The 115,343-nt window shown below is 72.3% G+C and carries 91 protein-coding genes, 1 tRNA gene and 1 pseudogene (2 of these 93 running past the window's edge); 46 read left to right on the top strand and 47 right to left on the bottom strand.

From position 1 onward, the window contains the following. Positions 1-740 carry the 3' portion of an FHA domain-containing protein gene (locus tag ACF1G2_RS07095; protein ID WP_391797287.1) on the top strand. The gene continues 460 nt to the left of window position 1, outside the view, so only the last 740 of its 1,200 coding nucleotides appear in the window; the start codon falls outside the window, past its left edge; the stop codon is at positions 738-740. Here the strand turns inward: ACF1G2_RS07095 and ACF1G2_RS07090 are convergent. After that, a complete protein-coding gene (locus tag ACF1G2_RS07090; RefSeq protein ID WP_391797286.1) occupies positions 737-1,708 on the bottom strand; it encodes a methyltransferase domain-containing protein in 972 nt (323 codons plus the stop codon). The two genes, ACF1G2_RS07095 and ACF1G2_RS07090, sit on opposite strands and share 4 nt — an antisense overlap. A gap of 97 nt (positions 1,709-1,805) precedes the next feature. On the opposite strand from ACF1G2_RS07090, the gene ACF1G2_RS07085 reads away from it, so the two are divergent. The 5 genes from ACF1G2_RS07085 to ACF1G2_RS07065 all read left to right on the top strand — a co-directional run bounded on the left by ACF1G2_RS07085 (position 1,806) and on the right by ACF1G2_RS07065 (position 10,117). Next, on the top strand, positions 1,806-2,210 hold the full coding sequence (locus ACF1G2_RS07085; protein ID WP_391797285.1) for a globin: 405 nt from the start codon (positions 1,806-1,808) through the stop codon (positions 2,208-2,210). A gap of 138 nt (positions 2,211-2,348) precedes the next feature. Continuing rightward, entirely contained in the window at positions 2,349-5,693 is a 3,345-nt protein-coding gene (locus tag ACF1G2_RS07080; protein ID WP_391797284.1) for an FtsX-like permease family protein, read from the top strand. 89 nt (positions 5,694-5,782) lie between these two features. After that, positions 5,783-8,560, top strand: a complete 2,778-nt coding sequence (locus ACF1G2_RS07075; RefSeq protein ID WP_391797283.1) for an FtsX-like permease family protein — start codon at positions 5,783-5,785, stop codon at positions 8,558-8,560. Next, the gene (locus ACF1G2_RS07070; protein WP_391797282.1) at positions 8,557-9,507 is read left to right on the top strand and encodes an ABC transporter ATP-binding protein; all 951 of its coding nucleotides are present in this window, start codon (positions 8,557-8,559) and stop codon (positions 9,505-9,507) included. Before ACF1G2_RS07075 ends, ACF1G2_RS07070 begins: the two co-directional genes overlap by 4 nt. A gap of 52 nt (positions 9,508-9,559) precedes the next feature. Beyond that, a complete protein-coding gene (locus ACF1G2_RS07065; RefSeq protein ID WP_391797281.1) occupies positions 9,560-10,117 on the top strand; it encodes a hypothetical protein in 558 nt (185 codons plus the stop codon). Here the strand turns inward: ACF1G2_RS07065 and ACF1G2_RS07060 are convergent. The 3 genes from ACF1G2_RS07060 to ettA are packed head-to-tail and all read right to left on the bottom strand — an operon-like array spanning position 10,114 to position 12,853. Then, positions 10,114-10,767 carry a hypothetical protein gene (locus ACF1G2_RS07060; RefSeq protein ID WP_391797280.1) on the bottom strand — a complete coding sequence of 218 codons (654 nt, stop codon included), beginning with the start codon at positions 10,765-10,767 and terminating at the stop codon, positions 10,114-10,116. The two genes, ACF1G2_RS07065 and ACF1G2_RS07060, sit on opposite strands and share 4 nt — an antisense overlap. Then, positions 10,764-11,186, bottom strand: a complete 423-nt coding sequence (locus ACF1G2_RS07055; RefSeq protein WP_391797279.1) for an acyl-CoA thioesterase — start codon at positions 11,184-11,186, stop codon at positions 10,764-10,766. The genes ACF1G2_RS07060 and ACF1G2_RS07055 overlap by 4 nt, the downstream gene beginning before the upstream one ends. Positions 11,187-11,188: 2 nt before the next feature. Next, entirely contained in the window at positions 11,189-12,853 is a 1,665-nt protein-coding gene (gene ettA / locus ACF1G2_RS07050) for an energy-dependent translational throttle protein EttA (RefSeq protein WP_391797278.1), read from the bottom strand. Between the two features lie 268 nt (positions 12,854-13,121). Here ettA and ACF1G2_RS07045 point away from each other — a divergent pair, with 268 nt between their 5' ends. After that, positions 13,122-13,655: a hypothetical protein gene (locus ACF1G2_RS07045; RefSeq protein WP_391797277.1), complete on the top strand. Its 534-nt coding sequence runs from the start codon at positions 13,122-13,124 to the stop codon at positions 13,653-13,655. 90 nt (positions 13,656-13,745) lie between these two features. Here ACF1G2_RS07045 and ACF1G2_RS07040 read toward each other — a convergent pair whose 3' ends face one another. From ACF1G2_RS07040 to ACF1G2_RS07025, 4 genes are all read right to left on the bottom strand, one after another. After that, on the bottom strand, positions 13,746-15,152 hold the full coding sequence (locus ACF1G2_RS07040) for a Cys-Gln thioester bond-forming surface protein (protein WP_391797276.1): 1,407 nt from the start codon (positions 15,150-15,152) through the stop codon (positions 13,746-13,748). Positions 15,153-15,428: 276 nt separating this feature from the next. Continuing rightward, the gene (locus tag ACF1G2_RS07035) at positions 15,429-15,905 is read right to left on the bottom strand and encodes a single-stranded DNA-binding protein (protein ID WP_391797275.1); all 477 of its coding nucleotides are present in this window, start codon (positions 15,903-15,905) and stop codon (positions 15,429-15,431) included. Between the two features lie 176 nt (positions 15,906-16,081). Then, on the bottom strand, positions 16,082-17,917 hold the full coding sequence (locus tag ACF1G2_RS07030; protein ID WP_391797274.1) for a GTPase: 1,836 nt from the start codon (positions 17,915-17,917) through the stop codon (positions 16,082-16,084). Positions 17,918-17,923: 6 nt separating this feature from the next. Further along, positions 17,924-19,531: a dynamin family protein gene (locus ACF1G2_RS07025; protein WP_391797273.1), complete on the bottom strand. Its 1,608-nt coding sequence runs from the start codon at positions 19,529-19,531 to the stop codon at positions 17,924-17,926. 302 nt (positions 19,532-19,833) lie between these two features. Here ACF1G2_RS07025 and ACF1G2_RS07020 point away from each other — a divergent pair. Further along, positions 19,834-19,906: transfer RNA gene (locus ACF1G2_RS07020), tRNA-Arg, on the top strand. An 82-nt stretch (positions 19,907-19,988) separates the two neighbouring features. On the opposite strand, the gene ACF1G2_RS07015 is transcribed toward ACF1G2_RS07020, so the two are convergent. The 4 genes from ACF1G2_RS07015 to ACF1G2_RS07000 all read right to left on the bottom strand — a co-directional run bounded on the left by ACF1G2_RS07015 (position 19,989) and on the right by ACF1G2_RS07000 (position 23,271). Then, the gene (locus ACF1G2_RS07015; protein ID WP_391797272.1) at positions 19,989-20,546 is read right to left on the bottom strand and encodes a hypothetical protein; all 558 of its coding nucleotides are present in this window, start codon (positions 20,544-20,546) and stop codon (positions 19,989-19,991) included. 391 nt (positions 20,547-20,937) lie between these two features. Beyond that, a complete protein-coding gene (locus ACF1G2_RS07010; RefSeq protein WP_391797271.1) occupies positions 20,938-21,612 on the bottom strand; it encodes a 2-phosphosulfolactate phosphatase in 675 nt (224 codons plus the stop codon). A gap of 52 nt (positions 21,613-21,664) precedes the next feature. Continuing rightward, positions 21,665-22,648, bottom strand: coding sequence for an NAD-dependent epimerase/dehydratase family protein (locus tag ACF1G2_RS07005; protein ID WP_391797270.1), 984 nt, complete (start codon positions 22,646-22,648; stop codon positions 21,665-21,667). Continuing rightward, positions 22,645-23,271 (bottom strand): ScbR family autoregulator-binding transcription factor, encoded by a 627-nt coding sequence (locus ACF1G2_RS07000; RefSeq protein ID WP_391797269.1) that lies wholly within the window; start codon positions 23,269-23,271, stop codon positions 22,645-22,647. Before ACF1G2_RS07000 ends, ACF1G2_RS07005 begins: the two co-directional genes overlap by 4 nt. Positions 23,272-23,452: 181 nt before the next feature. Here ACF1G2_RS07000 and ACF1G2_RS06995 point away from each other — a divergent pair, with 181 nt between their 5' ends. Further along, positions 23,453-24,340 (top strand): ScbA/BarX family gamma-butyrolactone biosynthesis protein, encoded by an 888-nt coding sequence (locus ACF1G2_RS06995; RefSeq protein ID WP_391797268.1) that lies wholly within the window; start codon positions 23,453-23,455, stop codon positions 24,338-24,340. A gap of 138 nt (positions 24,341-24,478) precedes the next feature. On the opposite strand, the gene ACF1G2_RS06990 is transcribed toward ACF1G2_RS06995, so the two are convergent. Further along, positions 24,479-24,919, bottom strand: coding sequence for a MarR family winged helix-turn-helix transcriptional regulator (locus tag ACF1G2_RS06990; protein ID WP_391797267.1), 441 nt, complete (start codon positions 24,917-24,919; stop codon positions 24,479-24,481). Positions 24,920-25,063: 144 nt separating this feature from the next. Here ACF1G2_RS06990 and ACF1G2_RS06985 point away from each other — a divergent pair, with 144 nt between their 5' ends. Both ACF1G2_RS06985 and ACF1G2_RS06980 read left to right on the top strand, forming a co-directional pair. Continuing rightward, entirely contained in the window at positions 25,064-25,489 is a 426-nt protein-coding gene (locus ACF1G2_RS06985; RefSeq protein ID WP_391797266.1) for a DMT family transporter, read from the top strand. Between the two features lie 94 nt (positions 25,490-25,583). Beyond that, positions 25,584-25,901: a DMT family transporter gene (locus tag ACF1G2_RS06980; protein WP_391797265.1), complete on the top strand. Its 318-nt coding sequence runs from the start codon at positions 25,584-25,586 to the stop codon at positions 25,899-25,901. Positions 25,902-26,114: 213 nt separating this feature from the next. Here ACF1G2_RS06980 and ACF1G2_RS06975 read toward each other — a convergent pair whose 3' ends face one another. Continuing rightward, a complete protein-coding gene (locus tag ACF1G2_RS06975) occupies positions 26,115-27,647 on the bottom strand; it encodes an MFS transporter (protein ID WP_391797264.1) in 1,533 nt (510 codons plus the stop codon). A 103-nt stretch (positions 27,648-27,750) separates the two neighbouring features. Between ACF1G2_RS06975 and ACF1G2_RS06970 the strand changes: the two genes are divergently transcribed. The 9 genes and pseudogenes from ACF1G2_RS06970 (at position 27,751) to ACF1G2_RS06930 (ending at position 41,355) form a co-directional block, all read left to right on the top strand. Then, entirely contained in the window at positions 27,751-28,611 is an 861-nt protein-coding gene (locus ACF1G2_RS06970; protein ID WP_391797263.1) for a helix-turn-helix transcriptional regulator, read from the top strand. A gap of 223 nt (positions 28,612-28,834) precedes the next feature. Beyond that, positions 28,835-32,242: pseudogene (car, locus tag ACF1G2_RS06965) on the top strand (carboxylic acid reductase); the annotation flags it as partial. Between the two features lie 208 nt (positions 32,243-32,450). Further along, positions 32,451-33,029, top strand: coding sequence for a 4'-phosphopantetheinyl transferase (locus tag ACF1G2_RS06960; RefSeq protein ID WP_391797262.1), 579 nt, complete (start codon positions 32,451-32,453; stop codon positions 33,027-33,029). A gap of 262 nt (positions 33,030-33,291) precedes the next feature. Continuing rightward, on the top strand, positions 33,292-34,464 hold the full coding sequence (locus ACF1G2_RS06955) for a 3-deoxy-7-phosphoheptulonate synthase (protein WP_391797261.1): 1,173 nt from the start codon (positions 33,292-33,294) through the stop codon (positions 34,462-34,464). An 89-nt stretch (positions 34,465-34,553) separates the two neighbouring features. Continuing rightward, positions 34,554-35,210 (top strand): isochorismatase family protein, encoded by a 657-nt coding sequence (locus ACF1G2_RS06950; RefSeq protein ID WP_391797580.1) that lies wholly within the window; start codon positions 34,554-34,556, stop codon positions 35,208-35,210. A gap of 27 nt (positions 35,211-35,237) precedes the next feature. Then, positions 35,238-37,127, top strand: coding sequence for an anthranilate synthase family protein (locus tag ACF1G2_RS06945; RefSeq protein WP_391797260.1), 1,890 nt, complete (start codon positions 35,238-35,240; stop codon positions 37,125-37,127). A gap of 121 nt (positions 37,128-37,248) precedes the next feature. Then, on the top strand, positions 37,249-38,592 hold the full coding sequence (gene aroA, locus ACF1G2_RS06940; protein WP_391797259.1) for a 3-phosphoshikimate 1-carboxyvinyltransferase: 1,344 nt from the start codon (positions 37,249-37,251) through the stop codon (positions 38,590-38,592). Next, complete coding sequence (gene aroC / locus ACF1G2_RS06935; protein ID WP_391797258.1) at positions 38,589-39,773, top strand: chorismate synthase; 1,185 nt, start codon at positions 38,589-38,591, stop codon at positions 39,771-39,773. Before aroA ends, aroC begins: the two co-directional genes overlap by 4 nt. 292 nt (positions 39,774-40,065) lie before the next feature. Continuing rightward, a complete protein-coding gene (locus ACF1G2_RS06930; RefSeq protein ID WP_391797257.1) occupies positions 40,066-41,355 on the top strand; it encodes an IS701 family transposase in 1,290 nt (429 codons plus the stop codon). Here the strand turns inward: ACF1G2_RS06930 and ACF1G2_RS06925 are convergent. The 7 genes from ACF1G2_RS06925 to ACF1G2_RS06895 form a co-directional block, all read right to left on the bottom strand. Beyond that, the gene (locus ACF1G2_RS06925; protein ID WP_391797256.1) at positions 41,304-43,355 is read right to left on the bottom strand and encodes a helix-turn-helix domain-containing protein; all 2,052 of its coding nucleotides are present in this window, start codon (positions 43,353-43,355) and stop codon (positions 41,304-41,306) included. The two genes, ACF1G2_RS06930 and ACF1G2_RS06925, sit on opposite strands and share 52 nt — an antisense overlap. A gap of 76 nt (positions 43,356-43,431) precedes the next feature. After that, positions 43,432-44,196: a BTAD domain-containing putative transcriptional regulator gene (locus ACF1G2_RS06920; RefSeq protein WP_391797255.1), complete on the bottom strand. Its 765-nt coding sequence runs from the start codon at positions 44,194-44,196 to the stop codon at positions 43,432-43,434. A gap of 159 nt (positions 44,197-44,355) precedes the next feature. Next, positions 44,356-45,528, bottom strand: coding sequence for a lactate 2-monooxygenase (locus ACF1G2_RS06915; RefSeq protein WP_391797254.1), 1,173 nt, complete (start codon positions 45,526-45,528; stop codon positions 44,356-44,358). 60 nt (positions 45,529-45,588) lie between these two features. Further along, positions 45,589-45,942 carry a fluoride efflux transporter CrcB gene (gene crcB / locus ACF1G2_RS06910; RefSeq protein ID WP_391797253.1) on the bottom strand — a complete coding sequence of 118 codons (354 nt, stop codon included), beginning with the start codon at positions 45,940-45,942 and terminating at the stop codon, positions 45,589-45,591. After that, a complete protein-coding gene (locus tag ACF1G2_RS06905) occupies positions 45,939-46,349 on the bottom strand; it encodes a CrcB family protein (RefSeq protein ID WP_391797252.1) in 411 nt (136 codons plus the stop codon). Before ACF1G2_RS06905 ends, crcB begins: the two co-directional genes overlap by 4 nt. Before the next feature lie 67 nt (positions 46,350-46,416). After that, positions 46,417-46,884, bottom strand: coding sequence for a DUF1772 domain-containing protein (locus tag ACF1G2_RS06900; RefSeq protein ID WP_391797251.1), 468 nt, complete (start codon positions 46,882-46,884; stop codon positions 46,417-46,419). 45 nt (positions 46,885-46,929) lie between these two features. Then, on the bottom strand, positions 46,930-48,489 hold the full coding sequence (locus tag ACF1G2_RS06895; protein WP_391797250.1) for a von Willebrand factor type A domain-containing protein: 1,560 nt from the start codon (positions 48,487-48,489) through the stop codon (positions 46,930-46,932). A 216-nt stretch (positions 48,490-48,705) separates the two neighbouring features. Between ACF1G2_RS06895 and ACF1G2_RS06890 the strand changes: the two genes are divergently transcribed. Then, complete coding sequence (locus ACF1G2_RS06890) at positions 48,706-49,419, top strand: DNA-binding response regulator (protein WP_391797249.1); 714 nt, start codon at positions 48,706-48,708, stop codon at positions 49,417-49,419. A gap of 84 nt (positions 49,420-49,503) precedes the next feature. Here the strand turns inward: ACF1G2_RS06890 and ACF1G2_RS06885 are convergent, their stop codons facing one another. Together ACF1G2_RS06885 and ACF1G2_RS06880 are read right to left on the bottom strand one after the other, a co-directional pair. Next, entirely contained in the window at positions 49,504-50,415 is a 912-nt protein-coding gene (locus tag ACF1G2_RS06885) for an ABC transporter permease (RefSeq protein ID WP_391797248.1), read from the bottom strand. Then, the gene (locus ACF1G2_RS06880) at positions 50,412-53,132 is read right to left on the bottom strand and encodes an alpha/beta fold hydrolase (protein WP_391797247.1); all 2,721 of its coding nucleotides are present in this window, start codon (positions 53,130-53,132) and stop codon (positions 50,412-50,414) included. The genes ACF1G2_RS06885 and ACF1G2_RS06880 overlap by 4 nt, the downstream gene beginning before the upstream one ends. Before the next feature lie 133 nt (positions 53,133-53,265). Between ACF1G2_RS06880 and ACF1G2_RS06875 the strand changes: the two genes are divergently transcribed. The 3 genes from ACF1G2_RS06875 to ACF1G2_RS06865 all read left to right on the top strand — a co-directional run bounded on the left by ACF1G2_RS06875 (position 53,266) and on the right by ACF1G2_RS06865 (position 57,826). Continuing rightward, entirely contained in the window at positions 53,266-53,691 is a 426-nt protein-coding gene (locus ACF1G2_RS06875; RefSeq protein WP_391797246.1) for a GNAT family N-acetyltransferase, read from the top strand. Positions 53,692-53,804: 113 nt separating this feature from the next. After that, positions 53,805-54,983 carry a S8 family peptidase gene (locus ACF1G2_RS06870; protein ID WP_391797245.1) on the top strand — a complete coding sequence of 393 codons (1,179 nt, stop codon included), beginning with the start codon at positions 53,805-53,807 and terminating at the stop codon, positions 54,981-54,983. A gap of 500 nt (positions 54,984-55,483) precedes the next feature. Continuing rightward, positions 55,484-57,826, top strand: coding sequence for a hypothetical protein (locus ACF1G2_RS06865; RefSeq protein WP_391797244.1), 2,343 nt, complete (start codon positions 55,484-55,486; stop codon positions 57,824-57,826). Between the two features lie 61 nt (positions 57,827-57,887). On the opposite strand, the gene mmsA is transcribed toward ACF1G2_RS06865, so the two are convergent. The 5 genes from mmsA to iolC form a co-directional block, all read right to left on the bottom strand. Continuing rightward, complete coding sequence (mmsA, locus tag ACF1G2_RS06860) at positions 57,888-59,399, bottom strand: CoA-acylating methylmalonate-semialdehyde dehydrogenase (RefSeq protein ID WP_391797243.1); 1,512 nt, start codon at positions 59,397-59,399, stop codon at positions 57,888-57,890. Positions 59,400-59,413: 14 nt separating this feature from the next. Next, a complete protein-coding gene (gene iolD / locus ACF1G2_RS06855; RefSeq protein ID WP_391797242.1) occupies positions 59,414-61,282 on the bottom strand; it encodes a 3D-(3,5/4)-trihydroxycyclohexane-1,2-dione acylhydrolase (decyclizing) in 1,869 nt (622 codons plus the stop codon). Next, positions 61,279-62,085: a 5-deoxy-glucuronate isomerase gene (gene iolB, locus ACF1G2_RS06850; protein WP_391797241.1), complete on the bottom strand. Its 807-nt coding sequence runs from the start codon at positions 62,083-62,085 to the stop codon at positions 61,279-61,281. Before iolB ends, iolD begins: the two co-directional genes overlap by 4 nt. Further along, on the bottom strand, positions 62,082-63,155 hold the full coding sequence (locus ACF1G2_RS06845; RefSeq protein WP_391797240.1) for a deoxyribose-phosphate aldolase: 1,074 nt from the start codon (positions 63,153-63,155) through the stop codon (positions 62,082-62,084). Before ACF1G2_RS06845 ends, iolB begins: the two co-directional genes overlap by 4 nt. Positions 63,156-63,250: 95 nt before the next feature. Then, positions 63,251-64,198: a 5-dehydro-2-deoxygluconokinase gene (gene iolC / locus ACF1G2_RS06840; protein WP_391797579.1), complete on the bottom strand. Its 948-nt coding sequence runs from the start codon at positions 64,196-64,198 to the stop codon at positions 63,251-63,253. A gap of 158 nt (positions 64,199-64,356) precedes the next feature. Between iolC and ACF1G2_RS06835 the strand changes: the two genes are divergently transcribed. Both ACF1G2_RS06835 and ACF1G2_RS06830 read left to right on the top strand, forming a co-directional pair. Next, the gene (locus tag ACF1G2_RS06835) at positions 64,357-65,265 is read left to right on the top strand and encodes a sugar phosphate isomerase/epimerase family protein (RefSeq protein ID WP_391797239.1); all 909 of its coding nucleotides are present in this window, start codon (positions 64,357-64,359) and stop codon (positions 65,263-65,265) included. A gap of 246 nt (positions 65,266-65,511) precedes the next feature. Further along, the gene (locus ACF1G2_RS06830; RefSeq protein ID WP_352191890.1) at positions 65,512-65,709 is read left to right on the top strand and encodes a MarR family transcriptional regulator; all 198 of its coding nucleotides are present in this window, start codon (positions 65,512-65,514) and stop codon (positions 65,707-65,709) included. Positions 65,710-65,790: 81 nt separating this feature from the next. Here the strand turns inward: ACF1G2_RS06830 and ACF1G2_RS06825 are convergent, their stop codons facing one another. Beyond that, complete coding sequence (locus ACF1G2_RS06825; RefSeq protein ID WP_391797238.1) at positions 65,791-68,151, bottom strand: MMPL family transporter; 2,361 nt, start codon at positions 68,149-68,151, stop codon at positions 65,791-65,793. 163 nt (positions 68,152-68,314) lie between these two features. Between ACF1G2_RS06825 and ACF1G2_RS06820 the strand changes: the two genes are divergently transcribed. The 3 genes from ACF1G2_RS06820 (at position 68,315) to ACF1G2_RS06810 (ending at position 72,059) form a co-directional block, all read left to right on the top strand. Then, positions 68,315-69,022, top strand: coding sequence for a TetR/AcrR family transcriptional regulator (locus tag ACF1G2_RS06820; protein ID WP_391797237.1), 708 nt, complete (start codon positions 68,315-68,317; stop codon positions 69,020-69,022). A gap of 463 nt (positions 69,023-69,485) precedes the next feature. Then, positions 69,486-69,719: a cation transporter gene (locus ACF1G2_RS06815; RefSeq protein WP_361766807.1), complete on the top strand. Its 234-nt coding sequence runs from the start codon at positions 69,486-69,488 to the stop codon at positions 69,717-69,719. Between the two features lie 114 nt (positions 69,720-69,833). After that, positions 69,834-72,059, top strand: a complete 2,226-nt coding sequence (locus ACF1G2_RS06810; RefSeq protein ID WP_391797236.1) for a heavy metal translocating P-type ATPase — start codon at positions 69,834-69,836, stop codon at positions 72,057-72,059. Between the two features lie 431 nt (positions 72,060-72,490). On the opposite strand, the gene ACF1G2_RS06805 is transcribed toward ACF1G2_RS06810, so the two are convergent. From ACF1G2_RS06805 to ACF1G2_RS06795, 3 genes are all read right to left on the bottom strand, one after another. Beyond that, on the bottom strand, positions 72,491-73,780 hold the full coding sequence (locus ACF1G2_RS06805) for a citrate synthase (protein ID WP_352190558.1): 1,290 nt from the start codon (positions 73,778-73,780) through the stop codon (positions 72,491-72,493). A gap of 179 nt (positions 73,781-73,959) precedes the next feature. Next, the gene (locus ACF1G2_RS06800) at positions 73,960-76,179 is read right to left on the bottom strand and encodes an ATP-dependent RecD-like DNA helicase (protein WP_391797235.1); all 2,220 of its coding nucleotides are present in this window, start codon (positions 76,177-76,179) and stop codon (positions 73,960-73,962) included. A gap of 62 nt (positions 76,180-76,241) precedes the next feature. Continuing rightward, positions 76,242-76,538, bottom strand: a complete 297-nt coding sequence (locus ACF1G2_RS06795) for a hypothetical protein (protein ID WP_391797234.1) — start codon at positions 76,536-76,538, stop codon at positions 76,242-76,244. Positions 76,539-76,653: 115 nt separating this feature from the next. Between ACF1G2_RS06795 and ACF1G2_RS06790 the strand changes: the two genes are divergently transcribed. From ACF1G2_RS06790 to ACF1G2_RS06780, 3 genes are all read left to right on the top strand, one after another. Continuing rightward, positions 76,654-77,478: a Scr1 family TA system antitoxin-like transcriptional regulator gene (locus tag ACF1G2_RS06790; protein ID WP_391797233.1), complete on the top strand. Its 825-nt coding sequence runs from the start codon at positions 76,654-76,656 to the stop codon at positions 77,476-77,478. Then, a complete protein-coding gene (locus ACF1G2_RS06785) occupies positions 77,465-77,698 on the top strand; it encodes a DUF397 domain-containing protein (RefSeq protein ID WP_391797232.1) in 234 nt (77 codons plus the stop codon). The genes ACF1G2_RS06790 and ACF1G2_RS06785 overlap by 14 nt, the downstream gene beginning before the upstream one ends. 94 nt (positions 77,699-77,792) lie before the next feature. Continuing rightward, positions 77,793-79,259, top strand: a complete 1,467-nt coding sequence (locus tag ACF1G2_RS06780; protein WP_391797231.1) for a membrane-associated oxidoreductase — start codon at positions 77,793-77,795, stop codon at positions 79,257-79,259. A 223-nt stretch (positions 79,260-79,482) separates the two neighbouring features. Here ACF1G2_RS06780 and ACF1G2_RS06775 read toward each other — a convergent pair whose 3' ends face one another. The 3 genes from ACF1G2_RS06775 to ACF1G2_RS06765 are packed head-to-tail and all read right to left on the bottom strand — an operon-like array spanning position 79,483 to position 82,585. After that, positions 79,483-80,256 (bottom strand): sugar phosphate isomerase/epimerase family protein, encoded by a 774-nt coding sequence (locus ACF1G2_RS06775; protein ID WP_391797578.1) that lies wholly within the window; start codon positions 80,254-80,256, stop codon positions 79,483-79,485. A 29-nt stretch (positions 80,257-80,285) separates the two neighbouring features. Continuing rightward, positions 80,286-81,437, bottom strand: a complete 1,152-nt coding sequence (locus ACF1G2_RS06770) for a dihydrodipicolinate synthase family protein (protein ID WP_391797230.1) — start codon at positions 81,435-81,437, stop codon at positions 80,286-80,288. Then, positions 81,434-82,585: a Gfo/Idh/MocA family protein gene (locus tag ACF1G2_RS06765; protein ID WP_391797229.1), complete on the bottom strand. Its 1,152-nt coding sequence runs from the start codon at positions 82,583-82,585 to the stop codon at positions 81,434-81,436. Before ACF1G2_RS06765 ends, ACF1G2_RS06770 begins: the two co-directional genes overlap by 4 nt. A 151-nt stretch (positions 82,586-82,736) precedes the next feature. Between ACF1G2_RS06765 and ACF1G2_RS06760 the strand changes: the two genes are divergently transcribed. Then, positions 82,737-83,783 (top strand): LacI family DNA-binding transcriptional regulator, encoded by a 1,047-nt coding sequence (locus tag ACF1G2_RS06760; RefSeq protein WP_391797228.1) that lies wholly within the window; start codon positions 82,737-82,739, stop codon positions 83,781-83,783. 231 nt (positions 83,784-84,014) lie between these two features. Here ACF1G2_RS06760 and ACF1G2_RS06755 read toward each other — a convergent pair whose 3' ends face one another. Continuing rightward, a complete protein-coding gene (locus ACF1G2_RS06755) occupies positions 84,015-84,581 on the bottom strand; it encodes an AAA family ATPase (protein ID WP_391797227.1) in 567 nt (188 codons plus the stop codon). 67 nt (positions 84,582-84,648) lie between these two features. Continuing rightward, entirely contained in the window at positions 84,649-85,554 is a 906-nt protein-coding gene (locus ACF1G2_RS06750) for an EamA family transporter (RefSeq protein ID WP_391797577.1), read from the bottom strand. Between the two features lie 100 nt (positions 85,555-85,654). Between ACF1G2_RS06750 and ACF1G2_RS06745 the strand changes: the two genes are divergently transcribed. The 3 genes from ACF1G2_RS06745 (at position 85,655) to ACF1G2_RS06735 (ending at position 89,371) form a co-directional block, all read left to right on the top strand. Continuing rightward, positions 85,655-86,566: a LysR family transcriptional regulator gene (locus ACF1G2_RS06745; RefSeq protein WP_391797226.1), complete on the top strand. Its 912-nt coding sequence runs from the start codon at positions 85,655-85,657 to the stop codon at positions 86,564-86,566. A 239-nt stretch (positions 86,567-86,805) separates the two neighbouring features. Then, positions 86,806-88,668, top strand: a complete 1,863-nt coding sequence (locus ACF1G2_RS06740) for a glycoside hydrolase family 3 protein (protein ID WP_391797225.1) — start codon at positions 86,806-86,808, stop codon at positions 88,666-88,668. 88 nt (positions 88,669-88,756) lie between these two features. Further along, positions 88,757-89,371, top strand: coding sequence for a hypothetical protein (locus ACF1G2_RS06735; RefSeq protein WP_391797224.1), 615 nt, complete (start codon positions 88,757-88,759; stop codon positions 89,369-89,371). A 24-nt stretch (positions 89,372-89,395) separates the two neighbouring features. Here the strand turns inward: ACF1G2_RS06735 and ACF1G2_RS06730 are convergent, their stop codons facing one another. The 7 genes from ACF1G2_RS06730 to ACF1G2_RS06700 form a co-directional block, all read right to left on the bottom strand. Next, complete coding sequence (locus ACF1G2_RS06730; protein ID WP_391797223.1) at positions 89,396-90,850, bottom strand: aminopeptidase; 1,455 nt, start codon at positions 90,848-90,850, stop codon at positions 89,396-89,398. A gap of 126 nt (positions 90,851-90,976) precedes the next feature. Continuing rightward, positions 90,977-91,372 carry a hypothetical protein gene (locus ACF1G2_RS06725; RefSeq protein ID WP_391797222.1) on the bottom strand — a complete coding sequence of 132 codons (396 nt, stop codon included), beginning with the start codon at positions 91,370-91,372 and terminating at the stop codon, positions 90,977-90,979. Positions 91,373-91,455: 83 nt separating this feature from the next. Beyond that, a complete protein-coding gene (locus tag ACF1G2_RS06720; RefSeq protein WP_391797221.1) occupies positions 91,456-91,824 on the bottom strand; it encodes a hypothetical protein in 369 nt (122 codons plus the stop codon). Positions 91,825-91,913: 89 nt separating this feature from the next. Then, positions 91,914-95,630: an ABC transporter ATP-binding protein gene (locus ACF1G2_RS06715; protein ID WP_391797220.1), complete on the bottom strand. Its 3,717-nt coding sequence runs from the start codon at positions 95,628-95,630 to the stop codon at positions 91,914-91,916. Positions 95,631-95,834: 204 nt separating this feature from the next. Then, entirely contained in the window at positions 95,835-97,517 is a 1,683-nt protein-coding gene (locus ACF1G2_RS06710; RefSeq protein WP_391797219.1) for a thiamine pyrophosphate-binding protein, read from the bottom strand. Positions 97,518-97,688: 171 nt separating this feature from the next. Further along, positions 97,689-98,669 (bottom strand): agmatinase, encoded by a 981-nt coding sequence (gene speB / locus ACF1G2_RS06705; protein ID WP_391797218.1) that lies wholly within the window; start codon positions 98,667-98,669, stop codon positions 97,689-97,691. A gap of 79 nt (positions 98,670-98,748) precedes the next feature. Then, positions 98,749-100,221, bottom strand: coding sequence for a sodium:solute symporter (locus ACF1G2_RS06700; RefSeq protein ID WP_391797217.1), 1,473 nt, complete (start codon positions 100,219-100,221; stop codon positions 98,749-98,751). 186 nt (positions 100,222-100,407) lie between these two features. On the opposite strand from ACF1G2_RS06700, the gene ACF1G2_RS06695 reads away from it, so the two are divergent. Beyond that, positions 100,408-101,892 carry a PucR family transcriptional regulator gene (locus ACF1G2_RS06695; protein WP_391797216.1) on the top strand — a complete coding sequence of 495 codons (1,485 nt, stop codon included), beginning with the start codon at positions 100,408-100,410 and terminating at the stop codon, positions 101,890-101,892. 21 nt (positions 101,893-101,913) lie between these two features. On the opposite strand, the gene ACF1G2_RS06690 is transcribed toward ACF1G2_RS06695, so the two are convergent. Next, complete coding sequence (locus ACF1G2_RS06690) at positions 101,914-102,600, bottom strand: hypothetical protein (RefSeq protein ID WP_391797215.1); 687 nt, start codon at positions 102,598-102,600, stop codon at positions 101,914-101,916. Positions 102,601-102,751: 151 nt separating this feature from the next. Here ACF1G2_RS06690 and ACF1G2_RS06685 point away from each other — a divergent pair, with 151 nt between their 5' ends. The 4 genes from ACF1G2_RS06685 (at position 102,752) to ACF1G2_RS06670 (ending at position 107,596) form a co-directional block, all read left to right on the top strand. Next, on the top strand, positions 102,752-104,200 hold the full coding sequence (locus tag ACF1G2_RS06685) for a helix-turn-helix domain-containing protein (RefSeq protein WP_391797214.1): 1,449 nt from the start codon (positions 102,752-102,754) through the stop codon (positions 104,198-104,200). 138 nt (positions 104,201-104,338) lie between these two features. Next, positions 104,339-105,496, top strand: a complete 1,158-nt coding sequence (locus ACF1G2_RS06680) for an acyl-CoA dehydrogenase family protein (RefSeq protein ID WP_361851611.1) — start codon at positions 104,339-104,341, stop codon at positions 105,494-105,496. Then, positions 105,497-106,357, top strand: a complete 861-nt coding sequence (tesB, locus tag ACF1G2_RS06675; RefSeq protein WP_391797213.1) for an acyl-CoA thioesterase II — start codon at positions 105,497-105,499, stop codon at positions 106,355-106,357. It abuts the gene before it with no gap. A 261-nt stretch (positions 106,358-106,618) separates the two neighbouring features. Continuing rightward, complete coding sequence (locus tag ACF1G2_RS06670; RefSeq protein WP_391797212.1) at positions 106,619-107,596, top strand: cation diffusion facilitator family transporter; 978 nt, start codon at positions 106,619-106,621, stop codon at positions 107,594-107,596. 241 nt (positions 107,597-107,837) lie between these two features. Here ACF1G2_RS06670 and ACF1G2_RS06665 read toward each other — a convergent pair whose 3' ends face one another. Beyond that, positions 107,838-108,623 carry a phosphatase gene (locus tag ACF1G2_RS06665; RefSeq protein WP_391797211.1) on the bottom strand — a complete coding sequence of 262 codons (786 nt, stop codon included), beginning with the start codon at positions 108,621-108,623 and terminating at the stop codon, positions 107,838-107,840. A 62-nt stretch (positions 108,624-108,685) separates the two neighbouring features. Beyond that, a complete protein-coding gene (locus ACF1G2_RS06660; protein WP_391797210.1) occupies positions 108,686-109,273 on the bottom strand; it encodes a TetR/AcrR family transcriptional regulator in 588 nt (195 codons plus the stop codon). An 87-nt stretch (positions 109,274-109,360) separates the two neighbouring features. Here ACF1G2_RS06660 and ACF1G2_RS06655 point away from each other — a divergent pair, with 87 nt between their 5' ends. The 5 genes from ACF1G2_RS06655 to ACF1G2_RS06635 form a co-directional block, all read left to right on the top strand. Beyond that, positions 109,361-110,968: a carboxyl transferase domain-containing protein gene (locus tag ACF1G2_RS06655; RefSeq protein WP_391797209.1), complete on the top strand. Its 1,608-nt coding sequence runs from the start codon at positions 109,361-109,363 to the stop codon at positions 110,966-110,968. 8 nt (positions 110,969-110,976) lie between these two features. Then, a complete protein-coding gene (locus tag ACF1G2_RS06650; protein WP_391797208.1) occupies positions 110,977-112,974 on the top strand; it encodes an acetyl/propionyl/methylcrotonyl-CoA carboxylase subunit alpha in 1,998 nt (665 codons plus the stop codon). Next, positions 112,971-113,906: a hydroxymethylglutaryl-CoA lyase gene (locus ACF1G2_RS06645; protein ID WP_391797207.1), complete on the top strand. Its 936-nt coding sequence runs from the start codon at positions 112,971-112,973 to the stop codon at positions 113,904-113,906. The genes ACF1G2_RS06650 and ACF1G2_RS06645 overlap by 4 nt, the downstream gene beginning before the upstream one ends. A gap of 7 nt (positions 113,907-113,913) precedes the next feature. Beyond that, positions 113,914-115,074 carry an acyl-CoA dehydrogenase family protein gene (locus ACF1G2_RS06640; protein WP_384514845.1) on the top strand — a complete coding sequence of 387 codons (1,161 nt, stop codon included), beginning with the start codon at positions 113,914-113,916 and terminating at the stop codon, positions 115,072-115,074. Positions 115,075-115,158: 84 nt separating this feature from the next. Further along, positions 115,159-115,343, top strand: the start of a protein-coding gene (locus tag ACF1G2_RS06635) for a GNAT family N-acetyltransferase (RefSeq protein WP_391797206.1). It continues 319 nt past the right edge of the window; 185 of the gene's 504 nt are visible here — the first part of the coding sequence; its start codon is at positions 115,159-115,161; its stop codon lies off the right edge, out of view.

Raw genomic sequence — 115,343 nt, 5'->3', positions numbered from 1 at the left:
GGCCGGCCGAGCCGCTCGCCGCCGACCCCACGCACCACCAGGCGCCGCCGCAGCGCCCGCAGGCCCCGCAGCCGCCGCAGCAGCCGCAGCAGCACCAGCCGCCGCAGGGGTACCAGCAGGGTCCGCCGGCTCCGCCTGCCTTCTTCCAGGCACCGCCGCCGGGCGCACCGCCCGTGCAGCAGGGTCCGGCCGCGCCGCAGCGGCAGGCGCCGCCCGGTGGGGGCGGTGACGACTGGCTGCTGCCGCCGCCGTCGCAGCCGCAGGGCCCCCCGCCGCAGCACCAGCAGCACCAGCAGCAGGCGCCCCAGCAGCAGTTCCCGCCGCCTCGGCCGGCCGCGGGCTGGTCGGCGTACATCGGGCCGGATCGCGAGTACTTCCTGGCGATGATGCAGCGCAGCGGACCGGAGGCCACGGGTCTGAACCTGCCCGCGTACTCCCCCGAGAAGCACCTGCCGCTCCAGGGCAACCAGGTCAGCATCGGCCGCCGCCGGCACTCCACCGGCGAATCCCCGGACATCGACCTGTCGGTGCCGCCCGAGGACCCGGGCGTCTCGCACCAGCACGCCGTGCTGGTGCAGCAGCCGGACGGCTCGTGGGCGGTGGTGGACCAGAACTCCACGAACGGCACCACGGTCAACGGGGCGGAGGAACCGATTCAGCCCTACGTGCCGGTTCAGCTCCAGGACGGCGACCGGGTGCACGTCGGCGCCTGGACGACGATCACGATCAGACGCGGCTAGGGCGGCAGTGGCCAGGCGTAGGGCCCCTCGGGGGTGTCCAGCCAGGCCCACTGCCGGCCCCCGCTCACCGTCACCCCGAAGCGCTCCCGCTCCGGCTGCCTCTCGCGCTGCCAGAGCGCGAGCGCTTCGCGCGCGTCGAGGGTCGCCTCCACCAGCGTGCGCAGGAACTGGAAGCGGTCGTCGTCGAACACGTGCCGGGGCAGCCCCATCGGCCGCCCGCGCGGGAAGCGGGCGTTGCCGCCGCGCAGGGCGACGAAGTACGCGGACGTGGCCAGGAATCGCCCCTCGGCGTGCGCCGCGTCGTGGACCCGGAGCCGGAGCAGCCCCGTGGAGAGCGGTGCGACGACGACGGCGTCGGGGCGGCACTGGGCGAGCCAGGTGTACGGGATCGACGGCAGCGTGCAGGTCGCGATGATGCGGTCGAAAGGAGCGCGCCCGCCGCAGCCGCGGGCGCCGTCGCCGGTGATCACCGCGGGCCGGTGCCCGGCAGCGGCGAGATGGGCCCGGGCGGACTCGGTGATCTCCTCGTCGATGTCGACGGTGGTGACGTGTTCCGCGCCGAGGCGGTGGCTGAGCAGGGCGGCGTTGTACCCGGTGCCGGCGCCGATCTCCAGGACGTCGTGACCGTCCCGTACGTCCAGCGCCTCCAGCATCTCGGCCATCAGGGAGGGCTGGCTGGAGGACGTGACCAGTTCCCCGTCCCGTACCCGGGTGGCCAGCGGTGCGTCCCGGTAGGCCCCGCGCAGCCAGCGGACCCGCCGTGCCGGGTCGGGGTCGCCGGACCAGAGCCGTTCGTAGCCGCCGAGCCCCGAGACGTAGTAGTAGGGGACGAACAGATGCCGCGGCACCTCCGAGAACGCCGCACGCCAGGCGGGGTCGGCCAGCGCGCCGTACGCATCGATCTCCCGCACCAGCGCCCGTCGCGCCCGCGCGCCCTCCTCGGCGAACCCGTCCCGCTGAGCGCCCATGCCTCCACTGTCCTGCGCGGGCGGTGGGGAGGCGAGCGGTCCTGGGAGAGGTCCTAGACCTCCGGTCCTCGGTCGGGGCATCTGAGACGATGGAACCGTGATGGAGATTCCGCGCGGCACACTTCAGGAGCAGACCTTCTACGAGCAGGTGGGTGGCGAGGAGACCTTCCGGCGTCTCGTCCGCCGCTTCTACCAGGGAGTCGCGGAGGACCCGCTGCTGCGGCCCATGTACCCGGAGGAGGACCTCGGCCCGGCCGAGGAGCGCCTCGTGCTCTTCCTGATCCAGTACTGGGGCGGCCCCCGCACGTACAGCGACAACCGCGGGCATCCGCGGCTGCGGATGCGGCACGCCCCGTTCACGGTCGACCAGGCGGCGCACGACGCCTGGCTGAGGCACATGCGCGAGGCCGTGGACGAACTCGGCCTGGCGCCGGAGCACGAGAGCCAGCTGTGGAAGTACCTGACGTACGCGGCGGCCTCGATGGTGAACACCGCGGAATGACGCCTTCCGGAGCGCATTCCGGAACGTGACCCCCGGATAACGGTCACAATCCAGTCAAGGTCCTCGCGCAAGCGGTTTCCACCGGCACGTGCCCTCTGAAAGCATCGGAGGAACGTTTCGGCGGGGTTCGGGGGATGCGTGACCGGGTTCGTACTGCTGCGTGTGCGGGCGCACCGGTTGCTGCTCGCCGCGGCACTCCTCGCCGTGCTGCTCACCACGTCCGTGCTCGCGACCCTCGCCGCGTTCTCGGGCTCCGTCGGCGACGCCGCCCTCCAGGGCACGCTGCGGGGCCGGGCCGCGCCGTCCGCCGCGCTGGTGGTGACCGGGCAGGTCCCGCCGGCCAGGCGGGAGAGCGCCGACACCGCCACGCACGAGGCGGCGGCCCGGACCTTCGACGGTCTGCCGGTGACCGTACGGAAGCTGGAACGCTCCGGTCCGTACGCGCTGCCCCGCACCCTGCAGAGCACCGCCGCGCGCCTGGGCCAGCCCGACCTCACCCACTTCGCGGTCCTCGACCGTTCGCGGCTCGCGCTCGTCAGCGGCGGGTGGCCGGGCGACACCCGCGGCGCCGCGGTCGACGTGGCGGTGCCCGAGGAGGCCGCCAGACGGCTGCGGATCGGAGCGGGAACCGTGCTCGACCTCGCCGACCGGTTCGGCGGGAAGCCGGTGCGGGCCCGGGTCACCGGGTTGTACCGGCCCGCCGACGCCACCGACCTGTACTGGCAGCTGGACCCCGCGGGCGGGCGCGGTGTGAAGACCGTCGACTTCACGACGTACGGTCCCCTGCTCGTCGACCCCGCCGTGCTCCGTGCCGGGCGGGTCACCTCCGGTGAGACGGCCTGGCTGGCCGCCGCCGACTTCACCGGTGTCACCACCGCCCGCATGGACGCGCTGCGCATCTCCGCGACGGCCGGGCCGCAGGCCCTGATCGCCGACACGGCCCCCTTCGGCGGCGCCGTCAGCGCGCACACCGCGCTGCCGACCGTCCTGGAGCAGACCGAGCGGGCCCTGCTGGTCTCCCGGTCCACGCTCATGATCGTCGCCGTACAGCTGGTGCTGCTCGCCTCGTACGCCCTCCTGCTCGTCGCCCGGCTGCTCAGCTCCGAGCGGTCCGTCGAGACCGCGGTGCTGCGGGCCCGTGGTGGTTCACGTCGCCGGATCGCGGCGCTCGCCGCCGCGGAGGCCCTGCTGCTCGCCCTGCCGGCGGCCGTGATCGCCCCGCTGCTCGCCGGTCCGCTGACCCGGCTGCTCGCGGGCCGGGCCTCGCTCGACGCGCTCGGCGTGCGGCTCGACGACGTCCCGCTCGGCCAGGTCTGGCTGGTCGCGGCGCTCGTCGCCGTGTGCTGCGCCGCCGCCGTCGTGGCCCCCGCGCTGGGAGCCGGGGACGACGGGACCGTCACCCTGCGCAAGGGGCGTGCGGCGGCGCTGCCCGCGCCCGTGCGGGCCGGGGCGGACATCGGCCTGCTCGCGGTCGCCGCCGTGGCCTACTGGCAGCTCGACCGGCAGACCGGCGGCTCCGGCGGTGGCACGGGCAGCGGTGCGCTCAGTGGCGACCGCGGGGGTTCCCTCGGCGTCGATCCGCTGCTCGTCGCCGCGCCCGCGCTCGCGCTGCTCGCCGGCACGGTCCTGACCCTGCGGCTTCTGCCGCCCGCCGCCCGGCTCGCCGAGCGGCGGGCGGCGAGCGGGCGCGGGCTCCCGGTCGCGCTCGCGGGCTGGCAGTTCAGCCGTCGCCCGCTGCGCGGCGCGGGTCCTGTGCTGCTGCTCGTCCTCGCCGTCGCGATGGGCATGCTCGCCGTCGGACAGAGCGCCTCCTGGGACCGCTCGCAGCAGGACCGGGCCGACTTCCGTACCGGAACGGAGCTGCGGGTCCTGAGCGCCGGCGGCGCAGAACCGTCCCGGGCCGGGCAGTTCGCGGCCCTGCCGGGGGTCCGCTCGGTCGCCCCCGCCCACCGGGCCACGACGAGCTTCGCGGGCAACCGCACCGCGACCGTCCTCGCCCTGGACACCCGGCACGCGGCCGACGGCTTCCTGCTCCGCGAGGACCTCGCGGCCTCCCCGGCCCGGGAGCTGCTCGCCTCCCTCACCCCGGAGGCGGGTCCGCGCCCGGGGATCGTGCTGCCGGCCGACAGCACGGGCCTGGCGTTCGACCTGCGGCGCACGGCGCCGCGCGGCGCGGCCCCGGCGCAGGTGACGGTGGTCGTGGAGGACCCGTACGGCGTTCCGTACCGGCGCGTCCTCGGGCCGCTGCCCGCCGACGGCCGTCCGCACCGGCTCACCCTCGACCTGGGCGCCCCGGGCGAGGCCCGGAGCACGCCCGTCGGCCCACTGACGCTGACGGGCGTGGAGCTGGACGGGACGGTCACGGACGGGCGGGACGGGAAGCAGTCCTTCGCCGTCGAGCGGCTCCTCTCCCGCCACGGGGACGGCGCGGAGCGTCCGGTCGACGCCGTCCGTTCCCTCGCCTCCTGGCATGCCGGCTACCAGGAGAGCGGCGGTGGCGAGACCCGCGGCCCGGTCGCGACGGCCGGACGGTCCGCCGGTACGACGCCGTACGAGGTCGGCTTCACGACCGGACTGGCGGAGCCGCTGGTTCCGTCCGCGCAGAAGGACTTCGGGCTGCGGATCAGCGCGCCGCGCACCACGCCGCCCGCGACGCTGAGCGGCGTGGCGACGGACGCGTTCCTTGCGGCCTCGGGGGCGAAGCGGGGCGACCGGGTCGACGTGGCCCTCGGCAGCGTGCACCTGCGCGTGACGATCGTCGGGACCGTACGGGAGCTGCCGACCACCGGCGCCGGGTCCGGGGCCGTGTCCGCCCCGTCCGCCCCGTCCGCCACGCCCGACGACGGGGGCGCGCTCCTGGTCGACCTGCAGGCGGCGAACCGGTTCCTCACCGCCGACCCCACCGCCGCCCTCCAGCCCACCGAGTGGTGGCTGGCGACCGCGCCCGGCCGCGCCGACGACGTGGCGCGGGCCGTGCGAGCCCGGCCCGACACCGACCCGACGCAGGTGCTCGTCCGGGACGAGGCGGCGGCCGAGCTGCTCGGCGATCCGCTCGGCGCGGGCCCGAACGCGGCGCTGATGGCGGTCGCGGTGGCCGCGGCGGCGCTCGCGGCGGTCGGCTTCGCGGTGAGCGCGGCCGGCTCGACGCGTGAACGGTCCGCGGAGTTCGGGGTGTTGCGGGCGCTGGGCGCCCCGCGCCGCCGGCTGGCCCGGCTGATCGCCGCCGAGCAGGGCCTGCTGGTCGGGATCGGTCTGCTGGCGGGAGCGGCGCTCGGCACCGTGCTGACCCGGGCCGTCGTCCCCCTGATCGTGCTGACCGGCCAGGCGACGCAGCCCGTCCCGCGGGTCCTCGTCCAACTGCCTCCCGGGCACGTGGCCCTGCTGCTCGCCGGGGTCGCCGCGCTGCCGCTTGTGATCGTCGCCGCGATCGCGCTGCGCCGCACCGACCCGGCCGTGACCCTGCGGCACCAGGGGGAGCGGTGACGCGCGGCGCGGACGGCCCGCCCCCCGCCGACGGCGCGGCGCCGACCCCGCCGGTCTCCTCTCCCCCACCCGCCAGAAAGGCAGCCGTCATGCCCCGCACGCCCGCCCGCGCCGTGGCGCCCTGGGTGCGGACCCGGCTGCGGGTCGCTCCGGGAACGGCATGGGCCTTCGCGTTCCTCGTCCTGGTCACCGCGTTCCTCGCCGCCGCGCTCCCCCGGTCCGTCGACACGTACGAGTCCGAGGGCCTGCGGCACGACCTCGCCGGGGCGGCCCCGCGCAACACGGTGCTGGAGTTCACGGCACCGATGCTCCGGCCCGACGATCCGTCGGGCGGGCAGGCGGCCGACCCGGGCCCCGACGGCCAGGCACGGCAACGGGCCCGGCTGGAGCGGCTGCTCCCCGATCCGCTGCGCGTCGACCCGGCGGAGTCGGTGCACGGCGTGCGCACCACCAAGTGGGTCGCCGGTATCGACCGGTGGCTCCCGCAGCCGTACGGGCTGCCCCCGGAGTTCATCCTCGCCACCCCCTCGGCGCTGGCCGAGCACACGAAGGTACGCGAGGGCCGGCTGCCGGCGAAGGCGGATACGGCCGCGTTGACCAGCGAGGCGGCCGTCACCGCCGAGACGGCGAAGTCCCTTCGTCTGAAAGTCGGTTCGGTGATCCATGTGCCGAACCGGTACGGATCGGTCCCCCTGGCCGTGACCGTCACGGGCATCGTGGAGCCGGTGCGCCCGCAGGGCGCCTACTGGTCGGTCGAGACCCTCCTGCGGACCCCCGCGTACGCGATGAAGCTCGGCGGCATCGAGACGAAGTACTTCTGGCAGGCCGCGCTGCTGCTGCCCCCGGAGGGTGGGCCCCTGCTCCAGGAGAGCCTGGGCGAGCCCGAACTGTACTGGCGGCTCGCGCCCGTGGGCGGCCATCTCACCGCGCAGGACGAGCCGCGTCTGAGCCGGGCGGTGGCCTCGCTCACGGGCGGCCCCGATCTGACGGAGGCCCGGGAGGTGATCGGCCCGTTCGGCACGGTCACCACCGGTCTCGACGACGTCGTCACGGCATACGGTGGCATGCGGTCGGCGATCGCGCCGGTCGTCGCCGTCGCCGCCTTCGGCATCGGCGCGGTCGCGGCTGTCGTGCTCGCCATGACGGGCGGGCTGTCCGCCGCCCGGCGCACCGCCGAGCTGGCACTGCTGCGCTCACGCGGCGGCTCGCTCGCCGGGATCGGCGTCCGGCTGCTCGGCGAGACGGCGGTCCTGGCCCTGCCGGCCGCCGGTCTCGGTCTGCTGCTCGCGACCCTCGCCCTCCCCGAGGGCCGCTGGGGCCCCGCGCTGACCGCGGCCGGCGCCGTCGCGCTGCTCGCCACCCTCGCGCTGCCGCTGCGCGCGCTGGTCCTGCACCGCAGGCCGCTCGCCCACGGCGGGCGCGAGGATCTGATCGCCGCCCGCCCCTCCCGGGGCCGTACGGTCGCCGAACTCACCCTCCTCGCGCTGGCCGTCGGCGCGGTGGTGGCGCTGCGCCGACGCGGTACGGAGGATTCCGGCGACCATCTGGTCAGTTCGGCGCCGGTACTCGTCGCGCTGATCGCCGCCCTCGTCCTCGTACGGCTGTATCCGCTGCCGCTGCGGTGGGCGGCGCGTCCGGCGCGCAGGCTGCGCGGGGTGGTCGGCCATCTCTCGCTCGCCCGCGCCGGGCGCTCCTCGGCGACGGGTGCGCTGCCGCTGCTCGCGCTCCTGGTGGCGCTGACGACGGCCGCGTTCGGCGGCTCGGTGCTCGCGGGGGTGGCCGACGCGCGGGACCGGGCGGCGCTCCTGGAGACGGGCGCTGACGCCCGGGTGACGGGGGACGCCGACGCGGTGCCGCTGCCGGACGGGCTCGCGGAGGCGGTGCGCGGGACGGCGGGGGTGAAGGACGTGGCCACGGTGCAGGTCGAGTACGGCGTGACGCTGCCGACCACCGGGACGGGCCCGGCGACCGAGCTGCGGTCCGCACCGCTGGTGGGGGTGGAGCCGGAGTCGTACACCCGGCTCGCCGCGCGGACCGGCTTCGGACCGTTCCCCGCCGAGCTGCTGAAGTCCACCGGAACGGGCGGGGAGGACGACCCGGAGCGGGTGCTTCCGGCGATCGCCTCGCCCGCGGTCGCCGAGCGGCTGGGCCCGGAACCGCAGGGCATCACGGCGGCGGCCGGTTCGTTCAAGGTACGGATCGTGGGCGTACGGACCGCCACGCCGGCCCTGCCCGAGCAGGACTTCCTGCTGGTGAACGCGGCCGACCTGACCAACCGGGCCGACACCGTGCTGCTGGCCTCCGGTCCGTCGGTGTCGGGGGACGCGCTGCGGGACGTGGTCACGGCGGCGTCCCGTGACTTCTCCGTGGTGCTGCGGACCGAGCAGCGGGCCGCGTACGTGGACTCGCCGATGCAGGCGGGCGCAGAACGGATCTATCTGGCGGCGATCGGGGCGGGCGCGGGCTACGCCGTTCTCGCCGTCCTGCTGTCGCTGCTGCAGGCGGCCCCGGAACGGGCCGTGCTCCTCGCCCGGTTGCGGACGATGGGCCTGACCCGGCGGCAGGGCCGGCGGCTCCTCGGTCTCGAAGCGCTGCCGCAGGCGCTGCTCGCATCGGCCGGCGGCGTGCTCGTGGGCTGGGCGACGATCCTGCTGCTCGCCCCGGGGGTGGACCTCGTCCGGCTCGCGCTCGCGGCGGCGCCCGGGCTCGCATCGCTCGACAGCGCCCCGCTGCGGGTGGACGGCTGGTCGCTGGCGCTCCCGGCGGTGGGCGTGGTGGTGCTCACGGGCCTGGCGGCGGTCCTTCAGGCGTGGTGGTCGGCGCGCGGCGAACCGATCAGGGAACTCAGGGCAGGAGACGCACGATGACGACGACCGACACCACTCTGGCGGAGCTGGAGCAGCGGGCGACGGCGCACCGCCACCGGCCCTCGTTCGGGCACGACGCCCTCATCGCCTGCGACCGGCTCGTCCGGATCTTCACGGCGGACGGGGTGGAGGTGCAGGCCCTCCAGGGCCTCGATCTCCTGGTGCGGGAGGGCGAGCTGATGGCCCTGGTGGGGGCCTCGGGCAGCGGCAAGTCGACGCTCATGAACATCCTGGCGGGCCTGGACGTGCCGACGGCGGGGGCGGCCAAGGTCGCGGGGCGCGATCTGCTCGCCATGGACGCGAAGGCACGGCTCGGGTACCGGCGGGACGTGGTGGGGTTCGTGTGGCAGCAGACCTCCCGCAACCTGCTGTCATATCTGACGGCGGCTCAGAACGTGTCGCTGCCGATGCAGTTGCGGGGGCGGTCCAGCCGGGCGAGGAAGGCGGAGCGGGCGGAGGAGCTGCTCGCGATGCTGGAGGTCGCGGACTGCCGGGACCGGCGCCCGCACCAGATGTCCGGCGGTCAGCAGCAGCGGGTCGCCATCGCGGTCGCGCTGGCGAACAACCCCTCGGTGCTCCTCGCCGACGAGCCGACCGGCGAGCTGGACTCGGCGACGGGCGAGCAGGTCTTCGCGGCCTTCCGCCGCGCCAACGAGGAACTGGGCACGACGATCGTGATCGTCACCCATGACCAGGCCGTCGCCTCCGAGGTCCGCCGCACGGTCGCCATCCGCGACGGCCGCACCTCCTCGGAGGTGCTGCGCCGCACCGAGGTGGACGCGGAGGGCCAGGAGTCCCTGGTCTCCCGCGAGTACGCGATGCTCGACCGCGCGGGCCGGCTGCAACTCCCGGCGGAGTACACGGCGTCCCTGGGCATGGAGCACCGCGTGATGCTGGAGCTTGAGCAGGACCACATCGGGGTGTGGCCGGACGACGCGAACGGGTGAACGGGAGGGGCGGGGGTGGCTCGTGGGGAAGGTGTTGTCGTATCTCGGGGCGGTGGCGGTGCCCTTGGGCGCGGGGGCGCTGCTGTACCTGTGGGCAGACTGGAGCCTCCACCGTTCGGCGACGCCGACCGCGGTCGCCGTGCTGGTCGGGGTCGCCCTGACCGTCGCCGCCCTGGTCGCCTGCAACGCGCTCTTCCGCGCGGGCGGCGGCTGCCTCGCGGTCCTGCTGATGGTGGCCGGCCTGGCGGCGGTCTGGGTGGAGGTGCGGGACTCCTCGCCCCGGAGCGAGGTCGTCGCCTGTGCCGTGGTGGGCGAGGTGAGGGTGACCCACCATCCGTCCTTCGGCGAGGGGGCGCCCCGGCCCAGGACACTCTTCCACCACACGGTGGACTGCCCCGGCGGTTACCCGGCGGAGTTCACCGCCGAGAGCAGGGCGGCGTCCGAGGGCGGAACGATCCGCATCGCGTACGACCCCACGCACCGCCAGGACCCGGTCCTGGCGAGCGAGAACGTGTCCCCCGGCTCCCCGGTGATCCCGACGGTCCTCCTGACCCTGTCGGCACTGACCTCGCTGATCACGCTCGCGAGGAGGCCGGGTCGCGCGCCCTAGGCGGGGGCGAGGAGAAGGGACGAGGGGGCCGTCCGTACCGCTATCGAGCCGTAGGGCGTACGGAGCCGGAGCCACGGGCCCGAGGCGAGCAGCGCCACCGGCACCCCCTCACCCGGCAGGAAGCCCAGCGACTGCGCCGCGTGCACCGCGCGCAGCGGAAGCCCGGTCTCCGCGACGGTCCGCGACCAGATCTCGCGACCGATCCGGTCCCGCTCCGCCCGCGTCCGCCGCTCCTGCGGCAACTCCTCGTCCCGCGACCGGAACTCGGCGACCGCCGCCGCGACCGCGCCGCGCAGCCGCTCCGCGACCGGCAGTCCCTCGACCGGCTCCCAGCCGCCGCGCGGCGGCAGGACACCGGCCCACGGCGGGCCGGTGACGGCGTCGGGGACGACGGCCTTGCCGGCCGACTCCTCGACACCCTCGAGCAGTTCGCCGGCGGAGACGGTGACGTCCAGATCCACGTCGTCGACGAGCCGTGCCGTACGGATCGCCAGCACCTCGAACGACGGCGGCCGTCCGAACACCGCGAGCGCGCCGCCCCCGGCCTGGAGGCGGACGGCGGCGGCGCGGTCGTAGTGGATCAGCCGGGCCAGGAAGGCGGCGAGGTCCGCCGCCTCCCGGGCGTCGGCGAAGTGCAGCGGCGCGATCATGCGGCGGCAGTCATCCCGTCGTCCATGTACTCCTCGAGGAACGACCGCTCCTCGGCGGAGATACGACGCGGCCGCTGAGCCTCCAGGTCGAAGGGGACGACGATCGTCGAGGCCCGGACGTACGTCACTTCCGGGTCCTTGATCTCGTACGCGATCGTCAGCGACGCCGCGCCTATCTTCGTGACCCACGACTCGATGGTGACCGGCTGGTGCCGGTGCACCAGCGGCCGTACGTAGTCGATCTCGTGCCGGGCCACGACGGACCCTCCGGAGAACGACGGCGAACCGTCGCCCGGCGCCAGCCGGAACATGAAGTCGATCCGCGCCTCTTCCAGGTACCGCAGGAAGACGACGTTGTTGACGTGCCCGAAGGCGTCCATGTCCGACCAGCGCAGGGGACAGCTGTAGATGTGGCGCACGCTCAGCCTCGGGTCAGCTTCTTGTACGTGGCGCGGTGCGGACGGGCCGCGTCCGCACCGAGGCGCTCGATCTTGTTCTTCTCGTAGGACTCGAAGTTGCCCTCGAACCAGAACCACTTCGACTCGCCCTCGTACGCGAGGATGTGCGTCGCGACCCGGTCGAGGAACCAGCGGTCGTGGGAGATGACCACGGCCGCACCCGGGAACTCGAGCAGGGCGTTCTCCAGGGAGGAGAGCGTCTCGACGTCGAGGTCGTTGGTCGGCTCGTCGAGGAGCAGCAGGTTGCCGCCCTGCTTCAGGGTGAGCGCGAGGTTCAGGCGGTTGCGCTCACCACCGGAGAGGACACCGGCGGGCTTCTGCTGGTCCGGGCCCTTGAAGCCGAAGGCCGACACGTAGGCGCGGGACGGCATCTCGACGTGGCCGACGTTGATGTAGTCCAGCTCGTCGGAGACGACGGCCCACAGCGTCTTCTTGGGGTCGATGTTGGCGCGGCTCTGGTCGACGTAGCTGATCTTGACGGTCTCGCCGACCTTGACGCTGCCGGAGTCCGGGGTCTCCAGACCCTGGAGCATCTTGAAGAGCGTGGTCTTGCCGGCGCCGTTCGGGCCGATCACGCCGACGATGCCGTTACGGGGCAGGGTGAAGGACAGGTCGTCGATGAGGACCTTGTCGCCGAAGGCCTTCGAGAGCTTCTCGACCTCGACGACGATGGAGCCCAGGCGCGGGCCCGGCGGGATCTGGATCTCCTCGAAGTCCAGCTTCCGCATCTTGTCGGCCTCGGCGGCCATCTCCTCGTAGCGAGCGAGACGGGCCTTGGACTTGGCCTGACGCCCCTTGGCGTTGGACCGCACCCACTCGAGCTCTTCCTTCAGACGCTTCGCGCGCTTGGCGTCCTTCTGGCCCTCGACCTTGAGGCGGGTGGCCTTGGTGTCGAGGTAGGTGGAGTAGTTGCCCTCGTAGGGGTGGGCGCGACCGCGGTCGAGCTCGAGGATCCACTCGGCGACGTTGTCGAGGAAGTACCGGTCGTGGGTGACGGCGACGACGGTGCCGGGGTACTTGGCGAGGTGCTGCTCCAGCCACAGCACGGACTCGGCGTCCAGGTGGTTGGTGGGCTCGTCGAGGAGCAGCAGGTCGGGGGCCTCCAGGAGGAGCTTGCAGAGCGCCACGCGGCGCTTCTCGCCACCGGAGAGGTTCGTGACGGGCCAGTCACCGGGCGGGCAGCCCAGCGCGTCCATGGCCTGCTCCAGCTGCGCGTCCAGGTCCCAGGCGTTGGCGTGGTCCAGGTCCTCCTGGAGCTTGCCCATCTCCTCCATGAGCGCGTCCGAGTAGTCGGTCGCCATGAGCTCGGCGACCTCGTTGAAGCGGTGAAGCTTCCCCATGATCTCGGCGGCGCCGTCCTGGACGTTCTGCAGGACGGTCTTGCTCTCGTCGAGCGGGGGCTCCTGGAGGAGCATGCCGACGGTGTAGCCGGGCGACAGGAAGGCGTCACCGTTGGACGGCTGCTCAAGGCCGGCCATGATCTTGAGGACGGTGGACTTACCGGCACCGTTCGGGCCGACCACACCGATCTTCGCACCGGGCAGGAAGCTCAGCGTCACGTCATCGAGGATGACCTTGTCGCCGTGCGCCTTGCGCGTCTTGCGCATCGTGTAGATGTACTCAGCCAAGAGAAACCGTCCGGCAAAGAGTGAGTGGGCAGATACACCCCATCTTGCCTGACCGCCACCCCTCGATGGAAACCAGTACCACGCGGAACCCGTGACCTGCGGCTTCGCCGATCACCCTCGTAGCGATCCGGTCACGGCGGGTGGCCACGGACCGCCCTGAGCCCCGCGCGACCGGGTTGGTCCGACCGGTCGGATCTGCCGGTGGGTCGCGCCGGGGCGCTCCGGGCGGTGACGGAGCCGAGGTTATGAATATGCCAACGGAGCATCCATGAGCAGCAACCTCGGGAGTCACACGATGCGTCCCCTCAGAGCAGCCCGTTTCGGCCTGGCCACCGCGCTGGTCACCCTTCTCGCCGCCACCCCTGTCGCGGCCGCCACGACAGACACCGGATCCGCCCAGGCCAAGAACAAGGACCGGGTCATCACACTCACCGGCAAGCTGGCGCAGCAGACGCGCTTCCCCGTCAACCCCGGCGGCAGCCCCGCCCAGGGCGACCGGACCGTCTTCCGCTCGGTCCTCTTCGACGCGGACGGCAAGGAGGTCGGCGAGACCGGCGGCACCTGCGACACCACCCGGGTCGAGAACGGCGGAGCGGAGGTGTGCGTCGTGACCTACACCCTTCCGGGCGGCCAGCTCTCCGTACAGGGGATGGTGTTCGGCATTCTCAACCCGGGTCCGCCCCCTTCGTTCGACAACGGGATCACCGGCGGCACCGGGGTCTTCGACCGGGCCCGTGGCTCGGTACACGCCGAGACGATCGCTCCGGGCACGAGGCGCTTCACGATCACCCTCAAGCACTGACACCCCCCACCCGGTGGGTGGACGCACGACGGCCCCGGTGCGCTGATCGCGCACCGGGGCCGGTGGTACTACCGGTGTACTACCGGGCTCTTACTGGCCGGCCGTCTTCTTCTTGCGGAGGAAGAAGACCGCGCCGCCGCCGAGAACCACGAGGAGCGCGGCGATGCCGGCGATCATCGGGGTGGCGTTGGAGCTACCGGTCTCGGCGAGGTCGCCGCCACCGGTGGTGGAGCCGGTGGTGGAGCCGCCGGCCGTGCCCTCGGTGGGCGGGGTGGTGACGGACGGCTCGGTCGACGGAGTCTCCGTCGGGAGCGGGCCCGGGGTGGCCGTCTTGCAGTCGAGAACGCCCTTGAAGTTCTTCTCGAAGCCGTTCGGGCCGGTGATCGTGAAGTCGTAGGCCTCGTCCTCGGCGAGCGGGACCAGGACCGTCTTGGACTGGCCGCCGGCGATGGTGACCTTCTGACCCTTCACCTCGAAGGTGAAGTCCTCGTCACCCTCGTTGGACGCCGTGACGTCCAGGCCGCCCTTGGCGCAGTTCTTCTCGACCGTGACGGCCGGGATCGCGCCCTTCTTCGCCCAGGTGGCGGTGGCCTTCGCGGTGACGCTGGACTTGCTGGTGCCCGCAAGGATCAGGGTCTGGCTCTTGACCTTGGTGGAGACGAACGCGCGGCCGATCGGGACCGTCGTGTCGGCCTGGACGGTCAGCTCGGCGGCGCCGTCGGCCGTGCCGGCCGGAATGTCGAAGAAGACCTGGTCACCCTTGACGACATTGGTGACCACCTTGCCGTCCTTGTCGACCAGCTTGACGCCGGCGGGCGCGCCCGGGGTCAGGGAGACGGCGGCGGAGGCGGCGTTGGTGTCGACCGTGATCGGGCCGAGGCGCTCGCCCGACTTACCGGCGACCGAGGCCGGGGAGACGCTGAGGGAGGCCTTGGGCTCCTCCAGGTTCACCGCCTCCTTCTCCAGGTACTCGGTGAGCTTCTGGGCGTTCTTGTTGACCGGCTTGGCATCCGCGTTGTCCGAGAAGTGCCAGATCGCAGCCTGCGTCGCGGCGGCGGCGGTCTTCTCGGTGAGCTTCTTCGCGCCGACCTTCTTCGCGAGGGCGTCGAGGTCGTTCACCTGCGGGTAAGAGTTCTGGAGGATCCAGCGGATCTTGCCGGCGTTCTTGTTGTTGTGGAGGGAGGACTGGTCCCAGCCGACCTCCTTGTACTCCTGGCCCGTCTTGGCACCGGTGTACAGGTCGATGCAGTAGGTCTGCAGCGAACCGCCGGACGCAACCTCCATCGTGAACAGGCCGGCGTTGTACTCGCCCTTGCCCTTGATCTTGACGGCGTCGAAGACGGTGAGGTCGCCCAGCGTGGCGGTCGCGCCACCGGTGCCGTCACCATCGTCGGCGAGCGCCGGTCCCGCAACGGCTATCGCACCCGCGGCGACGAGGCCAGAGACCACGGTCGCGGCGGCAAGGCGGGCAGCGCCACGCCTCCGAACTGAAAACATGAATTTCCCCTCCGGGCGAGCGGCTCCGTGCCGTAGGTCAGACGTGACACGTGGGGGGAGCGCATCGCCAGCAGATTCACAGACCCGGTTGACTCAACTGTCGACTCAAGTGATGACTCAAGTCCCGTATGAGTACCCGCGAATCCTATGGACGGGGAAGACCCTGATGCCCCCGCATACAGTCTGATAACCATTCCGACTCGGAATCGTTATGAGAGGTGTCCGTTAAGCGGAGGATCGATGGTCACGGAGTCGACAAATCCCCACAAGTCCAGGTCAGGCCACGGGTTCCAGGGTCTTCGGGACGTCCGCCGTCTCCCACGGGTCCCGTTCAACACCCCCCTCTCCACCGTTCCCCTGACGTTCCGTCGTGCGCGTCTCGCCCTTCACCACCCTGCGGAAGGCCGCCGTACCGCGCGTCAGATCGTGGCCCACCGCCAGTGCGTCGATGTCCACGAACGTCCTGCGGCGGCCCTCCTGCCGGTCGTCCCCCTCCTCTTCACGCACCCGCAACCGGCCGTGCACCACCAGGGGCTCGCCCACCGAGACCGACGCGGCGAGGTTGGCTCCGAGCGCCCGCCACGCGAACACCGTGTAGAAGCTGGTGTGTCCGTCCGACCAGGTCCCCCGCTCCCGGTCCCAGCGGCGCGCCGTCACCGCGAACCGGAACCGGGCCACCCCGCCCGTCGCCGTCTCCCGGTACTCCACGCTCGTCGCCACGTTCCCGACCAGCGTCACCATCGTGTCGTTCATGTCCCGCCCCTCCCCGTTGCCGAAGCGCCTTCGGTGCGCGTCGGCCGGTTCCATCCTTCACCGGCCGACGGAACCCCGCTCCGGCCTGTGGACGGGCGCGGGGCTGGGGAGAACTCCGCCACCCGCAGGGGTGAGTTCGCGCCCTCACCACACCCTCACCGCACCCTCCCGCGCCCTCACCGCAGCCGGGCGCCCGCCCTCGTACCACCCCACCGCGCACTGCCGCCGACTCCGCCGACGCCACCGATGCCGCCGATCCCGCCGCCCAGCCGCGTCACCCGGGCCCCCGTACGCGTCCCCGACACCGTCACGAACTGGTCGCGCACCTCCCGGTAGCGCATCAGCTCCGCCGAGATCGGATCCAGCACCCGTGCCCGTCCGCACGCGGCCGCCGCCTCGCGCAACTTCCGTTCGGCCTCCTGCCCGTACCGCCGGGCCGGCCCCTTCACCGCCGCCGCGCACGCCCATTCGACCAGCGGGCCGCCGACGATGCCGCCGAGCATGATGAGGACGGGCGGCAGCAGCCCCGGCTCCACGACTCCGACGATCTGGCCGACCAGCCAGAGCGCGCCGAAGACCTGCAGCAGCGTCATCAGGACCTGCGCCAGGACGGCAGCGGGCCACCAGGCGGGCCGCGGCGGCCGGGCCGCCGGATCGCCGATGGACGCGGTGAGCTCGTCGAGCGCCTCGGGCAGCCCGTCGGCTCCCCTGGCGGCCGCCTCGCGCACGGCCTGCGCCCAGGGCGCCGGGAGCCCGCGCGTGGCGTCGTCGGCCACGACCCGTACGGCCTGTTCCACCCTTTGCCGCGCCGTGAGTTCGTCCTCCAGCGGTGTCTGGAGCCGCGGGTCGGTGGAGCCGTGCGCGCGCATCCGTTCGTACCAGCGGTAGAGCCGCAGCCAGGGCGTGCCGCAGGCGCGGATGGCGCTGCGGCGCCAGACGCGTTCGGCGGCCTCGCCCGCCGCCTGGGCGCCGACGGCGACGGCGAGCCGGGCGGCGAACTCCTCCCGCGCCCGCTCCCCCAGACCGGTCTGGCCGTCGGAGACGTACGCGGGCCGGAGCCGGGAGGCGGCCGCGTCGACGTCGGCCGAGAGCCGGAGCGCGGGCGCGGTCCGCTCCGTGACGAACCGGCCCAGCAGTTCGCGCAGTTCGCCCACTCCGTCGCCGGTGAGCGCGGAGAGAGCGAGGACGGTGGCGCCGGGTTCGCCGTGTTCGCCGAGGGCCATGCCGTCCTCGTCCAGAAGGCGGCGCAGGTCGTCCAGGACGAGGTCGGCGGCCTCGCCGCCCAGCCGGTCGATCTGGTTGAGGACCACGAAGGTGACCTCGGCGTGGCCCGCGAGCGGGCGCAGATAGCGCTCGTGGAGCACCGCGTCGGCGTACTTCTCCGGATCCACGACCCAGATCACGGCGTCGACCAGACCGAGGACCCGGTCGACCTGGTCGCGGTGGGTGGTGACGGCCGAGTCGTGGTCGGGCAGGTCGATCAGGACGAGGCCCTGCAGGTCCTCGTCGGCGGCCCCGCCCGCGAGGGGCCGCCGCCGGAGCCGGCCGGGGACGGCGAGCCGGTCGAGGAGTCCGGCGGAACCCTCGGACCAGCTCAGCGCGATGGGCGCCGAGGTGGTGGGGCGGCGCAGGCCCGTCTCGGAGACGGGCACGCCGGCGAGGGCGTTGAAGAGCGTCGACTTGCCGCTGCCGGTGGGCCCGGCGATCGCCACGACGGTGTGGTGCGCGGAGAGCCGCTGGCGTGCGGTTGCCTCGTCGAGGACGCGTCCAGCCTCGGCGAGCGTCTCGTTGGCCAGTCGCGTACGGGAGAGGCCGACGAGTTCGTGCAGGGCGTCGAGCCGGGTGCGCAGGGAGCCTCCGTACTGCCCGCCCAGCGGCGGAAGGCTGTCCTCCGCCTCCTCGGCGAGGGTCTCCTCGCCTTCCTGGGCCCGTTCACGCTCGGCGGCCCGCCGGGCGATCAGGCCGTCGTCCCAGCGGTCGTCCGCGCGGTCGTCCACCGTGCTGCTGCTCACCGGTCCTCACTTCTCCTTCTGCAGTACGGAGAGCGCGGCGATCAGCTCCGCCTGCGGCTCGGGGGTCACGTCGAGGGCTTCGAGGGGGGCGAGGCGCCGGTCGCGTTCGGTGTGCAGGGCGCGGTCGAGGTACGTCCTGACCAGCGCGCCGCCCGTGTCGCGCAGGCGCAGGGCGGCTTGGGCGCCGAGGAGTTCGGCCAGTCGTTCGCCGGCGCCGCGGGTTCGGCGGCCGCCGAGGAGGGCGGCGGCGAGGAGGGCGGCGACGGTGTCGGTCTCGGGTGCGGCGGTACGGGCGGTCCCGGGCCGCTCCGTGCTGCGCAGCTCCTCCTCGGCCAGCTCTTCGAGTTCGCGGCGCCAGCGCCGTACCGTCATCTCGATCCGTTCGGCCGCCTCCCGGTCGGGGGCGGCCCGCGCGGCGGTGAGGGCGGCCGCGGCGGGTTCGCGGCGCCAGGACTCCAGTACGCGCTCGTCGGCGGCGGCGACCGCGCACTGCAGCAGGGCGGCGAGCGACTCGACGAGGGCGTCGAGGAGTTCGTCGGCGGTGCTGTCGCGGGGGTAGCCGCGCCAGCGGGTGCGGGCGTCGCCCGCCAGTACGGCGCCGCGGCCCACCTGCTGCCGGACGCGTTCGCCCTGCTCGGTGTACGCGGCCTCGACGGCGCCGCCGAGCCGGACGGCGGCGGCGTACTGGGCGGCGACCGCGGAGGCGAGTTCGGGCATGCGGCGGTCGAGGGAGGCGATGACACCGGACGCGGTGCGGCCGATGACCTGCTGGCGCGCGGCGGGGTCCTGGGCGCTGTGGGCGAGCCAGGCACGCAGGGGGGCGACGGCGCTGTCGGGCAGCAGCCCGCTGCCGACGCCCGCGGACTCGGGCAGCTCGGGGATGGTGAACCGCGGTACGTCCCTGAGCCCGGCCTTGTCGAGCAGGGCCTCGTACTGGCGTGAGATCTCGCCGAGGATCTGGTGCGGCACGCGGTCGAGGACGGTGACGAGCGTGACGTCGTACTCCTTGGCGGTACGGAGCAGATGCCAGGGGATGGCGTCGGCGTACCGCGAGGCGGTCGTGACCATGACCCAGATGTCGGCGGCGCAGATCAACTCGGAGGCGAGCAGCCGGTTCTCGACGACCAGGGAGTCGATGTCGGGGGCGTCGAGGAGGGCGAGGCCGGGGGCGAGGGCGGAGGAGGTCTCGACGCGGAGCGCGTTCTCCTCGGGGGGCTCCTCGGCCTGGCCGTCGTCGTCCTGCTGGGGCAGCCAGACGCGGGTGAGCTGGGGCAGGACCCGCATCCCGGCGAACCAGTGGTGGTCGTCGGGGTGGCAGACGAGCACGGGCGTACGGGTGGTGGGCCGGAGTACCCCGGCCTCACTGACGCGCCGCCCCACAAGGGAGTTGACGAGGGTGGACTTCCCCGCCCCGGTGGATCCGCCGACGACGGCGAGGAGGGGGGCGTCGGGGTCCTTCAGCCGGGGCACCAGATAGTCGTCGAGCTGTGCGAGCAGCTCGGCCCGGGTCTGTCGGGCGCGTGGAGCGCCAGGGAGAGGGAGTGGGAGACGCACGGCGGCGACACAGTCGCGCAGGGCGGAGAGTGCGTCGATCAGCTGAGGCCGTTCGTCCAAGGTCACCACATGCGAAGAATGCCCAATTTTGGAGCCTTTTTGAAGCGTATAAGGGCCCTGCGCGCCGACCGAACAGCTGACGACAGGGACCTCAGGCATAACGAGTGCACAACACCCGGCCGAAGTGGCGTGAAAAACACTGCGCGAATCGCACCTGCCTGCGATTATCGTTCCGCTTCACCGAACCTCCACATCGTGCCACGCAGGTGAAGCAACCGGGCCAAGGCGATCGGAGCCCTATCCTTGACCCGGCAGGCCACGCCCCACCCACCAGGGGCTCCCGGCCACCGGTCCACCACCCGGCCCCCGTAGCTCAGTGGATAGAGCAGGTGCCTTCTAAGCACTTGGCCGCAGGTTCGAGTCCTGCCGGGGGCGCTCCACCACAGACCCTCCTTCGGGAGGGTCTTTTTGCTGGTCATGGCCGGTTCTGGGCGAACGGACGGCGCACCCGATGCACTCAGCCGTTCGGGGCCTCGAACGTCTGCACCGCGGTCCGACAGGTGTCCCGACCGGGCTGAGCATGATTGATCAGCACCACGAAGTCCGGCAGGGCTCCTGGAAGGGGCTTCCCGGTCTCGTCCTGGCTTCCGGCTTCGGCCTGCCAGTCGATCAGGTGGACGACCACGGTACGGCGGGCGGCCCTCGGGCACGGGGTGCTCGACCACACCGCCCGAGACGTCCCCACTGACGTGCTCGATGCCGCTGACCAGTGCGCGGCCGTGGGAGACGAAGAGGTAGGGACGGGAAGCCACCAGCCGGTGGGCCGTCTCCGCTCGGTCAACCCGGCCGGCGCGGCCTCGGTGCCCGACCGGACCAGAACACCGAACGCGCCGTCGCCGCCGACAATGAGCGGAACCAGGGCACACGTGAGCGGAACGAGGGCACCCGCCTGGATGTGCCGGACGATGTCCTCGTCCTCGAGGAGTTCGTCCTCCCAGCCGTCGTCATCGACGACGGCCGCGAACCACTGCGAGTCCCACAGGACGATCATCCCGGCCTCCGTGGCCACCGTCACCGGGACCTCGCCATGGGGCCCATCCGCTCCCACAGGCCCTGTTCGGCAAGCGCCCTGGCTTCCCTGCCGCCCCTTCCGCCTCGCATCTGAGCTGCGACCGCCTCCCGTTGCAGCACCGCCTCGGCCGATTGAGGACGTCATCGCCCGCGAGGCGTCGACCGGCGCCAACGACCCCCGGCTCTCTCCCGAGCACCAGGGCGAGCTCCGCACCTACCGCGGCCTGGGGACGGGCGCCCTGGCTGCGCACGGCATGGCGGACGGCAACTGGTGGGGGCTGAACGGCGCGTTCTGACCTGGCGAGCGCACGGAGGGCCTCCGTCCCGGAGAGGGGTGGAGGCCCTGTGTGTGCCCAGGACGTGCACGCAGTGCGCCGGGGCCGAGGGCCCAGCGCTCAACCAGCGTGGGCGCGCAGGGTCATGAGCGAGCCTTCCGGGGTGGCCGTCAGGGCGAAGGGGAAGCGGTCGAGCTCCAGGCAGAGTGCGACGTCGTCCGGGTGGACCCCTTGACGTATCCCCTCCGCCAGTTCGGCCGCGGCGCGGGACTCGGCGGCTCGGCGGAGGAAGTCGGCGGGATCCGTCGTCTCGGCGGAGGCGCGGCGGGCTATGTACTGGGCGCACGCCAGGTCCTCGTCCGCCCGGCCGTCCTCGCCGGTGACCACGAACGTGACGCTGTGGGACGCGTGCGTGCGCAGGACCCGTGCCGTCGCCTCCGCCACCACGAAGCTCGCGCACAGGACCAGCGACGCGTCCTTGACCGCGAGCGCGCCGACCGTCCCCGCCGTGGTCTTCTGGACCACGGTCCGTCCGCCGAGGTCGGTCGACCGCAGCATGCCGGGCGAGTTGACGAGGTCGAACCCGGGCGCGGGAGGGCCGTCCTTGAGGGCCGTCCAGTCCGGGTGGTCGGCCTTGAGCGCGAGGGCCTCGTCCAGCGATTCGGCGAGGACTATCTTCTCCGCCCCCTGGGCGAAGGCCCAGGCGGCCACCGTGAAGGCGCGCATGACGTCGACCACGACCGCCACGGACGGAGTGTCGGCCAGCTGCTTGATACCGAGAAAACGAGCGTCCATTCCGTCATGATCGCGTACGCCCGGCGGCCCTGGGCCGTGTCCTGCGCCCCCGCTACCGCGCCGCCCCCGCCACCCTCCGTTCGGCGAGGAAGGCGCGGTACCAGGGTGCCGCCGCCGCGAGGCGGGTCAGGGGGCCCGGGCCCGGGGGGCAGGGCGTCGTGTGCCAGATGTCCTCGGAGGCGTACCAGTGGTCCTGGGCGAGCAGCGAGAACTGACGCTCACTCATACGGCCGGGTGTGGACCGCAGTCGGTCGAGGCAGGCCTCCCACGGCCAGTCCTCGTCGGCCGCGGGCAGGACGTCGAGTGCCGCCAGTTCCGCCATCAGGTCGCCGTTGGCGACGGGGCGGGGGTGGCTCGCGTGGTGGATCCCGGACGCCGGTGCCTCGGGTGCCGTCGCCAGGGCGGTGATCAGGCGCGCCAGGTCGTCCACGTCCACCAGGGACAACAGCCCGCGGCCGCCGTCCCATCGGGCCGGGACGCGTTCGAGCAGCTCCGCGAGGGCGGGGACGACCCAGCGGTCGCCCGCGCCCAGGACGAGCCCGGGGCGCAGTACGGTTCCGCCGGCGGCCAGCACCGGTGCCTCGCCGGCGAGCCGGGTGGTGCTGGCGGGTGAGACCGGCGCGGGTGTGATCTCGTCCACCGCGATCCCGCGGTGCGGGCCCGGTCCGTAGACCGCGGCGGTGGACAGGTGGACGATGCGGTCCACCCCCCAGTGGACGGCCTCGTCGACCAGGGCCGCCGTGCCTTCGACGTTGACCGCCGCGCACTGGGCCTCGTCGCCGGAGATGCGCGACGCCAGGTGGATGAGCACGTCGGCCCCGCCCGCGGCCGTACGGAGCGACCGCCGGTCCGTCAGGTCGACCGGGGTCCAGGTCACCCCCGGCGGGGCGGATGCGGGAGCGGGGGCCGAGCGGCCGAGGGCGCGGATCGAGAGCTCGCGACCGGTCTCGCGCGCGGACGCGGTCAGTCCGTGCAGGACCCGTGAGCCCACGAAGCCCGTCGCTCCGGTCAGTACGACCCGAAGGGGACGGCTCACGTGGCGCCCACCGTGTCGCCCTCGGGGATCCGCAGACCGGCGATGACGGAGGCCGGCGCGAGGGCTGGCAGCAGACATCGCCACATGTCGGCGATGCGGCGGGGCAGGTCCGCCCGGCCGGTGGAGAGCTGCGACATGACCTGCGTACCGGTGTACGCGGCGACCAGAAGCTGCGCGAACGCGGCCTCGTCCGCACCGTCGAGCAGCTGGTCCTTCTGGCGGGCCACGACCAGCTCCTGGTGGAAGCGGTCGGCCCACCACTCGTAGATCGAGTACTCCTGCTTGCCCACCACCCCCTGCTCGACCGCGAGCCGGACACCGGCCCGCAGCAGGGTGTTGCGCTGCATCTCGACCGCGAGATAGCCGGTCATGTCCAGGAGTTGCTGGAGACCGCCCTCCCCTTCGGGGAACTTCAGATCCGCAGCCTGTTCGAGGATGACCGCGCGGGCCAGCCCCTCCTTCGACCGGAAGTGGAAGTACACGGCACCCGCCGTGACGCCCGCCCGCTCAAGGATCTTGGTGATGCTCGCGCCGAGGTACCCGGCTTCGTCGAACACTTCCGCTGCGGCCCGGAGCACCAGCTCCCGCGTGCGGATTGCCCGTTCCTGCCTGTGTTCCGCCACTGGCCCGTTACCTCGTATTACCTCGACAAAGAAAAAGAGTGACCACTATCTTATGTGAGCGGACAGTCGAGACACCAGTGCTCCGACCCCGCAATTGTTGTGGAACAGTCAGGGGAGAACTGTTGTGCTTCCGATAGACCTTGCGCGAGGCCGGACGACCACCGGTCCCGTGCCTGTGCCGATGTCGTACACCCATAAGACGAATCCCGCCGAGGTGCTCCTCGCGAGCTGGCACCGTACGGGGGTCGACACCTTCACCGTCACCGCCCGATGGCCGCGTGAGCACGCGTTCTACCAGACCCGGTTCGGACGGCACGATCCCCTCTTCCTGACGGAGACGGTGCGCCAGACCCTGCCGTTGCTGTCGCACGGCGCGTACGACATCCCCTTCGGCCACCAGTTGCTCTGGCGGGACTTCGGGTGGGACGTCGATCCGGAGGCGTTGCGGGTCGATGGGGGCGCCGACGCCGAGGTGGAGCTCCACATCACCGCCTCCGACGTGAAGTACCGCAGGGGACGGGCGACGGCCGTCACCCTCTCCGTCGCGGCCGAGCGCGGGGGACGCCGACTGGCCACCGCCCGCACCGGGTTCACGATCCAGGACCGTGCGGTCTACGAGCGGCTGCGCGGCCGGTACGCCGACATCGAGAGCGCGAACGCCCGGGTCCTGCCGCTGCCGCCGCCCTCCCCCACGCAGCAGGCGGGCCGCGACCGCTACCAGGACGTCGTGCTCTCGTGCACCGACGTCCCGCTCCGCTGGCAGCTGCGGACGGACACCTCGCACCCCGTCCTGTTCGACCACCCCGTCGACCACGCCCCGGGCATGCTGCTGCTGGAGGCCGCGCGCCAGGCCGCGCAGTCGGCGGCGCATCCGCGGCAGACGCTGGTCGTCGGCATGCAGTGCGACTTCAGCCGGTACGCCGAGCTCGACGCGCCGTGCTGGGTCACGGCCAAGGCCCTGCCCCGCGACCTGGACGGGCGGCCTCGCATGCTGGTCACGGCGGAGCAGAACGACGAGGAGATCTTCACGTCGGTCGTCGCGCTGTACGAGGTGCCGGCGGACCACTGACGGCACCGGCCTCTGACGGCACCGGGGATCTCACCGCACCGGGGCTCTCAGGGCGCCGGGGCTCTCAGGGCACCGGCCCCTCACGCTCGGTGGGCCCGGACGGCATCGCCCGTCCGGGCCCCCAGCCGTCGGCCCTCGCTACGCGCCGGCCGCCCGCAGCGAGTTGACCGTGGAGGCGTACTCGGGGTCGGCCGTCAGCGCGTTGAGCGCCGAGGAGAGGACGTCCGCGTACGTCGAGCGGGCCGCCGCGTACCGTTCACGGCCCTCGTCCGTGATCACCGCGTACACCCCCCGCTTGTCCGAAGGACAGAGGTCCTTGAAGGCGAATCCGGCACCTTCGAGCCGGGCGACCAGGCGCGTCACCGACGACTGTCCGAGGCCGATCCGCTCGGCCAGGTCCTGCATGCGCAGCTCGCCGTCCTCGGCCGGGGAGAGCGACTCCAGCGCCCGGTACTCCGAGAGGCCGATCCCGTGACGCCGCTGGAGCGCGTGCGCCAACTCCCGCTCCACACGGGCGTGCAGAACCAGCAGACGGCTCCACACCGCCTGGTCGGACGACGCGGCAAGGGAAGCGGCCATGAGCTGACGCTCCTTTCCTGAGGAGATTGACAACACAGTACATGTACATGCAACCTCATCTGGTCCGAGTCGCTCCGTCATCGGCCGACTACGGTTCCGAAGAATTTGCACGTACAAGCAACTTACTGGAGAGTGGGTCGTTCCGTGTCGTCTTCCACCCCGCAGGACGCATCGCCTGAGAACACCGGCACCGGCTGGGCCTGGCTGCTGTTCTCGTCGCTGTTCGAGGTCGTCTTCGCGCTCTCGACCGAGGCCACCGACGGCTTCACCCGCCTCGGACCGTCCCTGCTCACCGTGGCCGCCGCCTCCTGCGGCATCTTCACCCTCTCGTTGGCGCTGAAGACCGTGGACGTCGGCGTGGGTTACACCGTGTGGGCCGGCATCGGCGGCGTCGGGACCGTCGTCTTCGGCACGCTGATCTACGACGAGCCGATGACCGTCTGGAAGGTGATCGCCTTCGTCCTCATCATCGGCGGCGCCCTCGGGCTCCGTGTCTCCGACAGCGTCGCCGCGAAGAAGCAGGCGGCCGCCGAGGCCGCGAGCGCGCGCGCCGCGCAGCCCGTCGCCTGAGCCGTCCCGCCCGACGCCCGGTGCCCGGCGCGACCGTCCCGTCCGCCGCCCCCGCCACCTTCGCCTTCGCCTTCACGAAACGAGTGACACCACCATGACCTGGGTCTACCTCGGCATCGCCGTCGTCTTCGAAGTCCTGTTCGCCCTCGGCACCAACGCCACCAAGGGATTCACCCGCCTCTGGCCCTCCGTGCTCACCCTGCTCGCCGCCGCCGGCGGCATCTACTCCCTCTCCCTGGCCCTGCGCGAGCTCGACGTCTCCGTCGGCTACACGCTCTGGACCGGTATCGGCGGCGTCGGCACGGTCGTCTGCGGCGCGGTCATCTTCAAGGAGCGGATCACGCTCGCCCGGCTGCTCTCCTTCGCCTCCATCATCGGCGGCGCCGTCCTGCTCCGCCTGACGTCCGTCTGACGGACGCGTTCGATCGGCAGGCGCGATCGCCACCCGCAACCAGCCTTCGCCATCAGCCTTCGCAATCGGCGCCCGCGAAACGGCGGCCCCATGGACGACCGTGCCCCGGTCCGCAGGGGGGAGGCTGCGGACCGGGGCACGGCCGTTCATGGGGTGCGCCTGGTGAGCGGGGGGCCGGCGGGCGACGGAGCCCGCCCCGCCGGGCCCGGTGTGTCAGCGAGGCGTGCTCTCCACACGGTCGGCCTTCTGCTCGACCGCGGCCTCCGAGGCCACCGTCGCGGTCCCGGCCTCGGCCTTCGGCAGCCAGCGCAGTGCCAGGACGCCCAGAGCGACATGCAGGAAGCTCGCCACCGCCACAGCGGCGTGGAGGCCGGTCACGAAGGCCGACTTCGCGTCCGTGACCACCGCGGACGCGAGCCCGGGCAGCTGGAGGGTCTCGTCGAGCGTGGGAGCGAGGTCGGGCCCCTGGAGCCGGAAGAGCAGCGCGGCGAGGGAGCCGATGAGCGCGATGCCGAGCGCGTTGCCGATCTCGTTGCTGGTCTCGGCGATCGCGCCGGCCGAACCGGCCCGCTCGGCCGGGACCGCGCCGACCGCGGTGTCGGCGACGACGCTGAAGGAGATGCCGTAACCGAGGCCGGCGATGGACGTGGACGCGATGTACCAGCCGACGCCGCCGGTGATCGTGGTGGGGAGCAGGAAGAGCAGCCCGGCCGCGATGGAGAAGTGGCAGATGATCAGGATGGTCCGCTTGCCGATGCGGTCGACGAACATCGGCGTGACGACACAGGTGACGGTGAGGACCACGGCGCCGGGAAGTGCCAGGAGCGCCGCCTGCAGGACGGGAAGGTCCAGGACGGACTGGAGGTAGACGCCCGACAGGTAGGCGGCCGCCGACCAGGCCGCGAGCGGCAGCAGTCCCGTGATGATCGCGACGGTGAAGACCCGGTCGCGGAAGAGGGAGAAGTCCATCAGCGGGTGCTCGAGGTGCCGCTGCCGGCGTACGAACAGAGTCAGGAGCGCGATGCCGGCCAGTCCCACCAGGACGGAGAGCAGGGAGAACCCTTCGGCGGCCGCGTGCTTGAGGCCGTACACGAGGCCCAGGAGGCCGGCCGCGGAGGCCGCCACGCTGAAGGCGTCGATACGGCCGGGACGGGTGGTGCTGACTTCACGCAGCAGGATGGGGGCGAAGATCAGGAAGAGGGCGATGACGGGCAGGTTGATGAGGAAGACCGAGCCCCACCAGAAGCGTTCCAGCAGGATGCCGCCCGCGACCGGGCCGATGGCGAAGCCCGCCGCGAAGGCGGCGGCGAAGATGCCGATGGCCTGTGCCCGCCGGCGCGGGTCGGTGAACAGCTCGCTCAGTACGGCCAGCGCCGACGGCAGCAGGGTCGCGCCGGCGACACCCATCAGCGCGCGGGACGCGATGAGGAGCTCCGGGCTGGGCGCGAAGGCGGAGGCCGCGGACGCGAGGCCGAAGACGCTCGCTCCGATCATCAGCAGCTTCAGCCGGCCGTACCGGTCCCCGATGTTGCCGAACGCGATCAGCAGCGAGCCGACCGCGAAGCCGTAGATGTCCAGGGTCCACAGGGCCTGGTCGGCCGTGGGTGTGAGGTCCTGGCTGACCCGGGGCATCGCCAGGTACAGGATCGACCCGTCCATGGAGACCAGCAGGACGGGACCGAGTACGACCAGCAGTCCCAGCCACGCACGCAGGCCGGGTGAGTTGTGTGAGTGCTGTTCCGACATGACTCGACCGTCGGCCATGGCCATGTCCACAGCCACCCCCCTGCTGGGGGTACACCTGACAGGTATACCCAGCCGTGCGCGCGTTCGGCTTAGGCTGGCGGACGTGGAGAGCCTCGGAACCTTCCTGAAGAGCCGCCGTGACCGGGTCACCCCGGACGAGATCGGACTGCGCACCCATGGCAACGGGCGCCGCGTTCCCGGGCTGCGCCGGGAGGAGCTCGCCCAGCTCGCCGGAGTGAGCGCCGGCTACTACACGCGGCTGGAGCAGGGGCAGGCCGAGACGGCGTCGGAGCAGGTGCTCGACGCGCTCGCCCGGGCCCTGCAGCTCGACGCGACCGAGACGGTGCACCTGCACAACCTCGCCCGGCACTCGGCGACGCCCCGGCTCGCCGAGCCCCCGTCGGAGGAACCCCACAAGCGCGTCCTGGCACTCCTGGAGTCCCTGGGCGAGGCCACGCCGGCGATCGTCCTGGGCCGGCGCGGAGACGTGCTCGCGTGGAACCGCAGCGGACACGCGCTGCTCGCCGAGCACGTCGCGTTCGAGACGCCGGACGATCCGGAGCGCCGGCCGTCGATCCCGCGGATGTTCTTCCTCGATCCGGTCACGCGTGACCTGTACAGCAACTGGCACACGCTCGCCCGCGCCCATGTGGCGTACCTCCGGCTGACGGCCGGCCGCTATCCCACCGATGCGCGCCTTGCGGGGCTGATCGGCGAACTGACCATGCGGAGCGACGACTTCTCCGCCCTGTGGGCGAATCGGGACGTCGCGGACTGCACCACGGGCACCATGCACATACAGCACACGACCGTGGGCGCCGTGAGCGTGGACTACCAGGTCTGGTTGCAGCCCGACAGCCCCGACCACCGTCTTGAGGTCTACACGCCGAACGACGCGAGTTCGGCGGACGCCTTGCAGGTCCTGACGCACCAGAGCCAGAGCCAGAGCCGCGTGCGCGACTGAATTCGGCCGAAGCCCCCGAGCGCCGATTCCGTACGCCGGCCGTACGAGCTCGGCGCATTCCGCATGCCCGCAATTCCCTTTCGGGCAGGCGGCGGACATGACATAGAAGTTCCTCGGCTCGGCCCGCCGAGTGCCCGAGTCGGTAGCGTCGTGACGCGAGCAGGGGTGGTGAATTCGATGATCCCTTTCCTCGCGATCAGGTCCGTACACGACGCGGAGACCAAAAATGCGACTTGCGCAAGTGATGGAAAACGTAATGGTCCGCTATGCCGATCGGCCTGCGATCGGTGAACGGGCCAGGGAATTCGTGCGGGACCCCGGGACCGGCCGTGTGTCGTACCGTCTGCTCCCCCGCTACGAGGAGACCAGTTTCGGCGAACTGTGGGCGCGGGTACGCGCGGTGGCGAACGCATGGCACGGTGACACGCACCATCCGCTGAGGCCGGGCGATCGCGTCGCCGTCCTCGGCTTCTCCAGCGGCGACTACACCGTCGTCGACCTGGCGTGCACGTACCTGGGGTTCGCCAACGTGCCGCTCCAGACCAGTTCGCCGGCGTCGCAGCAGGGGTCGATCGTCGACGAGACGGAGTCCCGCCTCGTCGCCGCGAGCGTGGAGCGCCTGGACCGGGCGGTGGAGCTCGCGCTGGGAAGCCCGTCGGTCGAGCGGATCCTGGTCTTCGACTTCCACGAGGAGGTCAGCGACCACGCCGACGCGCTGGACGAGGCGCGCGCACGCCTGGAGGGCGCCGGCCGTTCCGTGCAGGTCGACTCCCTTCCCGAGGTGCTCCGCCGGGGCGCCGGTCTTCCCGACGCGCCGCTCTTCGTCCCGGCCGACGGCGACGACCCGCTCGCGATGCTCATCTACACCTCGGGCAGCACGGGCACGCCCAAGGGCGCCATGTACACCGACCGGCTGACCAGCGCGATGTGGGGCGGTGCCTGGTCGAAGCTCTTCTCCGAGGGCCAGACGGTCACCTTCAGCTACATGCCGATGAGCCATGTCGCCGGCCACTCCTCGCTGAAGAACACCCTGGCCCGGGGCGGCATCACGTACTTCACGGCCAGGAGCGATCTGTCGACCTTCTTCGAGGACATCGCGCTGGCGCGACCGACGGAGCTGTCGCTGATACCGCGCATCTGCGAGCTGATCTTCCAGAAGTACCAGAGCGAGCTCGATCGCAGGAGCACGGCCGGTGTCACCGACCGGGCCGCGCTCGAGGCCCAGGTGAAGTCGGACATGCGGGTGGAGCTGCTCGGCGGCCAGGTCGCCTGGGCCGGCTGTGCGTCCGCTCCCCTGTCCGCGGAGCTGACGACGTTCATGGAGTCGCTCCTCGGCATCGAGCTGCACAACATCTACGGCTCGACCGAGGCCGCCGCCGTCTCCGTCGACGGAGAGATGCTGAGCCCGCCGGTCATCGACTACAAACTGGTCGACGTTCCCGAACTCGGTTACTACCTCACGGATTCACCGTATCCGCGCGGAGAACTTCTGCTCAAGACCGACGCGTTGATTCCCGGCTATTACAACCATCCGGAGCTGACGGCCGAACTCCTCGACGAGGAGGGCTTCTACAAGACGGGTGACATCGTCGCCGAGACCGCACCCGGGCGCCATTCCATCATCGACCGCCGGAAGAGCGTGCTGAAGCTTTCCCAGGGCGAGTTCGTGGCGACCGCACGCCTTGAGGCGATCTTCGCCTACAGCCCTCTGGTACGGCAGATATTCGTGTACGGGAACAGTGAGCGGTCGTATCTGCTGGCCGTCGTCGTTCCTTCCGCGGACGCCCTCGCCCGTTTCGGCGACCGCCCGGAGGAACTGCAGCAGCAGCTCAGCGACTCCTTCGTCCAGGTCGCGAAGGAGGAGGGGCTCAACTCCTACGAGATCCCGCGCGAATTCCTGGTCGAGACCGAGCCGTTCAGTCAGGACAACGGCCTGCTGTCGGATCACCGCAAGCTGCTCCGCCCCCGCCTGCTGGAGCGGTACCGGGAGCGCCTCGAGGAGCTGTACGCGGACATCGCGGCGCGGGAGAACGAGCAGCTGCTGGACGTCCGCCGAGGCGCCGCGGACCGGCCGGTCCTGGAGACGCTCCAGCGTGCGGCGCAGGCGCTGCTGACGGGCTCGGGGGTCGAGGTGAGCCCGTCGGCGCACTTCAGGGACCTGGGTGGCGACTCGCTGACCGCGGTGGCGTTCTCCGACCTGCTGGACGACGTCTTCGAGGTCCGGGTCCCGGTGGACATGATCATCAGTGCGGCCACCGACCTCCAGCAGATGGCCGACCACATCGAGGCCAAGCGCGGGGCCACGTCGGACCGGCCCGGCTTCGCCTCGGTGCACGGCCAGGGAAGCGTCGAGGTCCGGGCCGCCGACCTCACCCTGGACAGGTTCATCGACGAGGAGACGCTCGCCGAGGCGAAGCGGCTGCCTCGTCCCGCCGAGCCGCCCCGTACCGTCCTGCTGACCGGGGCGAGCGGCTATCTCGGGCGCTTCCTCTCCATGGAGTGGCTGGAGCAGCTGGAGAAGACCGACGGGCGGCTGATCTGCCTCGTCCGCGGGAAGGACGTGGCGGCTGCGAGGAAGCGGTTCGAGGAGGCGTTCGCAGGCGGCGACGGGCAGCTGGCACGGCGGTTCCAGGAGCTGGCCGCGGACCATCTGGAGGTCGTGGCGGGCGACATGGCGGAGCCGCAGCTGGGGCTGAGCGACCGCACCTGGGAGAGGCTCTGCGCGGAAGTGGACCTGATCGTCCACGCCGGCGCGCTCGTCAACCATGTGCTGCCGTACAACCACCTGTTCGAGGCGAACGTGGTGGGGACGGCCGAGCTGGTCCGCCTGGCGCTCACCGGACGGATGAAGCCGTTCACGTACATATCCAGCGTGGCCGTCGCCACCTCGCAGACCCCCGCCCTGGGCGAGGACCCCGACATCCGGCAGGCGCTCCCCGTCCAGCCGGTCGACGCGGGGTACGCCAGCGGCTACGCGACGAGCAAGTGGGCGGGCGAGGTCCTGCTGCGCGAGGCGCACGACCTGTGCGGTCTCCCGGTCACGGTGTTCCGGTCGAACATGATCCTCGCCCACAGCAGTTACGGGGGTCAGCTGAACGTCCCCGACATGTTCTCCCGGCTCCTCTTCAGCGTCCTCGCGACCGGTATCGCCCCCGCGTCCTTCTACCGCGCCGACGGTGCGGAGAAGCGGCCGAGGGCTCACTACGACGGACTCCCCGTGGACTTCACCGCCGCGGCCGTCGTGGCGCTGGGTGGCCAGGTCACCGGCGAGTACCGGACGTTCAGCCTGGTGAACCCCCACGACGACGGGATCTCGCTCGACACCTTCGTCGACTGGCTGAGCGAGTCGGGCCGTCGCATCGAGCGGATCGACGACTACGCGGACTGGCTCGACCGGTTCGAGACGGCCATGCGGGCGCTTCCCGAGGAGCAGCGGCAGCATTCGTCGTTGCCGCTCATTCACGGATTCAAGGAACCGGAGAGCGCGGTGCGTGGATCCGACATTCCCTCCGAGCGATTCCGTGCTGCCGTGCAGGCCGCCGAGGTCGGGGCCGACGCGGACATCCCGCACATCTCCCCGTCGCTCATCGAGAAATACGCCAGGGACCTGACGTCGCTCATGACCGTGTGAATCGACCGGTCACACGGTCCGACGACCGGCACACACGCCGATTCGGCAGGAAGAGTCGATTCCGACGAACACGCCCTGCCGAATCGGCGTGCCCTCGATTCACCGAACCGGGGTCGCTTTGATCGAGACTCTCCTGCCCTCGCGGGTGGTTTCCGCCGAGAAATTCGAGGACGTCGCGGGGTGCGTTCTCTTCCCTTCCGAGCGTCGGGTGATCGCCACGGCGGGCATCGCCCGACGCCGGGAGTTCGCCACCGTCCGGGCCTGCGCCCGCACGGCCCTCGCACGCCTCGGCGTGCCCCCCGCGCCGATCCTGCCCGACCCCGAGGGCGCACCGCGGTGGCCGGCCGGCGTCGTCGGCTCCATGACCCACTGCGCGGGGTACCGCGCCGCAGCCGTGGCCCTGACGTGCGATGTCGTGGCGGTCGGCATCGACGCCGAGCCCGATGCGCCGATCCCCACGCGCGGTGCCCGGGCGCTCGTCACCGTGGACGAGGAGCGTGCCCACATCGCGGAACTGTCGGGCCGCCGGCCGGATGTCAGCTGGGACCGGCTGATCTTCAGCGCGAAGGAGAGCGTCTACAAGGCCTGGTATCCGCTGACCGGCCGCTGGCTCGAATTCGACCAGGTAATGATCACCGTCTCTCCCGACGACGGCACGTTCTCCGCCCGTCTGCTCGTACCGGGACCCAGAATCGACGCACGCAGAATCCGCGGATTCGCAGGCCGCTGGGCGCGCTCCCAGGGACTTCTCCTGACGGCCGTGGCCGTCACCTCCGAGCGCACCTGACGTACTCCTCGGGCCGCCGTTGCACGGCCCGATCCGTCGAGCCGATAGTGAATCCCGAACGATCGGTGCAAGCGCCGCAATGAAGCGCGCGGCACTTTCCGGGACCACTCAAGGCCCGCCGGAATCTTCCTGTGAACCGCTGAATACCGCGTCGTCCAGGAAGGTCCGGCCGACGCACACCCGTCCGTGCCCGTGCCCCACTGCGAATTGACCACGTCCGCTCCTGCCCGGATTCGCTCCGGCATGCTCGCTGAGGGAATCGATGATCGACATTCAGTCCTACCTCCGGTCCATACCCGCGCTGCAGCAGCCCGACTGGGACGGCCACGCCTCCCTGGAAGAGGTCCGTACGGATCTCGGGCGGATGCCCGCCCTCGTGGACGCCGAAGCCGTACGCCGCCTGCGCGCCCTGCTGATGGAGGCGGCGGCGGGACACCTCCAGGTGATCCAGACCGGCGACTGCGCCGAGGACCCCGCCGAGGCCACGCCCGAGGACGTCACACGCAAGGCCGCACTGCTCGACGTGCTGGCCGGGACGATGAAGCTCGCCTCGGGCAAGCCCATCATCCGGGTGGGCAGGATCGCCGGGCAGTACGGCAAGCCCCGTTCCTCCCCGACCGAGACCGTCAACGGCGCCCAGCTGCCCGTCTACCGCGGCCACATGGTCAACCGTCCGGAGCCGGACGCGGTCCTGCGCCGGCCCGACCCCCGCCACCTGCTGAGCGGCTACCGGGCCGCGAGCGACACCATGCACTACCTCGGCTGGCGTGGCACCGCCGCCCGGTCCGAGCTCGAGGTACCCGTGTGGACCAGCCACGAGGCGCTGCTCCTCGACTACGAGCTTCCGCTGCTGCGCCGTGAGCCGGACGGCTCGCTGCTGCTGACGTCCACGCACTGGCCGTGGGTCGGCGAGCGGACCCGGCAGCTGGACGGCGCCCACATCGGGCTCCTGGCCGCGGTCTCGAACCCGGTCGCCGTCAAGGTGGGTCCGAGCATGACGCCCGACCAGCTCCTCGCCCTGTGCGAGCGCCTGGACGCCCAGCGGCGCCCCGGGCGGCTGACGCTGATCGCGCGCATGGGGGCCGACAACGCCGGCGAGCGGCTGCCCGCGCTGGTCGAGGCGGTCGCCAAGGCCGGTCACCCGGTGCTCTGGCTGTCGGACCCGATGCACGGGAACACGGTCTCCAGCCCCGAGGGGCTCAAGACCCGCCTGGTGCGGACGGTCGTGCGCGAGGTGGAGAACTTCCAGGCCGCGGTGAGCCAGAACGGCGGTGTCGCGGCGGGCCTGCACCTGGAGACGACCCCGGACACCGTCACCGAGTGCGTCATGGACGAGGGGGGCCTCGACCGGCTGGGCGACAAGTACCTCAGCTTCTGCGACCCGCGCCTCAATCCGCAGCAGGCCATCGACGTCGTCTCCGCCTGGCGGGGATGACCGCGACGCCGTACGGCGGCGCGCACGCATCCGTACCCGTGGACGGCGTCGCCACGCTCGGCGCCCACCCAGAGAGGACCGACCGGCCCATGCCCGGTATCCCCCCGATCGAGCCCTACCCGATGCCCCAGGAGGGCGAGCTGCCGGAGAACACCGTCAGCTGGCCCGTCGACCCCCGGCGTGCCGTCCTGCTGCTCCACGACATGCAGGAGTACTTCCTCAAGCCGTTCCCCCGCTCCGAGGCGCCCGGCGACGCCCTGGTCGGCAACACCGCGCTGCTGCGGGAGCGGTGTGCCGAGCTCGGCATCCCCGTCGCGTACACAGCGCAGCCCGGCGGCATGACGCCCGAACAGCGCGGACTCCTGAAGGACTTCTGGGGGCCGGGGATGAATCCCACGCCCGAGCACCGCAAGGTGGTCGAGCCCCTCGGACCGGGCCCCGGCGACTGGACGTTCACGAAGTGGCGCTACAGCGCCTTCTTCAAGTCCGACCTGCTGGAGCGGATGCGGTTCCACCAGCGGGACCAGCTGATCATCTGCGGCGTGTACGCGCACGTGGGCGTGCTGATGACGGCGGTCGAGGCCTTCACCAACGACATCAAGCCGTTCCTGGTCGCCGACGCCGTGGCCGACTTCTCGGCCGAGTACCACCGGCTCGCCCTCGACTACGCGGCACAGCGCGCGGCCCGCGTCGTGTCCGCCAAGACCGTGCTGAGCGAACTCGACGCGGGCGGCACGGCGCTCTGACGAGCCCCACCGCCGAAAGGAATCCCCATGGCAAGGCAGGACAGCGCGCAGGACCTCCTGGCACGCATCCTCGACGGCTCCGCCGGCGCGTTCGCACTGATGCACCGGCCCGAGACGGTGGACCCGGACACCCTGGAACTGCTGGCCGGTGAGGTGACGGAGATCGCGTCGCTCGCCGACCTCGACCTCCCCCCGCAGGGCCGGGACGGCACGGGCGCCCGAACGGAACTCCTCACCCTCATCCCCTACCGTCAGCTCGCCGAGCGGGGCTTCGCCGCTCCCGACGACGGCGCACCGCTGCTGGCGATGACAGTGCGCGAGCAGGCTTCGGTGCCGCTGCGCGCGACGCTCCCGCTGCTGCCCGACGAGCCCGTGAAGGTGACCGACGGCCACTTCGACGTCGACGACGAGGCGTACGCGGAGATCGTGCGCCGGGTCGTGGCGGACGAGATCGGCACGGGCGAGGGCGCCAACTTCGTGATGCGGCGCTCGTTCACGGCACGGCTGCCCGGGTTCGGTCTGCCCGCGGCGCTGTCGTTCTTCCGCCGCCTGGTGCAGCGGGAGGCGGGGGCGTACTGGACGTTCCTCGTGCACACCGGCGAGCGGACGTTCGTGGGCGCCACCCCGGAGCGGCACATCAGCGTCCACGACGGTACGGCCGTGATGAACCCGATCAGCGGCACCTACCGCTACCCGGCGGCCGGCCCGGACCTCGACGGCGTCATGGAGTTCCTCGCCGACCCCAAGGAGGCCGACGAGCTGTACATGGTCGTCGACGAGGAGCTCAAGATGATGGCCCGGATCTGCCCGGAGGGCGGCCGGGTGGTGGGCCCCTATCTCAAGGAGATGGCACGGCTGGCGCACACCGAGTACTTCATCGAGGGCCGGACCGACCGCGATGTACGGGACATCCTGCGCGAGACGCTCTTCGCGCCGACCGTGACCGGCTCCCCGCTGGAGAGCGCCGCGCGGGTCATCAGCCGGTACGAGCCCCAGGGCCGCGGCTACTACAGCGGTGTGGCCGCCCTGATCGGCCGCGACGCCGCCGGCGGCCGCACCCTGGACTCGTCGATCCTGATCCGTACCGCCGACATCGACGACGAGGGCATGATGCGGATCGGGGTGGGCGCGACCCTGGTACGCCACTCCGACCCGGAGTCCGAGGTACACGAGACCCGGGCCAAGGCGGCGGGGCTGCTCGCCGCGCTCGGTGACCCCGAGCCCATCCGCTTCGGTGCGCACCCCGCGGTCCGCGAGGCCCTCGACGAACGCAACGAGCGCATCGCCGACTTCTGGCTGAGGGACCAGGCGACGCGGGACGGCACGGGCGGTCCGCTGGCCGGCCGCCGGGTGCTGGTGATCGACGCCGAGGACACCTTCACCGAGATGATTGCCCATCAGATCCGTTCGCTGGGCGGTGAGGTGAGCGTACGGCGCTTCGACGAGCGCTACTGCTTCGACGAGCACGACCTGGTCGTGATGGGCCCCGGCCCCGGCGACCCCCGCGAGACGAACGACCCGAAGATCGCGCACCTGCGGTCGGCGGTGGCCCAGCTCCTGGAGGAGCGCAGGCCGTTCATGGCGGTCTGCCTCAGCCACCAGGTGCTCTCCACCCTGATCGGCCTCGACCTGGTGCGCCGGCCGACGCCCAACCAGGGCGCCCAGCACGAGATCGACCTCTTCGGCGCGCGGGAGCGGGTGGGCTTCTACAACACCTTCGCCGCGCACGCGGCGGGGGACTCGTTCGAGCACCCGGTGCACGGACGCGTCGAGGTCAGCCGCGACCCGGCGACGGGTGAGGTGCACGGACTGCGGGCGGCCCGTTTCGTGTCCATGCAGTTCCACGCCGAGTCCGTACTGACCGTGGACGGGCCCCGGATCATCGGCGGCCTCCTCGCGGAGGTGGCCGGCGGCTGACCGCGGGCGGCCTTCCGCACCCCGGCCGCACAGGGCGGGACGGCCGCCGGAACGCCCGGGGTGTGCGGCGATCTCTCCCGGACCGCCGTGCACGCGGCGGCCGTACTCGCAAAGGACAGCCATGACCATCGCCGTACCGGCGACCCCTGCTCTGAACGCCCGGATACCGGGGTCGAAGTCGCTCACCAACCGGGCGCTGCTGCTCGCGGCCGCCGCCGATTCGACGAGCGCCCTCGGCGCTCCGCTGGTGAGCGACGACACCACGGCCTTCCGTGAGGCCCTCCGCGGGCTGGGCGTCCGTATCGACTCCTCCGACGACGAAGGCGTCTGGCACGTGACCGGCCTGGGCCGGGGCCCGGTCGGCTCGGGCACCGCCTGGTGCGCGGACGCCGGTACGGCGGCCCGCTTCCTGCCGCCCTTCGCGGCCACCGGCCACGGCGACTTCGGCTTCGAGGGCTCCGACCAGCTCACCGCCCGCCCCGTGGCTCCGCTGGCGGACGCCCTGCGGCAGCTGGGGGCCGAGGTCACCACCGGGCCCGGCGGGCGCCTGCCCCTGCGGGTGCGCTCACAGGGGCTCGACGGCGGTGCGCTGACCGTGGACTCCACACTCAGCAGCCAGTTCCTGACGGGGCTGCTGATGGCGGGCCCGCTGATGCGCCGGCCGCTGGCGCTGACCGTGCCGGAGCTCGTCAGCCGGCCGTACATCGACATGACGATCGCCCTGATGCGGCGCTTCGGCGCCGAGGTCGACGAGTCCGTGCCCGGCGCGTTCACCGTCCGGCCGACGGGCTACCGCGGGGCCGATCTGCCGATCGAGCCCGACGCCTCCACGGCGTCGTATGTCTTCGCCGCCGCGGCGGTCACCGGGACGAGCGTGCGCGTGCCCGGTCTCGGCCGGGGCAGCCTCCAGGGCGACCTGCGCTTCACCGAGGTCCTCGCCCGCACCGGTGCCCGGGTGGAGACCACCGACGAGGCGACCACCGTGACCGGCACCGGCGAGTTCAGGGGCGGGTTCACCGTCGACATGGGAGAGATCTCGGACACCTTCATGACCCTCGCCGCGATCGCGCCCCTGGCCGACGCCCCGATCACCGTCACCGGCATCGGGCACGCGCGCCTGAAGGAGTCGGACCGGATCGCCGCCGTCGAGGGCAACCTGCGCGCGCTGGGCATCCGGACCGAGACCGGGCGGGACCGGATCACGGTCCACCCCGGCACCCCCGTGCCGGCGCGGATCGCCTGCCACCGCGACCACCGCATCGCGATGGCGTTCTCCGTCCTGGGTCTGCGGGCCGAGGGGATCACGCTCGACGACCCGGGCTGTGTCGCGAAGACCTTCCCCGGCTTCCACGAGGAGCTGCACCGGCTCTTCCCCCGCCACTCCGTACCGACGGCCGGCCGGCACCTCCCGGCCGTAGAAGGATCCGAGGAAGACATGGCCCCTGTGGAAGGGAAGCTCCGTTGAGCAGGTTGCGCTGGCTGACAGCCGGAGAGTCGCACGGTCCCGCGCTGGTCGCGACGCTGGAGGGTCTTCCCGCGGGCGTCCCGGTGACCACGGAGGCGGTGGCGGACCACCTCGCGCGGCGGCGTCTCGGCTATGGGCGTGGCGCGCGGATGAAGTTCGAGCAGGACGAGATCACCTTCCTGGGCGGTGTCCGGCACGGTCTCTCGCTGGGTTCTCCGGTCGCCGTGATGGTGGGGAACACGGAGTGGCCGAAGTGGGAGAAGGTCATGTCGGCGGATCCGGTGGATCCGTCGGAGCTGAAGGAGACGGGTCGTAATGCGCCGTTGACCCGGCCGCGTCCCGGTCACGCGGATCTGGCGGGGATGCAGAAGTACGGCTTCGACGAGGCCCGGCCGATCCTGGAGCGTGCTTCGGCGCGGGAGACCGCGGCACGGGTGGCGCTGGGTGCGGTGGCCCGGTCGTTCCTGAAGGAGGCGGCCGGGATCGAGATCGTCTCCCACGTCGTCGAGTTGGCGGCGGCGAAGGCTCCGTACGGGGTCTACCCGGCACCGGGTGATGTCGACAGGCTCGACGCCGATCCGGTGCGGTGCCTGGACGCGGACGCATCGAAGGCGATGGTCGCGGAGATCGACCAGGCCCACAAGGACGGCGACACCCTGGGTGGCGTGGTGGAGGTCCTGGCCTACGGGGTTCCTGTGGGTCTGGGGTCGCATGTGCACTGGGACCGTCGTCTGGACGCCCGTCTCGCCGCCGCGTTGATGGGGATCCAGGCGATCAAGGGTGTGGAGGTCGGCGACGGTTTCGGGCTGGCGCGGGTGCCGGGTTCGCAGGCGCATGACGAGATCGTGCGGACCGAGGACGGTATCCGGCGTTCATCGGGCCGCTCCGGTGGTACGGAGGGTGGTCTGAGCACGGGTGAGCTGCTGCGGGTGCGGGCGGCGATGAAGCCGATCGCGACGGTGCCGCGTGCGCTGGCGACGGTCGACACGGCCACGGGTGAGGCCACGGTCGCGCATCATCAGCGGTCCGACGTGTGTGCGGTGCCGGCCGCGGGGATCGTGGCCGAGGCCATGGTGGCGCTGGTGCTTGCGGACGCGGTGGTCGAGAAGTTCGGCGGCGACTCCGTGTCCGAGACCCGCCGCAACGTGCGGTCGTACCTCGACAACCTCCAGATCCGGTGAGGGACCTCGCGGACGGGGCCGTACGGGCCTCCGGCGGTGTGTGACCGCGCACCCGCCGGGCCCGTGTGGTGGTCCGGCCACACTCCGCCGCGACCCGGTCAATGCGCTGTCAAAGCCCTGTCGAAGCGCCGTCCGCCGTCGGGTCCGCCGGCTCGTCGGATGGCTGAATCACCAGTGGTCCGGCACGCACCGGCGACGGGAGGGGGGTGCCGTGGACACCTCGTCCGCGGGCCCCTCCCGGAGCGATCGTGGGAGGGCAACAGAGCAGGCCACCCCCCATGGTTGGAGTGTCGTGAACACAGCTGTCATCAGGCGACGAGACCCGGTCCGCCCGCTGCCGGTGCCTCGCCGGAACCGGCGCCTCACCGACCCGGCCATGGCCGACGACGCCGTCTCCGAACTCTGCGCCACGCTGTTCTCCTCCTTCCCGAGGAAGGACCAGCGGCTGCGCGGGGAGCAGTACCTGCGCGGGCTGCTGACCACCGAGGGACGCAAGACCGCGCGGAACATCGCGGCCCACCTGGGAGCGCCTGCCACGGAGCAGACACTGCATCACTTCATCGCCGACTCCACCTGGAACTGGCAGCCGCTGCGCGCCGCGCTGGCCGCCCATCTGGAACGGAAGACGGCGGTCCAGGCCTGGGTGGTGCGCCAGATGGCGATCCCGAAGACCGGTGAGCACTCGGTCGGTGTCGACCGGGGGTTCGCCCCGCACCTGCGCCAGTCGTTCCGCGGTCAGCAGGCCTTCGGCGTGTGGACGGCCTCGCAGGAGCTGAGCGCGCCCGTCGACTGGCGTCTGGTCCTGCCGGACCAGTGGGTCCACGACCACCGGCTGCGCGACCGGGCGGGCGTTCCCGCGGAGGCGGGGGCCGAGAGCCCGGAGGAGTGCGCCGTCGCGGTCGCCCTGGAGGCCTCCCGCCGCTGGGGGCCGCGCAGGCCGGTCCTGATCGATCTGCGGGACGGTGACGTGTCGGCGGCGGTGGCGCCGCTCGCGGCGGCCGGCGTCCCCTTCCTCCTCCGGATCAGCGGCACCCAGCGGCTGTCCGTCGCGGACCGAGCCATGCCCGGCTACCGGGGCGGTCCGCTGCCGGCTCAGCGGATCCTGCAGCTGGTCAAGGGGGTCCGCCGACCGGTGCCGTGGCAGGACGCGGCCGCCGGACTCGCCCCGCGCACGTCGCTGGCCGCGATGGTCCCGGTGGCGCTGTCGGATCCGTCCGGGGCGACGCGCGGACTGTCCCTGCTCGGCGAGTGGGGCGACCCGTCGCGTCCGCCGTCCGCGCTGTGGGTGACGGGCATGACGCAGCCGGGACCCGGTCCGCTGTTGCGCCTCACCAAGCTCACCCGTCGCGTGGACGCGGACTTCGCCCGTGTCGGTGAGGAGACCGGGCTGAGGGACTACGTGGGCCGTTCCTTCCGCGGCTGGCACCGGCACATGACGCTGGCCTCCGCCGCGCACGCGGCCGTCGTGCTGTCCGGTGGCGGGTACGAGGGCGACGCCGGGGACGGCTCCGGCGAGGCGTTCGGCGGTGGCTACGAGGGCGAGTCCGAGAGGGGGCGTCCGGCCGAACTCGCGTCCGCCTGAGCGTCCGTGGCGTACGCCCGGCCGTCCGTGGCGTGCCCGGCCTTCGTGGCGTGCCGTGCCTCCGCGGCGTCGGCGGCCGTCCGGCGCTGTCGGCGCAGCACCTCGCGGGAGCGGTGCAGCCGCAGCGCGAGCTGCACCTCCAGTGTTCTGCCCGGCTGTTGCCACGCGTCGCCGAGGAGGTCGGTGACGCGGTCGAGCCGCCGGGACACCGTGTTGGGGTGGACGTTCAGCACCTCGGCCGCGCCCGCCTGGCTGCAGCCCGAGGCGAAGTACGACTCCAGGGTGCCGGTCAGGTCGGTGAGCCGCTCCCGGTCGTAGTCGAGGACCGGACCGATCGCGGACCGGATGTAGCCGTCCACGTCGTGGTCGTCGGAGAGCAGCAGGCCGAGGAAGCCGAGGTCCTTGGCGGAGGCGGTGCCGCCGGCGCCGTCGAGCGCGGTCAGCGCGTCCAGGCAACGGACGGCCTCCTTGTGCATCCGGCCGATGTCTGCGGCGCCCCGGCCCGGTCCGGCCGCGCCCACCGACACCGGGTGGCCCAGCAGCGGTGGCAGCTGGGCCGCCACGGCGCGGGCCGCGGCCGAGGCGTCCGTCCCGGGCAGCAGGAGCACGATGTTGCCGCTGTGGACCGTCTTGAGCCCGGTCATCCGGTGCGCGTAGGACGAGGCCCACACCACGGCCCGGCCCTGTTCGCCGCCCTCGGGATGGACGACGAGCAGGACGTGGGGCGTCTCGAGGTCGATGCCGAGGCGGCGCGCACGCTCTACGAGGTAGTGCGTCTGGTGCCCGCCGCCGGCGCCGGCCGCGAGGAGTTCGTCGAACAGGTCGTCGCGGACGGGCCCTTCGGCGACGGCCGTGCTGCGCCGCAGGAGGAGCTGGATCGCGAAGGTCTGCGCGGTGAGCTGGAGCAGCCCCTCGTCCTCCCCCACCAGGGCCGTGGTCGGGCGCAGCACCAGCACGCCCAGGTCCTCCGCGCCCGCGGTGACCGGGGCGACCCAGGTTCCCTGGGCGGTGACGACGGGCCGCAGATGGGCGTGGGCGTCCAGGGCCGCCTCGGCCACGGCCTGTTCGTCCAGATCGCCGAGGTCGCCGCTGGTGGCGAGCGGCCGGCCGGCCGGGTCGCGCAGTTGCAGCGCGGAGTCCAGCGCGTCGCCGGCCGCCTTCGCCACGGTGGTGAGGTCGGCGCCCGCGAGCAGCAGGCCGAGGATGTGGCTGTGGGCCTCGTTGAGCTGTTGCAGTCTGACCAGGCTCGTACGGGTGCGGAAGCCGTCCAGTTCGAGCCGGCCGACCTCGCCCCTTGCCTGTTCGAAGCTGCCGGCCCGCTCGATGGCGACGGCGGCGAGCGCCGCCAGGGAGCAGACGAGTCCTATCTCGTCCGGGCTGAAGTGGCGGACGGAGCGCGCGGCGCCGTAGAGGACCCCCACGATCTGGTCGCCGTTGCACATCGGCACGGCCATCATGGCGTGCAGCCCCTCGGCCCGTACGACCTCGTCGGCTCTCTCGTCGTGGGCGAGCGTGTCGTCGTCGAGGTAGTCGGCCGTCCACAGCGGCGCTCTGGCCGCGAGGGTGGGGTGGCCCAGGCCGTAGGGGGCGGTGATCGAGTGGCCGGTGGCGAGCGCGGTGGTCGAACCGTCGGAGACGTAGACGCGCAGGTCGCCCTCCGGTTCCAGGAGGGCGATGGACGTCATGTCGAAGTTGAGGAGCCGCTTGACCCTCCGGGTGACCACCTGGAGCAGGGACTCGACGTCGTGGGGGGAGGTCAGGTCCCGCGCGGTGTCCACCAGGTCGGCGAGGCCGTCCTCCCGCTGGCGGCGCTGCCCCTGCCAGGCCTGTACGCCACGGGCGAGTTGCACGGCGCGTTCCAGGCGGGCGAGCTCCTGATCCGTGGTGCCGTCGCGCCGGGCCCGCTGCAGCACCTCGTCGAAGCGGCCCGACGGAGCCTGGTCGGCGAGGAGTTCGAGGACGGCCATCAGGCCGGATTCATGGCTGTGTGAAACCGTCATGATGTGGGAGCCCCCAGCCCGTCGTGCGCGTTTCGCCCGTTATCGGTCCGAAACTAGTTCGACGGTGATCTTCCGGTCAACTGGCGACGGGGAGGCGGCGACGGGCGGGAAGCGGGTGGCGCGTCGCGTGCAGAACGGTCCCGGCGCGGGCTCTCGCGGCCGCCTCCAGGTACGGCCGCACCGCACGCCCCCGGTCGGCGCCTCGTTCCAGCTCCGCCACCATCGCCTCGTACCGGGACGGCGAGGTGCGGAACCGGGAGAGGAAGACGGACAGGCCGGTGTAGAGCTCGTGCCGGCGGCCGAGCCTGCGCTGCGCCTCGACCCACTGGTCGAGGGCCCGCAGCCGCGACTGTTCGAGGCGGGCGATGTGGGCCCGCAGATGGGGGCCGGTCACCACTCCGGTGAAGGCGTCGGCCGTCCACAGCTCCAGTGCCTGGCCCAGCCGTTCGGCCGCCGTCCCGTAATCCTCCAGCTCCATGGCCCGGTAGCCCGCGCCGGCCGAGCGCTGGAAGACGCGCAGGTCGGAGGTCCCGCCTCCGGTCGCGAGCCGGTAGCCGCCGGACAGGGTGACGAGGACGTCCCGCGCGGTGCCGGGTCCGGACGCGGCCGCCGCCTCCTCGCGGCGCAGGCCCAGCGCGGCGTCGATCAGCTCGCGCAGCCGCCGGACGTGGGTCTCGATCATCTCCCCCGCGTACTGCGGCGGGCCCTGCGGCCAGAGCTCCTGCGTCAGGACGGCCGTCGGCACGATGTGGTCGGCATGGGCCGCGAGCAGTGCGAGCAGCTGACGTGCCGGTGCCTCGGCGGGGACGATGGGTGTCCCTCTCTCCTGGACTGTGAGCAAGCCCAGCACCTTCAGATCCATAGCGCCCCCTCCATGGTTCACGTCCTGCGACCATAAGATAATAATGACCACTTCTTTTTTAGGGAAGATAAATCTTGACGCCGAGGAAGCACTCGGCGAACAGAAGTGGTCAGCGGTGAGCAGGCGGCACCGCGCGGCTCACAGGCCGCGCGGGTCGGCCTCCGACAGGTCGGCCCGTGTCAGGGTGCGGGGGGTCGCGTGGCCCGACAGAGCCAGGGTGAGGTCGAGTTCGGCCAGCAGACAGCGGATCACATGGTCCACGCCCGGACCGCCGTCGAGGGCGAGACCGTACGCGTAGGGACGGCCGACGAGGACTCCGGAGGCGCCCAGCGCCAGCGCCTTGGCGATGTCGGCGCCCGTGCGCACGCCGCTGTCGAAGAGGACCGTCAGCCGGTCGGCGACGGCGTCCGCCACGGCGGGCAGGGCGTCGGCGGCGGCGATCGCACCGGCGACCTGGCGGCCTCCGTGGTTGGAGACGACGACGCCGTCCATGCCCGCGTCGGCCGCGGCGCGCGCGTCGTCGGGGTGCAGGACGCCCTTCAGGACGATCGGGCCGTCCCAGTTCTCACGCAGGAACGCCAGGTCCGGCCAGGTCTTGCCGGGGTCAGCGAACATCGACACGAAGTGCATGACGGCCGCGTTCGGGTCCTCCTCGACCGGCTTGGCCAGACCCGCCCGGAACGCCGGGTCGGAGAAGTAGTTGGCGGTCCCGACCCCGTGCAGGAACGGCAGGTACGCCTGGTCGAGATCGCGCGGCCGCCAGGAGAGCAACGGGGTGTCGAGGGTGACCACGAGCGCCGTGTAGCCCGCCGCCCGGGCCCTGCTCAGGAAGGAACGGGCGACCTCGACGTCCTTCGGCCAGTACAGCTGGAACCACCGCTCCCCCTCCCCCATCGCCTCCGCGACCTGCTCCATCGGCGTGCTGGAGGCGGAGGAGAGGATGTACGGGACCCCGCGCGCCGCCGCCGCGCGGGCCGCGGCGGCCTCGGCGTCGGGATGCAGGATCGACAGGACGCCGACCGGCGCCAGAGCGACGGGGGCGGGCAGCGTGCGGCCGAACAGTTCCACGGACAGGTCCCGTTCGCGCACGTCACGGAGCATGCGCGGGACGATCCGGTGGCGTTCGAGCGCCGCCCGGTTGGCCCGCGCCGTCGAGCCGTCGCCCGCGCTGCCGGCGACGTAGCCGACCGGGCCGGGGCCGAGCCGGGCGGCGGCCAGCTCCTCCAGGCGCGTCAGATCCGTGGGGAGCCGGGGCACCGCTCCGGTCAGCCCGTTCAGATAGATCTCGTACTGGAAGTCCGCCCAGCTCATGTGCGGGTACCGCCCCTCGGAGGTCGTCGTGGGAGCACCTTGCCACCGGAGTGCGGCTCCTCACCAGGCCCCTGCGGCCTCCACTCCCAGCCATACGGCTCCGAGCCCGGCCGCCAGGCTCCCCGCCACGTTCGCCGCCGCATACCCCTTCGCCCCGCTCTCGTACAGCCTCGACGTCTCGTACGAGAACGTGGAGTACGTCGTCAGGGCCCCGCACAGGCCCGTGGCGAGGAGCAGCCGGGCGTGGGCCGAGGAGACCCCGGTGAGCAGACCGAGGACGAAGGAGCCGACCACGTTGACCGCGAACGTGCCCCACGGGAAGGCGGAGTCGTGACGCGCCCGCACCGCCCGGTCGGTCAGGTACCGCAGGGGCGCGCCGACGACCGCGCCCGCGACGACGAGCAGCCAGTTCACCGGAGCCTCCGCGCCAGAGCGCCACGGGTCACCGCGGTCGCGGCCCACACGGCGGCCAGCGCCATGACCACCGTGGCCCCCAGGTACGCCACACCACGGCCGGCGTCCCCCCGGCTCAACAGCTGCTGGGCGTCGAGGGCGTAGGTGGAGAAGGTGGTGAATCCGCCGAGGATCCCCGTCCCGAGGAAGGGCCGCAGGAGCGGATGGGGCGTGGTGGCGGCCTCGGTGAGCAGGACCATCACGACGCCGATCGCGGCGCAGCCGGCCACGTTGACGCCGAAGGTGGTCCAGGGGAACGCGCCGGCCGGGGTGGGCCACGCGAGCGACGCGCCGTAACGGGCCGTCGCCCCGACGGCCCCACCGGCGGCCACGACACCGACGACCGGCAGCTCTCCGCGGAGTTTCATGCCCGCCAGGCTATGCGCGCCGCGCGGCGGGACCGGCCACGGCCTGCCCGGGGAGGATCCGGCCGGGTCAGTTGAGGGTGGCCGCGATCAGCAGCCCGAACGCGGCGAGGATCAGCACCGTGCGGACCAGGTGGAAGCTGTTCCAGCGCTTCTCGAAGGCCCCCCGGACCGCGGACGCGGGCTCGCCCGTGCGCTCCGAGGCGGCCAGCGCGTTGTTGAGGGGGATGTTGCCCGCGATCGTGACCAGGTGGTTCAGGGACGCGCAGACGAGGCCGGCCAGGATCAGCCACCGCTGGGTGTCGGACCGGCCCTCGACCGCCACGAGGAACGCGGCCAGCGGGAAGGCGGCGACACCCAGGAACACGAGCAGGAACACCGCCTTGGGCACGTACTCGTTGATCCGCCGCATCGCGTCGACGAACGTGGCGTCGTCGAGCCGCGCCAGCGCGGGCATGATCCCGGTCTGGAAGATCAGCATGAACCCGGCGTAGAGGCCGGTGGAGGCGACGGCGAGGGCGAGCAACGTGGTGGCCATGGGGCCATCATGGCCGGATACCCGCCCTCGCGCAGGGCTTCTGGATCAGCCGCTGTACGGATCACCCGATTCCCCGCCGGCCTCCCGGCCGAGCAGCCTCTCCGCCTGTCGGATCGCGTCGGTCAGCTCCCTCACCACCTTCGAGCCCGACCGGTCGGCGATCGCCCCCGAGCGCTCGGCGAGCACCGAGAGCGCGGGCGCGCCCGGCAGTTCGCCGCCCCTCAGCCGGTCGGCGAAGTAGGCGGCCACGGCGCTCAGTTGCAGGCTGTCGTGGCCCGGCCCCCAGAGCGAGCCGGTGAGCGCGCTCGTGCCGACGCTCCCGGAGTTCTCGTGGGGCGCGCGGCTCTTCGGGTCGAGCCAGCGGACCGTGGCGGTGGCCAGCCGCCCGGTGCGGCCGGGCCGGGTCTTCACCGCGTACAGCGCGGTGACGGTGTGGCCCGCGCCGACCTCGCCGCCGTCGACCCGGTCGTCGCGGAAGTCCTCGTCGGCGACGTCCCGGTTCTCGTAGCCGATGAGCCGGAACCGCTCGACGGTCTCCGGGTCGAAGGCGACCTGCGCCTTGGCGTCGCGGGCACGCAGCTCGACGTTGGTGGGCAGCTGGTCCACGAAGACCTTCCGGGCCTGCTCGCGCGTGGAGACGTACGTGGTGTTCCCGTCGCCCTTGTCGGCGAGCTGCTCCATGAACGCGTCGCCGTACTCGCTGCCGACACCGACCCCGAAGAGGGTGATGCCGTACTCCCGGCGCTCCTCGTCGATCCGGTTCAGGATCGACTGCGCCTCGGTGTCACCGGTGTTGGCGAGGGCGTCGGAGAGCAGGACGACCCGGTTGGTGGCGCCCTCGCGGTGGCCCTCGACGGCGACGTCGTACCCGGTCCGCACCCCCGCCTCCACGTTCGTCGAGGAGGTGGTCGCCAGCGCGTCGACGATGCCGTGGATGCGCTCGCGCTGCCCCTTGACCCGGGTCATGGGGAGCCGGGTCTCGGCCTCGTCGCTGAAGGTGACCACGGCGACGGAGTCGTCGTCGCGGAGCTCGTCGGTGAGGATGCCGAGGGACTGCTTGACCAGGTCGAGGCGGCCGGGCTCGGCCATCGAACCGGAGATGTCGACGACGAAGGTGAGGGCGGCGGGCGGCCGTTCGCCCTGCCGCTGCGCGGCCGCGGTGGCGAGCCCGACCCGGACGAGCGACCAGCCCTCGTCGTCGGTCCGGGCCCCGTCGACGGTCACGCTGAACCCGTCGCCCTCGGGCCGGGGATAGTCCGGGCGGAAGCTGTTGACGAACTCCTCCGGCCGTACGGACGTGGGGGTGGGCAGCCGGCCCTCGGCGAGCGTGCGGCGGGCGTACCCGTACGAGGCGGTGTCCACGTCCAGGGCGAAGGTGGAGAGGTAGTCGGCGGACGGGCGGGCGGACTTCTGCTCGCCCTCGGGGGCGTCCTCGCGGCCGGCGTCCGGCCGGGGCGCCTCGAACCCGGGCGCGTCCGGCGCGTGGTTGCCGCCGCCCTCCCGGCTAGACGTCCGGTCGTGGTTCTCGCCGCCCCCACAGCCCGTCAGGACCAGTCCTGCGGCCAGGATCCCGGCCGCCAGCCGCACGCGGTGTCGTCGGTTCACGTCATCTCCCCCTCAGTGTCCGTCACTTGTGAATGTGACGTCCGAGAGGCCGTGCGGGAGCAGACGAAGGAGTTGCGGATGGATCTCGATGCGGCAACGGAGACCGTGCCGGACGCGCGTGGCATGGACTCGCCAGTCTTCTCAACAGGGGTTGTCACCGTGTGCAGTCGCGTGCGTACATGGAGTGGCACACCGATGGGGCGGGGGTGGTCAGCGGTGGCAGAGACTGCGGGCTCCGTGATGCTCGCGCGATCGGCGATCAGCAGAGCGGTGCCCGAGGCACAGCGGCCTCCGGGCCGCCCCGTCCGTGGCACGAGACGGATCAGCGCGGCGCTGGCCGGGCTTGCCGCCTCGACGCGGCACGAACTGCTCACCTTCGACGACCCGGCCGCGTCCGTGGGCCGTGCGATCCCCGAGCCGTTCCTGGAGTTGGCGGGAGCGTGCATGCGGGCCGCGGCGGAGCGCGCCCCGGAGGTCAGACGGATCGTGCCGCGCCACGCCCTGCCCCATGTGGCGGGGGCGGTCCGGCGGCCGGGCAGCGCCCGGCTGACGGACACAATCCCCTTCAAGATGATCGTCGTGGACCGCACGGTCGCGGCGGTCCCGCTCGATCTGGAACTGCTGTACAACGGGGTGCTGCTGATCCGCGACCCGGTCGTCGTGCAGGCCCTGGTCCGCGCCCACCACACCAGCTGGGACGCGGGCGAGGAGCTGACCCGGGCAGCGGACGGGGGGCGCGGCCAGCTGTCTCCCCAGCTCCGTCCGGTCCTCGAAGCGCTCCTCGCCGGGCTCACGGACGAGACGGCCGCCGCCCGCCTCGGCATGTCCGGCCGCACGTACAGCCGGCGCGTCGGCGAGCTGATGAACGCCCTGGGCACGACGAGCCGCTTCCGCGCGGGTGCGGAAGCGGCTCGAAGGGGGTGGCTGTGACCGGGTGCGCGCCGCCGGCCTCCCGTGGGCCTACCACCTCCCGTGGGCGTACGCCCTCCCCTGCGCCTACGCCCCCTCGTGGGCCTACGACACGATGTCCTTGCGCGCGAAGCCCCGGAAGGCGAGGGCGAAGAGGATCAGGGCGTACGTCACCGAGATGGCCGTGCCCTTCAGCATCCCGCCCCACTCCAACTGCGGCTGGAGCGCGTCCACCCACGCGTACTGCCAGTGCGCGGGCACGTAGTCACGCCAGGAGCCGAGCGCCGTGACGGCGTCCAGCACGTTGCCGATGATCGTCAGGCCGACCGCGCCTCCGACGGCGCCCAGCGGCGCGTCCGTCTTCGTGGAGAGCCAGAAGGCGAGCCCGGCGGTGACCAGTTGGGAGACGAGGATGAACGCGACGGCCAGACCGAGCCGGGGCAGGGTCTCGGCGGCGGGCAGAGCGCCGCCGGTGGGGAGCTTCAGCGGTCCCCAGCCGTAGGCGAACGTGCCCGCGACGAGCGCGACCGCGGGCAGCAGGACCATCGCCGCCGCGCTGAAGCCGAGCGCCACGGCCAGCTTGGACCACAGCAGCCGGGCCCGGGGCACCGGTGCGGCCAGCAGATAGCGCAGCGAGGACCAGCTCGCCTCGGAGGCGACGGTGTCCCCGCAGAACAGGGCCACCGCCACCACGAGGAGGAAGCCTGCCGAGACGAAGAGGCAGGTCGCGGCGAAGTTCGCCGCCGACGCCGTCGCCGTGTCCATCAGCGTGACGCGGCCGTTGCCGCCGTCGCCGTCCTGCTCCCCGCCGATCGCGAAGGCGATGATCAGGATGAAGGGCAGTGCGGCGAGCACCGCCCCCATGACCAGGGTGCGGCGCCGCTTCAGCTGCCGTACGGCTTCGACGCGCAGCGGCAGGGTGCGCCGTGCCCGATAGCCTGCGGCGGTCTCCACGAGTTCCGCCGGTCCTCCGTCGCGGGTACCGGTGCCTGCGCTCGTCCTCGTACTGGTGCTCATGCGGAGCCACCTCCGATCAGGGTCAGGAACGCGTCCTCGAGGCGCCGGTGCGGTCCCACACCGGTCAGGGGCACGTCCAGGCGGACGAGTTCGCCGATCAGGGTGGTCGCGTCGGCACCGTCGAGACGGACCAGGAGCCCGCCCTCGGTCCGCGCGGCCGAACCGATCCCGGGCAGCGCGCCGATCTTGTCGACGAGCGGGTCGGGGACGGTGTCCCCGAGCGTGACGAGCAGGGTGTCCCCGGCGCCGGTGATCTCGCCGACCGGCCCGGCCTGCACGAGCTGCCCGCGGTCCATCACCACGAGGTGGGTGCAGGACTGCTCGACCTCCGAGAGGAGGTGGCTGGAGACGATGACGGTCCGGCCCTGCGCCGCGTACCGGATCATCACGTCCCGCATCTCGCGGATCTGTGGCGGGTCGAGGCCGTTGGTCGGCTCGTCGAGGATCAGCAGGTCCGGCAGGCCGAGCATGGCCTGGGCGATCGCGAGCCGCTGCCGCATGCCCTGCGAGTACGTCCGGACGGCACGGGCCAGGGCGTCGCCGAGGCCGGCGATCTCCAGGGCCTCCTCGATGTGGGCGTCCTCAGCGGGGCGGCCGGTGGCCTTCCAGTACAGCTCCAGGTTCTCCCGCCCGGAGAGGTGCGGCAGGAAGCCGGCGCCCTCCACGAAGGCGCCGACCCGGGACAGGACCGGTGCGCCGGGGCGGATGGCCTGCCCGAAGACCCGGATCTCCCCGTCGTCGGGGGTGATCAGGCCCATGAGCATGCGCAGGGTGGTGGTCTTTCCCGCTCCGTTGGGCCCGAGGAGCCCGAGGACCTGTCCCTGTTCCACGCGGAAGGAGAGGTCCCGGACGGCGTACCGGTCCGAGGACTTGGCGTACTTCTTCGTCAGGCCCGTGATCTGCAGCGGTACGGCGGCGAGTCCGGGGTCGGGGGCGGGGGCCGCGGTCCGGCGCCGGGACGTCAGCAGCAGCCCGGCGGCGATCAGGGCGCCGGCGAGCGGCAGCCCCCACACCCACCAGGGCAGTGCGGCGGCCTGGGTGTCCACGGCGGGCGCCGTCGGCACGGTCAGCGGGGACTCGACGGCGACGGTGTAGCCGGCCGGTGTCGCCGGGGAGGCGTAGCCGAGGTCGGTGGAGGAGAGCACGAGCCGCAGCCGGTGGCCCGCCTCGATCTCGTGGTCGATCGCGGGGAGCGTCAGCGCGACGCTCCGGCCCTTCGCGGCGCCTTCGACCCGGACGGGGGCGACGAGCTGCGCGGGCAGCACCTGCTGCCGGCCGTCCGGCCCCACGTCGTAGACCTTGGCGAAGAGGACGGCCGAGCCGTCCGGGCTGTCCGAGGTGACCTTGACGCGGACGGTCGGCGTGCCGGTGATCCGTACCGGCACGGTCTGCGGCTTGGCGTCGAACCGCGCGTACTGGCCGGGGAAGTCGAGCGAGAGGCCGACGCCGAGGGAGGAGAGCCGGGAGAGCCCGCCGCCGATGCCGGGGAGGGCCGAGATGGCGGGCGGGCTGGCTCCGGCGGGGTTGGCGAACGTCTGCGGCTTGGAGGCGTCGAGCGGAACGGAGAGCGGGTCGTCCGTGAGCCCCGGGTAGCGGTCGGCGCTCGCCCCGCGGAGCTGCGCCCGGCCGTCGGTGGAGTCGACCCCGCCGGTACGGCTGACGCGGAACGCGGGTCCGGTGTCGGCGCCCTTGTCCTGCTTGAGGTGGCGGTCGAACCAGGCGCCGATCCGGGCCTCGACCCGGTCCGTCTCGCGGTCGCCGCCGTCGTGGCCGCCCGCGATCCAGTCGACGGCGACGGGCGCGCCGTTGGCGGCGATCGTCCTGGCCATGGCGTCGGCGTGCGTCAGCGGGAAGAGGGAGTCGCTCTGCCCCTGGACGATGAGCGCCGGGACCTTGATCCGGTCGCCGACGGCGGAGGGGCTGCGGGCTTCGAGGAGTGCCCGGGCGGCGGCGTCGGGCTTCCCGGAGACGGCCACGCTCTCGTGCATGGCGCACAGCTCTGCGGTGAACCGCCCGCACCCGGCCTTGCCGGTCGTGGCGGACGGATCGGCGCCGCGGTCGGCTCCGCTGCCTGCTCCGCTGCCTGCTCCGGCCGGGGCGCCCGGGGCGCCCGTCTCGGCGCCCGTGGAGAAGAAGATGCCGGCCCAGAGCTTCTTGAAGACGCCGTCCGGGAAGAGCGCGTCGGCGAGGTTCCAGTACGTGATCTGGGGGGCGATCGCGTCGACGCGGGTGTCGTGGCCGGCTGCGAGCAGGGAGACCGCGCCGCCGTAGGAGGCGCCGGTGACGCCGACGCGCGGGTCACCGGCCTTGTCGAGCTGGACCTCGGGGCGCGCGGCGAGCCAGTCGACGAGCCGCCGGACGTCCTCGACCTCGTGGTCGGGGTCGTTGAGTCCGATCTCTCCCGTCGAGGCGCCGAAGCCGCGCGCCGACCAGGTCAGGACGGCGTAGCCGTCGCGGGCGAGCTTCTCGGCCTGGGCGCGGACGTCGTCCTTGGAACCGCCGAAGCCGTGGCCGAGCAGGACGGCCGGCCTGCGGTCGGCGGCGGGTCCCGAGGTGAAGTACGAGGTGTCGATCCGCGCCCCGGGCATGGCGAGCACCTGGTCCGCGCGGTGCACGGGCGGCGGTTCGTCGGAGGCGACGGCGGTCCAGGTACCGGCGCCCGCGAGCACGGCGAGGGCGGCGGTGACCGCGGCCCACCGGGGAAGTCGGAGTGGCATGGTGTCGAGCCTAGGCGGCCCGCGCGTGCGGCTCGGCTGTCCACGGGCGGAAATCGGCGGCCTCCTGGAGTCGTACGCCGTACCGTCCCGTACACCAGGCGCGGTACGCGCGGTGCGAGGCGAGGGGTCGTACATGGAGATCAGGCGGGCGACGACGGTGGCCGAGCTGCTCGCGGCGGGGCATCTCTACGACGGCCCGCCGAGGGAGTCGTGGGCGGAGGCGTTCCTCGCCGCCGGGGGCCATCTGATGCTGATCGCGTACGCGGAGGACGGTTTCCCCGTGGGTCTGGTGTCCGGGATCGAGATGCTCCACCCGGACAAGGGGGTGGAGATGTGTCTCTACGAGCTGTCGGTGGACGAGGGGTACCGGCGGCGGGGTGTGGGGCGGGCGCTGACGGAGGCGCTGGTGGCCGAGGCCCGGGAGCGCGGCTGTTACGACGTGTGGGTGGGCGTGGATCCGGACAACGAGGCCGCGTTCCGGACGTACCGGTCGGCGGGGGCCGGGGACGAGGGCGGGTTCGCGATGCTGACCTGGGAGTTCGAGGTGAAGGACCGGTGAGGGGAGCCGACGTGCCCTTGTAGGACCCATGACAACACGAGACTCTGTGGCGCACCACGAACACCCGTACTTGCCGGTAACCCGGTCAACGAAAGGTTCAGGTGCCCCACCACATGACCCGAATACCCCGCCGCGCCCTGGCGATCGTCCCCGTTCTCGCCCTTGCCGCCGGCCTGCAGTTCGCCGCCTCCCCCACGGCGCAGAGCGCGACCGTCGGCGACCTCCGCCTCGCCCCGGCCTCGCTCGCCGTCGACGACAGCTGGATCGTCGTCCTCAAGGACGGCTCGACCCGCGCCGCCGACCTGGGTGTGACCCCGAAGCACGAGTACCGCTCGGTGCTGAAGGGCTTCTCGACCACGATGTCCCAGGCCAGGGCCGCGGCCCTGGCCTCCGACCCGCGCGTGGCGTACGTGGAGCAGAACGCGACCGTACACATGGCCGAGACGCAGCCCGGCGCGACGTGGGGTCTCGACCGGATCGACCAGCGTGACCTGCCGCTGTCGACCACGTACACGTACGGCACGCAGGCCTCGAACGTGACCGCGTACATCATCGACACCGGCATCCGCACCTCGCACAGCGAGTTCGGCGGCCGGGCGAGGGTGGGCACGGACACCGTCGGCGGCGGCCAGAACGGGCAGGACTGCCAGGGCCACGGCACGCACGTCGCGGGCACGGTCGGCGGCGCGAAGTACGGCGTCGCCAAGGGCGCGAAGCTGGTGGCCGTACGCGTCCTGGACTGCAACGGCTCCGGTACGACCGCCGGCGTCATCGCGGGCGTCGACTGGGTCACGGCCAACGCGGTCAAGCCCGCGGTCGCCAACATGAGCCTGGGCGGGGGCGCGAACACCTCCCTGGACGACGCGGTGAAGCGCTCGATCGCCTCCGGCGTCACGTACGCGGTCGCCGCGGGCAACGGCAACCTCCTCGGACTGCCGGCCCGAGCGTGCAACTACTCCCCCGCCCGCGTCCCCGAGGCGATCACGGTCGGCGCGACGGACTCCGCCGACAAGCGGGCGTCCTTCTCCAACTACGGCACGTGCGTGGACCTCTTCGCTCCGGGCGTCTCCATCACCTCGGCGTGGAAGGACAGCGACACGGCGACGAACACCATCTCGGGCACGTCGATGGCGACCCCGCACACGGCGGGCGTGGCCGCGCTCTACCTCGCGGCGAACCCGACGGCCTCCCCGGCCCAGGTGAGCACCGCGCTGGTGGACAACGCCACGAGCGGCAAGGTCCAGAACCCGCTCTCGGGCTCCCCGAACAAGCTGCTGCACTCGAGGTTCTAGGCACGTTCCCCTCCACCAGATGCCCGAGGAGCTCCGTACCCGGCGGGTCCGGACGCTCCTCGGGCATCCGTGTGCCGCCGACTTGCTCTCGCCGGAAAGCGTAGAAGACTGGTGAGTGACGACTAGAACCACCAGAGGTCGACATGTCCTCTCGTTCTGAGCGGCACTCTCCGATCGATTCGTCGTCACTTCCGGTACCTCACGTGATGCGTGCTGGGGTGGTGGCGGTCCTCTCCGTCGTTCTCCTCATCGCCGCTGTCAGCGGTGTCGGCTGGGTGACCCCGGCCTGGGAGGCCAAGGAGAGCTGGCCAACCTTCTTCCAATACGCCTCCGAGTGGTTCATGCGCTTCTTCGAAGGCGCGTCGCGGATCGTGACGGGGGGCTCGGAGGGAGCCGGCCTGAACCTCCGTCTGTTGTGCGTCCTCCTCCTGTTTCTCTGCTTCGCGGCCCTGCGCCGTTGGATGCTCCAGCGGAACGCGTACAAGCCCGGGCCGGTGGACGTGCAGCGGCTCGTCTCCGCGACCGCGGACCACGAGCCCAGCCTCGAAGGTCTCACCGCCCAGCTGCGCAAGCAGCTGTCGGAGACGAACCTGTATCCCCCGTCCGCACTCCCCGCGGAATCGCCGGCCGAGAGCTTCCTCGATCTGCTCGGCGACATTGACCTCGAGCCGAAGAAGCTGGGAACGAGCATCCTGCGTCTGTTCAGTCGCCTACGGCCGAAGGTCGCCTACAAGGTGCGCGGGGTGCTGCGCGTCCGGGACGAGGAACCGGTGTTCGGCGTCACCGTCACCGTCACCTCCTATGCGACGAGGGGCAGTCGGACCGAGACGATGTGGCGACCGACCTGGGAGGAGGCGGTCCGGGCCAGCGGGTACTGGGTGATGGCAGCACTGGTACCGGTCACACAGGCGAGCCGACGGGCACCCTGGCAGGAATGGCGCGGACGGAACCTCCAACCCGAGCTGTTCGCCGCCTATCAGGAGGCGAGGGAACTCAGCCAGGACCGGAAGTTCGACGATGCCCTCGACCGCTACTACACGGCACTACGGCTCGATCCCACCAACGTTCACCTGCGCACACAGATCGCGGGGACACAGGAGAAGCTGTGGCTGCACCTCGATGCCCTCGAGACGTACCACGGAGCGATCCTCCTGGACGGGCAGAGCAGGGAGGAGCGGAACGCCCGCCTGAGAAGGGGACCCTGGAACCCGCGTCGGTCCTTCTGCAAGCGTTACGGGTGGTGGCGCAACGGCCTGCTCGAAGCGCGGTTCCGCTATGCGGTCGTCCTCGGCATGTCCGAACGCACTGCTCACCAGTGGTGCAGGTCGAAGGTGGATCCCGCTGACTACCGCAAAGCCCCGCGGCGCGCACACACCCGATGGGAGATTCGCAAGTCGCTGACCCCGGCGCTCGTCGAGAGGTACTGGCGGACGGTCGTCCACCTCACGCCGCCCGGTGCGGACGATCCCATCTGCGACGAGAAGACGGCACGAGCGTGGCTCGAGGAGCAGCTCGGGGAAGAGGGCCTCGACAAGGCGAACGTCAGCCTCATATTTCAGCTTGCCTGCGAGGAGGAGATGTACCAACTCGCTGCCGACTACCCCCTCCTCCGCTTCTTCAGGAACTCCAGCAGACGGCGGTCCAGAGGACTCACCTGGACTTCGCTCCGGCTCAATCGGGACGTGTGGGCACCGCTGCGTCTGGCATGGGCCGAGAGGCAGACCAAGAACGGCGTGGTGCCGGGTCTGCGCAACGACCTTGTCTGGCCCATGAAGGAGGAGGACCTCAGGAAGCGAGTGGAGCAGGCGCGAGGATGGTGGGTCTGGCGGCGGACGGCGGCGCGGCTCAGCAGCTGGCAGCTGTGGCCCCCTCGGCCCTGGCAGGACAGGTACAACACGGCATGCATATACGCCGTGGCGATGGGCGGCCATGAGAGCAACGGCCATGAGAGCAAGCAGGAACTGGACGAACTCGCCGTGCGGTCCGTGGAGGAACTGGAGGCCGCCGCCAGAGCGGACCTGACCAGCTTTCACCCCATCATGCGTTCCTGGCTGCTCATCGAGGATCCGGATCTCGAATGGCTGCGCCCCAACCCGCGATTCATACGCTTCGAACGCGAGATCTACCCCCATGACGCCCCCGACCGCGATCGGCCCCAGCGTCCAGTGAAGGCCGAGATGAAGGCATACGACCAGCAACTGCTGGGCGGCACAGCACATGTCATGGAACACACGTGGCGCCTGCGCGGGAAGGTCCTGCCGGCCGAGGCACACGTGATCGCCCAGTGGTTCATCACCGAGAAATGGGTCTGGCAGTGCGTCCACCGAGTGGCCGCCAATCAGGGCCGGGACTGGCGCGACCGGGAGAAGCTCCTTCAGACCGTCCGCGAGATCGCCGACTCCACGCTACTGGCCAAGTACGGCCTTCCGTCCAAACTGCCCGAGCTGGACGACCTCCTGGACGACGCGACGTGGTTCGAGATCAGCTCGGCGAAGGAGAGCATCACCGGATTCGAGGGGGTCATCGAGGAGCGGATGGCGGTTCTGGGTCAAGCGCTCGGCGGGACAGCCAACGGGCTGTCACCCATCGGCCGAAGCGACCAGTGGATCAGAGCGGTCAAACACAGCGGAACATCGCCCAACTTCGTGATGCAGGCCGCCGTCCGACAGGCGTGTGCGGACTATGAGGCCACCTGGCGGGCGCTGCGTGACCAGCTCGACCCCGACGACGATGAACTGGCGTTCCCCAGAGCTCTGCACCAGCTCCACGAACCGGATGGGGCGTGGCGACTCCTCGCCACCTTCAGGACACGAGCGCCGGGCTCCTTCCGTCACACCGGTTGACCTCGGTGCGGGAAGAACCCCTGCCGGCCGGAGCCGGCAGGGGTCGACAGTCCGGAACGGGTCAGTGGTTGCGCGGGAAGCCGAGGTCCACGCCTGCCGGGGCCTCGGAGGGGTCCGGCCAGCGGGTCGTGACGACCTTGCCGCGGGTGTAGAAGTGGACGCCGTCGTTGCCGTAGACGTGGTGGTCGCCGAAGAGCGAGTCCTTCCAGCCGCCGAAGGAGTGGTAGCCCACCGGCACCGGGATCGGCACGTTCACGCCGACCATGCCCGCCTCGATCTCCAGCTGGAAGCGGCGGGCCGCGCCGCCGTCACGGGTGAAGATCGCGGTGCCGTTGCCGAACGGCGAGGCGTTGATGAGGGCGACGCCCTCCTCGTACGTCTCGGCGCGCAGCACGCAGAGCACCGGGCCGAAGATCTCGTCCTGGTACGCCTTCGCGGTCGTGGGCACGTGGTCCAGGAGCGACAGGCCGATCCAGTGCCCGTCCTCGAACCCGTCGACCGTGTAGCCGGTGCCGTCGAGGACGACCTCGCAGCCCTCGTCCGCCGCGCCCTTCACGTACGAGGCGACCTTGTCGCGGTGGACCGCCGTGATCAGCGGGCCCATCTCGGAGGTCGGGTCGTTGCCGGGGCCGATCTTGATCTTCTCGGCGCGCTCGCGGATCTTCTCCACCAGCTCGTCGCCGATCGCACCGACCGCCACGACCGCCGAGATCGCCATGCAGCGCTCACCGGCCGAGCCGTACGCCGCCGAGACCGCGGCGTCGGCCGCCGCGTCCAGGTCGGCGTCCGGCAGCACCAGCATGTGGTTCTTCGCGCCGCCGAGCGCCTGGACGCGCTTGCCCGCCGTGGAGGCGGTGGTGTGGATGTACCGGGCGATCGGCGTCGAGCCGACGAAGGAGACCGCCGAGACGTCCGGGTGCTCCAGGAGCCGGTCGACGGCGACCTTGTCGCCGTGGACGACGTTGAAGACGCCGTCCGGCAGGCCCGCCTCGGCGAGCAGCTCCGCGATCTTCAGCGACGGCGAGGGGTCCTTCTCGCTCGGCTTGAGGATGAAGGTGTTGCCGCACGCGATGGCGATGGGGAACATCCACATCGGGACCATCGCCGGGAAGTTGAACGGCGTGATGCCGGCCACCACGCCCACAGGCTGGCGGATCGCGGCCACGTCCACCCGGTTCGAGACCTGGGTGGACAGCTCGCCCTTGAGCTGGGTGGTGATGCCGCAGGCCAGGTCCACGATCTCCAGACCGCGGGCGACCTCGCCCAGCGCGTCCGAGTGCACCTTGCCGTGCTCGGCGGTGATCAGCTCGGCGATGGCGTCCCGGTTGGCGTCGAGCAGCGCGCGGAACTTGAAGAGGATCGTGGTGCGCTGCGCGAGCGACGCCGTGCCCCAGGTCTCGAATGCGGTCTTCGCCGCGGCCACGGCCGCGTCGACCTCGTCGACCGACGCCAGCGCCACCTTCGTGGTCACGGCGCCCGTGGCCGGGTCGGTGACCGGGCCCCAGTTGCCCGACGTGCCCTCGACGGTCTTGCCACCGATCCAGTGGTTGACGGTCTTCTCGGTGTTCGTCATGCCGGAATGCTCCTTCAGAGATGGCGGCGTCGGGCGGTGACGTGCCGGTCGTACTCCTCCCGGGCCTTGACCGCCGACGCGCGGGTCGAGGTCTCGGCCACGGGCACATCCCACCACGCCTGAGCGGGGGGCGCGCCCGACACTGTGTCTGCCGTTTCGGTCTCGACATAGACACATGTGGGAACGGTCGACGCCCGCGCGTCGGCGAGGGCTTCTCGCAGGTCACGTGTGGTACGTGCAGTGAGCACCCGCATCCCGAGCGAGGCCGCGTTGGCGGCCAGGTCGACGGGGAGCGGGTCCCCGGTGAAGGTGCCGTCCGGCGCGCGGAAGCGGTATGCGGTGCCGTACCTCTCACCGCCCACGGCCTCGGACAGCCCTCCGATGGAGGCGTACCCGTGGTTCTGCAGGATCACCACCTTGACGGGCAGTCCTTCCTGCACGGCGGTGACGATTTCGGTGGGGTTCATCAGATACGTACCGTCGCCGACGAGCGCCCAGACCGGCCGCCCGGGCGCGGCGAGGGCCACTCCGATCGCCGCCGGGATCTCGTAGCCCATGCAGGAGTAGCCGTACTCGACGTGGTACTGGTCGGCGGAGCGGGCCCGCCAGAGCTTGTGGAGGTCCCCGGGGAGCGAGCCGGCCGCGTTGATCAGGATGTCGTCCCCGGTGACCAGGGTGTCGAGTGCGCCGAGGACCTGCGGCTGGGTGGGCCGGGCCGCCTCGTCCGCCGGGGTGCAGGCGGCGGTGACGCGGGCCTCCCAGCGGTGCTTCTCCTCCGTGTACTCGCGCGCGTAGTGCTCCGTGACGTGGTGCGGGTCGAGCAGCGCGTGGAGTGCCTCGATGCCTTCGCGGGCGTCCGCGACCAGGGGCAGCGCGGCCAGCTTGTGCGAGTCGAAGGCCGCGATGTTGAGGTTGACGAACCGCACGTCCGGGTGGGTGAACAGGGTCCCGGAGGCGGTGGTGAAGTCGGTCCAGCGGGTGCCGACCCCGATCACCACGTCGGCCGTGCGCGCCAGGTGGTCGGCGACGGCGGTGCCGGTGTGGCCGACGGCGCCGACGTCCTGCGGGTGGTCGTGACGCAGCGCGCCCTTGCCCGCCTGGGTGGAGGCGACCGGGATGCCGGTCAGGGAGGCGAAGGTGCCGAGCGCCTCCTCGGCGCCGCTGTACTTGACCCCGCCACCCGCGACGATCAGCGGACGGGCCGCCCGGCCGATCGCCGCGACCGCCGCCTCCAGTTCGGCGTCGTCCGGCACCGGCCGGCGCACGCGCCAGACCCGCTCGGCGAAGAACTCCTCCGGCCAGTCGTACGCCTCCGCCTGGACGTCCTGCGGCAGGGCGAGCGTCACCGCCCCGGTCTGGACGGGGTCGGTGAGGACCCGCGCGGCGGCGAGAGCGGCGGGGATCAGCGCCTCGGGGCGGGTGACGCGGTCGAAGTACGCGGAGACCGGCCGGAGGCAGTCGTTGACGGACACATCGCCCGCGTACGGGACTTCCAGCTGCTGGAGGACCGGGTCGGCGGGGCGGGTGGCGAAGCTGTCGCCGGGAAGCAGCAGCACCGGGAGGCGGTTGATCGTGGCGAGCGCGGCACCGGTGACGAGGTTGGTGGCGCCGGGGCCGATGGAGGTGGTCACGGCGTTCGCGGAGAGCCGGTTCGACTGGCGGGCGTAGCCGACGGCCGCGTGCACCATGGCCTGTTCGTTGCGCCCCTGGTGGTACGGCATCGCGTCGGCGTACTCGACGAGCGCCTGGCCGATCCCGGCGACGTTCCCGTGCCCGAAGATGCCCCAGGTCGCGGCGATCAACCGCCGTCGTACACCGTCGCGTTCGGTGTACTGCGCGGCGAGGAACCGCACCAGCGCCTGCGCGACGGTCAGAGTGCTCACGTGTACCCCTCCGAGTGGTCGGGATGGAAGCAGATCTTCCACTCCCGCTCCGGTCCTGGTCCCGCCATCACGTTCAGGTAGTACATGTCGTGCTCCGGCTGCGCGATCGACGGGCCGTGCCAGCCGTCGGGCACGAGGACGGCGTCGCCGGTGCGGACCTCGGCGAGGAGGTCGGCGCCGCCGGGACGGGAGGGGGAGATCCGCTGGTAGCCGACCCCGCCGCCGGCGATCTCGAAGTAGTAGATCTCCTCCAGCTCGGACTCGGCGCCCGGGCGGTGCTCGTCGTGCTTGTGGGGCGGGTAGGAGGACCAGTTCCCCCCGGGGGTGATCACCTCGACGGCGATGAGGCGGTCCGCCTCGAAGACGCCGGCGGCGGCGAAGTTCCGTACGCTCCGCGCCCGGTTGCCGGTGCCGCGGGCCTCGACGGGTACCTCCGGCGCGGGGCCGTAGCGAGCGGGGAGTCGTCGCTCGCACTTCGCTCCTGCCAAAGCGAAGCGGCCTCCCGCACCGGAGGCGATCTGGACCCGGGCGTCGCGGGGCACGTACGCGAAGTCGGACACTCCGCCGAACACGCTCTCGCGGCCCTGGAGTTGAAGCGTCCGGCCGTCGACGTGCACCGTACAGCCGCCGGAGAGCGGAAGCACGATCCACTCGCTGTCCCCGGTGTCCAGGAGATGGGTGGCTCCCGGGCCGAGCTCGAGGACGCGCAGTGCGGAGTGCGCCCAGCCGGCCCGGTCGGGGTCGACGTGGAGCGCGTACGACCCGTGGGAGGCGGTCCCGGCGGGCAGATGCAGATCGTTCATGGGTGGTGCGTACTCCTTCCTACCGCTTCCCCCAGCAGCTGCGCAGCGGTATCGACGGCTCCGGCCACATCGCCGTCCGCGGGATAGAGCAGGGTGCGGCCGACGACCAGGCCCCGGACGGTGGGCAGGCGCAGCGCGTCGCGCCATCGCTCGTACGCGACGTCCTGGGCGTCCGGGCCCGGCCCGGGGTCTCCGCCGAGCAGGACGGTGGGGAGGGTGGTGGTCTCCAGGACGCGGGCCATGTCGTCGGGGTGGTCGGTGACCGGGACCTTGAGCCAGGTGTAGGCGGAGGTGCCGCCGAGGCCGGAGGCGACGGCGAGGGAGGTGACGACGGCCTCGGCGGAGAGGTCGTTGTGGAGCCTGCCGTCGCGGTCGCGGTGGCAGAGGAACGGTTCGACGAAGACGGGCAGCCGCAGGGCGGCCATCTCGTCGACGGCGCGGGCGGCGGTGTGGAGCGTGGAGAGCGAGCCGGGGTCGTCGGGGTCGATCCGCAGGAGCAGCTTGCCGGCGTCGAAGCCGAGCCGGGCGAGGTCCTGGGGGCGGTGGCCGGTGAACCGGTCGTCGAGCTCGAAGGAGGCCCCGGCGAGACCGCCGCGGTTCATCGACCCGATGACCAGGCGGTCGTCCAGGGCGCCGAGCAGGAGAAGGTCGTCGAGGATGTCGGCGGAGGCGAGGACCCCGTCGACACCGGGCCGCGAGAGGGCGAGCCGGAGCCGGGCGAGGAGGTCGGCGCGGTCGGCCATCGCGTACGGCCGCGCCCCGACGCCGAGCGCGCCGCGGGCGGGGTGGTCGGCGGCGACGATCAGCAGCCGTTCGCGGCCCTCGAACCACGCCCGCCTCCGCCGCGCCGCGGCGGCCTCCGCCACGGCCTCGGGCCGCCGGGCCCGCAGCGACACGAGCCGCTCGACGTCGACGGGCTCGACCCCGTCGCTCCCGCTCAGGCCCCGCACGACCCGCGCGGCCCGAGCCAGCCGCCGAGGCGGCGCGGGGTGGGCGACCTGGCGGAGGGGGTCGGTGGGGGTGGGCGTCTCGGCGGTGGTTCCGTCGTTCGGCGACGGTTCGGCCGGCATGGGGCCCTCCGAAGTGGGGGACGTGGAGGGGCTCTTCGGGCCGCTCGCCCGGCGGTGGGCGGCTCGCGTGCGCCAGCTGTCGGCGGGGCGGGCGGTCACGGGGTGCGCTCCGGGAGCGTGCCGGTGCCGGCGGCCAGGGCGCGGTCGATCTCGTCGGCGCGGGGCATCGCCGGGGAGCAGGCGAGGCGCCCCGCCACGATGGCGCCGGCCGCGTTGGCCCTGCGGAGGGTGCGGTCCAGGTCCCAGCCGGCGAGCAGCCCGTCGCACAGCGCCCCGCCGAACGCGTCGCCCGCGCCGAGGCCGTTGACCACCTCGACCGGCAGCGGCGCGACCTCCGCGCTCTCCCCGTCGGAGGTCATCGCGAGGACCCCCTCCGGGCCCTGCTTGACGACCGCGAGCCGGACGCCGGCGGCGAGCAGCGCGCGGGCCGCCGCGTACGGCTCGCGCTCCCCCGTCGCGACCTCGCATTCGTCCAGGTTGCCGACCGCGACCGTGGCCGATCGCAGCGCCTCCCGGTAGAGCGGCCCGGCCTCGTCCGGGTCGGGCCAGAGCACCGGGCGCCAGTCCAGGTCGAGCACGGTCAGCTCCGCGCCGCCCCGCTCGCGCAGCGCGCCCAGCGTCGCCGTCCGGCTGGGCTCGGCGCTCAGCCCCGTCCCGGTCACCCAGAACGCCCGCGCCGCCCGGACCGCCGCGAGATCCAGCTCCGCCGGGTGGATCTCCAGGTCGGGCGCCCGGGGGCGGCGGTAGAAGTGGATCGGGAAGTCGTCGGGCGGGAAGATCTCGCAGAAGGTGACCGGTGTCGGATACGCCTCCACCGCCGTCACCCAGCGGTCGTCGACCCCGAACGCGGCCAGCTCCTCGTGGAGGTACTCCCCGAACGGGTCCGCTCCGGTACGGCTCACCAGGGCCGTACGCCGTCCGAGCCGGGCCGCCGCGACCGCCACGTTCGCGGGCGAGCCGCCGAGGAACTTCCCGAAGGTCTCCACCCGGGCGAGCGGGACGCCCACCTGGAGGGGGTAGAGGTCCACGCCGAGGCGCCCCATCGTGATCAGCTCGTACGGCTCCGCATCCACGCGCGCCACCTCTCGCCTCGGCCCCGCACCCAGGTCTAGCCGTCCGCCCCGAACCCTGTCAACGCTATGTCCTTACATTCGGACGAGCGTCTTGACGCGTCGTTCCGGGCCCGGTCAAGGTGGCTCTCATGACGAAGCCGTCGCCGCTGTCCCGTATCCGTATCGGCTCCGCCCCCGACTCCTGGGGCGTCTGGTTCCCCGACGATCCCCGGCAGGTTCCCTGGCAGCGCTTCCTCGACGAGGTCGCAGACGCCGGCTACGCGTGGATCGAGCTCGGACCGTACGGCTATCTGCCCACCGATCCCGCCGTCCTGGCCGAGGAGACGGGCCGCAGGGGCCTGCGGGTCTCGGCGGGCACCGTCTTCACCGGGCTGCACCACGGTCCGGCGGTCTGGGAGAAGACCTGGGCCCATGTCGCCGACAACGCGGCGCTGGCGCAGGCGATGGGCGCGGAGCACCTCGTCGTCATCCCCTCCTTCTGGCGGGACGACAAGACGGGCGAGGTCCTGGAGGACCGCACGCTCACCGCGGAACAGTGGCGCGATCTGACCGGTCTGACGGAGCGCCTCGGCCGCGAGGTCCGCGACCGCTACGGGCTGCGGATCGTCGTCCATCCGCACGCGGACACCCATGTCGACACCGAACAGAACGTGGCCCGCTTCCTGGACGCGACCGCTCCGGAGCTGGTCTCGCTCTGCCTGGACACCGGGCACTACGCGTACTGCGGGGGCGACAGCGTCAAGCTGATCGAGACGTACGGCGAACGCATCGGCTACCTCCACCTCAAGCAGGTCGATCCGGAGATCCTCGCCGGGGTCGTCGCCGACGAGGTGCCGTTCGGTCCTGCCGTGGCGCGGGGCGTGATGTGCGAGCCGCCCGCCGGGGTGCCGGCGCTGGAGCCGGTCCTCGCGGCGGCGCAGGCGCTGGACGTGGAGCTGTTCGCCATCGTCGAGCAGGACATGTATCCGTGCGAGCCCGACAGGCCGTACCCGATCGCGGTCCGCACACGCCGCTTCCTGCGCTCCTGCGGAGCATAGAGGCCGCGAGAAAGCCGTTCGACGCGCCGTTGTGACCATGCGTCACTTACGTCACGTCCGTCCCCTTGTCGTCACAGATCTCTCCATTACGCGGGCTTTACGTCACAGCCGGTCGACAGCCCCTCCCTTCCCGTTGGAAGGGGTCGTTGCAAGGGGCACAGGCTCAGTGATCGCCAGCGCTTGCCCCGCAGCTCCCCCGAACGGCACCCCCGCCGCCGCTGCGAGGCGCGCAGGGAGGTGCCCCGCATGACGGACAGAAGGCTCTGGTCCTACAAGGACATCGCCGCACACATCAAGGTGCAGCCGGACACCGTCCGGTCCTACCGGAAGCACGGCCTCCTGCCGGCGCCCGACCACGTCGAGTCGGGCAAGCCCTACTGGTACGCGGACACGATCCACGCCTGGGTGGCGAACCGCCCCGGCAACAGGGCCCGCCGGGACTGACGTCCCGCCGCCCGAGGGCCCCGCACCCACACAGCCGGTGCGGGGCCCTCGGGCTGCCCGGGGCGATCCGGGCTTCCGCCCCTAGCGGCCGACGGACTCCTTGTCCCGGGTGTCCTCGTCCGCCCGTTCCGACGCCTCCACCCGGCCGTGATCCTCGGACCGCTCCGGCGCTTCCACCCGTTCCGGCGCCTTCGCCGCGTCCCCTCCCTCGCTGACCCCGAACCGGTCGTGGAAGCGGCGCAGCGGGCCCGGGGCCCACCAGGTGAGGCGGCCGGTCAGCTTCATCACGGCCGGTACGAGCAGGCTGCGGACCACCATCGCGTCCATCAGCACGGCGAGCGCGACGCCCAGGCCCAGCATCTTGGTGTTGGTCACCCGCGAGGTGCCGATGGCCACCATGACGACGGCGAGGATGACGGCGGCGGCGGTGATGAGGCCGCCCGTACGGCGCAGGCCGAACCGGACCGCGTGGTCGTGGTCGCCCGTCGCGTCGTACTCCTCCTTGATCCGGGATATCAGGAACACGCCGTAGTCCATCGAGAGGCCGAAGGCGACGCAGAACATCAGCACGGGCAGGGTCGTCTCGATGTCGCCGGTCGGGGTGAAGCCCAGGAACCCGGAGAGATGGCCTTCCTGGAAGACCCAGACCACCGCGCCGAACATGGCGGTCAGGCTGAGCCCGTTGAGGACGACGGCCTGGATCGGTATCAGCACGCTGCCGGTCAGCAGGAAGACCAGGAGCAGCGTGACGACCACGATGATCGCCCCCGCCCAGGGGAGCCGGTCGCCGATGGCGTCCTTGGAGTCGACCAGGAGGGCGGCGCCCCCGGTGACGGACGTGTCGAACGGGGCGTCCGCGGCGCGCAGTTCGCCCACCACGCGCTGGGCCGTCTCGCCGACGCCCTCGCCCTCCGGGATCACCGTGAAGTACGCGGGGGAGCCGGCGCCCGAGGCCATCGGCCCGTCCACCCGCACGACCCCGTCGAGGGCCGCTATCCGCTCGCGGTACCCGGCGTACTCGGCGGGGATGGCACCGCCTTCGGCGAGGACCGTGAGCCCGCCGCCCGGGCTGCCGGGGAATCCGTCGCGCAGCTCGTCCTGGACCACCCGGGACTCGGCGGTGGTGGGAAGCTGCCGGTCGTCGACCGTGCCGAACTTCGCACCGAGGAAGGGGAGTCCGAGCAGGACGAGACCCGCCGTGGTGAGGACGGCGAAGACCGGTGCGCGCCGCATCACGAGCGCCGCCGTCCGCGCCCAGCCGGCCCCCGGCTCCTTGGCTTCCGCCTCTGCGGAACGGCTCGACCGGGCGCCTGCCGGCTCGGCGGCACCCGGCCGGGCGCGGCCCGGCTCGGCGCCTTCGGCGGCCCGGCTCCGGCGCTTGAACAGACGCCGCAGGTCCAGCGCGTTGACCCGCTCCCCGAGCAGCATCAGGGCGGCGGGCAGCAGGGTCAGCGCGGCAACCGCGGCGAGCAGCACCACGGCGATGCCCGCGTAGGCGAAGGAGCGCAGGAAGTACTGCGGGAAGACGAGCATCGCGGAGAGCGAGGCCGCCACGGTCAGGGCGGAGAAGAGCACCGTCCGCCCGGCCGTCCGCAGGGTCGTGGCGACGGCGGTCCGGGTGTCGGCGCCCCGGCCGAGCTCCTCGCGGAACCTGCGGACCACGAACAGGGCGTAGTCGATGGCGAGTCCGAGCCCGAGGGCCGTCGTCAGGTTCTGCGCGAAGACCGAGACGTCGGTGAGTTCGGTGAGTCCCCGCAGTACCGCGTTCGTCCCCAGGATGGCCACGATGCCGATGCCCAGCGGCAGCATGGCCGCGACCGCGCTCCCGAAGACCATCACGAGCAGGACGAGCGTCACCGGCAGGGCGATCAGCTCGGCGCGCAGGAGGTCCTCCTCGACGGTCGACTGCATCTCGTGCTGCACGGCCAGCTGACCGCCGATCGAGACGTCGACGGGTCCGTGGGCGCCCCGGAAGTCCGGGGCGATCCGCTCCAGGATCTCGCCGGCGGCCTTCTCGTCGCCCTCGACCCTGGCGACGATCACGGCCTGCCGGCCGTCCTCCGAGCGCAGGGCCGGGGAGCCGGTCCCCCAGTAGGAGCCGACGCCGCCGACCCCCTGCTCGGCGTCGAGCCGCTCGGCGAGGCGCCGCGCCTCGGCGGCCACGCCGGGATCGTCGACCCCGCCCTCCCGCGCACTCACCAGCAGGAGCAGGTTGGGCTGGGAGGCGGGGAACTCCCGCTCCAGGACCTCGGTCGCGTACGTGGATTCGGCGCCCGGGACCTCGAAGCCGCCGCTCCCCATCCGGTCGGCGACACCGCTGCCCGCGAACACGGCGAGCGCGGTGATCACCAGTGCGACCAGCAGGGACAGGCGTGGCCTGGCCGTCACGAACCGGGTCCACCCCCCGCCCGGTGCGGGCCCTGAATTCTTGACTTCGGCCATGACGCGGTGTCCCCTTCACCATGACCCATGCGCTCGCTTCCCGGCAGGTCGCATGGGTCGCCCATTGCCATAGACTGGCAAACACGAGTCATCGCTCGCGTTTCACAAGAATGCGAGCGACCTCTCGTGTTTGTCAAACATGCTGAGAGAGCTGGGGACAGTCATGTCCGAGGAGAGGTCCGAGAGTTCGGCCGAACAGAAGCCGCGCCGTCGACAGGCCCGCGGCGAGCGCCGCATCGCACAGCTGCTCCAGGCGGCGGCCAGCGTCTTCTGCACGAACGGATACACGGCCGCCAGCACCAACGCGATCGCCCGCGAGGCCAGCGTCTCCCCCGGAACGCTCTACCAGTACTTCCCCAACAAGGAGGCGATCGCCGTCGAGCTCGGCGGCCGCCTGCTGCACCAGATGCGCGAGATGCACGGCCAGGCGTTCACCCCGGCCAACCTCGCCCTGCCGCTGCCCGAGCTCGTGGACGCGGTGCTCGACCCGATGATCGAGTTCAACTGCACGAACCCGGTCTTCCTCGCCCTGATGCACGGCTCCGAGATCCCGGGCCGAATCGCCGAGGAGCACGACGCCCTGCACGCCTCGCTCCTGGCCTCGGTCCAGAGCCTGTTCGAGCACCACCTGCCCGACCACACACCCGAAGACCGCACCCTCAAGGCCGAGATGACCTTCGCCGTCGTCAAGGGCGGCCTCACGCTCATCCTCGCCGCTGACGAAGGGCCGGCGCGCGACGCGGCGATCACCGAACTGAAGACCCTCCTGCTGCGCTACCTCGGCCCGCTCATCGGAGACTCCCCGGCACCGGCACCTGCCACCGCCGGCAGCGGCACCGGCGGCGCGCTCACCACGACTCCGCCCCGCTGACCGACTCCCCGACTCCGGCCCCGCGCCCCGCACCCGCGCCCCGCACCCGCACCCGCACCCGCACCCCGTACCCGCACCCTTCGCCCGGATCTTCGTCGCGAGGATCGGGAGGACGAGGGCGGAGAGCATCCCCGCCCCGACGAGCGCCGCCGCCTCGCCCGCCGTCAGCGCCTTGTCGTCGACCCCGATGGCGGTGATCGCGACGACGAGCGGCAGGACCGTGGACCGGTAGAGCAGCGTGCGGCCGCCGTCGAGCAGCGAGTCCGGGTCGAACTCGATGCCCTTCTTCAGGATCAGCGTGGTGTCGGAATACGACATGTCGGGTATCTAGCATGGCTCGCACCACCGCGGAGGGCACAGGCCCGGCAGGGCGCCGACGCACGACTGGATTCATACCCCCTAGGGGTATAGAATGTGCTTCAGTACGACCCTGTACCTGCACGCCCTCGAAGAGGAGACCGTCATGACCGCCGAGACGTCGACCGAACTCACCACCGTGTACCAGGTCAAGGGAATGACCTGCGGGCACTGCGAGGGCGCGGTCTCCAGCGAGATCTCCGAGATCGCCGGGGTCTCCTCCGTCAAGGCCGTGGCCTCCACCGGCCAGGTCACCGTCGTCTCCCAGGCCCCGCTCGACGAGGAGGCCGTCCGCGCCGCCGTCGACGAGGCGGGCTACGAGCTCGTCGGCCAGGCCTGAGACACCCGAGGGGTCCCCTGCCCGGGGCCGAGGCCCGGGCATACGCCCCCGGCACGCACGGACGGGGTCGTACCGTTATCCGGTACGGCCCCGCTCTGGTTTGGAACGGCACACATGACATCGAGCACCGCGCCCACCGCCACGACCGAGCTCGTCATCGGCGGGATGACCTGCGCCTCCTGCGCGGCCCGTGTCGAGAAGAAGCTCAACCGGATGGAAGGCGTCACCGCGACCGTCAACTACGCGACGGAGAGGGCGAGGATCGCGCACCCGGCGGAGACGCGGGTCGCCGATCTGATCGCGACGGTCGTACGGACCGGCTACACCGCGGAGGAGCCGGTCCCTCCCGCCCCGGAGCCGTCGGAGACGGCGCGCGAGGCCGATCCCGAGCTCGACTCGCTCCGCACCCGGCTGACCGTCTCGGCGGTGCTCTCCGCGCCGGTCGTCCTGCTCGCCATGGTGCCCGCCCTCCAGTTCGACAACTGGCAGTGGCTCTCCCTCACCCTCGCCGCACCCGTCGTCGTCTGGGGCGGGCTGCCCTTCCACCGCGCCGCCTGGACCAACCTGCGGCACGGCGCCGCGACCATGGACACCCTGGTCTCGATCGGCACGCTGGCCGCCTTCGGCTGGTCGCTGTGGGCCCTGTTCCTCGGCGATGCGGGCATGACCGGCATGCGCCACGGCTTCGACCTCACCCCCGGCGGCGCCGACGCCGCCTCCACGATCTACCTGGAGGTCGCCGCCGGCGTCGTCACCTTCATCCTGCTCGGCCGCTACCTGGAGGCCCGGGCCAAGCGGAAGGCGGGCTCCGCGCTGCGCGCCCTGATGGCACTCGGGGCGAAGGACGTGGCCGTGCTGAGGGACGGTACGGAGGTGCGGATCCCGGTGGACGCGCTGCGGGCCGGCGAGCTGTTCGTCGTACGGCCCGGCGAGAAGATCGCCACCGACGGAACGGTCGCCGAGGGCGCCTCCGCCGTCGACGCGTCCCTGCTCACCGGCGAGTCCGTACCGGTCGACGTGAGGTCCGGCGACCCGGTGACCGGCGGCTGCCTCAACACCTCGGGACGCCTCGTCGTCCGGGCGACCCGGGTCGGCGCCGACACCCAGCTCGCCCGGATGGCCAAGCTGGTCGAGGACGCCCAGAACGGCAAGGCCGAGGTGCAGCGCCTCGCCGACCGGATCTCCGCCGTCTTCGTCCCCGTGGTGCTCTACATCGCCCTCGGCACATTGCTGACCTGGCTTTTCGTGGTCCAGGACACCACGGGCGCGTTCACCGCGGCCGTCGCCGTACTGATCATCGCCTGCCCCTGCGCCCTGGGCCTCGCGACCCCGACCGCCCTCATGGTCGGCACCGGCCGCGGCGCCCAGCTCGGCATCCTGATCAAGGGCCCGGAGGTCCTGGAGTCCACCCACCACGTCGACACCGTCGTCCTCGACAAGACCGGGACGATCACCACCGGCCGGATGCGGCTGCGGAAGGTGTACGCGTACGAGGGCGTGGACGAGACCGAGCTGCTGCGCCTCGCGGGCGCCCTGGAACACGCCTCCGAGCACCCGGTCGCCCGGGCGGTCGCGGCGGGCGCCGCCGAGCGGCTCGGCGTGCCCGTGGGCGAGCTGCCCGTACCGGCGTCCTTCGAGAGCGTGCCCGGCCTCGGGGTGCGCGGCACGGTCGACGGCCGCACGCTCCTGGTCGGCCGCGCGGCGCTCCTGGAGGCGGAGGGGGTCGAGATCCCCGGGGTGCCGGAGCCGGGCGCCGTACAGGTCGCCTGGGACGGCCGGGCGCGCGGGGCGCTGACGGTCGCCGACGCCGTGAAGGAGACCAGCGCGGAGGCGGTCGCCCGGCTGCGCGCCCTCGGTCTGAGGCCGGTCCTGCTGACCGGGGACGGACGGGCGGTCGCCGAGACGGTGGCGGCGGAGGTGGGCATCGAGGCGGACCAGGTCTTCGCCGAGGTGCTGCCGCAGGAGAAGGTCGACGTCGTGCGGCGCCTCCAGACGGAGGGCCGGGTCGTCGCGATGGTCGGCGACGGAGTGAACGACGCCGCCGCGCTGGCCACGGCCGACCTGGGTCTGGCCATGGGCACCGGCACGGACGCGGCGATCGAGGCGAGCGATCTGACGCTGGTCCGGGGCGACCTGCGGGTGGCGGCGGACGCCATCAGGCTCGCGCGCCGGACCCTGGCGACGATCAAGGGGAACCTCGCGTGGGCGTTCGGTTACAACGTGGCGGCCCTGCCGCTGGCCGCGTTCGGGTTGCTGAACCCGATGATCGCCGGTTTGGCCATGGCATTTTCGTCCGTATTTGTCGTGACAAACAGCCTGCGACTTCGGAGGTTCACGTGAATTCACCTACACGTGACGCACAGGACCTTCACAAAGAGACCTAGATCACAGATATTTAGGGGTAACCATTCGGGCCGTTCGCGAGTCTAAGTGGGCGATGCCGAGAACGTCTTGGGGGACGTTCATGAGATGTCTTGGGGGACGTCTCAGGCAAGCGTTGGCCGGGGCACGTGCACCGGGGAGCTTTGAGCGGCCCTCCCGTACGTACGTACCCCGGCAGACCGCGTAGACCCGCCTAGCTTCTGCTGAACCCGGCAGACGCCCGGCCCGGATCCCGTGGGGGGAATCCGCACCGGGGATATGGAAAGCGCCCCGCTCGCCGACCCGTGGGGGGATCGGAAGCGGGGCGCTTTTCGTTCAGCGCCTCATGCGGCGCGCTCGTCGAGCGCCTCGTCGGCGCGGCGCCGGGCGCCGCGCGACGAGGAAGTGTGTCAGCGGCCCTCGACCGGGACGAAGTCGCGCAGGACCTCACCCGTGTAGATCTGGCGCGGGCGGCCGATGCGGGAACCCGGCTCCTTGATCATCTCGTGCCACTGGGCGATCCAGCCCGGGAGGCGGCCGAGCGCGAAGAGCACGGTGAACATCTCGGTCGGGAAGCCCATCGCGCGGTAGATGAGGCCCGTGTAGAAGTCCACGTTCGGGTAGAGGTTGCGCGAGACGAAGTAGTCGTCGGAGAGCGCGTGCTCCTCCAGCTTGAGCGCGATGTCCAGCAGCTCGTCGGACTTGCCGAGCGCGGAGAGCACGTCGTGCGCCGCAGCCTTGATGATCTTGGCGCGCGGGTCGAAGGACTTGTACACCCGGTGGCCGAAGCCCATCAGGCGGACGCCGTCCTCCTTGTTCTTCACCTTGTTGATGAAGGAGTCGACATCGCCGCCGTTGGCCTGGATGCCTTCCAGCATCTCCAGGACCGACTGGTTGGCGCCACCGTGCAGCGGGCCCCACAGGGCCGAGATGCCGGCGGAGATCGACGCGAACATGTTCGCCTGGCTCGAACCCACCAGACGGACGGTGGACGTCGAACAGTTCTGCTCGTGGTCCGCGTGCAGGATCAGCAGCTTGTCGAGCGCCGAGACCACGACCGGGTCGAGCTCGTACTCCTGGGCCGGGACCGAGAAGGTCATGCGCAGGAAGTTCTCGACGTACCCGAGGTCGTTGCGCGGGTAGACGAAGGGGTGGCCGATCGACTTCTTGTACGCGTACGCCGCGATCGTCGGCAGCTTGGCGAGCAGCCGGATCGTGGAGAGGTGACGCTGCTTCTCGTCGAACGGGTTGTGGCTGTCCTGGTAGAAGGTGGACAGCGCGGAGACCACCGAGGAGAGCATCGCCATCGGGTGGGCGTCCCGGGGGAAGCCGTCGAAGAAGCGCTTGACGTCCTCGTGCAGCAGCGTGTGCTGGGTGATCTCGTTCTTGAAGGTCGCGAGCTCGTCGACCTTGGGAAGCTCACCGTTGATCAGCAGGTACGCCACCTCAAGGAAGGTGGAGCGCTCCGCCAGCTGCTCGATGGGGTAGCCGCGGTACCGCAGAATGCCCTGCTCGCCGTCGAGGTAGGTGATGGCGGATTTATAGGCGGCGGTGTTGCCGTATCCGCTGTCCAGGGTGACCAGACCGGTCTGGGCTCGGAGCTTCCCGATGTCGAAGCCCTTGTCGCCGACGGTGCTCTCGACCACCGGGTAGGTGTATTCACCGTCCGCGTACCGCAGTACTACAGAGTTGTCGCTCACGTCATCCCTCACCGACGTAGTGCCTCTTCTTCGAGGTGCCCTGACTGTCTCTACCATCCCCCATTTGGCTCAGGAGAGTGCACTCGGGGTCGACCATTGGGCCATTTGGCGGCACTCAGTGCCGCCAACCTGCTCATCTTGCCCCCTTCGCCCCGTTCGGGGAAGTCCGGGGTGGTCTTTCACACGGCTGCCGAGAGCCGGTGGGCCAGGGCGGTGAACCGTCTGCCTGCGGAAACCGTGCGAACGGCCTGCGCGATCGCCTTCCGCGAACCGACCAGGACCACCAGCTTCTTCGCCCGGGTGACGGCCGTGTAGAGCAGGTTCCGCTGGAGCATCATCCAGGCGCTGTTGGTGACGGGGATCACGACGGCCGGATACTCGCTGCCCTGCGAGCGGTGGATCGTGACGGCGTACGCGTGGGCCAGCTCGTCCAGCTCGTCGAAGTCGTAGCCGACCTCCTCGTCCTCGTCGGTGCGCACGGTCAGCCGCTGTTCCACGGTGTCGAGCGAGGTCACGACACCGACGGTGCCGTTGAAGACGCCGTTGGCGCCCTTCTCGTAGTTGTTGCGGATCTGGGTGACCTTGTCGCCGACGCGGAAGACCCGGCCGCCGAACCGCTTCTCGGGGAGGTCGGGGCGGGCCGGGGTGATCGCCTGCTGGAGCAGACCGTTGAGCGCGCCGGCTCCGGCGGGGCCGCGGTGCATGGGCGCCAGGACCTGGACGTCCCGGCGGGGGTCGAGCCCGAACTTGGCGGGAATCCGCCGCGCCGCGACCTCGACGGCGACCCGGGCGGCATCCTCCGTCTCGTCCTCCGCGAAGAGGAAGAAGTCCGGCAGACCGGTGGTGACGGGCGGCAGACCGGCGTTGATGCGGTGGGCGTTGGTGACGACCCCGGACTGCTGCGCCTGACGGAAGATCCGGGTCAGCCGGACGGCCGGCACCGGGCTGCCGGGGGCCAGCAGATCGCCGAGCACCTCCCCCGCGCCGACCGAGGGCAGCTGGTCCACGTCACCCACGAGGAGGAGGTGGGCACCGGGTGCCACGGCCTTCACGAGCTTGTTGGCGAGCAGCAGATCGAGCATGGACGCCTCGTCCACGACGACCAGGTCGGCGTCGAGCGGGCGGTCCCGGTCGTAGGCCGCGTCCCCGCCCGGCTTGAGCTCCAGGAGCCGGTGGACGGTCGACGCGTCGGTACCGGTCAGCTCGGCGAGGCGCTTCGCGGCGCGGCCGGTGGGCGCGGCGAGGACGACCTTGGCCCGCTTGGCCCGGGCCAGCTCCACGATCGAGCGGACGGTGAACGACTTCCCGCACCCCGGGCCGCCGGTGAGGACGGCGACCTTACGGGTCAGGGCGAGCCGCACCGCCTCCTCCTGCTCGGGCGCGAGGGAGGCGCCGGTACGGTCGGCGAGCCAGGCGAGGGCCTTGTCCCAGGCGACGTCCCGGAAGGCCGCCATCCGGTCCTCGGGGGCGTGCAGCAGGCGCTTCGTCTGTGCGGCGAGGGAGAGTTCGGCGCGGTGGAACGGGATGAGGTACACCGCCGTGACGGGCAGCCCCTCGGGCCCGGGCACGGCCTCCCTCACCACGCCCTCCGGATCCTGCGCCAGCTCGGCGAGACACTCGATGACGAGCCCCGTGTCGACCTGGAGCAGCTTCACCGCCTCGCGGATGAGCTGCTCCTCGGGCAGGAAGCAGTGCCCCTGGTCGGTGGACTGGGACAGGGCGTACTGCAGCCCCGCCTTGACCCGGTCCGGGCTGTCGTGCGGGATCCCGACCGACTGGGCGATCTTGTCGGCGGTGAGGAAGCCGATGCCCCAGACGTCGGCGGCCAGCCGGTAGGGCTGGTTCCGCACGACGGAGATGGAGGCGTCTGCGTACTTCTTGTAGATGCGCACGGCGATGGAGGTGGAGACCCCCACGCCCTGGAGGAACACCATCACCTCCTTGATGGCCTTCTGCTCCTCCCAGGCGGCGGTGATGTTCTTCGTCCGCTTGGGCCCGAGCCCCGGCACCTCGATCAGCCGGGCCGGAGCGGCCTCCAGGATGTCGAGGGTGTCCACGCCGAAGTGCTGGGTGATGCGGTCGGCGAAGACGGGCCCGATGCCCTTGACCAGCCCGGAGCCGAGGTAGCGGCGTATGCCCTGGACGGTGGCGGGCAGCACGGTCGTGTAGTTCTCGACCGTGAACTGCTTGCCGTACTGCGGATGGGAGCCCCAACGCCCCTGCATCCGCAGCGACTCACCCGGCTGAGCCCCGAGCAGCGCCCCGACGACCGTGAGGAGATCGCCGCCACCGCGCCCGGTGTCGACCCGGGCGACCGTGTACCCGCTCTCCTCGTTGGCATAGGTGATCCGCTCCAGCACCCCTTCGACGACCGCCTGACCCTGACCCTGGTTGGACATGCCCCGACGGTAGCGAAGGCCTCGGACACCCGGGCCGGTGATCCGGCGAACCTGTGGAACGCTCAGGCCCTCGCATTCCCGAGCCGTGCGCCCCGGCTCTCCGCGACCCGCTTGACGTCCCGCAGCGACTCGGCGAGCCGGCAGGCGAGATAACGCAGCTCGCCGCCGCTCGCCCGGCGATCGGCGAGCAGCTCGTCGGCGTGGCCGAGCAGGTCGCCCGCCATGCCTAGCTGGACACTCTCGATGCCGTCCGCGAGCCGCGACAGATAGCCGTCGCCATCGCCCGCCAGGTAACACGGCTTGCCCTCCTCCCCCGTCCAGGGCAGCAACCGCGCCTCGCCGAGGAAATCCTTCACCATCGACCCTCTTTCGTCGCGCTGTGTATCGAACTCCTCACAGCCTGGGGTGGGGCGCGGCTACGATTCCAGTGCCGGAGGCTTGACAGCACACCCGTCAGGTTGGGGAGTTGGTCGCATGGAGCAGCGCCGTAAGCCGCGTACACCGCGTGAGAAGTACGGGGAGGAGCTGAGGCTGCGTCGGGTGGCGGCCGGCCTCACTCAGGAGGCACTTGGCGATCTGGTCGTCTGCTCGCCCACGCTGATCAGCCACTTCGAGGCGGGCAGAAGGCTCCCCAAGCCCGACGACGCGCGGCGGGTGGACCGGGCGCTCGGGACGGACGGGTTCTTCGCGCGATGGCTGGAGGACCTGGAGTCGAAGTACGCGGACCACTTCGCCTCGGCGGCCGAGCTGGAGAAGCAGGCCACGCTGATCGAACAGTTCGCGCTGTCGCTGGTTCCAGGCGTGTTCCAGACACCGGACTACGCTCGCGCCCTGTTCCAGGCGTACCGGCCGAATCACACGGCGGAGGAACTTGACGAGGCCGTCGTCATCCGAACAAAGCGTTCCCGGCTGCTCGACGGGCCGTTGAACCCTGTCATCTGGACACTGCTCGACGAGGCCGTGCTGCGACGCGTGGTCGGGGGACGGCAGGTCATGGCGGAACAGCTGCACAAGATCGCCGACTTGGCCGAGGCCGGACGGATCCGGCTGCACGTGCTGCCGAACAGCGCCGGGGCACACGCGCTCCAGCAGAGCCTGCTCACTCTCATGAGCTTCGAGGACTCCGCCCCGGTCGCTTACGTGGAAGCATTTCTCACGGGCAACCTGATGGACGATCCGTCCCTGGTGAACAGCAGTCGCACGGCCTACGCTCTTGCGCTGAGCGATGCACTGTCGCAACAGGAGTCACTGGCCCTGGTCAGGTCAGCAGCAGAGGAACACGCACATGGTCAGCAGTGAGCGCGCCGTCGTCGGCTCGTCCTCCCTCACCGGGTGGTACAAGTCGAGCTACAGCGGCGGCGATCAAGGAGAATGCGTCGAGGTCGCCCATGGCCACGCCGGCGTACCCGTCCGCGACAGCAAGGCCGCCACGGGACCGGCCCTGGTCTTCTCGGCGGACGGCTGGTCCTCCTTCGTCACGGCGGTCAAACACGGCTGCTTCGACTGCCGTCGCGGCTGACTCGGCGAGGGCCGAGCGGGTATCGAGGACCTCGGACAGCGTGACGTGCCCGTAAGGCAGTTGACGCCTCGAACGCAGCACGTAGAGTCCCGGCGTGAGCGAGACAGACGATCTGACGCCGGCCGAGTCACGTGTCTGGCGGGCCTTTCCGCGCGGAGAATCCGTGGACTTTCGCGCCGCCGAGAACGAGGATCCGGCGCTTGGCGCCACCTGGGGTGCCGAGCGAACCGTACGGGCGAGCGTGCTGCGGAGGCTGCTGCTCACCTCTCCGCAGCGCGAGGGGGAGATCGCCGCGCTGAAGATCACGGGGGCGCGCATCACTGGCGTACTGGACCTGAAGTACGCCACGATCGACGCCGCCATCCGGCTGAGCCACTGCCGGTTCGACGACGCTCCCGACCTGTACGGCGCCCAGCTGCGCCAGCTCAACCTGAGCACGTCCGTCCTGCCGGGCCTGACCGCGGCAACCGTGCGGGTCGAGGGGGTGCTGCGGATGACGGACTGCCGCATGCGGGGGCCGGTACGGCTCAGCGGCGCCCAGATATCCGGGGCGCTGTTCATGGAACGGGCGGAGTTCACGGCACTCGACGACTCCGAGCCGGTGCTGCAGCTCAACCAGGTGGCGATCGGCGACGACCTGTGGGCGCCGGAGATGCGCGCACACGGGCAGGTACGTCTCACCGGCGCCACGGTCGCCGGGCGGATCAACGTTCAGGACGCCGAGTTCGACAAGCCCGACGGCATCGCGCTGGACGCACAGAACCTCACCGTGGGCGCCCACGTACGGGCGCGGTGCATCCGTGCGCAGGGCCGGCTCGACCTCCGGGGTGCGCGCATACCGGGCCGTCTGGACCTGCTCCACGCCCGCCTGTCGCATCCCGGCGACACGGCGCTACGGGCGAGCAGTTGTGTCATCGGTGAGCTCTGGCTGCGTGGGGGCGACCGCATCGAGGGTGCCCTGAATCTGAGGCGCTCCCAGATAGAGATCCTGACTCTTGACCCGGAGATGCTGCCGGATCAGGTATATCTCGGCAATCTCACGTACACCGTGCTCACCCCGCACGAGCCCGCACCGCGCCGCATCCCGATGCTGGAGCGGGAGGACGGCCGGTACGAGCCGTACGGCTACGAGCAGTTGACGGCGAGCTACCGCCACGCCGGTGACGACGACGCAGCCCGACTCGTCCAACTCGCCAAGCAGCGACGTCGACGCGCCACACTCGCCTGGTACGGGCGCCTGTGGGGATACGTCCAGGACGCGACCGTCGGATACGGGTTCCGCCCGTTGCGCGCGGCAGTCTGGCTGCTGTCCTTCATGGCCATTGGATCCGTCGCGTACGGCATGGACCACCCACGTCCCCTCAAAGCGGACGAGGCCCCCGAGTTCAACCCCGTCTTCTACACCCTCGACCTGCTGCTGCCGGTCGTCACCTTCGGCCAGGAGTCGGCGTTCGCCCCTGACGGCTGGCACCAGTGGCTGTCGTACGCCCTGATCATCACCGGCTGGATCCTGGCGACGGCGATCGTCACGGGCGTGACCCGCGCGGTCAGCCGCCAATGATCCCCGTCCAAGCGGAGGCTCGCCGGGCTCCTGGCCGCTTCCCGCCCAGGAGCCCGAGCCCGCAAGGTCCGTCCCGGCGTACCGAGCGTCGGAAGCGTGGCGTTTCCCGCATGAGTGACGACCCGCTCCAGAACGGCGTAACGCAAGAGCTGGGCGCGGCCGGCTCCATCCGGCCACCTGCCACCCAACGGCACCGGCGGCCGATCGCCCCCGGCCCCCGGCCTCAGATCTCCAAGAAGCTCTCCACCGTCTCCTCCAGGACCTCCACCCCGTCTCTCGACCAGAGCTCGTCGTTGAAGAGCTCCACCTCGATCGGGCCCCGGTAGCCCGCCTCCTCCACCAGGGCGCACCAGGCCCCGAGGTCGATCGCGCCGTCGCCCAGCCGGCCTCTGCCGTTGAGGACGCCCGCGGGCAGGGGGGTCGTCCAGTCCGCCAGTTGGAAGGCGTGGATGCGGGACGCGGCGCCCGCGCGGGCGACCGCGGCCGGGGCGCGGTCGTCCCACCAGACGTGGTACGTGTCCACCACCACGCCCACCTGCGAGGCCGGGAACCGTTCGGCGATCGCCAGGGCCTGGTCCAGGGTGGAGATCGCGCAGCGGTCCGACGCGTACATCGGGTGGAGGGGTTCGATCGCCAGACGGACCCCGCGATCGCCCGCGTACGGGGCGAGTTCGGCGATCGCGTCCGTGATCCGGGCGCGGGCCGCCGACAGGTCGCGGCTGCCGGGGGCGAGGCCGCCCGAGACCAGGACCAGGGTGTCCGTGCCCAGGGCCGCCGCCTCGGCGATCGCCGCGCGGTTGTCGTCCAGCGAGTCCGCCGTCGTGAAGAAGCCGCCCCGGCAGAGCGACGTGACCGACAGGCCCGCGTCGCGTACCAGCTTGGCCGCCGCCTCCAGGCCGTACTCCGCGACCGGCTCCCGCCACAGGCCCACGCCCGGGACCGAGAGCCGTACGCACTGCTCGACCAGCTCCGGCAGCGACAGCTGCCTCACCGTCATCTGGTTGATGCTGAACCGCGAGAGAAGGCTCACCGGGGGACTCCGTACACCGTCAGCAGCGACCTCATCCGGGACTCCGCCAGCTCCGGGTCGGGGAACAGTCCGAGCCCGTCCGCCAGTTCGTACGCCCGGGCCAGGTGCGGCAGCGAGCGGGCGGACTGCAGGCCGCCGACCATCGTGAAGTGGTCCTGGTGGCCCGCCAGCCAGGCGAGGAACACGACCCCCGTCTTGTAGAAGCGGGTCGGCGCCTCGAAGAGGTGGCGGGAGAGCTCCACGGTGGGGTCGAGCAGCGCCCGGAAGCCGTCCACGTCGCCCGTGTCCAGGATCCTCACCGCCTCCGCCGCCAGCGGACCCAGCGGGTCGAAGATGCCGAGCAGGGCGTGGCTGAAACCCTGTTCGTCGCCCGCGATGAGCTCCGGGTAGTGGAAGTCGTCACCGGTGTAGCAGCGCACTCCCTCCGGGAGCCGGCGGCGCAGGTCGATCTCGCGCCGGGCGTCGAGGAGGGAGACCTTGATGCCGTCGACCTTGTCCGGGTGGGCCGCGATGACCTCCAGGAAGGTGTCGGTCGCGGTGTCGAGGTCGGCCGAGCCCCAGTAGCCGTCGAGCGCCGGGTCGAACATCGGGCCGAGCCAGTGCAGGATCACCGGTTCGCTCGCCTGGCGCAGGAGGTGGCCGTACGTGTCGAGGTAGTCGTCCGGGCCCTCCGCGGCGGCCGCGAGGGCGCGCGAGGCCATCAGGACCGGCTGGGCGCCGGTCTCCTCGACGAGGGCGAGCTGCTCCTCGTACGCCTTGCGGACGGACACGAGGTCTGCGGCTCCGGTGAGCTGGTCCGTGCCCACTCCGCACGCGATCCGGCCCCCCACCGCCCTCGCCTCCGCCCCCGAGCGGCGGATCAGCTCCGCCGCGCCCGCCCAGTCCAGGCCCATCCCGCGCTGCGCGGTGTCCATCGCCTCCGCGACGCCGAGGCCCTGCGCCCAGAGGTGGCGGCGGAAGGCGAGCGTGGCGTCCCAGTCGACGGCCGCCGGACCGTCGGGGGTGGTGTCGGCGTACGGGTCGGCGACGACGTGGGCGGCCGAGAAGACCGTACGGGAGGTCGGCGCGCCGCCCGGGGTGGCCGGGGTGCGGGCGGGGCGCGGGCTGTACTCCCGTACTCCGCCCGCGCCGTCGGGGAGGCGGATCACAGCGACACCTCCGGGACCTCCAGGCGCCGGCCCTCGGCCGAGGACCGCAGTCCCAGCTCGGCGAGCTGGACGCCGCGCGCGCCCGCGAGCAGGTCCCAGTGGTACGGCTCGTCGAGGACGACGTGGCGCAGGAAGAGCTCCCACTGGGCCTTGAAGCCGTTGTCGAAGACGGCGTTGTCCGGAACCTCCTGCCACTGGTCGCGGAAGGGCTCGGTCGCCGGGATGTCCGGGTTCCAGACGGGCTTGGGGGTGGCCGAACGGTGCTGGACGCGGCAGTCGCGCAGTCCGGCGACGGCGGAGCCGTGGGTGCCGTCGACCTGGAACTCGACGAGCTCGTCGCGGTTGACGCGGACCGTCCAGGAGGAGTTGATCTGGGCGACGGCCCCGCCCTCCAGCTGGAAGATGCCGTACGCGGCGTCGTCGGCGGTCGCGGCGTACGGCTTCCCGTGCTCGTCCCACCGCTCCGGTACGTGCGTGGCGACGTGCGCGGTGACGGCCGTGACCCGGCCGAACAGCTCGTGGAGCACGTACTCCCAGTGCGGGAACATGTCGACGACGATGCCGCCGCCGTCCTCGGCGCGGTAGTTCCAGCTCGGGCGCTGGGCGTCCTGCCAGTCGCCCTCGAAGACCCAGTAGCCGAACTCCCCGCGCACGGAGAGGATCCGGCCGAAGAAGCCGCCGTCGATGAGGCGCTTCAGCTTGAGCAGGCCCGGCAGGAAGATCTTGTCCTGGACGACGCCGTGCTTGACGCCCTGCTCCGTGGCGAGCCGGGCGAGTTCCAGGGCGCCGGCCAGGTCTCCGGCGGTCGGCTTCTCGGTGTAGACGTGCTTCCCGGCGGCGACGGCCTTCCGGATCGCCTCGGCGCGGGCGGAGGTGACCTGGGCGTCGAAGTAGATCTCCACCGTCTCGTCGGCGAGGACGGCGTCGAGGTCGGTGGACCACTCGGTGAGACCGTGCCGTTCGGCGAGCGCGCGCAGGGCGTGCTCGCGGCGGCCGACGAGGACGGGCTCGGGCCAGAGGGTCTCGCCGTTGCCGAGGTCGAGCCCGCCCTGCTCGCGCAGGGCGAGGATCGAGCGGACGAGGTGCTGGCGGTAGCCCATACGCCCGGTGACGCCGTTCATGGCGATACGGACTGTCCTGCGTGTCACGAAGGTGCCTCCATCACGTGCGTACTCCCAAACAGAAAGCGCTTTCTACGAACGAAGACGCTAGCCTGCCGACAACACACCGGACAAGGGGTCCGCCCTCCTCACCCGGTGCCGCACGCTGGATCCACCGATTTCTCCCCGGAGGTACGCGATGACCGTGACGCTGGCGGATGTGGCCGCGCGTGCCCAGGTCTCCCCCGCCACCGTCTCCCGTGTCCTGAACGGCAACTACCCGGTCGCCGCGTCGACCAGGGAGCGGGTGCTGCGGGCGGTGGACGAGCTGGACTACGTACTGAACGGGCCCGCGAGCTCACTCGCCGCCGCCACGTCCGACCTGATCGGCATCCTCGTCAACGACATCGCCGACCCCTTCTTCGGGATCATGGCGGGCGCGGCGCAGAACGCGATCGGGGAAGGGGCGCCGGGCCGGGCGGGCGGCGAGAAGCTGGCCGTCGTCTGCAACACGGGCGGCTCGCCCGAGCGCGAACTCACGTACCTCACGCTGCTCCAGCGGCAGCGCGCCGCCGCCGTCATCCTGACCGGCGGGTCCCTGGAGGACCCGGACCACATGGCGGCCGTGTCGGCGAAGCTCGCGAAGCTGACGGACGCGGGGACCCGGATCGTGCTGTGCGGACGGCCGCCGGTGCGGGGCGACGCGAGCGTGGCGGCGCTCACCTTCGACAACCGGGCGGGGGCGCGGCGGCTCGCCGAGCACCTGCTCTCGCTCGGGCACCGGCGGATCGGTTACGTGGCGGGACCGGCGGACCGGACGACGACCCGGCACCGGCTGGAGGGCCACCGGGAGGCGCTCGCGGCGGCCGGGGTGGCGGAGGGGCCGACGGTGCACGGCCGGTACGACCGGCGGTCCGGTTACGACGCGACCCTCGAACTCCTGCGCAGGGAGCCTTCGCTGACGGCGGTCGTGGCGGCCAACGACACGGTGGCGCTGGGCGCGTGCGCGGCGCTGCGGGACCGGGGGCTGCGGATTCCGGAGGACGTGTCGGTGGCCGGCTTCGACGACCTGCCGTTCTCGGTCGACGCGGTCCCGGCGCTGACGACGGTACGGCTCCCGCTCCACGACGCGGGTGCCCGTGCGGGCCGCCTCGCGGTGGGCACGGAGGAGCCCCCGCCGGGCGGGGTGACGACGATCCCCGCGGAGCTGCTGGTACGGGACTCCACGGCGCGCCCCCGGGACTGACGGGGCCCGCCCGCGCGCCCCAGGGACCGACGAGGCCGCCCGCGCGCCCAGGGACCGACGAGGCCGCCCGCGCGCCCCAGGGACCGACCGGGCCCGCCCGCGAGCCCCCGGGACCGACGGGGCCCGACCGCGCCCCCCAGGGACCGACCGGGCCCGCCCGCGCCCCCGGGACCGACGGGGCCCGACCGCGCGCCCCAGGGACCGACGGGGCCCGACCGCGCGCCCCCGGGCCTACGCTCCCGCGGGTGCGGCCAGTCCCGTGGCGTCGAGGATCGCGGTCACCGTCTCCTCCACCGACAACTCCGCGTTGTCGATCCAGATGCCGTCGGCCGCGAGTTCCTCGCGCATCGCGCCGTCCAGCGGGGCCCAGTCGGTCGTCAGGCGCTTGTCGCGGGCGTTGTTGCGTTCCCACGCCTTGGCCGGGCCGGGCGCGAGGAAGACCGTGTGGAAGGGCCGGGCCCTCAGGGTCGCGCGGTAGAAGTCGAGGTGGACGCGGCGGACCACGACGTCGTCCACGACCGGCAGGAAGCCGGCGGTCGTGAAGCTGTCCGCCAGCAGGCACGCGTTGCGGGCGCGCAGGAAGATCTGACGGTCGGCCTCCGGGTCGTGCTCCATCGTCGGCCAGTGGCCGCCGCTGACGATCAGCTCCTGGAGCCCGTCCACCTCGATGTGCGCGGCCCTCGCGAACCGGGCCGCCAGGGCCGCCGCGACCGTCGACTTGCCGCTGCCGGGGATCCCGCTCAACAGCAGTGCTGCGGGGGCGGGTTCACGGTCGACCGGTACCAGGTCGAAGGACATCGGGGGCTCCTCTCGATCAAGGAACCAAGGTTACGTTCGGCTCCGGCCGCACCGCGCCGCCGGTCCGTCACACCCGCACCGCCGCGCCTCCGGCGGGGGCCGGGGTCGCCGCCCGGCCTCCCCCGCGCGACAGCGAGGTCAGCGCCACCCCGCCGACGAGCAGCGCCGCCGCGCACCAGCGCAGGGGGCTGACGCCCTCGCCCAGGAAGAGCGCCGCCGAGGACATCCCGAAGACCGGGACCAGGAGCGAGAACGGGGCCACCGAGGACGCCGGATAGCGCCGCAGGAGCCATCCCCAGGCGCCGAAGCCGAAGATGGTGACGACCCAGGCGACGTAGAGGACGACGCCCACGCCCGCCCAGTCGAGCCCCCGCAGCGCCGCCAGGTCCCGGTCCGGGCCCTCCAGGAGGAGGGAGAGGGCGAGGAGCGGCAGGATGGGCACGACGCTGACCCAGACCATGAAGTTGAGCGCGTCCGGCGGGGACGCCTTGCGGGTCAGGACGTTGGAGACGCCCCAGCAGGCCGCCGCGGCGATGCAGAGCACGAAGCCCGCGAGCGGGCCGCTCGCGCCCTCGTCGACCGCCGCCACGCCGATGCCCGCGAGTGCGACCGCCATGCCCACCGTCTTCACAGTCCCCGGCCGTTCGCCGAGCGCGACGAAGGCGAACAGGGCCGTGAAGACCGCCTGGATCTGGAGGATCAGCGAGGAGAGCCCGGCGGGAGCGCCGAGGTCCATGCCCGTGAAGAGAAGGCCGAACTTGGCGACTCCCAGGGCGAGACCCACCCCCACGATCCACTTCCAGGCGACCTTGGGCCGGCCGACCAGGAACACGGCCGGGAGCGCGGCGGCGAGGAAGCGGAGGGCGGAGAAGAGCAGCGGCGGGAAGTGGTCGAGGCCGACCTCGATGACGACGAAGTTGACTCCCCAGAGGGCGGCGACGAGCGCGGCCAGGGCGATGTGGGCAGGGCGCATGGAGAGAGCGTCACGCATGACGACCGTGTAGCACCAGCACGTTTCCCTTCATGGTTGGATGAAGCAACGCTTCATCCAACCGGTTCGTCAGGAGCCCGCCGTGCTCGATCTCGGACGCCTGCGCGCCCTCCATGCCGTCGCCGTGCACGGTTCGGTGGGCGCCGCGGCCGCCGCCCTCGGCTTCAGCCCGTCGGCGGTCTCCCAGCAGATCGCCAAGCTGGAGCGCGAGACCCGTACGACCCTGCTCGAACGCCGTGGCCGCGGCGTGCGGCTCACCGACGAGGCCCACCAACTGGCGGCCACGGCAGAGCAGTTGCTGGCGATCGTGGAGGAGGCGGAGGTAAGGCTCGAAGAGCGGCGCGGGCTCCCCTCGGGGCGCCTGTCGATCGGGTGTTTCGCGAGCGCCGCGCGCGGTCTCATGCCCCGGGTCCTCGCCGAGCTGGCCACCCGTCACCCTGCCCTCGACGCCCGCCTCACGGAGGTCGACCCGCACATCTCGGTCGAGCTCGTCGAACGCGGGGTGATCGACCTCGCGGTCGCCCACGACTGGGACATCGCCCCGATGCCGGTCCCGCCGGGGGTCGAGCACGCGGTGATCGGCGACGACCTGTGCGACGTACTCGTACCGCGCGACCATCCGATGGCGGCGCGCGCGTCGGTACGGCGGGAGGAGCTGGCGGACGAGCGGTGGATCACCCAGCCGCCCGGGTCGGTCTGCCACGACTGGCTGATGCGGACACTGCGGGCCACCGGATACGAGCCGCGCATCGTCCACCAGGCGGAGGAGAACCACACCCAGGTCGCCCTGGTCGCCGCGGGCCTCGGGATCGCGCTGGTGCCGCGTCTCGGCCGCGGCACACTGCCGCCCGAGGTGACCCCGATCCGGCTGGACCCGATGCCGACGCGCCGGCTGCACGCGCTCTGGCGCACCGGCGCGGCCCGCCGCCCCGCGATCACCGAGACGGTCCGCACGCTCCGGGAGCTCTGGCCCGAGGTCTCCGCCCCGATCTGAACCGACCGCCCGCCCGCACCGCCGCCCGCGCTGCCCGCCCGCACCGCCGTTCGCACCGCCGCCCGCACCGCCGCCCGCGCCGCCCGCCCGCGCCGCCCGTCCGCACCGCCGCCCGCACCGCCGTTCGCGCCGATCCTTGCGCGGATCCTTGACCTGGCAGTTACTTTCGGGCTATCCGTTGCACCTTGGAAGTTTCCTTCACCACTTCCCTCGACCCCGCACGGCCGGAAGGAGCATCAGTGCACCACCGCGCCCCCTCCCGACGCACCCTCCTCACCGTCACCGCCGCCGCCGCGGCCGCCGCCGTCACCGGCGCCGCCCCGCTCGCCCACGCCGAACCGGTCGACGGCGCCCCGTCGGCCGACAGCGCCATGTCGGACGACAGCGCCGAGTCGACCAAGAGTCTCCAGCGGCTCATCTCCCGTATGTCGCTGGAGGAGAAGGTCGGCCAGCTCTTCGTGATGCGGGTGTACGGGCACTCCGCCACCGCGCCCGACCAGGCCGACATCGATGCCAACCTCAAGGAGATCGGCGTCCGCACGGCCGCCGAACTCGTCGAGAAGTACCACGTCGGCGGCGTCATCTACTTCTCCTGGGCGCACAACACCCGTGACCCGCAGCAGATCGCCGAGCTCTCCAACGGCATCCAGCGGGCGGGCCTCGCCCAGCCCACCCCGCTCCCCCTGCTGATCTCCACCGACCAGGAGCACGGCATCGTCTGCCGGGTCGGCAAGCCGGCCACCCTGCTCCCGGGCGCGATGGCGCTCGGCGCCGGAGGTTCCCGCTCCGACGCCCGCGACGCCGCCCGGATCGCGGGCACCGAGCTGGCCGCCCTCGGCATCCGGCAGAACTACGCGCCCGTCGCCGACGTCAACGTCAACCCCGCCAACCCCGTCATCGGCGTCCGCTCCTTCGGCTCCGACCCGCAAGCCGTCGCCACCATGGTGTCCGCCCAGGTCAAGGGGTACCAGGAGGCGGGAATCGCGGCGACCTCCAAGCACTTCCCCGGCCACGGCGACACGGCCACCGACAGCCACTACGGCCTGCCGACCATCACGCACACCCGCGCGCAGTGGGCCGAGCTCGACGCCCCGCCGTTCCGGGCCGCGATCGCCGCCGGCATCGACTCGATCATGACGGCGCACATCGTCGTGCCCGCGCTCGACCCGAGCGAGGACCCGGCGACCCTCTCCCACCCGATCCTGACCGGCATCCTGCGCGAGCAACTCGGCTACGACGGCGTGGTGGTGACCGACTCCCTCGGCATGGAGGGCGTCCGGACGAAGTACGGCGACGACCGTGTGCCCGTCCTCGCGCTCAGGGCGGGCGTGGACCAGCTGCTCAACCCGCCGAAGCTGGACGTCGCCTGGAACGCGGTCCTCCAGGCCGTGAAGAACGGCGAACTGACCGAGGCCCGGATCGACGAGTCCCTCCTGCGGATCCTGCGCCTCAAGGCCAAGCTGGGGCTCTTCCGCCGGCCGTACGTCACCGGTCGCGGAGTCAACCGGGCGGTCGGCACCGCCGCCCACCTGGCGCGCGCCGACCGGATCGCCGAACAGACCACCACTCTGCTCGTCAACACGGGCGGGTTCCTGCCGGTCAGCCGCCGCAGCCACGGCCGCGTGCTGGTCGTGGGCGCCGATCCCGCCTCGCCGTCGGGCACCACGGGACCCCCGACCGGCACCCTGGCAGCCGCCTTCACCGAACTCGGCTTCACCGCCACGGCGCTGTCCACGGGGATCACCCCCACGGCGACGAGGATCGAGGAGGCGGTGGCGGCCGCGGCGGGCAAGGACCTGGTCGTCGTCGGCACGTACAACGTCTCGGCGACCAGCACCCAGCGGACCCTCGTCGACCGGCTCGTCGCGACCGGGGTGCCCGTCGTGACGATCGCGATCCGCAACCCGTACGACGTCGCCTGGACCACCGGGCAGCGGGCCACGCTCGCCGCCTACTCCTGGACCGACGTCGAGCTGCGGGCCGCGGTACGGGTCCTCGCGGGCCACGCCCGGCCGCACGGCCGTCTGCCCGTCCCCGTACAGCGGGCGGACGATCCGACGCGGGTGCTGTACCCGGTCGGCCACGGGCTGTCCTACGCGTGACGTAACTCCCGGCCCGGACCCCCCGTTCTCCCTGGCGTGCGCCCGCCCCCGCGGGCCACCCTGGATTCGGAGATCGGGGGGTCTTTTCATGCGCGCTCGCAGGAGCGGGGCGGGACTCGCCCTGGCGTGCGCGGGTCTGCTGCTGGCGCTGACCGGCTGTCAGGGGACGGCGGACGGGTGGCCGCCCCGGCCCGTCACGTACACGAGCTCGCCCGACGGCCACGGGGCGATGTTCCTCGGGGCCGGGGACTGTTCCACGCGCGGGACGGTGTTCCGCGAGGTCCCGTGCACCAGCGAGAGGGCCGTCGCGCGGGTGTCGACCCGGTACCAGGGCGGGACCTCGGGCGGTCCTACGTGCCCGGCGACCACGGACTTCGTGCTGCACGTCTCGGAGGGCCGGCCCGCGGCGGACGAGAACGGGGACGGGGCCGTGCCGCGCGGATACGCCTGCATGCGGAATCTGGAGCCGCCCCATCCGGGCGACCCCGGGAAGGGCGGCGGGCCGCACACGATCGTCGGGGACTGCGTCTCGTCCTCGCGCGAGGGCCGGGTGAAGGAGATGCCGTGCGACGGGTCGGGGGCGGAACGGCCGGCGTTCCGGGTCGCGTCGGCGGTCACGGTCCGCGACCGCTGCCCGCCGTCCACGGCGCTGTTCGTGTCGCTGGGCGGCGAGCGCCCCGTGGGCTGCGCCCGGCGGCTGTGACACCGCCGGGCGCAGCGGACACCGCTACGGGCGGACGCCCCGCTCCCGGTTCAGTTCGTCGTCCGCCGGCTTGTCGAGGCGGGCGTCGAAGCGGGCCAGGGGCTGCGCGGCCGACGCCGCCGGGGCGTCGACCCCGGCCCAGGCGAGGATGCGGGCCGTGGCCTTGGTGCGCTCGGCCTCGACGAGGCCGGCGACCTGGGCGCCGTGGTTGGCTCCGGGGGCCGTGAAGACGTAGCTGTCACGGGCGCCCTTGCCGACGCGGAACGGCTCCGCTCCCCACGGGTCGTTGCCGCCGTACACGAACAGCATCCGGTCGGCGTTCTTGCGGACCCAGTCGTCCACGTCCCGCATCGCCGACGGCCTGAACGTCGTCGGGATCTCACGCGGTACGAAGTTCCGCGCCGGCTGGTAGCCGTAGCGCGTCAGGCCCTTGAGGTGGGGCAGCTTGATGCTGGGCGAGCCGAGCTCGGTGGCCGCCTGGTAGTAGTACGGCGTGTACGGGTCGAGGCCCTGGTCGGTGTAGAAGGACCAGCCCGAGTAGGCGTCGATCGTCTCGTAGACCTCGTCGTCGGTCGCGGTCGCGGCCTCCGGGACCGAACCGCAGACGTCCTCGCCGTAGTACTGCCAGAAGCCCCAGACGAAGTCGAGGACGACGGCCTCGTACGCCTTGTCGAGGGTGCCGACGGTGTTGAACGTGGCGCCCTCGGCCTCGGCCCACTCCTTGTACTTCTTCTGCAGCGGCTCGCGGCGGACGAGCGCCTCGCGCTGCATGGCGTTGAGCCGGTCCCGGCACTCCTTGGTCCCGACGGTCTCGAAGAACCGGTCGTACGCCGAGTCCTCCTTGTTGACCACGTCGTTCGGCGCCACGTACGCGACGACGCCGTCCATGTCGCGCGGGTAGAAGCGCTCGTAGTAGGTGGCGGTCATGCCGCCCTTGGAGGCGCCGGTGGAGAGCCACTTCTTCCCGTAGACCTTCTTCAGGGCGGTGAAGATGCGGTGCTGGTCGCTCGCGGCCTGCCAGATGTCGAGCTTCGACCAGTCGGCGGGCTGCGGCCGGGACGGCGTGAAGAACCGGTACTCCATGGAGACCTGGTTGCCGTCGATGATCCGGGTGGGCTCGCGGCGGCTGGGGGTGGTGCTCAGTCCGTAGCCGCTGGTGTGGAAGACGGTCGGGCGGTCCGTGTCCTTGTGGAGGACGGAGATCCGCTGCTTGAACGTGCCCTTCCACGGCCGGCGGTGGTCGATCGGCTGGGTGTAGTCGAGGACGAAGAAGCGGTAGCCGGCGTACGGCTTCTCCTCGATGAGACTCATCCCGGGGATCGCCAGGAGGCGGTCCTTGATGTCCGTGCCGACGGCGCTGTCCGCGGCGGCGGTCGGGCTGCTGCCGGTGGCCGGCTCGGCGGCGGTAGCCGCGCCACTCGCGCCGACGGTGCCTATGAGCACCGTGAGCGACATCAGCCATCGAAGCGACTTGCGCATTCACCCTCCCCATGATTCACAACGGTGTCGCGAACCTAGCGGGGGCAACGTGCGTACCGCCAGACCCAGTTGGCCCTTACCTCTGCATCGGCACAGGTTTCGGCCCGGGCCTCGGCGGCCCCGGCCTCAGCAGAGGACCCAGCCCGTCGAGCCGCTCCGGCCGTCGATGGAACCCGTGGCGCGGACACAGCGGTTGAGGGCGTGGACGGTGACCGGCCCGGCCTGGCGGGTGAACCGGCCGCTGTCGACGACGGGGCGCCCGCCGCGCGGCTGCAGGGAGACGGACATCGCGCGGCGCTCGCCGGGGTGCTTGGCGACGGCGAGGGCGCAGACGTACTGACGGCTCCGGTAGAGGCGCAGCTCCCCGGTGGCGAAGGTGACGGTCTTGGTGGCTCTGCCGCTGCAGACCGAGGCGGCCTCGGCCCGCGCGGCCCCCGGTCCGGCGAGGGTGAGGACGCCCGCGGTGAGCAGTACCCCCAGCAGACTCCCGAGCAGCCGTGCGCCGTGCCCTGCCTTCGTCACACCGGTCCCATCGAACACCTGGATCCCCTCCCGACGCCTTGCCGTACATGCGTACGACGCAGAGGAGGCCTGCGTGGTTGCCTTCATGCGAACGAGGTGGCGACCAGGAGCACGAAGACGGACTCGGCGCCGATCAGGGTCCAGAGGGCGGCCTTGCGGGACGTGGCGGGCTCGGCGGGGGCGTCCGGGGTGCAGAGGGCGTGGATCCAGGCGGCCGCGATGATCACGAAGGTGGCGAGGTAGAGCCAGCCCGGGGTGGAGCCGCAGTGATGGCCGTGGGTGATGCAGCTGGAGGCGTTCTCCGTGGTCAGGGCGAGGAACCCGGCGAGGACCGCCGCGGGCACGAGCAGCAGTCCGGCCCACAGTGCGCGGGTGCGCAGGCGGCGGGCCGGGGTCGCGGGCGGCGGGCCCAGGGCGGTGGGGGAGAGCCAGCCGGGAGACTCGTTGATCATGGCCCGATCGAACCAGGGCGGGGCGGGCGGCGGCATGAGCGGTGGTACTCATCCCGCCCGGCTCCCGTACTCACGCCGCCGTCGCGGGCTCACACCGCCGTCGCCGGCTCCTCCTCGCCGATGAACGCGCGCCACAGCTCCGCGTACCGGCCGTCCCGCGCGAGCAGTTCGTCGTGCGTGCCGTCCTCGGCGACGCGGCCGTGCGCCATGAGGATCACGCGGTCCGCGCGGGCCGCCGTCGTCAGGCGGTGGGCGACCACCAGGGTGGTGCGGCGGCCGGCCAGGCGGTCGGTGGCCTGGTTGACCTGGGCCTCGGTGGCCAGGTCGAGCGCGGCCGTCGCCTCGTCGAGGAGCAGGACGTCCGGGTCGACGAGCTCGGCGCGTGCCAGCGCGATCAGCTGGCGCTGCCCCGCGGAGAGGTTGCGGCCGCGTTCGGCGACCTCGTGGAGGTAGCCGCCGTCCAGGGTCGCGATCATGTCGTGGGCGCCGACCGCGCGGGCCGCCGCCTCGACCTCGGCGTCGGTCGCGTCGGGACGGCCGTACGCGATGGCGTCGCGGATCGTCCCCGCGAAGAGGTACGCCTCCTGCGGGACGAGGCCGAGCCGGTGGCGATACGCGGTGAGGTCCAGGTCCCTCAGGTCGGCGCCGTCGGCGGTGACCCGGCCCGCGGTCGGGTCGTAGAACCGTGCGACCAGCTTGACCAGCGTGGACTTTCCGGCACCGGTCTCGCCGACGAAGGCGACGGTCTGCCCGGCCGGGATCCGCAGGTCGATGCCGGTCAGCGCCTCCTCCTCGGAGCCGTAGGCGAAGGACACGTCCTCGAAGGCGATCTCGCCGCGCAGCGACGGCACGTCCCGGGGCTCGGCGGCGGCCTTCGTCGACGTCGGCTCCTGGAGGAGCTCCTGCATGCGCTTCAGGGAGACGGTCGCCTGCTGGTAGCCGTCGAAGACCTGGGAGAGCTGCTGCACGGGCGCGAAGAAGAGGTCGATGTAGAGGAGGTACGCGACCAGGGCTCCCGTGGTCAGCGTGCCGGCCTCGATCCGGTTCGCGCCGACGATCATCACGGCGGCCGCGGCCACGGAGGAGAGCAGCGTGACGAAGGGGAAGTAGACGGAGATCAGCCACTGGCCGCGGACGCGGGCCTCGCGGTACTCGTCGCTGCGGGCCGCGAACCGGGCCGATCCGGAGCGCTCGCGGCGGAAGGCCTGGACGATGCGGAGGCCGGCGACAGACTCCTGGAGGTCGGCGTTGACGACGCTGATCCGGTCACGTGCCAGCTCGTACGCCTTCACGCTGGAGCGGCGGAAGAAGTACGTGGCGACGGCGAGGACCGGGAGTGTCGCGAAGACGACCAGGGCGAGCTGGAGGTCGAGGACCAGCAGGGCGCCCATGATCCCGAAGAAGGTGGTGACGGAGACGAAGGCGGTGACGAGGCCGGTCTGGAGGAAGGTGGACAGCGCGTCCACGTCCGTCGTCATCCGGGTCATGATCCGGCCGGTCAGCTCGCGCTCGTAGTAGTCCAGGCCGAGCCGCTGGAGCTGGGCGAAGATCTTCAGGCGCAGGGCGTAGAGGACGCGCTCGCCGGTGCGGCCGGTCATCTTGATCTCGGCGGTCTGCGCGACCCACTGCACGAGGACGGTGAGCAGGGCGAGCGCGGAGGCGGCCCAGACGGCGCCGAGGGCGAGCTTGTTCACGCCGTCGTCGATGCCGTGCCGGATGAGGATCGGCAGCAGCAGGCCCATGCCCGCGTCGACGGCGACGAGCCCGAGGCTGACGAGGAGCGGGGTGCGGAAGCCGCGCAGCAGGCGGCGCAGCCCGTACGAGTCCTCGGGAGTGACCGCGCGCGCCTCGTCGACGTCGGGGGTGTCGGTGGCGGGCGGCAGCGCCTCGACGGCGGCGAGCAGCTCGGGGGTGGCGCCGGGGGCCTGGGACTCCTCGGTGGGGGTCTCCTCCCGTACCCAGAGGGTGGGGGTGATGCCGCGCTCGGCGTCGAACTCGGCGTCCAGCTCGGCGCGCAGGGTGCGGTCCTCGGGCAGCTCGACGGGGACGGTGTGGCCGGGCGAGACGCCGCCCAGCTCGTCCGGGTCGGTGAGGAGCCTGCGGTAGAGCGGGGAGCGGCGCTCCAGCTCCTCGTGGGTGCCGACGTCGGAGAGCCGGCCTCCGTCGAGGACGGCGATCCGGTCGGCGAGGCCGAGGGTGGAGCGGCGGTGGGCGATGAGGAGGGTGGTGCGGCCGGCCATCACGGAGGCGAGGGCCTCGTGGATCTCGTGCTCCACGCGCGCGTCGACGGCGGAGGTGGCGTCGTCGAGGAGGAGCAGCCGGGGGTCGGTGAGGATGGCGCGGGCGAGTGCGATGCGCTGGCGCTGGCCGCCGGAGAGGGTGAGGCCGTGCTCGCCGACCTTGGTGTCGTAGCCGTCGGGCAGCTCGGCGATGAAACGGTCCGCCTGAGCGGCGCGGGCGGCGGTCTCGATCTGCTCCTGCGTGGCGTCGGGGTGGCCGTACGCGATGTTGGCCCGGACGGTGTCCGAGAACAGGAAGCTGTCCTCGGGGACGAGCCCGATGGCCGCGCGCAGGGAGTCCTGGGTCAGCTCGCGGACGTCGTGGCCGCCGACGAGGACGGCTCCGTGGTCGACGTCGTAGAAACGCGGCAGGAGAAGGGAGACGGTCGACTTGCCGCTGCCGGAGGCGCCGACGACGGCGACGGTCTCGCCAGCCCGGATCTCCAGGGAGAACCCGTCGAGGACGGGCCGGCCGTCCTCGTACGCGAAGCCGACGTCGTCGAACTCGACGGTGGCCGCGGCGTCCGCCGGCAGCTCCTTCGTGCCGTCCTCGATGACCGGCTCGGTGTCGATGAGCTCCAGGACGCGGTCCACGCCGGCGCGGGCCTGCTGGGCGACGGTGAGGACCATGGCGAGCATGCGGACGGGGCCGACGAGGGAGGCGAGGTAGGCGGAGAAGGCGACGAAGGTGCCGAGGGTGATCTGGCCCCGGGTGGCGAGCCAGCCGCCGAGGGCGAGGACGGCGACCTGGCCGAGGGCCGGGACGGCCTGGAGGGCGGGGGTGTACCGGGAGTTCAGCCGGATGGTGCGCAGCCGCCCGGCGAAGAGCTTGCGGCTGGCTTTGCGGATCTTCCCGGTCTCCTGGTCCTCCTGCCCGAAGCCCTTCACGACCCGGACGCCGGTCACCGAGCCGTCGACGACCCCGGCGACGGCGGCGGCCTGCGCCTGCGCGTACCAGGTGGCGGGGTGGAGGCGGGTGCGGCTGCGCTTGGCGATGAACCAGAGGGCGGGGGCGACGGCGAGGGCGACGAGGGTGAGGGGCAGGGAGAGCCAGGCCATGACGGCCAGCGAGATCAGGAAGAGGAGGAAGTTCCCGATCGTCATCGGGAGCATGAAGAGCAGGCCCTGGATGAGCTGGAGGTCGCTGGTGGCCCGCCCGACGACCTGCCCGGTGGACAGCTCGTCCTGACGGCGGCCGTCGAGGCGGGTGATGGTGCCGTACATCTCGGTACGGAGGTCGTGCTGGACGTCGAGGGCGAGGCGCCCGCCGTAGTAGCGGCGGACGAACGTGAGCCCGTAGACGAGGACGGCGGCGCCGATGAGGAGGCCGGTCCAGACGGTCAGGGACCGCGTCTTCGCGCCGATGACGTCGTCGATGATCACCTTGGTGATGAGCGGCACGAGCGCGAGCAGGGCCATCCCGCCGAGGGAGGACCCGAGGGCGAGCACGACATTGGCCTTGTACCGCCAGGCATACCCGGCGAGCCTGCGCGCCCACCCCTGTTCTTTTCGCCCCGCCGCGGCCACGTGTGCCTCCCGTTCGTCCTGCTCTACCGGAAGGCTCCAACGCGGCCGGGCTGCGATTTCATCCCGCCGTAACAGAAGCCGGGACAAGATCGGCCCCTGGTCCTAGGACCAGGGGCCGGTGTGCCTGGAGCGCGCGGGCCGGCGTGCCCGGGCGCGCGCGGACCGGGGCGCGCGGTTTCCCGCGCGGGCCGGCTCGCGCGGGTCTCAGAGGTGCGTCGGTTCGAACATGCGCAGCAGGGCCGGGAGGACCACCACCGACGGACCGGGGGTCGCCAGGGCCTTCGTGAGGTCGGCCGTCAGCTTCTCCGGGGTCGTACGGACCGCCGGGACGCCGAAGGACTCGGCGAGGGCGACGAAGTCCGGCCGGGCCAGTTCGGTGGCCGTGGCCTCGCCGAAGGCGTCCGTCATGTACTCGCGCAGGATGCCGTAACCGCCGTCGTCGACGATCAGCCAGGTGACGTTCAAGCCGTACTGCTTCGCCGTCGCCAGCTCCGCGATCGAGTACATCGCACCGCCGTCGCCCGAGACCGCGAGGACCGGGACGGTCGGCTCGGCCGCCGCCGCGCCGAGGGCGGCGGGGAAGCCGTAGCCGAGGCCGCCGGCGCCCTGGGCGGAGTGCATGGTGTTGGGCCGGCGGGCGTCGAAGGCCGACCAGGCCCAGTACGCCAGGATCGTCATGTCCCAGAAGCTGGGCGAGTCGTCCGGCAGCGCCTCCCGGACCGAGGCGACGATCCGCTGCTCCAGGCCGAGGTCCTGCGCGGCGATCCGCTCGCGGACCTTGGCCAGGACGGCCGCGACCCGCTCGGGGGCGGTCTCGTCCTTACGCTCCTCCACGGTCTCCAGGAGCGCCTGGAGGGCCAGGCGGGCGTCCGCGTGGATGCCGAGCGCCGGGTGGTTGGACTCCAGCTTGCCCGCGTCGGCCTCGATCTGGATCACCCGGCCGCGCGGGGCGAACGTGTGGTAGTTCGAGGACAGCTCGCCGAGGCCCGAGCCCACGACCAGCAGGACGTCGGCGTCCTCCAGGAAGTCGGTGGTGTGCCGGTCCTCCAGCCAGGACTGGAGCGACAGCGGGTGCTGCCACGGGAAGGCGCCCTTGCCGCCGAAGGTGGTGACCACGGGCGCGTCGATCCGCTCGGCCAGCGCCCTCAGCTTGCCGGAGGCGTCGGAGCGGACGACTCCGCCGCCCGCGATGATCGCGGGGCGTTCGGCGTTCGCCAGGAGGTGGGCCGCCACCGCCGTCAGCTCGGGGCGCGGGGCGATCTCCTCGGGGGTGGCGTCCATCGCCGTGACGACCGGCAGGCTCGTCCCGGCGAGCAGCACGTCCTGCGGGATCTCCACCCACACCGGGCCGTGCGGGGCGGTCAGCGCCGACTCCCAGGCCGCCGCGATGGCGGACGGGATCTGCGACTGCGTACGGACGGTGTGCACGGACTTCACGATGTCGCGGAACGACGCCTGCTGGTCGCGCAGCTCGTGCAGATAGCCGTGGCGCCCGCCGCCGAGCCCGGCCACCGGGATCTGGCTGCCGATGGCGAGGACGGGGGCGGAGGCGGCGGCCGCCTCCTGGAGCGCGGCGAGCGACATCAGCGCGCCGGGGCCGGTGGAGAGCAGCAGTGGGGCGGCCTCGCCGGTCATCCGGCCGTAGGCGTCGGCGGCGAAGCCCGCGTTGTTCTCGACGCGCAGTCCGACGTACGAGAGGGAGGAGCGGCGGAGGGCGTCGAACATGCCGAGGGCGTGCTGGCCGGGGAGCCCGAAGACGGTGGTCGCGCCGAGCCCGGAGAGGGTCTCGACGACGAGGTCGCCGCCGTTCCGCCCCGGGGGCGGGTTGAGCGCGGCGGCGGTCTGCACGGGGGTGGGCTTCAGCACGAGGTCGTGGTCATGGGTCATGAGGTCCCTCTGGGCATGCTCGGTGGTCGGGTGCGGCCCGGTGGCCGGGGTTGCGCCCACCCGTTCCGCCCTGCGGAACGGCTGCCCACAACCCGGCTGGCTCCAGCGGGCTGGGGCGGCGACCCGGCGCGCCGGGCGGCGCGCCGGAGCCGCCGGGCCCCGGCGGTGACGTTACTTCGCGCCCGAGGCACGCTCGGCAGCGATCTGGCGGGACATGATCGTGGTCAGCTCGTACGCCGTGTGCGAGGCGGCGACCGCCGTGATCTCGGCGTGGTCGTAGGCCGGGGCGACCTCGACGACGTCGGCGGAGACCAGGTTGCAGGAGGAGAGGCCCCGCAGGATCTCCAGGAGCTCGCGGGAGGTCATGCCGCCCGCCTCCGGGGTGCCGGTGCCGGGCGCGTGGGCCGGGTCGAGGCAGTCGATGTCGATGGAGATGTACAGCGGGCGGTCGCCGATCCGCTGGCGGAGCTGGTCGGCGACCTCGTCGGCGCCACGGCGGTAGATGTCCGACGAGGTGACGATGCCGAAGCCCATCTTCTCGTCGTCGGTGAGGTCCTGCTTGCCGTACAGCGGGCCGCGCGTGCCGACGTGCGACAGGGCGGAGGTGTCGAGGATGCCCTCCTCGACGGCGCGGCGGAACGGCGTGCCGTGGGTGTACTCGGCGCCGAAGTACGTGTCCCAGGTGTCGAGGTGCGCGTCGAAGTGGAGCAGCGCGACCGGGCCGTGCTTCTTGGCGACGGAGCGCAGCAGCGGCAGGGCGATGGTGTGGTCGCCGCCGAGCGTCATCATGCGGGCGCCGGTGCCGAGGATGTCGTCCGCCGCGGCCTCGATCGTCTCGACGGCCTCGTTGATGTTGAACGGGTTGGCCGCGATGTCACCGGCGTCGGCGACCTGGGCCAGGGCGAACGGCGAGGCGTCCTGCGCCGGGTTGTACGGGCGCAGGAGGCGGGAGGCCTCACGGATGGCGTTGCCGCCGAAGCGGGCGCCGGGGCGGTAGGAGACACCGCTGTCGAAGGGGACGCCGACCACGGCGATGTCGGTGGTGCCGACCTCGTCGAGTCGCGGCAGCCGGGCGAACGTCGCGGGACCGGCGTACCGCGGGATGCGGGACGAGTCGGTCGGGCCGCGGAAGGCGTTCTGGTCGCTGCTCATGGTCGGGTCCTCCTGGGGTGTGTCGGTGGGGTCCTGGCGGGGGCCTTGGTGGGCCCCCGCCCGGGTGTCTGTGGTGCGGTCAGCCGGTCGCGGCGGCCGGCACGGTCTCCGGCGTCGCGTCGGCGGTGTCCCGGCCCGCCAGCCGGGCACGCCAGTTCGCGAGCACGGCGGCGTCCGTCGGGCGGGTCGCCAGGGAAACGATCACATACGTGGCGAGCGAGGCCAACAAACCATAGTAAACAGGCTCATTTGCCAGGATTCCGTAAGCCCACATCAGGCCAATGACGGAGAGGCCGCCGACGGTGACCGCGGCCAGGGCTCCCTGCACGGTGCCGCGGCGCCAGAGCAGGCCGCCGAGGATCGGCACGAGCAGGCCGCCGACCAGCAGGTTGTAGGCGACGGTCAGCGCCTGGACGACGTCGTTCAGGGCGATGGCGATGACGATGGTGGCGACGCCCATGAGGAGGATGAAGAGGCGGTTGCCCTTCACCTCGTCGTGGTCCTCGCCGCCGCCCCCGGTGGTCAGCCCGCGCAGCCTCGACCAGATGTCGTTGTTGGCGACGGTGGCGCAGGCGATCAGCGCGCCGGAGGAGGTGGACATGACGGCGGCGAGCGCGGCGGCGAGGACCAGACCCCGCACGCCCATGGGCAGCTCGTCCTTGACGATCGTCGCGAAGGCGTCGTCGGCGCTGGGCAGGTTCGGGTAGAGCACCTTGGCCGCGGTGCCGATGACGGCGCCGGCGAGGGCGTACACGAGGCAGTACGTACCGGCCACCGTGCCGCCCCACTTGGCGACCTTGTCGGTCCGGGCGGTGAAGACCCGCTGCCAGATGTCCTGGCCGATGAGCATGCCGAAGGTGTAGATCAGCACGTACGTGAAGATCGTCTCGCCGCCGATGCCGAGCGGCGCGAAGTACTCGGTGGGGAGCTGGGCCTTCATCTCCGCGAAGCCGCCCGCCTTGATCACGGCGATGGGCAGCAGCAGGATCAGCACGCCGATGGTCTTCACCACGAACTGCACCATGTCGGTGAGGGTGATGGACCACATGCCGCCGAGCGTGGAGTAGGCGACGACGATGGCGCCGCCGAGGACGATCGCGACCGTGCGGGGCAGGTCGAAGAGGACGTCGAAGATCGTGGCGTACGCGATGGTCGAGGTGACGGCGAGCATCAGCGTGTACGCCCACATGACCACGCCCGAGATCACGCCGGCCTTGCCGCCGTAGCGCAGGTCGAGCATCTCGGAGACGGTGTAGACCTTCAGCCGGGCGATGCGCGCGGAGAAGAAGACGGAGAGGGCCAGCAGGCCGAGGCCGATGGCGAAGACCATCCAGGCGCCGGAGAGGCCGTACTTGTAGCCGAGGCCCACACCGCCGATGGTGGAGGCGCCGCCGAGGACGATGGCGGCCATGGTGCCGGAGTACATCCAGGGACCGAGGCGACGGCCGGCCACCAGGAACTCGCTCTTGGACCGGGCGCGGCGCATGCCCCACCAGCCCATCGCGAGCATGCCGGCCAAATACAGGACGATCACTGTGTAGTCGACGGCCATGGGGCCCTCCCTCGTTCACTTCGGTGGCGTGTCGTGCGGGTGGAGTGACTCCAGTGACTGATCGCGAGGACATCCGCCCGTACCCGCGGCCGCTGGATGGCACGAGACTAGGTGGCCGGAAAGCGCCCCTGAAGCGTAAGTTTCATCCACTGTTCATGGGAGGCGATGTACGAAAGGTCCATAGCCATGTCCGCACAGGAACCCTCGTCGGCACCACCCACCCCACCGGCCCCGCCGGTCTCTCTGGCCGCTCTGCTGAGCCGCCGGGACCTCGGGCTCAGGCTGCTCGCGGGCCCGCCGGACGCGGCGGTCCACTGGGTGCACACCTCCGAGATGGCCGACCCCTATCCGTACCTTCTCGGCGGTGAGCTGCTGATGACGGCGGGCGTGCAGCTCCCGGACCCGGCGACCTACGTCGAGCGGGTGGTGGCGGCGGGCGCGGCGGCGCTCGGGTTCGGGGTGGCACCGGTGTACGACACGGTGCCCGCGGCACTCGTCGCCGCCTGCGAGCGGCACGGACTGCCGCTGGTCGAGGTGCCGCCGCAGACCCCGTTCACGGCGGTGGCCCGCGCGGTCTGGCGGCTGATGGCGGAGGCCCGCCACCGGGAGCTGCGGCGGGTGACCGAGGCCCAGCAGTCACTGGCGGTGGCGGCCGCCCGGCCGGCGCCGGTCCCGGCGGTCCTCGGCGCGCTCGCCTCCCGCCTCGGCGGGCGCGCGGTGCTCTACGCGGCGGACGGCACGCCGTACGCGGCGGCGGGCCGCGAACTGCCGGACGGCGCCGCCCGGGCGCTCATGGACCTGGCGGGCGTCCTGGGCCCCCGGCCCGGCGGTCCGGCCTCCGCGAGCGGCGAGGGCGGCGACGGGCTGCGGCTGGCCGCGTACGCCCTGGGCGGCGGCGACGGGCTGACGCTCGGGGTCGCGACGGAGAGCCGGGAGCCGGGGGACCACACGATCGCGGGCGTCGCGGTCGTACTGCTCTCGCTGCTGACCGCCCCGCACCGGGGCGCCGACGTCTCGGCCCGGGACACCGCTCTGGTACGACTCCTCCTCGGCACCCCGCCGCAGGAGGCCGCGGCGGCCCTCGACCCCGGCCCCTGGACGGTCGTCCACGCCCACGGCGGCGACGGAACCCCGTTCGCGGCGCCGAGCCTGGCAGCGGCCCTGGGCACGGCACTGCTCGACGCGGGCGGGACGGGGAGCTCGGGAACGGGCGCGACGGAGCCGGACGGCACCCCCGTGTCCGTCCGGCTCCTGCTTCCCGCCTCCTCCCCCGTCACGCCCCAGCCCGGCTGGACCCTCGGGGTCAGCGCCCCCGTCGAGGCCCACGACCTCGCCACGGGCGACGCTCAGGCCGCACGGGCGCTGCGCAGGGCCGAGGCGGGCCGCACCGGTCTCGTACGCCACCGGCCCGCCGGGTTCGGCGGCCTCATGGACGAGGCAGAGGCCGCCGCGTACGCCCGGACCGTGCTCGCACCCATCGGCGAGCCGCTGACCGAGACCCTCAGGACCTGGCTCTCGCTGCACGGCAGCTGGGACCGGACGGCCGTCGCCCTCGACATCCACCGCAACACCGTCCGCCAGCGCATCGCCCGCTGCGCGACGCTCCTGGACATGGACCTGGACGACGCGAACGTACGGATGGAGCTGTGGTTCGCCCTCGGCCGGGTGTGACACCGGCCGTGGGCGTGGGCGTCAGCGGAGCTTGTTCACCGCGGTGCGCGTGGTGGTCCTGAACGCCTCCACCGGGGCGTCCGCCAGGTCGCCCATCTGCCCCCACCGGACGAAGGTGACGGTCTTGCCGTCACGGCCCACCGAGAAGAGGTGGATGTCGGTGATGCCGATCTGCGGGTCGGCGGTGTCCAGGCTGTAGACCCAGGCGCCCTCCTCGACGGCGACCTTGCCGTGGGAGGCGCTGACGGCCTGCAGGCCCGGGTTCTGCTGCTCGAGCAGGGGCCCGCAGCCGGCGAGGGACTTGCGGAGGGTGTCGACCAGCTTCACGGCGTCGGCCTCGGTGCGGGCGACGGTGGTGATCTGGACGCCGTTGGTGTCGAGTTCGGTGGTGAACTCGCGGTAGCGGCTGTTCTGCGCCGGGATCTTGTACGAGGCACAGAGGGCGCCGCCGTTCTCCGGGACGCCGGAGAAGACCTGCGTGGCCGTCCACGGCGTCGACGACGGCGGCATCTGCGACGGGGCCAGGAACGCGGGCAGGCGCACGGCGGCGACGGCGGCGCGCTGGGCGGCCGAGGACGAGGCCGCGGCGGTGGCCGAGGGCGGCGCCGAGGACGAGGCCGCCGAGGCGGAGGCGGACGGTACGGCGGCCAGGGCCAGGAGGCCGAGGGCGGCGCCGGTGGCGGCGAGAGCGGAACGGAACGTGACCATGGCGGTCATCCCCCAGTCGTTGCGGTTCGTGAAGACAGGGACAGCGTCGGGACAGGACGGGGTTCCGCACAACGCCGACGCGCCCTCCTTCCGTGCCGGAACCGTTCCACCCCCGCTGACGTGGGAGTACGTAAAGGGGGGTGGAACGCGGATGGGACGGACGCAGGACCCGGCGGTCGACGAGTTCGCGCGGCGGGTGCGTGAGCTCAAGGAACGGTCCGGCCGGAGTTACGGCGCTCTCGCGCGACGGCTGAACGTGAGCACGTCCACGCTCTTCCGGTACTGCTCCGGCGAGACGGTGCCGGAAGCGTTCGCCGTGGTCGACCACCTGGCGCGGCTCAGCGGGGCGACCGAGGAGGAGCGGCGCGCGCTCCACGGCCTGTGGACAAGCGCGGACCGGATCCGCCGACCGCCCGCGCCGCGCCCGCCGACCCCGCGGCCCGCCCAGGCCCCGACGCCGAGTCCGGCGCCGAGTCCGGGTCCGTCTCCCGCCCCGGGCTGGGGCCCGGGTCTGGGCTCGGGTGCGGCCCCGGGTTCCGCCCCGGCCCCGCGCTCGGGTCCGTCTCGGGCGGACGCGGAAGCGCCCCCGCCCCCCATGGCACCCGCACCCTCGCCTCTGCCGGAAGTCGGCACGGCGCCCGCCCCCGGTCCCTCCGGCGGGCCCTCCGACGGCCGTCGCACGCGGCTGCGGGCCCGGACCGCCGCCGTGGTCACCGCCGCCCTGGCCCTGTTCGCGCTCGGCCCCTCGGCCGCGCCCGGCCCCGGACTCGCCTCCGCCGGCGGACCGACCCCGGCCGCGCCGTCCGGCCCGTCCGCCCCGGCCGCCTCCTCGCACCCGCCCGGGACCGCGACTCCGACCGCTCCGACCACCCCGGCCGCCCCTTCCGGGACCGCCGCACCCTCCCCCGCCAAGACCGCTCCCACCGAAGCCACTCCGACTCCGACCACACCCCCCGCGCCCCCCTTCACCTGGACCGTCGCGTCCCACGTCTGGGAGCAGGGGTGCGGCCACACCTATCTCGTCGACGCCGGGCCCGGGCGCGTGCCTCCGCCCCCGGCGGCGCAGGACGCCGCCCCGTGGGCGCGTGCCCAGGGCGCCGTGCACGGAGGGAACACCCTCGTACGGGTCTCCCTCCAGGGGAGGTCCCCGACGACGGCCGTGGTGCTCCAGGCGCTTCACGTCAGGGTCACCGGCCGCGCCGAGCCGCCCGCGTGGAACGCCTACCGGATGGACAACGGCTGCGGCGGGGCCGTCACCCCGCGCCACTTCGACGTGAACCTCGACAAGCCCCGGCCCGTCGCACGGCCGGTCGCGGGCTACGACGCGTCGGGGGCGACCGGCCGCCCGATCCCCGCGGTCTCCCTCCCGTACGCCGTGACGGCCTCGGCCCCCGAGGAACTGCTGGTGACCGCACGGACGGCGGGCTGCGACTGCCGCTGGTACCTGGAGCTGGAGTGGAGCAGCGAGGGCCGCTCCGGCACGGTCCGGATCACCGACGACGGCCGGCCGTTCCGCACCGGCGCCCTGAAGAGGAGCGCGGTGTTCGAGTACGACACCGTCGGCCACCGGTGGCTGCCCGGCACAGCGCCCGGATCCTGAGCACCGCCGGGCCGGACGTGATGTGGGCAACGCTGGTGCCCCCAGATCTGGACAGCGGCGCGAACCGATGGGTAACTTGACTGAGCAAGCGCTTAGGCATAGTGCGTCAGGTACGCAGGACTCCGAAGGAGGCGGCTCGTGCGCCGTACGGTATTCAACGAGGACCACGAGGCGTTCCGGGAGACCATCCGGGCCTTCATCGAGGCCGAGGTCGTCCCCGTCTACGACGAGTGGTTCGCCGCGGGCCAGGCACCGCGCGAGTTCTACGGCAAGCTCGGCGAGCTGGGCATCTTCGGCATCAACGTCCCCGAGGAGTTCGGCGGCGCGGGCCTGGACACCCACAAGTTCGAGGCCGTCCTGTACGAGGAGACCTCGCGGGCGGGCGTCCAGTTCGGCGGCTCCGGCGTGCACGTGCTGCTCGCCCTGCCCTACATCAAGATGCTCGCCACCGACGAGCAGAAGAAGCGTTACCTCCCGAACTTCGTCTCCGGCGACGAGATGTGGGCGCTGGCGATGACCGAGCCGGGCACCGGCTCCGACGTCGCGGGCATGAAGACCACCGCCAAGCTCTCCGAGGACGGCACGCACTACGTCCTCAACGGTGCCAAGACCTTCATCACCGGTGGCGTCCACGCCGACCGCGTGATCGTCTGCGCCCGTACCTCCGCCCCGACGGCCGAGGACCGCCGTTTCGGCATCTCGCTCTTCGCCGTGGACACCAAGTCCGAGGGCTACTCCATCGGCCGCAAGCTGGACAAGCTCGGCCTGCGCACCTCCGACACCGCCGAGCTGGCGTTCGTCGACGTGAAGGTGCCGGTCGAGGACCTGCTCGGCGAGGAGGGCAAGGGCTTCTACTACCTCGGCCACAACCTGGCCTCCGAGCGCTGGGGCATCGCCTTCGGCGCCTACGCGCAGGCCAAGGCCGCCGTCCGCTTCGCCCAGCAGTACGTGCAGGAGCGCACCGTCTTCGGCAAGCCGGTCGCGCACTTCCAGAACACCAAGTTCGAGCTGGCCGCCTGCCAGGCCGAGGTGGACGCGGCCGAGGCCGTCGCCGACCGCGCTCTGGAGGCCCTGGACGCGGGCGAGCTGACCCCGGCCGAGGCCGCGAGCGCGAAGCTCTTCTGCACCGAGGTCGCCCACCGCGTGATCGACCGCTGCCTCCAGCTGCACGGCGGCTACGGCTACATGAACGAGTACCCGATCGCGCGCCTGTACGCCGACAACCGCGTCAACCGCATCTACGGCGGCACCAGCGAGATCATGAAGTCGATCATCGCCAAGTCGATGGGTCTGTAAGTGCCCGAGGCTCTCGACGCCCTGCTCGATCTGCTCGACCTGGAGCAGATCGAGCAGAACCTCTTCCGGGGACAGTCCCGTTCCGCCGTCGTCCCCCGCGTCTTCGGCGGCCAGGTGGCCGCCCAGGCGCTGGTCGCGGCGGGCCGGACCGTCCCGGAAGACCGCCTCGCCCACTCCCTGCACGCGTACTTCCTGCGGGCGGGGGACCCGGGCGCGCCGATCGTGTACACCGTGGACCGCATCCGCGACGGCCGGTCCTTCACCACCCGCCGGGTCGTCGCCGTCCAGCACGGGCGGCCGATCTTCCACCTCTCCGCGTCCTTCCAGACGTACGAGGAGGGGCTGGAGCACCAGTACGACATGCCGGCCGCGCCGGACCCGGAGTCCCTGCCGACGGCGGCCGAGATGCTGCCCCGGCACCTTCCGGCCGATGTCGCCGCGCGCCTGGTCGAGGCGCGGGCGGCGGTGGACCTGCGGTACGCCGACACCCCGCCCTGGGGCTCCGTCGGGGAGCCGCGCGAGCCGCGCTCGCAGGTCTGGTTCCGTACGAACGGCAAGCTGGCCGACGACCCGCTGCTGCACGTCTGCCTGGCCACGTACGTCTCCGACATGACGCTGCTCGACTCGGTGCTGCTCGCCCACGGGCGGGGCGGCTGGGCGGTCGGGGACGTCGTGGGGGCCTCGCTGGACCACGCGATGTGGTTCCACCGGCCGTTCCGGGCGGACGAATGGCTGCTGTACGACCAGGAGTCGCCGTCCGCGTCGGGCGGACGCGGGCTCGGTCAGGCGCGGATCTACACCCAGGACGGGCGGCTGGCGATCTCCGTCATCCAGGAGGGCGTCGTCCGCGTCCCGCGCTGAGGCGCCGACGACGTGCGGTCCCGCGACCCGGCGAGGTCTCCGGGCGGGGTTCGGCCCGGCCTCCGGGCCCGCCTCCAGCCGGTCTCCCGTCCATCTCCCGCCTGTCTCCGGCCGCTGGCCGGGGATGGTCTGTTCCGTCCAGACGACTGCATCGAGCGCATGCGGCTGACGGATCCAGCCATGCCCTGTTTCCAGCACCGTCGTGCGGGAGGGGCGGTGTCGTTGGCCTTCCGCACCGGCACCCGGACATACCGTCCGACCATGGCACAGAACGGCGACTCGCAGAACGGCTCGCGGAACGGCCCGCGGAACGGCTCGCAGAACAGCGAGAGCACCTTCACCGTGATCGTGGCGGCGGTGGCGAACCTCGGGATCGCCGTCGCCAAGGCGGTGGCGGGCGTGATCAGCGGGTCGAGCGCGATGCTCTCCGAGGCGGCACACTCGGTCGCCGACACGGTCACCGAGGTCATGCTGCTCACCGCGCTCAGGCGCAGCGAGAAGCCGGCCGACGAGGACCATCCGCTCGGGTACGCGAACGAGCGCTACGTCTGGGCGCTGCTCGCCGCCGTCGCCACCTTCGTCGGTGGCGCGGTCTTCTCGTTCTACGACGGCATCCACACGCTCGTGTACGGCGAGGAGGTGGGCGACCCGCTCGTCTCCTACATCGTGCTCGGCGTCGCCTTCGTCCTGGAGGGCTTCTCGCTGCGGACCGGCGTCCGGCAGGTCAAGGGCGAGGCGGAGCGGATGGAGGCTCCCTTCGGCCACTACCTGCGGCGCACGCCCGACACCACGGTCAAGGCCGTGGTGATGGAGGACTCGGCGGCCCTGGCGGGGCTGCTGCTCGCCGCGGGCGGTCTGCTCGGCGTGGAGGTCACCGGCGACAGCCTCTGGGACGGTGTCGCCTCGATCCTGATCGGCGCCCTGCTCGTGTACGTGGCGTGGGTGCTGGGCCGCTCCAACGCGGAGCTGCTGATCGGCCGCCCGGTGCCGAGGCGGATGCGGGACGAGATCCGCGAGGAGCTGCTGACCGTGCCGCACATCATCGACGTGCTCGAACTGACGACGCTGATCCAGGGGCCGGAGGAGGTACTGGTCGCGGCGAAGATCGACTTCCGGGACGTGTCGTCGGCGGGGCAGGTGGAGTGGGCGTGCGAGGAGGCGGAGCAGCAGCTGCGAGAACGCTTCCCGCCCATCCGCCGCGTCTACCTGGACCCGACACCGGCCCGCCGCGGGCGGTGAGGCGCCTCGGTGCGCGCAGGCGCGTTGCCTCCCACCCGCCGTTGTGGCAACTGTTCCGCAGGGGCGTGGGGGTCCCCCCGGGCGGAGTCTGGGGAGGGTGGGCACCACCCGACGAGGGCCGCACCCCTTGGCGCCGCAGGCACGGGGGCCTGGGCCCGGCAAGGGCGTCGTCCCGGGGGCGACCGTCCCGCCCCAGCGGGACGGTCGCCCACACGGAGGGCGAGGGAAGGGTGCCGGCGCTTCAGGCCGAGGCGAGGCCCGCCGCGTCCAGGAGGTAGGCCGTCAGGGGTTCGTAGGAGCGGGGGTCCAGGACGTGGTCGTCCAGCGGGATCGTGACCTGCATCGTCCCCTCCGCCTCCCCGATGAACAGCGCGGGATCGTTGCAGTCCGCGTATCCGACGGAGTCGATCCCCCGCTGCCCCGCGCGGCCGGCCCAGCCGTGGTCGGCGACGACCAGGTCGGGCCGGGCCTCGCCCAGGGCCTCCAGGCCGTCCAGGATCGCGTTCATCGGCTCCGGCGAATGGGTGTGCCAGAGGCTGGCGCCCCGCTCGAAGACGGCGACGTCGGCGAACTGGACGACGTACCCCTCGTCGGCCGTGAGCCCGCCCGGGATCCGTACGATGTCGCAGCCCTGGGCGCGCAGCGCCGCCGCGACCCGGCTGTGGGCGTCGATCAGCGCGCCCGGATGCCCGGTCGCGAAGAGGACCCGCTCCCGCCCGGCGGCGGCCTTGCGCAGGCGCGCGGCCGCCCGGTCGAGGGCGTCGACGGTCAGTTCGGGATCGATGGTGTCCTGCCCGGTGCGGTGGGCGGGGTCGTCGTTCACCCCGCACCGCTCGGCCATCACGGCGAGGACGTCCTGCTCGTCCGCCCACCGGTCGCCGAGTTCCAGACCGAGCCAGTAGTGCCGGTCTCCGTTGGCGAGCTTGCGGTAGTGGGAGAGGTTGTTGTCGCGCGGGGTGGCGACATCGCCCGCGATCCGGGTCCGTACGAGGTGCTCGACTAGGGCGGGGCGACTGAGTATCGGCATGGGCCTCATTCTGCCGGGCCGCCGCCGCACCGGCGGCCCGATTTCACCCCGTGGACCGGTGGCTACGCCTCCGCGAGCGCCCCGAACGCCCCGTGCGCCAGCCGCCGCAGCAGCTCCTCCATCGACTGGCGGCCCAGCGCGGCGAGGTGCGGCGTCGAGTTCAGGAGGCCGAACACGGCGTGGACCGCGGCCCGCACCTCCGACTCCCCGGCCGCCGGGTACAGCTCCCGTACGACCGCCACCCACAGCTCCACGTACTGGCGCTGGAGCTGGCGCACCCGCTTGCGGTCCTCGTCCTTGAGCCGGTCCAGCTCCCGGTCGTGCAGGGTGATCAGGGGCCGGTCGTCGAGCGCGAAGTCGATGTGCCCGTCGATGAGCGAGCCGAGCAGGGCCCGCGGGCCGCCCGACGTCTCGCCGACCCGGAGCCGGCCGCCGTCCAGGAGCCGCTCGCTGATGCCGACGAGCAGCTCGGCGAGCATCGCGTCCTTGCCGGGGAAGTGCCGGTAGAGCCCGGGACCGCTGATGCCGACGGCCGCTCCTATCTCGTCGACGCCCACCCCGTGGAAGCCGCGCTCGGCGAAGAGGCGAGCGGCCTCCTTGAGGATCTGCTCGCGTCGCGTGGGGGCGTCGGTCCTGGCGGTGGTGGTCATGCAAGCGATTCTAGACAACCGGGTTAGCGGTCGTTAACCTGAAGGCCATACGTTAACGCTCATTAACCGAGCAAGGGAGCTCGAGAGATGCAGCAGGCACCTGTGCTGACGAGCGCGGCGGACCCCACGTCGGCGGCCTGGCAGGCCAATGAGGCGGCGCACCACGAGCTCTCGGCCACACTCCGCGCCAAGCTCGCCGCGGTGGCGCTCGGCGGTGGCGAGAAGGCGCGCGCCCGGCACACCGCGCGCGGCAAACTGCTGCCGCGCGACCGCGTGGACACGCTCCTGGACCCGGGTTCCCCGTTCCTGGAACTGGCCCCGCTCGCCGCGAACGGCATGTACGGCGACGCGGCACCGGCCGCCGGCGTCATCGCGGGCATCGGGCGGGTCTCGGGCCGTGAGTGCGTGATCGTCGCCAACGACGCCACCGTCAAGGGCGGCACGTACTACCCGATGACGGTGAAGAAGCACCTGAGGGCCCAGGAGGTGGCGTTGGAGAATCGTCTCCCCTGCCTCTACCTGGTGGATTCGGGCGGCGCGTTCCTGCCGATGCAGGACGAGGTCTTCCCCGACCGCGAGCACTTCGGCCGGATCTTCTACAACCAGGCCCGGATGTCCGGCGCCGGCATCCCGCAGATCGCGGCGGTCCTCGGCTCCTGCACGGCCGGCGGCGCGTACGTCCCGGCGATGAGCGACGAGGCCGTGATCGTACGGAACCAGGGCACGATCTTCCTCGGCGGTCCGCCGCTGGTGAAGGCCGCGACCGGCGAGGTCGTCACGGCGGAGGAGCTGGGCGGCGGCGAGGTGCACTCCCGTACGTCCGGGGTCACCGACCACCTCGCCGAGGACGACGCCCACGCGCTGCGCATCGTCCGGAACATCGTCGCCACCCTGCCCGCGCGGGGCGAACTGCCCTGGTCGGTCGAGCCGGTCGAGGAGCCGAAGGTGGACCCCGCCGGGCTCTACGGCGCGGTGCCGGTGGACTCCCGCACCCCCTACGACGTCCGCGAGGTCATCGCGCGGATCGTGGACGCCTCCCGCTTCCAGGAGTTCAAGTCCGAGTACGGGCAGACGCTGATCACCGGCTTCGCCCGGATCCACGGTCACCCGGTCGGAATCGTCGCCAACAACGGCATCCTCTTCGCCGAGTCCGCCCAGAAGGGCGCGCACTTCATCGAGCTGTGCGACCAGCGCGGCATCCCGCTGCTGTTCCTGCAGAACATCTCGGGCTTCATGGTCGGCAAGGACTACGAGGCGGGCGGCATCGCCAAGCACGGCGCCAAGATGGTGACCGCCGTCGCTTGTACGCGGGTGCCGAAGCTGACCGTGGTCGTCGGCGGCTCGTACGGCGCGGGCAACTACTCGATGTGCGGCCGGGCGTACTCGCCGCGCTTCCTGTGGATGTGGCCGAACGCCAAGATCTCGGTCATGGGCGGCGAGCAGGCCGCGTCCGTCCTCGCGACGGTCAAGCGGGACCAGCTCGGCGACGAGTGGAGCGCGGAGGACGAGGAGGCCTTCAAGGCCCCGATCCGCGCGCAGTACGAGACCCAGGGCAACGCCTACTACGCGTCGGCGCGGCTCTGGGACGACGGGGTCATCGACCCGATGGAGACCCGCCAGGTGGTGGGCCTCGCCCTGACGGCCTGTGCCAACGCGCCCCTGGGTGACCCCCAGTTCGGCGTCTTCCGGATGTGAGGGAGTCCATGTTCGACACAGTGCTCGTCGCCAATCGCGGCGAGATCGCGGTCCGGGTCATCCGCACCCTGCGCGCGCTCGGCGTGCGTTCGGTGGCGGTCTACAGCGACGCCGACGCCGACGCGCGCCATGTGCGCGAGGCGGACACGGCGGTACGGATCGGTCCGCCGGCGGCCTCGGAGTCGTACCTCTCGGTCGAGGCGCTCCTCGACGCGGCGCGCCGGACGGGCGCGCAGGCGGTGCACCCGGGCTACGGCTTCCTCGCCGAGAACGCGGGCTTCGCGCAGGCGTGCGCGGACGCGGGTCTGGTCTTCATCGGCCCTCCGGCGTCCGCGATCTCCCTGATGGGCGACAAGATCCGGGCGAAGGAGACGGTGAAGGCGGCGGGCGTGCCGGTCGTCCCCGGCGCGGCCGACCCGGAACTGGAGGCGGCGGCACGTGAGCTGGGCGCCCCGGTCCTGTTGAAGCCCTCGGCGGGCGGCGGCGGCAAGGGCATGCGGCTCGTCCGCGACCTCTCGACGCTGACCGACGAGATCGCGGCGGCCCGGCGGGAGGCGCGCTCCTCGTTCGGGGACGACACGCTGCTCGTGGAGCGGTGGATCGACCGGCCGCGGCACATCGAGATCCAGGTCCTGGCCGACGGCCACGGCAACGTGGTGCACCTGGGCGAGCGCGAGTGCTCGCTCCAGCGCCGCCACCAGAAGATCATCGAGGAGGCCCCGAGCGTCCTGCTGACGCCCGAGATCCGCGAGGAGATGGGTGCGGCGGCGGTCGACGCGGCCCGCTCGTGCGGATACGTGGGCGCGGGGACGGTCGAGTTCATCGTGCCGGGCGGGGACCCGTCCTCGTACTACTTCATGGAGATGAACACCCGCCTCCAGGTGGAGCACCCGGTCACCGAGCTGATCACCGGCATCGACCTGGTGGAGTGGCAGCTGCGCGTCGCGGCGGGCGAGAAGCTGGGCTTCGGCCAGTCGGACGTCCGCCTGGACGGCTGGGCGATCGAGGCCCGCATCTGCGCCGAGGACCCCGCGCGCGGCTTCCTCCCCTCGGGCGGCACGGTCCTGGCACTGGGCGAGCCCCAGGGCGCGGGCGCGCGCACGGACTCGGGCCTGAGCGTGGGCACGGAGGTCGGCAGCCTCTACGACCCGATGCTCGCGAAGGTCATCGTCCACGCGGAGGACCGTCCCACGGCCCTCCGCCGCCTCCGTGCGGCCCTCGCGGACACGGTCACCCTGGGCGTGCAGACGAACGCGGGCTTCCTCCGCCGCCTCCTCGCCCACCCGGACGTCATGACCGGCGACCTGGACACCGGCCTGGTGGAACGGGACGCGGAGAGCCTGATCGACGCGTCCGTACCGGAGGAGGTCTACGCGGCGGCGGCGCTGGTACGCCAGTACCCGGCGGCGACGGCCCCGGCGGGCGCCTGGACGGACCCCTTCGACGCCCCCTCCGGCTGGCGCCTCGGCGGCCGGCCCGCCTGGACCCCGCACCACTTCCGCGTGCCGGGCCACGACCCGGTGGCGATCCGCGTACGCGGCACGGCGACGAGCGCCGAGCTGCAGCTTCCCGGGGACCCCGGCGACACCGGGGCGTCGCGGGGCGGCGTGGGGGAGATCTCCGCCCACCACGCCACCGTGCACCTCGACGGCGTCGTCCACCGCTTCCACCTCGCCCCCTCCCCGGAGGGGATCTGGCTCGGGCGGGACGGGGACTCCTGGCACGTCCAGGACCACGACCCCGTCGCCGCCGCCCTCACCGGCGCGCGTCACGGCGGTGCCGACACCCTCGCCGCGCCCATGCCCGGCACCGTCACCGTCGTCAAGGTCGCGGTCGGGGACGAGGTCGAGGCCGGGCAGAGCCTGCTCGTCGTCGAGGCCATGAAGATGGAGCACGTCATCTCCGCCCCGCACGCCGGCACCGTCACCGAGCTGGACGTCACGCCCGGCTCCACCGTCGCCATGGACCAGATCCTGGCCGTGGTGACCCCCAGGGAGGAAGCATGACCACGGGCCTGCCCATGCACGTGCCCGCGCCCGGGCTCCCCGCCCGGGTCCGGATCCACGAGGTCGGCCCCCGCGACGGCCTGCAGAACGAGAAGACCGTCGTCCCGACCGCCACGAAGGCCGAGTTCGTGCGGCGGCTCGCCGCCGCCGGGCTCGCCACCGTCGAGGCGACCAGCTTCGTCCACCCCAAGTGGGTGCCCCAGCTCGCGGACGCGGAGGAGCTGTTCCCGCTCCTCCAGGGCGTCCCCGCCCGGCTGCCGGTCCTCGTGCCCAACGAGCGCGGCCTCGACCGCGCCATGGCCCTCGGCGCCCGCGAGATCGCCGTCTTCGCCTCCGCCACGGAGTCCTTCGCGAAGGCCAACCTCAACCGGACCGTCGACGAGGCCCTCGCCATGTTCGAGCCCGTCGTCACCCGCGCCATAGAGCAGGGTCTCCGCATCCGCGGCTACCTCTCCATGTGCTTCGGCGACCCCTGGGAGGGGGCCGTCCCCGTCGAGCAGGTCGTCCGCGTCACCAAGGCGCTGGCCGAGATGGGCTGCGACGAGCTGAGCCTCGGCGACACGATCGGCGTCGCCACGCCCGGTCACGTCACCCGGCTCCTCCAGGCCCTGAACGAGGCCGGGGTGCCCACCTCCCGCCTCGCCGTGCACTTCCACGACACCTACGGCCAGGCCCTCTCCAACACCCTCGCCGCCCTCCAGCACGGCGTCACCACGGTCGACGCCTCCGCCGGCGGCCTCGGCGGCTGCCCGTACGCCAAGAGCGCCACGGGCAACCTCGCCACCGAAGACCTCGTATGGATGCTCGACGGCCTCGGCGTCGAGACCGGGGTCGACCTGGCCGCCCTCACCGCCACCAGCGTGTGGATGGCCGAGCAACTGGGCCGACCGAGCCCGTCCCGTACCGTCCGCGCCCTCTCCCACAAGGAGTGACGTACCCATGTCCCTCGACCACCGGCTCTCCGAAGAGCACGAGGAACTCCGCCGCACCGTGGAGGAGTTCGCGCACGACGTCGTCGCGCCCAAGATCGGCGACTACTACGAGCGCCACGAGTTCCCGTACGAGATCGTCCGCGAGATGGGGCGGATGGGCCTGTTCGGCCTGCCCTTCCCCGAGGAGTACGGCGGCATGGGCGGCGACTACCTCGCCCTCGGCATCGCCCTGGAGGAGCTCGCCCGCGTCGACTCCTCGGTCGCCATCACCCTGGAGGCGGGCGTCTCGCTCGGCGCGATGCCGGTCTACCGCTTCGGCACCGAGGAGCAGAAGCAGGAGTGGCTCCCCCGGATGTGCTCGGGCGAGATCCTGGGCGCCTTCGGCCTGACCGAGCCCGGCGCGGGCAGCGACGCCGGCGGCACCCGCACCACCGCCGTCCGTGACGGCGACGACTGGGTCATCAACGGCTCGAAGTGCTTCATCACCAACTCCGGTACGGACATCACGGGTCTGGTCACCGTCACCGCCGTCACCGGCCGCAAGCCCGACGGCCGCCCGCTGATCTCCTCGATCATCGTCCCCTCCGGCACCCCGGGCTTCACCGTCGCCGCGCCCTACTCCAAGGTCGGCTGGAACGCCTCGGACACCCGCGAGCTGTCCTTCGACGACGTCCGCGTCCCGGCGGCGAACCTGCTCGGCGAGGAGGGCCGCGGCTACGCGCAGTTCCTCCGGATCCTCGACGAGGGCCGGATCGCGATCTCGGCGCTGGCGACCGGGCTCGCGCAGGGCTGTGTCGACGAGTCCGTGAAGTACGCGAAGGAACGTCACGCCTTCGGCCGGCCGATCGGCGACAACCAGGCCATCCAGTTCAAGATCGCGGACATGGAGATGCGGGCGCACATGGCCCGGATCGGCTGGCGGGACGCGGCCTCGCGCCTGGTCCTCGGCGAGTCGTTCAAGAAGGAGGCGGCGCTGGCGAAGCTGTACTCCTCCACCGTCGCCGTCGACAACGCCCGTGAGGCCACGCAGATCCACGGCGGCTACGGCTTCATGAACGAGTACCCCGTGGCCCGCATGTGGCGCGACTCCAAGATCCTGGAGATCGGCGAGGGCACGAGCGAGGTCCAGCGCATGCTGATCGCCCGCGAGCTCGGCCTCTCGGCCTGACCGTCGCCCCGCGAACGCGCCCGGCCTCCCTCGGTCCCGAGGGAGGCCGGGCGCGTTCGCGATGTCCCTTGAGAGAGTGAGGTCATGACCACGCACGAGACGATGGCGTACCACCTGGAGACCGAGCGGCTGATCCTGCGGCCGTGGGCCGAGTCGGACGCCGAGGAGTTCTGCGACCTGCTCGCCGAGCGCGGCAAGGGGAGGCCTCCGGTGGAACGCATCCGGTCGTCCATAGCGGAGCTTCTCGCAGCGACGGAGAACACGGGGAT

Source organism: Streptomyces sp. NPDC013457, assembly GCF_043089925.1.
In the GTDB taxonomy this organism is placed as follows: Bacteria; Actinomycetota; Actinomycetes; order Streptomycetales; family Streptomycetaceae; genus Streptomyces.
This window is presented reverse-complemented; position numbering and strand designations above follow the sequence as displayed.

Coding starts and splice junctions, on each gene's coding strand:
- ACF1G2_RS07090 (WP_391797286.1), bottom strand. CDS start 1,708: ATGGGCGCTCAGCGGGACGGGTTCGCCGAGGAGGGCGCGCGGGCGCGA.
- ACF1G2_RS07075 (WP_391797283.1), top strand. CDS start 5,783: ATGCCCCGCACGCCCGCCCGCGCCGTGGCGCCCTGGGTGCGGACCCGG.
- ACF1G2_RS07070 (WP_391797282.1), top strand. CDS start 8,557: ATGACGACGACCGACACCACTCTGGCGGAGCTGGAGCAGCGGGCGACG.
- ACF1G2_RS07060 (WP_391797280.1), bottom strand. CDS start 10,767: ATGATCGCGCCGCTGCACTTCGCCGACGCCCGGGAGGCGGCGGACCTC.
- ACF1G2_RS07045 (WP_391797277.1), top strand. CDS start 13,122: ATGAGCAGCAACCTCGGGAGTCACACGATGCGTCCCCTCAGAGCAGCC.
- ACF1G2_RS07040 (WP_391797276.1), bottom strand. CDS start 15,152: ATGTTTTCAGTTCGGAGGCGTGGCGCTGCCCGCCTTGCCGCCGCGACC.
- ACF1G2_RS07035 (WP_391797275.1), bottom strand. CDS start 15,905: ATGAACGACACGATGGTGACGCTGGTCGGGAACGTGGCGACGAGCGTG.
- ACF1G2_RS07010 (WP_391797271.1), bottom strand. CDS start 21,612: ATGGACGCTCGTTTTCTCGGTATCAAGCAGCTGGCCGACACTCCGTCC.
- ACF1G2_RS06995 (WP_391797268.1), top strand. CDS start 23,453: ATGTCGTACACCCATAAGACGAATCCCGCCGAGGTGCTCCTCGCGAGC.
- ACF1G2_RS06990 (WP_391797267.1), bottom strand. CDS start 24,919: ATGGCCGCTTCCCTTGCCGCGTCGTCCGACCAGGCGGTGTGGAGCCGT.
- ACF1G2_RS06980 (WP_391797265.1), top strand. CDS start 25,584: ATGACCTGGGTCTACCTCGGCATCGCCGTCGTCTTCGAAGTCCTGTTC.
- ACF1G2_RS06975 (WP_391797264.1), bottom strand. CDS start 27,647: ATGTCGGAACAGCACTCACACAACTCACCCGGCCTGCGTGCGTGGCTG.
- ACF1G2_RS06955 (WP_391797261.1), top strand. CDS start 33,292: ATGATCGACATTCAGTCCTACCTCCGGTCCATACCCGCGCTGCAGCAG.
- ACF1G2_RS06950 (WP_391797580.1), top strand. CDS start 34,554: ATGCCCGGTATCCCCCCGATCGAGCCCTACCCGATGCCCCAGGAGGGC.
- ACF1G2_RS06945 (WP_391797260.1), top strand. CDS start 35,238: ATGGCAAGGCAGGACAGCGCGCAGGACCTCCTGGCACGCATCCTCGAC.
- aroA (WP_391797259.1), top strand. CDS start 37,249: ATGACCATCGCCGTACCGGCGACCCCTGCTCTGAACGCCCGGATACCG.
- ACF1G2_RS06925 (WP_391797256.1), bottom strand. CDS start 43,355: ATGACGGTTTCACACAGCCATGAATCCGGCCTGATGGCCGTCCTCGAA.
- ACF1G2_RS06915 (WP_391797254.1), bottom strand. CDS start 45,528: ATGAGCTGGGCGGACTTCCAGTACGAGATCTATCTGAACGGGCTGACC.
- ACF1G2_RS06905 (WP_391797252.1), bottom strand. CDS start 46,349: ATGAAACTCCGCGGAGAGCTGCCGGTCGTCGGTGTCGTGGCCGCCGGT.
- ACF1G2_RS06900 (WP_391797251.1), bottom strand. CDS start 46,884: ATGGCCACCACGTTGCTCGCCCTCGCCGTCGCCTCCACCGGCCTCTAC.
- ACF1G2_RS06885 (WP_391797248.1), bottom strand. CDS start 50,415: ATGAGCACCAGTACGAGGACGAGCGCAGGCACCGGTACCCGCGACGGA.
- ACF1G2_RS06880 (WP_391797247.1), bottom strand. CDS start 53,132: ATGCCACTCCGACTTCCCCGGTGGGCCGCGGTCACCGCCGCCCTCGCC.
- ACF1G2_RS06875 (WP_391797246.1), top strand. CDS start 53,266: ATGGAGATCAGGCGGGCGACGACGGTGGCCGAGCTGCTCGCGGCGGGG.
- ACF1G2_RS06870 (WP_391797245.1), top strand. CDS start 53,805: ATGACCCGAATACCCCGCCGCGCCCTGGCGATCGTCCCCGTTCTCGCC.
- mmsA (WP_391797243.1), bottom strand. CDS start 59,399: ATGACGAACACCGAGAAGACCGTCAACCACTGGATCGGTGGCAAGACC.
- iolB (WP_391797241.1), bottom strand. CDS start 62,085: ATGAACGATCTGCATCTGCCCGCCGGGACCGCCTCCCACGGGTCGTAC.
- ACF1G2_RS06845 (WP_391797240.1), bottom strand. CDS start 63,155: ATGCCGGCCGAACCGTCGCCGAACGACGGAACCACCGCCGAGACGCCC.
- iolC (WP_391797579.1), bottom strand. CDS start 64,198: ATGGGGCGCCTCGGCGTGGACCTCTACCCCCTCCAGGTGGGCGTCCCG.
- ACF1G2_RS06835 (WP_391797239.1), top strand. CDS start 64,357: ATGACGAAGCCGTCGCCGCTGTCCCGTATCCGTATCGGCTCCGCCCCC.
- ACF1G2_RS06830 (WP_352191890.1), top strand. CDS start 65,512: ATGACGGACAGAAGGCTCTGGTCCTACAAGGACATCGCCGCACACATC.
- ACF1G2_RS06825 (WP_391797238.1), bottom strand. CDS start 68,151: ATGGCCGAAGTCAAGAATTCAGGGCCCGCACCGGGCGGGGGGTGGACC.
- ACF1G2_RS06820 (WP_391797237.1), top strand. CDS start 68,315: ATGTCCGAGGAGAGGTCCGAGAGTTCGGCCGAACAGAAGCCGCGCCGT.
- ACF1G2_RS06815 (WP_361766807.1), top strand. CDS start 69,486: ATGACCGCCGAGACGTCGACCGAACTCACCACCGTGTACCAGGTCAAG.
- ACF1G2_RS06810 (WP_391797236.1), top strand. CDS start 69,834: ATGACATCGAGCACCGCGCCCACCGCCACGACCGAGCTCGTCATCGGC.
- ACF1G2_RS06800 (WP_391797235.1), bottom strand. CDS start 76,179: ATGTCCAACCAGGGTCAGGGTCAGGCGGTCGTCGAAGGGGTGCTGGAG.
- ACF1G2_RS06795 (WP_391797234.1), bottom strand. CDS start 76,538: ATGGTGAAGGATTTCCTCGGCGAGGCGCGGTTGCTGCCCTGGACGGGG.
- ACF1G2_RS06790 (WP_391797233.1), top strand. CDS start 76,654: ATGGAGCAGCGCCGTAAGCCGCGTACACCGCGTGAGAAGTACGGGGAG.
- ACF1G2_RS06785 (WP_391797232.1), top strand. CDS start 77,465: ATGGTCAGCAGTGAGCGCGCCGTCGTCGGCTCGTCCTCCCTCACCGGG.
- ACF1G2_RS06775 (WP_391797578.1), bottom strand. CDS start 80,256: ATGACGGTGAGGCAGCTGTCGCTGCCGGAGCTGGTCGAGCAGTGCGTA.
- ACF1G2_RS06760 (WP_391797228.1), top strand. CDS start 82,737: ATGACCGTGACGCTGGCGGATGTGGCCGCGCGTGCCCAGGTCTCCCCC.
- ACF1G2_RS06755 (WP_391797227.1), bottom strand. CDS start 84,581: ATGTCCTTCGACCTGGTACCGGTCGACCGTGAACCCGCCCCCGCAGCA.
- ACF1G2_RS06750 (WP_391797577.1), bottom strand. CDS start 85,554: ATGCGCCCTGCCCACATCGCCCTGGCCGCGCTCGTCGCCGCCCTCTGG.
- ACF1G2_RS06735 (WP_391797224.1), top strand. CDS start 88,757: ATGCGCGCTCGCAGGAGCGGGGCGGGACTCGCCCTGGCGTGCGCGGGT.
- ACF1G2_RS06730 (WP_391797223.1), bottom strand. CDS start 90,850: ATGCGCAAGTCGCTTCGATGGCTGATGTCGCTCACGGTGCTCATAGGC.
- ACF1G2_RS06720 (WP_391797221.1), bottom strand. CDS start 91,824: ATGATCAACGAGTCTCCCGGCTGGCTCTCCCCCACCGCCCTGGGCCCG.
- ACF1G2_RS06710 (WP_391797219.1), bottom strand. CDS start 97,517: ATGACCCATGACCACGACCTCGTGCTGAAGCCCACCCCCGTGCAGACC.
- speB (WP_391797218.1), bottom strand. CDS start 98,669: ATGAGCAGCGACCAGAACGCCTTCCGCGGCCCGACCGACTCGTCCCGC.
- ACF1G2_RS06700 (WP_391797217.1), bottom strand. CDS start 100,221: ATGGCCGTCGACTACACAGTGATCGTCCTGTATTTGGCCGGCATGCTC.
- ACF1G2_RS06695 (WP_391797216.1), top strand. CDS start 100,408: ATGTCCGCACAGGAACCCTCGTCGGCACCACCCACCCCACCGGCCCCG.
- ACF1G2_RS06690 (WP_391797215.1), bottom strand. CDS start 102,600: ATGGTCACGTTCCGTTCCGCTCTCGCCGCCACCGGCGCCGCCCTCGGC.
- ACF1G2_RS06685 (WP_391797214.1), top strand. CDS start 102,752: ATGGGACGGACGCAGGACCCGGCGGTCGACGAGTTCGCGCGGCGGGTG.
- ACF1G2_RS06670 (WP_391797212.1), top strand. CDS start 106,619: ATGGCACAGAACGGCGACTCGCAGAACGGCTCGCGGAACGGCCCGCGG.
- ACF1G2_RS06665 (WP_391797211.1), bottom strand. CDS start 108,623: ATGCCGATACTCAGTCGCCCCGCCCTAGTCGAGCACCTCGTACGGACC.
- ACF1G2_RS06660 (WP_391797210.1), bottom strand. CDS start 109,273: ATGACCACCACCGCCAGGACCGACGCCCCCACGCGACGCGAGCAGATC.
- ACF1G2_RS06655 (WP_391797209.1), top strand. CDS start 109,361: ATGCAGCAGGCACCTGTGCTGACGAGCGCGGCGGACCCCACGTCGGCG.
- ACF1G2_RS06650 (WP_391797208.1), top strand. CDS start 110,977: ATGTTCGACACAGTGCTCGTCGCCAATCGCGGCGAGATCGCGGTCCGG.
- ACF1G2_RS06645 (WP_391797207.1), top strand. CDS start 112,971: ATGACCACGGGCCTGCCCATGCACGTGCCCGCGCCCGGGCTCCCCGCC.
- ACF1G2_RS06640 (WP_384514845.1), top strand. CDS start 113,914: ATGTCCCTCGACCACCGGCTCTCCGAAGAGCACGAGGAACTCCGCCGC.